Here is a 115,343-nt window from a genome sequence, read left to right as displayed (position 1 = left end):
GCTGCCGCAGGAGCAGATACTGGTGTCCGGCTACTCCTGTCGCAGCCAGGTCAAACGCTTTGGTGGCTTTAGGCCCAGGCACCCCATCGAAGCCTTGCTGGAGCTGACTCAAACGCAAGCCTGAGAGCGCCAAGAATAGGGCTCCAAAAGTGTGGAGCCCATGAATAGGGAACCCAAGAATAGGAAGTCAGGATGAAACAGTCGGCAGACAAGGTGAGTGACGCTCTGAAAGGGCTTGGGGCAAGGCCGGACTTGTGTCAGCAGCAAGCCCTGTTTGAGATAGACGTTAAAGGCGACTGGTATTATCTCAACTCACCGTTGCCGGCCAAGTTCGCCAGGCTCTTCAGTAGTATTTTGCACTGCATCGAGGGTGAACATCTGTTGATTACCCCGGCAGAGCGTTTGAAGGTAGCGGTGGCCGACACACCGCTCATCATAGTTGATTACAAGCAGCTGGATATCGAGGCCGAGAGCAGCCGTTTTGCCCTGGTTTGCTCCCAGGGTAATGAGTTCGAGGTGCTGGGGCTCAATGCCTTTGAGAGCGCCGAATCCGGGCTATTGGTAAGCTTGCCTCGAGGTCTAAAGGCCAGGCTTGGGCGTGCCTGTTTCTATCGCTTTGCCGAAACCTATTTACTGAGTTAAAAGTCAAAGGAATCGCTTTGCCATTCAGGCAGATATAAAACCTTTATTTACAGTAGCCTGACTGTAAATGCCCCATTATTCTCCTTTCTTGTGTTAGTGAAATATTCAGCAGGTGGTAGTATTAATACCATTCGTATAGAAGTTTGATTGACTCAGAATCAAGGCCGCCACTCAAGTTTAAAGCGGATACTGGACTGGTAGATATGCCCCAAAAGGCGAGTTAAAAAGCTGCGTATAGGGCGGTCAATGCAGATTTATTCCGCTGGAGATGCCCTACCTTGCGCTGCTTTCATGCCCCTGAGTAGGTCAATCATTTGGCACAGTGGTATAGTTAAACTCGGCAGCGGCATGGCCCGGCGTCAATGAAGCAGAATAAGCGATTTTGCTGAATGGGGCGAAGCCCTGCCGATAGCGAACAGACAAGCCCTGAAGTACAGGAGGTGTTGCTTGAACCGCAAAGAGAGTCTCGGTTATCTGGTATCCCATCTGAACGTGGAACTGCAACATGAACTGGATAGCCGCCTGAAGCGTTATCAGCTGGATATTAAACTCTGGCCTGTGTTGTTTGCGCTCTGGCAAGAGGAAGGGATCAGCCAAACCGAGTTGTCACGTCGCTGTGATGTGGCCAACTACACCATGACACGCCTGCTGGATCAACTGCAGGTACAAGGCTTAATCTATCGCCATCAGGAAGAAGACAACCGGCGTGCGTTTCAAATTTTTCTGACCGATCAGGCCAAGGCGATGGAGCAGGACTTAATTCGCGAGGCCGAGCGGGTCAACGAGAAGTTTATGGCAGCCTTGGATGAGCCGGAAAGAGGGCAGCTGCTCATGCTGCTCAACAAGATAAATCATACTGACAAGCGTTAACCCTATGGTTGAATGTGTGCTCGGTAAATCAAAGATAAACCAATAGCACGCACACCAATCCCCCCAGTAGCAACCAGTGTTGCAGATGTGAGCTGCTTGACTGCTGTTTCCCCTGTTTGAGGCTCGCCAGCAGGCGGTTACACTTGTAGATGCGACAGATAGTCAGCTCTGTGGTGGGGTCAACCAGGAGTTGCATTCGGCAACGTACACCGTTACGCAACTTGAAGCTGTGCTCGCTGTGCAGCCCCAGGTTGAATTTGCTGGATACCACTTTACCGTCGACAAACAAACGCTCAAATCCATTCCAGTTGCTGGCCTGTAATTCAACCTTTTGCTGTTCCACTTCATAGCCGAATCTGAGCATCATTGACTCCCTGACCTTCGAGATGACGAATGCTAAGTCAAGCAGAGGCAGATGACGCTTGCCAGTCCGTAAAAATGAATTTTCTGTTTCCGGTGCTTATCTATTTGCCGACAGGAGGAAAATTTTTTCAGTAATAAAAAAGGGCCCGAAGGCCCCTTTATGGAATATGAGCGAGCTTAGGCTTGGGTACCATTGATGATGGCGCGGGCCATCTCATCTGCTACTTCAGCCGTGGTGCGGTTTTGCTCATCGGCCTGCTTGAAGATGGACAACAGGGTGTTGTAGATCTCTTCAACCTTGGCGGTAGACTTGGTGGCATCATAGTCTTTTTCGAAAGACACGTTGATGATACCACCGGCGTTGATCACATAGTCTGGGGCATAGAGGATGCCCATCTGCTTGAGCTGCTCACCATGGCGGGGCTCGGCCAACTGGTTGTTGGCGCAGCCTGCGACTATGCTCGCTTTCAGCTGTGGCAGTGTGGTGTCGTTAAGTGTGGCGCCCAGGGCACAAGGGGCATAGACATCGACGTCCAGAGCATAGATGTCCTGAGGGGCAACCACCACGGCGCCAAAGTCGGTGGCGACCTTGTCCAGTGATGCTTGATGAATATCGGTTACAAACAGCTCGGCGCCTTCTTCATGCAGGTGCTTGCACAGATAATAGCCCACATGGCCTACACCCTGAACGGCTATCTTGAGGCCTTTGAGGCTATCTTTGTCCAGCTTGTGTTTAACGGCAGCCTTGATACCCAGGTAAGTTCCCATGGCGGTAAAAGGAGAGGGATCGCCGCTCATTCCTTCCAGGCCAAGCACATAAGGGGTTTCATCATGGGCAATCATGATGTCGGCAGGGGTGGTACCCACATCTTCGGCCGAGTAGTAGCGGCCGCCCAGGCTGTGAACAAAACGGCCAAAGGCGCGGAACAGCTGCTCACGATTCTCTGTCTTGGGATCGGCTATGATCACCGACTTACCGCCACCCATGGCCAGACCGGCCAGCGCGTTCTTGTAAGTCATACCGCGGGAGAGGCGCAACACGTCAGTGAGAGCTTCATCATCTGATTGATAGTTCCACATACGGCAACCGCCTACGGCAGGGCCCAAGTTGGTGTTGTGGATGGCGATGATGGCGCGCAGGCCACTTTCCTTGTCATGACAGAATACTACCTGTTCATGTTCGTCGAATGATACATGATTAAATACAGCCACGTCTGTTCTCCGCTGTGCTTATTGGGGCGGCGCTTAGCGGCCGCCGACCGCTTGTTATATTTATTGCAGAACCATAGCATTTAGCGATACTCTCAACAAAGCTGATGAGCAGAATATTTGTGATCTATCTGGCAATTTTGCTTTCCACCTTACGTTAACGTAAAGCTGGTTGAAAACTGAAGTCAGCCACCCATAGTCGTCTCATTATGGGGTGGTACTGAAAAAGCCGGCCAGAGGCTTAGTTGAACAGATACAGAATATAAAAACACAATAAAAACAAACAAGAAGAAAGGAAAGTTTATGACTGAACAGACAAGTACACCGCCCAACGCCGAACAGCAGGAAGCCTTGCGCCAGGCTTGGGTGCGTGAACAGTTCCAGAAAGCCAATAAATTTCTTGCAGAGAAAGGGGTGATCCCCAGCAAAGTGGTACCGGCGGAAAGCCGTTATCTGGCGCCTTATGTAGCCATGTGGAAAATCGAATCCAAACAGCCCAGCCACAAGACCTATTGGGTGATGTCCGGTGACTTGCCTTCTGACTATGTTGATGTCAGCGTAGCAGCCACTGCTCGCGAAGCCTTGCGTCACTTTTCGCTGACCTGGCAGCTCAAGGCCGAGAACCTGGTGCAATCTGGGGCGACCAAAGACCCTACCCAGGCCAAGTTCGCCCAGTTGCTGGTTTCCAGAGCCGAGAGCCTATACAAGATCCAGGAAGACGATAAACTCTGGGGCTGATAACCCTAGAGCAAACAAAAAAAGCAGCCGTAGGCTGCTTTTTTAGTGTCTGTGCAGTGTCTGGCCAAGCCAAGTGAGAGTCTGAATAAGGGTTCTCAAACCTCGGCTTTAGCAGTAGGGTAGTCGGCTCATTCCTCGTCACTGAGATAGCAATAACCCTTTTCCAAAAGTTCGCACAGCAGCAATGCCACGGCATCATCCTGAAGCAGTGACTCAAGATCTTCGCCGCTGATGCTGGTGTGATTGGCAATAAGCTGCGCCTGCTTTTCACTGCCTTGCGGCAATTCAAAAGCTTCACCATTGATGAACAGTCGGCAGTTGGGATCGTCTTCCAGCATGAGAATTTTAAGCCCACCTATGCGCTTGAATACAGCGCCTTCGGCCGCGGCTTCAATGAGTTCCTCGGTACTCATAGGCTCACCCTGGCAAATATCCAGTTCAAAGCGGTTCTGACTCAGCAACTTGCCAAGCACGCCCTGATAATAGTCAGGGTTTTCAGTCAGCTCTTTCAGCAGCGCCATCATCCCCTGTTGCTGGCTCTTGGCGATCAGCGCAGGTTGCCCGGCTTCTTCACTCGAAGTGAAGCGTTTGTGGCCGAGATCCTGATCAAGCATAAAGTCGGCCATTTCGCTGATAAGTTCTTGCTGACTCGGTGCCCGGAAGCCTATTGAGTAGGACAGTGCCAGGGTCAGGGTTTCGCCCCTGTGGGGGAAACCGGGCGGAATATACAGCATGTCGCCGGGCTCCAGCACTGTATCTATGATGGGCTCAAAGTCTTCAATCAAAGGGGTATTGGGATTGTTGCCACGCTTGGCGTATTGACCCTTGGCACCCACTGTCCAGCGCCTGCGCCCCTCGCCTTGAATGATAAAGACATCATAGTTGTCGATATGGGGGCCGACACCGCCACCCGGCGTGGCAAAGGACACCATTAGGTCATCAAAGCGCCAGTCCGGCAGGAAACGGAAGGCTTCCACCAGACCCTGTGAGTCCGGATACCAGTGGTTGACGGCCTGTACCAGCAGTTGCCAGTTTTCTTCACCGAACTTGTCATAGTCTTCAAATGGGCCTGAGATCACTTCCCAGTCCTGCCCCCTGGTGATTACCACCCGTGAGGAAATCTCCTCTTCACAGGCGAGGCCCGCCAGCTCATCGGCGGCGATAGGATCGACAAAGTCCTTGAAGGCTTGTCTGATCACCTTGGGTTGTTGCTGCCACACCTCTTTAACAAAGGCATTGCTGTCCAGAGTCAGCTGGTAAGTGTTCGTCATCTGTTATCCAATCCATAAACTGTTTCAATGGCCAGTCAGTTATCCCGCTTGCAACGGCATAAACCCCGGGGAGAAAAAAGGCGGTACTGGAAACCAGTACCGCCCGTGACAGCCAAGAGGCTATCAGTTCAAATCATCGACAAAGGCTTCGGCGCGGCCTATGTAGTTGGCCGGCGTCAGTTGCTTGAGTTCGTGTTTCACGTTCTCAGGCAGCTCCAGACCGTCGATAAAGGCTGCCAGCTGCTGACCATCGATACGCTTGCCACGGGTCAGCTCCTTGAGCTTCTCGTAAGGCTTTTCGATGCCATAGCGGCGCATGACTGTCTGTACCGGCTCGGCCAGCACTTCCCAGTTGTGATCCAGTTCATCGCGTAGGTGCGCCTCGTTGACTTCCAGCTTACTGACACCCTTGAGTGTGGCCTGGTAGGCGATCAGCGAGTGGGCGATACCCACACCCAGGTTACGCAGTACTGTGGAGTCGGTCAGATCGCGCTGCCAGCGGGAAACCGGCAGTTTACTGGCCAGATGCTGCATCAGGGCGTTGGCTATGCCCAGGTTACCTTCCGAGTTTTCAAAGTCGATAGGGTTAACCTTGTGCGGCATGGTGGATGAGCCGATTTCACCGGCCACAGTCTTCTGCTTGAAGTGACCCAGGGCGATATAACCCCAGATATCACGGTCAAAATCAATCAGCACGGTATTGAAACGGGCCACGGCATCGAACAGCTCGGCAATATAGTCGTGCGGTTCAATCTGAGTGGTGTAGGGGTTCCAGTTCAGCCCCAGGCTGGTGACAAAGCGCTGTGACAGCTCATGCCAGTTAACTTCTGGGTAGGCCGACAGGTGAGCGTTGTAGTTACCCACGGCGCCGTTGATCTTACCCATGATCTCAACCGCTTCAATTTGTTTGAGTTGGCGTTCGAGACGTACGGCAACGTTGGCCATCTCTTTACCCAGAGTCGAAGGCGAGGCGGGTTGGCCATGAGTACGGGACATCAGAGGCACAGTCTTGTAACGTCTGGCCAGCTCTTTAACGGCATCGACCAGCTTCTGGCAGTATGGCAGCAGTACCTGTTCACGGGCTTCGGTCAGCATCAGGCCGTGGGACAGGTTGTTGATGTCCTCACTGGTGCAGGCAAAGTGCACGAACTCGCCTATGGCGGCCAGCTCGGCATTGTCGGCGATTTTTTCCTTGATGAAGTATTCCACCGCCTTAACGTCATGGTTGGTGGTGGCTTCGATGGTTTTGACTCTCAGGGCATCGGCTTCGCTGAAGTTATCGCGAATATTGTCCAGCAATGCCAGAGCTTCTTCACTGAAGGGGGGGACTTCTTCGATTTCAGGGCAGCTGGAAAGCAGTTTCAGCCAGTTGATTTCGACCTGAACACGATACTTGGTAAGACCGTACTCGCTGAATATCCCCCGAAGTTCGGCGGTTTTACTACCATAACGCCCGTCTACCGGTGAGATAGCAGTCAGTGCGGAAAGATCCATTATAAGCTCCTTGATGAACTTGGCTTTATTATAGGGTGAGGCTTTTTTTAGCTGTATCGACGATCGCCTTGCGGGCAAACACCAGATGTCTGCGTTTGCCGCCGAGTTGACGCCAGAGTACGGCACTGCGCATTGCTGCCAGCAACAAGGCGCGTATTTTATGTTGGACCAGTGGCCGCTGCAGTATGTTGGGGTTGCCCGAAATCTGGATCTTGGGCCCCAAATTACTGATGATATCGCTGTAGATGCTGGCCAGGTTGGCGATAACCTGCTCGTCGGTTATGGCAAAGTGGCTCAATTGGCGATGCACCTGATTGATGCGCTCAGACAGCATCCCCAGAGCCGCCTGGTTGCGGCTCAGTTTACGCTCCAGCGCCAGAATGCCGACCAGATAGCGGGTGATTTCCACATCTTTCTGGGCGCTGTCACCCAGTTGGTTGATAATCCACTTGTAGCCGTTGGCCAGCACAACTTTGTCGGGATAGATCTCATCGATATTCTCGGGATCTGTCACCATGATGCCATCGAGTGCCGCAGCCAACTGCTGCGGATCGCTTTCCCCGTGGCGGGCTATGTATTGCACCTGGGCGATAGCCTGCAATATGCCGGCAAATGCCATGGTGCGGTCATGCAATTGCTCGCTCAATGATTACTCCCTAATCAGGGTTTCTATGATGCCGCCACCCAGGCAGACTTCACCGTCGTAGAATACTGCCGACTGCCCTGGCGTGACTGCCGCCACAGGTTCGTCGAAGATCACTCTCAGCTCATCGTCACCCTGGACATAAACAGTGCAGGGGATATCCTGCTGGCGATAACGGGTCTTGACCGTGATTTTTGCGCCATCGGCCGGGCCTTGTCTGTCTACCCAGTGCAACTGTCTGGCTGTGAGGCCAACCGACATGAGTCTTGGGTGTTGGCCGCCTTGGGCGACAACCAATACATTACGTTTCAGATCTTTGTCGACCACATACCAAGGATTGTCGTTGCTGTTTTTCATGCCGCCAATCCCAAGGCCTTTGCGCTGGCCCAGAGTGTGGTACATCAGCCCTTGATGCTCGCCTATCACTTCACCGTCGACACTCTCGATTTTGCCCGGTTGCGCGGGCAGATAAGTGCCAAGGAATTCAGTAAACTTGCGCTCACCGATAAAACAGATACCTGTGCTGTCTTTCTTGTTGAAGGTGACCAGCCCTTGCTCTTCGGCGATGCGGCGAACTTCGGGTTTTTCCAGTTCACCTACAGGGAACAGGCTGCGAGCCACCTGTTGGTGACTCAAGGTGTAGAGGAAGTAGCTCTGATCCTTGTTGCCATCTATGCCGCGAAGCAGCTGGGTTTTACCGTCGGTATCACGGCGGCGCACATAGTGGCCCATGGCGATATAGTCGGCATCGAGAATGTCATCGGCAAACTCAAGGAAGGCTTTGAACTTGATCTCCTTGTTGCACATGATGTCCGGGTTAGGCGTGCGTCCCGCCTTGTACTCGGCCAGAAAATACTCGAACACATTGTCCCAGTATTCGGCGGCAAAGTTGACCGTGTGCAACTTGATGCCCAGCTTGTCACAGACAGCCTGGGCATCTTTTAAATCTTCGGCGGCAGAGCAATATTCGTCGGTGTCATCTTCTTCCCAGTTCTTCATGAACAGGCCTTCTACCTGATAGCCCTGCTGGAGCAGCAGATAGGCTGAAACAGATGAGTCGACACCGCCGGACATGCCGACAATGACTTTTTTTCCTGATGCATTGGGAGTGTTAGCTGTCATAGATCCTAAAACCGTTGAATTCATTCATGAACGCCCGAAAAGAGAACTGCTGCTTGTGCCCGGTTGTGGCAGGCCGTTATTGGCGCGACGCGGGGGTGGACAAACAGCCATAAGGCGCTCAGTTTCTGCGGGGGCGTATTCTATCACGCCTTGGTGCCCAGAGCTAATCACAACAGCTCGCTATTGAGCAAAGATAACGGCAGCCGTTGTCCCTGCAAATAGCTCTCCAGTGTGGCGCTGACCAAGGGGCTGCGAAGCTTGGACCCCAAGGCCGTGATTTCATCCATGCGCAACCAATGGGCGGCCTTGATGGCGACGTCCAACGGCTTGGCATTCTGACACTTGACCAGGCGAGCACAGAAGGTAAAACGTAAAAAGGCCAGCTCCTTGGAAGCGCTGAACTGATCTATCCGCACCAGGGCTTCAGGGGTGACTGTCAGGCCGGTTTCTTCGAGCACCTCGCGGCGACAGGCGTCGATAAGGCTTTCATTTGCTTCCAGGTGACCGGCCGGTTGGTTAAATTTCTGTTGGTCATCAATCAACTCCTCGACCAGCAGAAAACGCTTCTCGGCCTCAATAATGCAGGCCACTGTTACATTGGGGCGATAACGTTCAGTCATGGAGAAGCTCCTTAATCGCCGCCTCAGAAAGAGTACGATATTCACCGGGTTGCAGGCATTGCCCTTGCTCGGTATCCAGGCTGAGATCGCCTATGGCATAACGTATCAATCTTAAAGTGGGAAACCCGACATGGGCTGTCATCCTTCGTACCTGACGATTGCGCCCTTCGTGGATACAGATCTCCAGCCAGGTGGTGGGGATATTGCGCCGTTCACGAATGGGCGGATTACGTGGCCACAAAGATTCGGGTTGTTGCAGTCGCCGGACTTTTGCAGGCAGGGTGGGGCCATCTTTCAGCTCAATTCCCTCTCGTAAGGCTTGAATCGCGGTGTCATCGACATCGCCTTCCACCTGTACCCAGTAGGTCTTGAAGGTGTGCTTGTTGGGTTGGGTCAGCTTGGCCTGCAGTTGACCGTTATTGGTGAGCAGTAACAGACCCTCGCTGTCTCTGTCCAGGCGGCCGGCGGCATAAACACCGGCGATGGGCAGTAGATCTTTGAGTGTGCGTCGTCCGCCTTCGTCGGTAAACTGGCATAACACATCGAAGGGTTTGTTGAGCAGCACCACTTGGGTTTCTGCAACCGAGAGTGGTGGTACCTTTGGCCGGGGTTTTTGAGGACCAGGGCGCTTTTTCAGGCCCTGTCTCTTGTTATTGGGGCTCTTGTTATTAGGACTCTTGCTACTGGAACTCTTGCTGTTGGGGCTTGGTTTGGTGGAGCGCTGACTCTTCTCTCGGCCAAACTCTTTACCGTCAGGGCCCTTGGGGTGACTGGGCTGGCGTTTGGGTTTACGTCTTGGTTGGGAGGTTGGCGAATTCATTGAGATATCCTGGCTGCTTGAGCCGCGTGCTCTGACCATTTGGGAGTGATATGCCTGAGTGTAACACCTATGTCCGGTTTGGCGGCGACACGGGTTTGTGACTTTTGGCAGAGTGTACCTGCCACTCGCCTATAGTGGAATTTGAATCTTGGCCGGAATGCTCTATGATGTTCGCCAAATTGTGATCTACAACCAATTTTTACGCCCATAACAAGATAGACATAGATTACCGACGGTAGCTGTATCCAGGGCGAAAGAGGCAAGGAAATTAAAGAATAACAACACTTATAACAACTCATTTTTATAAAAAGCGTAGGACTGAAAATGACTGATAAAACCCCCACTATCATCTATACGCAGACAGATGAAGCGCCGGCTCTGGCGACCTTATCTCTACTGCCTATCATCAAAACCTTTACTCAGGCAGCCGGCATCAATGTCGAAACCCGTGATATTTCTCTCTCCGGCCGTGTGATTGCCGCCTTCCCCGAGCGTCTGACCGAAGCGCAGCGTATCGGCGATCACCTGGCTGAGCTTGGTGAGCTGGCAACCCAGCCCGAAGCCAATATTATCAAACTGCCCAATATCAGTGCGTCCATTCCTCAGCTGCAGGCTTGTATCAAAGAGCTGCAGGCCAAGGGCTATGATCTGCCTGATTATCCGGCCGAAGCCAAAACCGATGAAGAACGGGAAGTCAAGGCCCGTTATGACAAGATCAAAGGCAGTGCGGTAAACCCTGTGCTGCGTGAAGGGAACTCAGATCGCCGCGCCCCGACTTCGGTCAAGAACTATGCCCGTAAGCACCCGCATTCAATGGGGGCCTGGAGCAAGGACTCCAAATCTCATGTGGCTCACATGCAACAAGGGGATTTCTACGGCAGCGAGCAGTCCGTTACCCTCAAAGAGGCCGATACTGTCAGCATAGTGCTGGAACAAAATGATGGCGGCCAACTGGTGCTCAAGCAAGGGCTTAAGTTGCTGGCCGGTGAAATCATAGATGCGGCCGTTATGAGCAAGCGTGAACTGACCGCCTTCTTCGAGCGCGAAATTGAAGCCGCCCGCAAGGAAGATGTACTGCTGTCACTGCACCTGAAAGCCACCATGATGAAAGTGTCCGATCCGATTATGTTCGGCCATGCGGTGAAGGTGTTCTACAAAGATGTATTCGCCAAACACGGTGAAACTTTGCGTGAGCTGGGTGTGGACGTCAACAATGGTCTGGGTGACGTCTATGCCAAGATAGCCAAGTTGCCGGCCGAGCAGAAAGCGGCCATTGAAGCCGATATCGCCGCCGTCTACCAGAGCCGCCCTGAGCTGGCGATGGTGAACTCAGACAAGGGCATCACCAACCTTCATGTGCCAAGCGATGTGATTATCGATGCTTCCATGCCGGCGGCTATCCGCTCCAGCGGCCAGATGTGGGGCCCGGATGGCCAGTTGAAAGATACCAAGGCGCTGATCCCGGATCGTTGCTATGCCGGTGTTTACCAGGAAACCATCAGTTTCTGTAAGGAACATGGCGCCTTCGACCCTGCAACCATGGGCAGCGTGCCAAACGTGGGTCTGATGGCACAGAAGGCCGAAGAGTACGGCAGCCATGACAAGACCTTTGAAATCCCTGCGGCCGGTACGGTTAAAGTACTGGACAAGGACGGCAATCTGCTTATGTCTCATGCCGTTGAAGCCGGTGATATCTGGCGCATGTGCCAGGTAAAAGACGCACCTATCCGTGACTGGGTCAAGCTGGCCGTACGCCGTGCAAGACTGACCAACACCCCGGCGGTATTCTGGCTGGATGAAAACCGTGCCCACGATGCCCAAGTGATTGCCAAAGTGAAGGCCTACCTGCCTGAGCACGATACCGATGGGCTTGAGTTGCATATCATGTCACCTGAAAAGGCGGCCCGTTTCTCCCTTGAGCGTATTAAAGCCGGTAAGGACACGATTTCGGTAACAGGCAACGTGCTGCGTGACTACCTTACCGACTTGTTCCCTATCCTTGAGTTGGGTACCAGTGCCAAGATGCTGTCAATCGTCCCGCTGATGAACGGTGGCGGTCTGTTCGAAACGGGTGCCGGTGGCAGCGCGCCCAAGCATGTACAGCAGTTTGAAGAGGAAAACCACCTGCGTTGGGATTCTCTGGGTGAGTTCCTGGCGTTGGGAGCCTCACTCGAGCACCTAAGCCAGACGACAGCCAATGCCAAGGCACAGGTGATGGCTGATTGCCTGGATCAGGCGATAGGGCAGTTCCTGGATAACAACAAATCACCATCCCGTAAGGTGGGGCAGCTGGATAACCGCGGCAGTCATTACTTCCTGGCACAGTACTGGGCCAGCGCGCTGGCCAAGCAGGACAAGGATGCCGAGCTGAAAGCTTATTTTGCACCTCTGGCCGAAGGCCTGGTGGCTGCAGAAGAGCAGATAGTGGCGGAACTCAATGGTGCCCAGGGTGGTGCCGTTGAACTGGGTGGCTACTACAAGCTGGATCCTGTTAAAGCCGAGCAGGCTATGCGCCCGAGTGCCAGCCTGAATCGTCTTCTGAGCGCTTGATACTGAAAGCTGAATGAGGGAGTTCTCCCTCATTCAATTGCTAAACAGGCATTAAAAAGGCGGGGATGACCCCGCCTTTTTTCATCTCTGTTCACCCGGTTATTTAACTGGAGAGATAGCCGAGGCATGCATACCTTTTGGGCCCTTCTCAACTTGAAATTCAACAGGTTGGCCTGCTTTTAGAGTTCTGTAGCCTTCCATTTCAATGGTTGAATAGTGCGCAAAAACATCCTCACCACCTTCATCAGGGCAGATAAACCCGAATCCTTTGGCGTTGTTGAACCATTTAACAGTTCCGCTTGCCATACTTCCACTTCCTTCTATTGTCTGCTTCCCAGTAAGATAGTAAAACTTTTGAGCGCTTTAGCAGGCGCTCAGATAACAGAATGTAAGCAGTGTTGCTGGATGTCAAGCTTAAGTTAACAAAAAAACAACATTGTATTTGTTACTGTGCGTATACGGTTTTGCCATGGTGGCACTTTATCGGTAATGCCTACCTGGAACATCTTAGGCTTATTCTCGGCGTATACGTTTTAACCGATTGAAAAATAAGCATGAGTTAGAAACGCCTTAGACAAGCGCCGCCGCGCCAGAGTATAGTGTGATAAAGGGCAATACCGCCCAGGGCCCGCCAAGCGGTACTTTGAGACATGGCCGGGCATAGTGTTGGTAGAAGCCAAGTTGAGAGGCTAATATTGAATCATGGGTAAGACTGGACAGATAGAACGTGTGGAGGAAGGGGTTGAGCAGGAATTGCAACCACCTCCAATGTATAAAGTGATTCTGAACAACGATGACTATACCCCAATGGACTTTGTTGTGGAGGTACTGCAGCTGTTCTTTCGCAAGAATGAACAGGAAGCCACAGACATTATGTTGACCATACATCATCAGGGAAAAGCGGTTTGCGGCGTTTACCCGTTCGGGATAGCCGAAACCAAAGTGGTTCAGGTGAATCAGTTTGCAAGACAAAACCAACATCCGTTACTGTGTTCGTTAGAGGAAGCTTAACCAGCCTGTCTCTGTAGTTTTTAGGGGGTGCGTATGCTGAACAAAGATCTTGAAGTGACCTTGAACCTGGCATTTCAACAAGCCAGAGATGCCCGTCACGAATATATGACGGTTGAGCACCTACTGCTGGCGCTGACCGATAACCCCGCCGCAAGGGATGCCTTGCTCGCCTGTGGCGCCAATATCGACCGACTCAAGGAGGAGGTCGCCAACTTTATTACCCAGACCACACCCATTATCAGCGATCCCGATGATGAACGTGAGACTCAGCCGACACTGGGTTTCCAGCGGGTGCTGCAACGGGCAGTGTTTCATGTGCAGTCGTCAGGCCGCAATGAGGTGACCGGCGCCAACGTGCTGGTAGCCATTTTCAGTGAGCAGGAGTCCCAGGCGGTTTATCTGCTGCGTCGTTACGATATTACCCGCCTGGATGTGGTGAATTATATTTCTCACGGCTTTGCCAAGAACGATGAGGCCGATGCTCCGGGGTCGCAGGAAAGCCTGGAAGATCAATCCGAAGCCACAGAAGAGCGCAGCATGCTGGCTCAGTTTGCCAGTAATCTCAATGAGATGGCCAAGCAGGGCAAGATAGATCCGCTTATCGGCCGCGATAACGAAATTGAACGCTCGATTCAAATTCTTTGCCGTCGCCGCAAGAATAACCCGCTGCTGGTGGGCGAGGCCGGCGTCGGAAAGACCGCCATCGCCGAAGGTTTGGCCTATCGGATAGTCAATGAGTCTGTGCCTGAGGTGATAAGCGAAGCGACCGTCTACTCTCTGGATCTCGGTGCGCTGTTGGCCGGCACCAAGTATCGCGGCGACTTCGAGAAACGCTTCAAGAGCCTGCTCAAGGAGTTAACAGCGGATCAGAATGCGATTCTGTTCATCGATGAAATCCACACCATTATCGGTGCCGGCGCGGCATCCGGTGGGGTGATGGATGCATCCAACCTGCTCAAGCCCTTGCTCTCCAGCGGTAATCTGCGCTGTATGGGCTCCACTACTTTTCAGGAATATCAAAGTATTTTTGAGAAGGATAGGGCACTGGCGCGGCGCTTCCAGAAGGTGGACATTCACGAGCCTTCGGTGGCCGAAACCACCAAGATACTTCAGGGGCTCAAGAGCCGTTACGAAGAACATCATGGGGTGCGTTATACCCTGGCGGCCTTGGCCAGCGCTGCCAGCCTGTCGGATAAGCATATCAACGACAGACATCTGCCGGACAAGGCCATCGATGTGATCGACGAAGCGGGGGCGCGGATGGCGATGATGCCTCAGAGCAAACGCAAGAAAACCGTGGGTCAGAGCGAGATTGAAACCATCATCGCCAAGATGGCCAGGATCCCGGAAAAAACAGTGACTTCTTCCGAGAAGGACTTGCTGAAAAACCTGGAACGCAACCTGAAGATGGTGGTGTTCGGTCAGGACAAGGCGATAGAGAGTCTCAGCGCGGCGATTCGGCTGGCACGCAGTGGTCTTGGCAATGAAAATAAACCTGTGGGGAGCTTCCTGTTTGCCGGCCCAACCGGGGTGGGTAAGACAGAGGTGACCAACCAGTTGGCGGCTTGCCTCGGGCTCAAGCTTATCCGCTTCGATATGTCCGAATATATGGAAAGCCATACTGTGTCGCGTTTGATTGGCGCACCTCCGGGTTATGTCGGCTACGATCAGGGTGGTTTGCTGACCGATGCCGTGATCAAGACGCCTCACTGTGTGGTGTTGCTCGATGAAATAGAAAAGGCGCATCCGGATATCTATAACCTGCTGCTGCAGGTAATGGATCACGGTACTTTGACCGATAACAATGGGCGCAAGGCGGATTTCCGCAACGTGACCCTGGTGATGACCACCAACGCCGGGGTGCAGGAAACTGTGCGTAAGTCCATTGGCTTCAAACAGCAGGATCACAGCCAGGATGCGATGTCGGAGATCAATAAGGTGTTCTCGCCCGAGTTTCGCAACCGACTCGACTCCATTATCTGGTTCAACCATCTGGATATGACCATTATCGCCAAGGTGGTGGACAAGTTCCTGGTCGAGCTGCAGGCACAGTTGGATCAGAAAGGGGTGACGCTGGAAGTCAGTGATGAAGCCAGAACTTTGCTGGCCGAGAAGGGTTACGACAAGACCATGGGGGCCAGACCTATGGCCAGAGTGGTCAAGGATCTGCTGAAACGGCCGCTGGCCGATGAAATCCTGTTTGGTAAACTTGAGTCCGGTGGCATCGCCCATGTGGATGTCAAAGATGGCGAACTGGAAATCAACACGGAAGCGCCGGAGAAGATCTCCTGAGAAGCTAAGTCGAAACAAAAAAATGGCTGCCACTGGCAGCCATTTTTATTCTGAATCCTGACCCTTATCCGACACATTGATGCCTGGATAGACAACGGCAGGCCAGGTGCGCCTGCTGCGCAGTGGGTCGCCCCCATGGGCTCACCAGCAAAAAAACCGGCACAGCCGGCTTTTGAGAAATAACTGGGATCTTAGCGTGAGCGGAAGACGATGCGGCCTTTGCTCAAGTCGTATGGAGTCAGCTGCACAGTGACCTTGTCACCGGTCAGGATTCGGATGTAGTTTTTACGCATTTTACCGGAAATGTGAGCAGTCACAACGTGACCATTTTCCAGTTCAACCCGAAACATTGTATTTGGCAAGGTTTCAAGGATAGTCCCTTGCATCTCAATGTTGTCTTCTTTCGCCATTAATCAGTTATCCCGTTAGCCTCGAATGTAAAAAACCGCCGTATCATGCCGCAAATTACAGCGGCTGTAAAGGGGAGGCCTCAGTGATTGTCGCTTTTCTGCCAGCCCTGAACGCCGAGGATCTCATAGGGGCGGTAGAGTCGCTTGTAACCCATTTTGTCGTGGTTATCTATTTGATATCCCAAATAGAGAAACGATTTCGACATCAATTTGCCCAGGCGGCATTGCAGCAGTACCAGTAAGATCCCGAGGGAGCGGTCGCTGTAGTCCGGGTCAAAGTAGCTGTAGATGGCTGACAGGCTCTGGGGCAGGAGATCTGTCACCGCCACGGCAACCAGTCGCTGACCATGCCAAAGTTCGATAAACACCGGGCTGAGCCACTCACAGGCGAGAAAATGACGGTACTGCTCTTCGCTCGGAGGATACATGGGGCCGTCACTGTGGCGGGCACAGATATAACGCTCATAGAGGGGATAGTGAGCCGGGGTTTCCTCGGTCACAATCCTAAAGTGCAGGTCACGGTTTTTGGCCAGGGTGCGTTTTTGTCTTTTGGACAGGCGAAATTCATCCAGGGGAACTCGGATGGGCTGACAAGCGTTGCAGTGGGGACAACGGGGCTTGTAGATGGCGCTGCCACTGCGGCGAAACCCCAGTGCCAACAGGCGCTCAAACAGTGACAAGTCCAGCTCATCTTCCTGGATCACCAATAACTGCTCCTGTTGTCCGCTCAGGTAGCTGCAGGCAAAGGGTTGGCTGAGGCCTATGGCAATGGCATGGTTATCAGAGTTCAAGTTTGACCTCGTCGGTTTGCCAGCAATCCCTGGCAAGACTACCGTCCCTGAATTGTTTCAGGAGTGCGAGAAAATCTTTACGCTTTAAACTTTTGGCTCCGAGGCTCTCAAGGTGCGGATTCATCACCTGGGCATCGATAAGCCTGAAACCCTGCTTGAGTGCATATTGGTGCAGGGCGATAAAGGCCGCCTTGGAGGCGTTGGTTTTACGGTGGAACATGGACTCGCCACAGAACACCTGACCCACGGCCAGGCCATACAGGCCACCTATCAGGCGCCCATTGTCCCAGACCTCGAAGGAGTGGGCATGACCCAGGTGGTGCAGCTCCTGGTAGGCCAGACGGATCTCTCCGGTTATCCAGGTGCCGGGCTGATCTTTTCGCGGCATGGCGCAACCGGCCATCACATCGGCAAAGGCTCGGTCGATGCTGAAAGTCCAATCCTGTTTTTTCAAATACTTGCGTAGACTACGGGAGATATTTATGCTGCCAGGAACAAAGACGGCGCGGGGATCCGGAGACCACCAGAGAATGGGGTCATGGGTATTGAACCAGGGGAAAATGCCCTCGTAATAGGCGTTGAGTAACCGCCTGGGATGCAGGTCGCCGCCAATGGCCAATAGGCCGTTGGGATCCGTCAACGCCAGCTCTGGCGACGGGAAAGGATCCAACTCATGATTTAAGAAAGACAGTAGGTTCACAATTGCGTATGATTCTGCTCAGGGCCTTCTTATAAGTTAGCGGAAAAACAGCTATGTGGAAACTGATACTGAATGCAATGCTGCTGCTCTCATTGTCCCTCGCAGCGGGAACCCATACCCTCTATGCCGGTTATGACAGAAACCAGGCTCAGCCGGTTGAAAAAGTGCTCTACGGTCAGGTGGAGTCGGTACGAAAAATCACCGAGAAACAGCTGATGGAAGACAGAAATCGCGGCTGGAAAACCTTCGGTGGTGCCTTGCTCGGTGGCGTGATTGGTCATCAGTTCGGTGGCGGTAGTGGTCAGGATGTGGCGACTGTACTGGGTGCTCTGCTCGGCGCCGGCATTGGTCATCAATATGGTGACAGCAGTTACTATCGTGAACTCAAGTTGGTGGAGTTGATGATACGTCAGGAAGATGAAACCCAGGTGATGATCATACAGGATGAAGATCCCGGCATGACCTTCAAGGTAGGCGATGAAGTGCGGGTGGTTTATCTGCAGGGCAGTGTCCGGGTCGACCTGGCTATGTGATTTGACTATGTAAGCTTTGAGCCAATAATAGATAAAACAAAGGCGCCGAGAGGCGCCTTTGTTTTGGATGGAGCAATTAAAAACCGCGAGGCAGTTTGTGATTACCGGCTGCCAGTTTTTCACGCCACAGCTCTTTGGGAGTCTTGCCCCCTTGGCTACCGGCTTTGGCAGGCGCAACCTGTTTGGGTTTTGCCTTTGCGGCTGGCTTTGCTGCAGGCTTGGCCGCCTTGGGTTTTTCCTGCTTGGCTTCAGTCTTGGCTGGTTTGGCGCTATCTGCCAACATCTGTTCCAGTTCAGCGAAACGAAGTGATTTACCGCCATCGATTTTGTACCAGCTGCCATTTTGTTCAATGGTCACTGCTTTGCCCTGTTGTTCACTGAGAGCTTGCTGCAGTGTGCTGATAACTTCTTCTTTGGTCAGTTTTGCCATAATCATAACCTGTTTATTTTTAGAGTTACTTGAAGGTTTGCGATAATTTTATAAGTCAAAGGCCGGAAATGTCCAATTTACCGGCCAAAAAGCAGCAAACTTGTGCCCAAGGGCGCAGCTTTTGGCCGCTTTGGGCGCTGAAACCGGCAATTAGGCTTAAATGTTGTGACCTCAATCCTTGGGCTCGCTGTGCTAGAATGGCGCCATATATCTGCAACTGAATCGACAGGGAACCCTATGAAAAGAGAGGAACTCAGACAATATCTGGGCGAGTTTTTACAACTGGACAAGTTTCGTGATTATGCCCCCAACGGTCTGCAGGTCGAGGGCAAGGCCGAAATTCGCAAAATAGTCACAGGTGTAACCGCGTGTCAGGCATTGATTGACCGGGCTGTGGAAGCCGGAGCCGATGCCTTATTGGTGCACCATGGTTTCTTCTGGAAGAATGAGCCCGAAGTGTTGACCGGAATGAAACAGCGCAGGATCAAGAGCTTGCTGCTTAACGACATTAACCTGTTCGGCTATCACTTGCCGCTTGATGCCCATCCGATGCTTGGCAATAACGCCGAATTGGGCCGGGTGCTTGGGGTCATTGAGCCGGAGGCGGTAGAAACCGTCGCCCAGGGTTTGCTTTGGCAAGGAGTGCTTGACTCACCCATGACAGCCAAAGACTTGAGTACTTTGCTTGAGCAGCGTTTGGGGCAGGCGCCTCTGCATCTGGATGGCGGTGAAAGAAGCATACAAAAACTGGCCTGGTGTACGGGCGGCGCCCAGGATTATATCGATGCCGCAGCGGCCTTGGGGGTAGATGCCTTTATCAGTGGTGAAGCCTCAGAGCGTACCTTTCACAGCGCGGTCGAGCAGGGGATCCATTATTTCGGCGCCGGTCACCATGCCACCGAGCGGTTTGGCATCAAGGCGCTGGGGGAGCATCTGGCACGGGAGTTTGAGCTGGAGCACGAGTTCATTGATATTCCCAATCCGGTATAACTATCAAGGGAATAGGAAAAGGCCGCGATTGCGGCCTTTTTGATATGGGATAGATGCTACAAGAGTCTTATTTGACTCTCATGCCGGGTTGAGCGCCTTCATGGGGCTCGAGAACCCAGAGATCCTTGCCACCCGGGCCCGCGGCCAGCACCATACCTTCAGACAAGCCAAAGCGCATCTTGCGAGGAGCCAGGTTGGCCACCATTACTGTCAGTTTGCCTTCGAGATCTTCCGGGGCATAAGCCGACTTGATACCGGCAAATACCTGACGGGTTTCGCCGCCGAGATCCAGCTGTAACTTCAGCAGCTTGTTGGCTTCAGGGACATGCTCGGCCTTCTTGATAAGTGCAATCCGCAGATCCAGCTTGGCAAAGTCGTCAAACTCTATGGTTGGGCTGATAGGGTCATCCGCCAATGGGCCGCTTGCCTTGGGCGTATCCTCGGTTGCCTTGAGGCTTTCCTTGGAGGCTTCCACCATGGCATTCAGCTTATCGAGCTCAATGCGTTGCATCATAGGCTTGAACGGGTTGATTTGGTGACCGGCCATATCCAGTGCCAAGCCGCTCCAGCTGAGCTCCAGCTTGAGGAAGGCCTCAACATCGGCGGCCAAGCGTGGCAGTACCGGCTTGAGATAAGTCACCAGAATACGGAACAAATTCAGCGCCACTGAGCATACCTGGTGGGCGCGGGCCAGGGTTTCTTCGTTTTTCACCAACTGCCAAGGAGCTTCATCGGCAACGTAAGCGTTGGCGACATCGGCCAGCGCCATGATTTCACGCATCGCCTTGCCGTATTCGCGGCCTTCATACAGCTCGGCGATCAGCTCCTGCTTGGCCAGGAAGGACTCGGCCAGGCTGTTGTCTTCTACTTTAGCCAGTTTGGCGTCAAAACGCTTGACGATAAAGCCGGCGGTGCGGCTCGCCAGGTTAACCAGCTTACCGACCAGGTCCGAGTTGACTCTGGCGGCAAAGTCTTCCAGGTTCAAGTCCAGATCGTCAATGCGGCTGGAGAGCTTGGCTGCGTAGTAGTAGCGAAGATATTCAGGATCCAGATGATCCAGGTAAGTGCGGGCCTTGATAAAGGTGCCCTTGGACTTGGACATTTTGGCGCCGTTGACCGTGACATAGCCGTGGGCATAGACACTGCTTGGTTGACGGTAGCCGGCACCTTTGAGCATGGCCGGCCAAAATAGGCTGTGGAAATAGACAATGTCTTTGCCGATGAAGTGATACACCTCGGCCTTTGAGTCGACATTCCAGAACTCGTCAAAGTTCAGCTCCGGGCGCTTGTCGCAGAGGTTCTTGAATGAACCCATGTAGCCCACAGGTGCATCGAGCCAAACATAGAAGTATTTGCCCGGCGCATCGGGGATCTCAAAGCCAAAGTAGGGGGCATCACGGGTGATATCCCACTGCTGCAGGCCTTGCTCGAACCATTCATCCAGTTTGTTGGCCATTTCACTCTGCAGTGAACCTGAATGGGTCCACTCTTTGAGCATGGTTTCAAAGGCGGGCAGATCGAAGAAGAAGTGCTCTGTCTCTTTCATGACAGGTGTGGCACCGGAGACCGCCGAGCGCGGATTGATCAGCTCGGTTGGGCTGTAGGTGGCGCCACAGGCGTCACAGTTGTCGCCGTATTGGTCTTCAGACTTACACTTGGGGCAGGTGCCCTTGACGAATCTGTCCGGTAGGAACATGGACTTTTCCGGATCGAACAGCTGGGAAATAGTCTTGCTCTTGATATAACCGTTGTCGCGCAGTTTGAGGTAGATCTCACTGGCCAGCTGGCGGTTCTCTTCGCTGTGGGTGCTGTGATAATTGTCAAAGGCAATATTGAACTCGGCAAAATCCTGCTGATGCTCTTGATTGACCTTGGCGATCATCTCTTCGGGTTGGATCCCCATCTGCTGAGCCTTGAGCATGATAGGTGTACCGTGGGCATCATCGGCACAGATATAATGACACTCATGGCCACGAAGTTTTTGGAAGCGGGACCAGATATCTGTCTGTATGTACTCGAGCATGTGGCCCAGGTGAATGGGACCGTTGGCATATGGAAGCGCGCTGGTAACAAGGATTTTACGTTGTGTAGTTGCCATCTTTTCTCTGTTAAATCTAGGCCCTGAAAGAATGGCATAGATACTAACCGATTAATCTGGCTTTTTCATCAAAACCTGACATGAGTGTGTTAATTCTACTCTAATATTTACGGCATTATCTGATACACTTGGCCAAATTTATCAAAAGGGGATTGCGTTTTGTCTTCTGCTTCTCAGGACTATCGTCTCAGTGACGATCTGCTCGGTCCGGTTCTTGCCATTCTCAATGCGTTTCAGGATCCATACCTGGCCCAGGGTTTAGTCGATGCCGGTTGTATTCGTAAGTTGGATTTGGATGGTAAAAGGCTGCTGCTGACCATCTTGTATCCATATCCTTGTCAGACCCAATATCGCGACACAGTGATCGCGCTGACCAATGAATTGTCCAAGCTCGATGCCATCGACGAGGTGGAGTGTGAGATTGGCTTTGAGCCTTTCAGTTACTCGGCCCTAGGCAATATTGCGCCTATTCCCAATGTGAAGCAGGTGATTGCCGTTGCTTCCGGCAAGGGCGGTGTGGGTAAGTCAACCACAGCGGTTAACCTGGCCTTGGCCCTGGCGGCCGAAGGCGCCAGGGTGGGTATTCTGGATGCCGATATCTATGGCCCTTCCATTCCTCTGATGCTGGGGATCCCGACATTCAGACCCGTTTCCCCTGATGGTGTGCATATGACAGCCGCCACGGCCCATGGTATCAGCGCCCAGAGCATAGGTTTCATGCTGACCGATGATCAGGCCGCTGTATGGCGTGGCCCCATGGCCGCCGGCGCTTTGGCGCAACTGCTCAACGAAACCCAGTGGCCTGAGCTGGATTACCTGATGATTGACATGCCTCCTGGCACGGGGGATATCCAACTGACCCTGTCACAGAAAGTGCCTGTTAGCGGCGCCGTGATAGTCACAACGCCTCAGGATATCGCCCTGGCCGATGCCAAGAAAGGCATCACCATGTTCCAGAAGGTGAACATCCCAGTCGTGGGTATTGTGGAGAACATGAGCTTCCATCTCTGTCCTGCCTGTGGCCATAAAGAGCATCCTTTCGGTACTCACGGCGGCAGCAAGATAGCCGAACGCTATCAAGTGCCTTTGCTGGGCGCCTTACCTCTGCATATCAATATCCGTGAGGATATGGATAACGGTGAGCCGACTGTGGTGGCCGCACCTGAGGGTGAAGTCGCCGCCATTTACCGGGATATCGCCCGCCGTGTGGGTGCCCAACTGGCAAAACAAAAGAATCACAGCAGTATTTCAATCGCAATAGCAGATGATGAGTAAGGTTTTAGCAGCATGAATTCGCCACAGTGTGTCGTTATCGGGATAGCAGGGGCTTCGGCGTCAGGTAAAAGTTTGATCGCCAAGACCATATTTGAAGAGCTATGCCGAGACTTAGGGACAGATCAGATAGGGGTTATCAACGAAGATGCCTACTATCGGGATCAGAGCCATATGTCCATGGACGAGAGGGTCAAGACCAACTATGACCATCCCAAGGCGTTGGACCATGAACTGCTCGGTACTCACCTGGTAGCGCTCAAGCAGGGGCAGGCAGTGGATATTCCCTGCTATAGCTACGCCGAGCATACCCGCACCAGTGATACCTTGAAGATGACCCCTAAAAAGGTCATTATTCTCGAAGGTATTTTGCTGCTGACCGACCCTAAGCTGCGTGAACTGATGGATGCCAGCGTGTTTATGGACACGCCGCTGGATATCTGTCTGCTGCGGCGTCTGACCCGTGATGTGGCCGAGCGTGGCCGCACCATGGAGTCAGTGATCAGCCAGTATCAGAAAACGGTAAGACCCATGTTTCTGCAGTTTATCGAACCCTCAAAGCAGTATGCCGACATCATAGTGCCAAGGGGCGGCAAGAACCGGATTGCCACCGATATTCTCAAGGCCAGAATCCAGCATTTGCTGGCGAAATAACTACAAATATCCAGGGAGCTATAAGGCGAGATGCGATTAACTGATATCGAGATTGAACAATGTCTGGACGAGGGCAACATAGTCATAGATCCCCGTCCCGGCATAGAGGCCATCAGTGGCGTGAGTGTTGATGTGCGTCTGGGTAACCAGTTTCGGGTGTTCAAGGATCACACGGCGCCTTATATAGATCTCAGTGGCCCCAAGGCCGAAGTGCAGGCTGCACTGGATAGAGTGATGAGCGAGCAGATAGATATTGCCGATGGCGAAGCCTTCTTTTTGCATCCGGGCGAGCTGGCGCTGGCGGTGACCTATGAGAGTGTTCATCTGCCTTCCGACATAGTCGGCTGGCTCGATGGCCGCTCATCACTGGCGCGTCTGGGCTTGATGGTGCACGTGACGGCGCACCGTATCGACCCGGGCTGGCAGGGGCGAATCGTGCTCGAGTTTTACAACAGCGGTAAATTACCGCTGGCACTTCGTCCCATGATGACCATAGGGGCGCTGAACTTTGAGCGTCTGGCCCGCCCTGTGGCCAGACCCTACAACACCCGCAAGAATGCCAAGTATCGCGATCAGCAGGACGCGGTCGCCAGTCGGATCAGCCAGGACTGAGCCCTGGGCTGCGCATGACTGGCGTATGGGTTCAGGGCAAAGAGCAGGATAGCGTTTGCGTTCGCGATCGGGGCTTTACCTATGGTGATGGCCTGTTTGCGACCATGGCGGTGGATGCCAGGGGGCAAATAGCCTTTCTGAGTGAACATCTTGCCCGCTTGACTCAGGGGGCGCTGCGCTTGGGTTTTGTCTGGCAGGCATCGGATGCCTTGTACTCAAGCCTCAAACGCATCGCCGCCGCCAATCCCCATAGCTGCCTTAAGTTGCAGCTCACCCGGGGGGAGGGCGGCCGTGGTTATACGCCGCCGGTAGGCGCTTTAGTCACCGAAGTCATCAGCCTGGCGCCATTGCCTGCGCATTACCCAGATTGGCAGCAAAAAGGGATTGTCCTCAAGACCTCGTCCATCAGGCTTGGCAAACAGCCTAGGCTTGCCGGTATTAAACATCTCAACCGTCTGGAACAGGTGCTTATCAAGGCGCAGCCATTGCCTGAAGGCTTTGATGATTGGTTGGTACTGGATTGCGACGATTTACTGCTCGAGTCCTCGATGGCCAATCTGTTTCTGCTATTACCTAATGAACAAGGTAAACTGACGGCGTATTCACCGGCCATGAATTACTGCGGTGTCTCCGGAGTGATGCGACAGCAGTTGATCGTGGCCTTGCTCGACCAGGGCATTGACGTGCAGCTGTGCCCTATCAAAACAGAGATGCTGCAACGGGCGCGGCACCTCTTTATCAGTAACAGCCTGTTGGGTTTGGTCGATGTTATTGCTGTGGATCAGCGCAGCTTTGAACTCTGGCCCGGCAGCACACCTCTTCGCAAGGCACTTGCTATCCAATTATGAAAAAATGCTTAGTTGCGGCCCTGGCCTTTGTGTTTACCCTGATGACTCTGGCGCTGGGCGTTGGTTTTTGGGGTTATAACGAACTCAACCGCTTTGCGGCCACCGAGCTGAAACTGGACGAACCCAGAGAGCTGTTGCTGAAACGAGGCACCTCCTTTTACCAGTTGGGGCAAGAGCTGCAAAATCAGCAGCTGTTGGAGTTTGACTGGCACTGGAAGCTCTGGGGTAAGCTTTACCCGCAGATGACTGCCATTCGCAGCGGTCTCTACCAGATTGAACCCGGCGATACACCTGTGTCTTTGCTGGAGCGGCTGGTGGCCGGTGACGAGAAGACTTTCACCCTGACGCTGGTAGAGGGCAAGACTATTCGTGAGTGGCAAGCGTATCTGCAGACTTTGGCGCATCTCAAGGTCAGCGACAAGCCGTTTATCGATGTGCTCGAAGCCCAAGGGGATAGCAGCGGCTTGCCTGAAGGCAAGTTTTTCCCGGATACCTATCAGTATCGTGCCGGCACTGAGCTCAATACGTTGTTGACCCAAAGCTTTATCAAGATGCAGCAACAACTGGAGAGTATCTGGCAGCAGCGGGATCAGAGCATTCCGCTCAAGAGTCCCTATGAACTCTTGATCCTGGCCTCCATCATAGAAAAGGAAACCGGCCTGGCAGAGGAGCGCGGCAAGATAGCGGCGGTATTTGTCAATCGCTTGAAAAAACGCATGCGCTTGCAGACAGATCCCACCGTCATTTACGGCATGGGTGAGCGCTTTGATGGCAATATCACTCGTAAAGATCTGCGCGAAGAAACGCCATTCAATACCTACCGTATTTTTGGACTGCCGCCGACACCTATTGCCGCGCCCGGGCGGGAAGCCCTGCTGGCGGCCGCACACCCGGAAGCCGTAGAGTATCTCTACTTCGTTTCCCGCAATGACGGCAGTCATGTATTTTCCCGTACACTGGCCGAACATAACCGCGCCGTGAACCAGTATCAGAGAAAGAGATAATGCCACAAAAAGCCACTGCAAAATTTATCGTTATCGAGGGCCTGGAAGGCGCCGGTAAGTCCAGTGCCATCGCATTGGTACGAGACTTTATCGAAAAACATACCGGCAAGGCACCTGTCTGTACCCGTGAGCCGGGTGGCACCCCGTTGGCGGAGAAGATCCGCGACTTGGTAAAGGTGGCCGATGCAAGCGACCCTCTATGTGACGAATCTGAATGCCTGCTGCTGTATGCCGCCAGGGCGCAACTGGTGGCCCGAGTGATCAAGCCGGCGCTGGCCGAGGGCAGTTGGGTGCTCGGCGACAGACACAACCTGTCGTCCCTGGCTTATCAGGGCGGTGGTCGGGGGTTGATGCCATTGGTCAGCGCGGTCAGCGCCGCCACCCTTGGGGACTTTAAACCAGACTTGACACTGTATCTCGACATAGAGCCAAGCCTTGGGCTAACCCGTGCCGCCAACCGTGGTGAGCTGGATCGAATCGAGCAGCAGGAACTGGCCTTCTTTGAACGCACCCGTGCCACCTATCTGAGCCTGGCACAACAGGACGACAGCATAGCGGTTATCGACGCCAGTCAGAGCATGGCCGAAGTGCATAAAGATATTCTGGCTGTGTTGCAAACCAAAGATTGGTAAGCACGCGGCATAAGGAGTGATGAAGATGGACATGCCTTGGTTGAGTGACGCCAAAGCCCGTTTTATGCAGCAACTGCACTCGGCTCAGATGCCTCATGCGTTGCTGCTGGGGCTTTCCCAGGGCTATGGCGGCATGAAGCTAGCCGAAGAGATAGCCGCGGCGGCCCTGTGCAGCGAACCCACAGCTCGGGGAGAGTGCGGTCATTGCAAGAGCTGCCAGCTGGTGCTCGCCGGTAACCATCCCGATTTTCATCTTCTCGAAGCCGATGGTAAACAGATAAAAGTGGATCAGGTGCGGGCGCTTTGTCAGGACCTCACCTCCACGGCCCAGCAAGGTGGGCGGCGCGTGGCGCTTATCGCCCAAAGCGAGCGCCTCAATCAAGCTGCGGCCAATGCCCTGCTGAAAACCCTGGAAGAGCCGGGGCAGGGGACGCTGATTATTCTACAGACCGACAGCACAGCCGGGCTGCTGCCGACCATATCCAGTCGTTGTCAGAGAGTGCAGGTAAAACTGCCGGACAATAGTGCCATTCAGTTCTGGTTGGCGCAGCAATTGCCGCTGCCGGCCGATGTTACCTGGTGTTTGCCCGTCGTCGGCGGGCCGCTAAAGTTGGCAAAGGTTTTGCAGTCTGACAGATACCAGACCTTATTGGATTATCGCCGCGATTGGCGCGCCAGTTTGTTAACGGGCCATCTGTGTGCTAGTTTGTTAACAGTAGGTGAAGAACAAATCTCTGATGTACTTAGAGTTTTATACTTGGTGTTACATAGAGAGCTGTTAACCACCGAAGGGGAGGACCCCTTGCTGCGGGCGCGAATAGCGACCCTGGCTGCCAAGGTGATGGATACCTGTAATCGTCTGAGCCAGATGCCGAGTGTCAACTACTTGGCGCTTTGCCAGAATTATGTCTTAGAATATAAGAGACTGAAAACTTAAAAAGTATCCTATGGTCGATCTGACAGTGAATTTTGACACCCTGCACCAGTTGTATCGTGCTTACATGCCTTTTATTCAGCCAGCAGGCCTGTTTGTGGCAACTACCGAGGGACATTTCCTCGGTCAGGAGATCCAGATAGGTTATCGTTTGCCGGGCTCGACTCATGTCAATGAGTTTCAGGGGGTCGTGGTGTGGATCAACCCGCTCGGTGCTTCCGGAGGACGCCCGGCCGGTATAGGGGTTAAAATTCTCTCGGATCCCGAATCCCACAAGCATCATATCGAAAAACTCCTTTCCAGAGAGCTTGCCTCGGGTGATTTGACCTGCACTATGTAGGGCGCTATCCTTGCCGTCCTTTTCAATTGTGGGTGGATTTCCAAGTGTTAGTTGATTCCCATTGCCATCTCGATCGCCTCAAAGCCGCGCCGGATCCCGAAAGCCTCAGTCAGTTGCTCGATGCCGCCAAGGCTCGGGGGGTAGACTATTTTCTTTGTGTCAATGTCCGGCAAAAAGGTTTTGCAGAGATGAAGGCCAAAGTCGCCGGGTTTGAGCAGGTGTTCCTGTCATCCGGGGTGCATCCTTTGGATGTGAAAGAGGGATTGGATCTCAATGAACTCAAGCGTTATGCCGCCGACCCGAAAGTCGTGGCCATTGGCGAGACAGGGCTGGATTATTTCTACGCCGATGATACCAAGGCATTGCAGCAACAATGCTTTGAGCAGCAAGTGGCACTGGCCAGAGAAGTGGCCAAGCCTTTGATTGTTCACACCCGGGATGCCAGAGAAGACACCATAGCCATACTGAAGAACGGTGGCGCCGAACAGTGCGGCGGGGTACTGCACTGCTTTACCGAGAACTGGGAAATGGCCAAGGCGGCTATGGATCTGGGCTTTTATATTTCGGTTTCTGGTATCGTCAGCTTTAAAAATGCCGGTGAGCTAAGAAGTGTTATCCGTAAAATCCCCAAAGACAGGTTGCTGGTCGAAACCGATTCGCCTTATCTGGCACCCGTGCCTCATCGGGGAAAAGAGAATCAGCCGGCCTTTGTTCGTGATGTCGCCGAGTTTGTTGCCGAGCTCAGAGGTGAGTCCTTTGAAGAGTTGGCCCAGTACACCACAGACAACTTTTTTACCCTGTTCAAGGATGCGGCCAAACTTGCGGCAAGATAGGCTAGAGGCTTAGGGATATCCAACCACTGGTCATCTGCAAAAAAGCTGCAGATAAAAAAAGGCCCAAAACTATTCCAATTGTTTTGGGCCTAGGGGAATGGCTCATGGTTGAGCCGTGCGCTAATGTTGAGATCCGACAGGATTGGCTATCTCTGACTAAATATTAGCCGAACGCCGCTAAAAGAGGTATTTGGCCGGCAGATTTGTTAGCACCAATTGATATAAGATATAACAAAAATAGAGGTCGATTTAAGTAAGGGCACTTAAAAGAATGACTTAACAAGCCACTCTTTTAAGCATTCAGGCAAGTTTAATCGAAGGCGTGTCTGCAGCGGCGTTTACCTAATGCTTTCAGGACGGCCAAGGCTTTCAGGATAGGCAGATCTTGTCTTTGACCAGCTCCCGCGGCAGGTTGTTCTTCAGCCTGTTTCCCAGATGTTTACCCAACCCCAGCACTTGCCCGCCCCAGGTCAATACCAGCTCACCACGGGCCTTTTCACTGCCATCCAGCGCGATATCCCGGCCCATCAGATAAGCCTGAGCCTCAGGCTCTGTAACTTCATAACCCTTGTCGGCGGTTACTCCCAAGGCCATTAAGGCTTCATGGCGCAGTTTCAACCCATGCTTACTGGCATCGGCGAGCTTAAGACCGATACGCTGATAACGCATCTTGCCGATAAAGGGCTCAAAGCCGCTGGGAAACAGCCAGTACTCCTGATCCCTTATCCAGAGGCTGCCTTCGGGAAGCGTTTTGCCGAGCAACCGCTGCAGCTCGGCGGCGATGGCCTGTTGCTGTTTGGCACTGGCGAGACTGAAAGGAAACTGCTTTTGCTGTTTGGGTTCATCATTTTCGCGCGCCACTGAACTCAGTTTACGCACCTTGGCAACAAAGAAACCTTCGCTGTCATAGATTTGCGGCCAAATATGCAGGAAGCCCTCGGCAGTGCAGGCTTTTTCCGCCCCGGCAAACAGTGATTCAAGTGACTCAAAGGCCACCGCAGTGCCATATTTTTGCTTGAGGTGTTGCAGTACGGCCTGGTTTTCCTGGCTGTTGAGGGTACAGGTGGAGTACACCATTACCCCGCCTGGCTTAAGTGCCAGAAAGGCGGAATCTATCAAATCCCTTTGAGTGGCGGCAATGTCGGCTATCTCCTGTGGATCCCAGTGTTTTAGGGCATCCGGATCCTTACGTACCGTGCCTTCACCGCTACAGGGGGCATCTAGCAACACGGCATCCATGGATTCATACTGGTATTGGCCGAACACCCTGGCATCGAAGTGGGTCAGGGCCGTATTGCTGACCCCCATTCTCTGTAGATTGGCATGCAGCACTTTGACGCGGCTGGAGGAGTATTCGTTGGCGATCAGCACACCACCATTGGCCATCATGGCCGCCATTTGTGTGGTCTTGGAGCCCGGCGCCGAGGCCATATCCAGCACCCGCTCCATTCCAGGCTCCAGCAGCGCCATGGGCGGCAGCATGGAGCTGGCCTCCTGAATGTAAAACAGCCCTTGCTGATGTTCGATACAGTTTCCGGGTTGGCTATCGCCCGCTTGGTACCAAAAACCCTCAGGGCACCAGGGAATGGTTTCGAACTGCCAGCCTTTGGCCCGCATTCGCGAGAGGAATTCATCGACGCTGATTTTGAGGGTGTTGACCCGCAAGGCGGCTCTCAGTGGTAAGCTGCAAAAGTGAATAAAATCCTCGAGCTTGAGATGTTCTGGCAGATCCTTGGCGATACTGTTGATAAAATTCTGATTTAATTGAACCATAAACAAAAAGGGTGACCCCGGGATGGCGGCAGTATAGCACACTCGGGCGCGGCGACTGTGGGGTGTTTTAGGTGTTGAACCGGGTTTGGAGTCTGTTCTTTATTATCGCGCTGGGAGCGATTTTGCTGCGTTTGATGAGCGGCGATGCGACCGTTCTCAATGAGTCTGTCACGGCGATGTTTGACAGCGCCAAATTGGCCGCGGAAATAGCCCTGGGATTGATTGGGGTGTTGACCCTGTGGATGGGGCTGATGCGCCTTGGGGAAAAAGCCGGAGTGGTTGCAGCCATCGCCTGGGTATTTGAGCCGCTGCTCAGCAAGTTGATGCCGGAAGTGCCAAGAGGCCACCCCGCCTATGGCAGCGTCACCATGAACCTGACCGCCAATATGCTGGGGTTGGACAATGCCGCCACACCATTGGGACTTAAGGCGATGGCGGATCTGCAAAGCCTGAACCCCGACAAGAAGACCGCCACCAATGCCCAGATCCTGTTTTTGGTGCTCAACACCTCTTCCGTGACTTTGGTACCCGTGACGGTTTTTCTGTACCGGGCGCAGCAAGGGGCGGCTGATCCTGCCGACATTTTCCTGCCGATTTTACTCTCTACCCTGGGCTCGACCCTGGCGGGTTTGAGTGTGGTGGCGCTGGTACAAAGGATACGATTGCTGGATTGGGTGGTGCTGGGTTATGGCGCAATACTGCTCGGCGGTCTCAGTGCCGGAGTGATGTACCTGTTGACCCTGGGAGCCGAGCGGATCGGCGAAGTCTCCGCCGTGTTGGGGAACGGTTTGCTGCTGGGGATCATCTTTGCCTTTGTGCTGGTGGCGCTGCTTAGGCGGGTGCCGGTTTACGATGAGTTTATTGAAGGCGCCAAGTCGGGGTTTGAGCAGTCGGTGCGGCTTATTCCTTATCTGCTGGCCATGCTGTTGGCGATAGCCTTACTGCGCGCCTCCGGCGCGCTGGATTATCTGCTCGGTGTCATTGCTGTTTTGGTGAGTCATATGGGGATGGATGGCCGCTTTATCGATGCCTTGCCAACCGCACTGATGAAGCCTTTGAGCGGCTCAGGCGCCAGAGCCATGATGCTGGAAACCATGGCCCATTACGGCGTCGATTCTTTTGCCGGCAGGCTGGCGGCCATTTTCCAGGGTAGTACTGAAACCACTTTTTACGTGCTGGCCGTGTATTTTGGTGCCGTCGGTATCCGTAATGGCCGCCACGCATTGGCGTGTGGCTTGTTTGCCGATCTTGCGGGTATCTGCACTGCTATAGTCGTATGCTATTGGTTTTATGGCTGAGGCGATACATAGGTAGGATTACAGAGTTAAAAAACGGGGCTCATCTGAGCCCCGTTTGGGTTTTATGGCTGGCTGAGTCTTGGGCGCCAGTTGAGCCAGTCGCGCTCGGGTTTGTCATGAAGTGGCATCAGACTCTGGTTTTCAAGCGGTTTGCTGCTTTGATTGTCGAGCTCAGTGACCACTCCTATGCCGCCGGCGAGTATGGTTTCCAATGAGCCGGTTTCGATTTGGGCTCCGGAAAACAGCCCCAAATCGACCCGAATACCGGACAAGTCGTAGAACCTGCTGCTCTGGTTGATAAGATGCCGATAAGGCGCAGCAATCTGGGTCTGGATCCAGACTTCATCGCCCTTGGGCGCCAGTCGATAGCTGGTTACATCGCCAATTTGAATGCCGCGAAAGAAGATCCCTGTGCCTATGTTGACCGAGCCCAGGCTGGCCTTGCTCAGCACCAGTTGCAGCGCATCGGCCTCTGGGGCTACCGCCGTATGTACTTTGCCATTGAACTGCCGGCTCACTTTGCTGGCCTGGCCGGGAAGAGCACTGATATAGGCGCCGGTCAGCAGGGTTTCCGGCGCCTTTATGCCCTTAAGGGATATTTCGGCATTGACCAGGCTGAAGCGACTATCGCTTTTGAGAAACGGCTCGGCATAGCGGCCATAGAGAAAGGCACTGAGTTGCTGGCTGTTGAGATCGTCACTCAAGGTTACCCGGGTGACTTCACCTATCTGATGACCCTGATAGCGGATAGCGGCACCTGGTTTGATAGTGGCACTGGCCGGGAAACTCAGCTCAATGGCAACGGCCTGATTGCGCGCCAGTGACTCGGAGGTATAAAGCTGCTTATTGTTGGGCTCGCCTTGTTCCAAAAAGCCCAAACTGATACTGCCCTTGATGGCACCGGCCAGCGGCGCGACATCCAGCTTGACTCCCGAAAGTCCGGCATCGATTGACACCGCCTGATTGCGCCAAAACACGGCATTGGGTTTGAGTAGGGGCGCAAAGGTATGGTCTATGGCGAGCGCAATGGCAAATCTGTCATCCTGGCTCTGCCAGCTGACCTGTTTCACCTGTCCTATCTGCATCTTCTTGTAGTAGACAGGTGCGCCCGGGCTCAAGTCGGCGCCATCATCGCTGTAGAGCTGCCATTTGAGCTGCTCCATGCCTTGGTAATAGTGGCCGGCCTCGGCACTTGAGGCAAACAGCGGCAGCGGCTTGGAAAGATCGGCGCCCTTGCGGCTTTGGCCGCGTCTTAAGCTGACACTGCCCTTGGTGAGGGTCGTAAAATCGCCGCTCTTGAGGCTGACGCCGTCCAGTGAGGCGTTGAAGTCCAGCGCGGCTTCGGCGATGAAGTCACTGCCTTGGGTAAGCAGCGGGGCAAACTCGGGCAACACCTCGGCCTGGTACTCGACCGAGTTAAAGTCCCGGCTCAGGGCAACCGAAGTGACCTTGCCTATGGCGATCTTCTTGTACCTCAGCTCGGCATCTGGGCTGATGCCGGGGTTTTCATCGGCTCTAAGCGTTATCTTTAACGCCTTGGCCTTGCTGAGATCCGGCGCCTGCTCGGCCAAGGCGTAACGGGTTTGGGCCTCGCCCGTACCCGGGAGAAAGGCGATGGCATCGCCGCTCAGCAATCGGCCCGGGTGTTTTATGCCTGACAGTGACAGCTCGGCGCCTTCACGCCAAAACTGCGCCGTGCCGGTCAAAAGACTCGAGTAGGGGGCGTCCAGGCGGGCATGCAGCGCCACGCCGTCATCGGCCAGCACTATCTCTTCTATTTCCCCTATAGGCAAACCGCGGTAGAGAATGGGGCTGCCCTTGTTGAGGCCATCGGCATTTTTTGCCGACAGAATAAAGCTGGCGCCGCCACTGGCTTCTGTTTCATTGTCATATAGGGTGAAACTATCGCCGTTTACTGCGTTCTTTGAGCTTTCGGGGGAATCAAAGTTGATGCCGCCGGCGAGTATCGCCGCCAGGCTCTCTGCGCTGACCTTAACGCCGGAAAGTGAGGCGTTGATCTCTATGCCGGAGACATTCCAAAAGCGGGAATCTTTCTTGACCAGATAGGCATATTGCTCCTGAATAAAAGCACTTAGCAGCAGCTTGTCACTGTTGTCGAGTCGATAGCTGACCACACTGCCGACCGGTACCTGGCGATAGAATACCGGAGAGCCCACATCCAGTGAGCCGAGGCGATCGGCGCTCAGTTCAACCACTAAGCCATCATTACTGGGCAGCACGGCCGGGGCAGAGCGCTCGGCCTCGTAGCTGTAACGTGAATCGCCGTCTCCGGGTTGAATACCTATATAGTTTCCCGAGAACAAGGCATCCAAACCTTCGACACCTGTGATGGATGCTTTGGGGGTCACCAGCCAGAACTTGGTTTCATCCCTGAGGAAAGGCTCGGCGCGGTAGTCCATCAATACATCGACATTCACACCCTGCAGCTCTTCATCGATGGAGATATCCACCACCTTGCCGACGGTCAGGCCTTGATAGCGCACCAGCGTCTTGCCTACGTCCATACCACTGGCACTGGGGAAGTGGATCCGCACCTCAATGCCGGATTCCTTGATGCTCTTCAGCCCCAGCCAAGCGCCCAAGGCCAACGCCACTATAGGTAACAGCCAGATGGGGGAAAAAAGCTTCTTTTTGACTATTTTAGGCTTTTCGATTTGCGTCATCTTCTGTGTCCAGTTGATCCCAAAGTAAACGTGTGTCCAACACCTTGGCCGCAAGTTGGGTAAAGAGGATGACCAAGGCAAACGCAGTTGCTGCCGGCGCCGGCTTGGCGTCCAGCAATTGCCCCATATTAACCAGGGCAACGGTAATGGATATGACAAACAGATCCAGCATAGACCAGCGTCCAATCCATTCTATGATATGAAACCCAGCCATCAGTGGCCGTTTGGGGATAGGCAGGTTGAAACTGATCGCCGTCAGATAGAAAGCCAGGCCGATAATTTTCAGCCAGGGCACCAGAATACTGGCGGTAAAGACTATGATGGCGATGGGTAACATATCCGACTGTACCAGATGGGTGATGCCGGAAAAAATGGTGTCGTAGGTAACCTTGCCCTGTTTGGTGAGCATGGTAATGGGGTAGATGTTAGCCGGGATCAACAAGATGGCTGCGGTGATCAGCAAGGCCCAGCTTTTTTGCAGACTGGTTTCGTCCCTTAGCCTGAGCGGGTTTTGGCAGCGACTGCAGTACTCATCCTCTATCAGGTTGAGTTTCTTGCAGGCAGGGCAGGTGCACAGGCCCATGTCTTTGCCCTGGATCTGCTTTCTAGCTTTCATCGAGAAAACTCCACATATGCTCCAGGTTATATTCGCGCTGCAGGAAGAGAGTCACTAAAAACAGCATGGTAAAACAAAAGGTTCCCATGCCAAAGTAAACATCGGAGAAGTCGGACAACTGAAAGGCGGAAACCAGGAAACTGATCACATAAATTTCCAGCATGGTCATTTGCGACAGCAGGCCTTGCTTCTTGAGCAGCCAGGTGAGAACCCCTCGCCAGAAGTGATGCTGCACCAGACCTGTCTTGATGATCAGTACCTGAACAAAAATCGACAGATTGAGTACTCCTGGGGCTATTACTGCCGCCACCAATACGGCAATCCCCACTATCCAATAACCTTGGTCAATTACCGCCAGGGCACCTTGGTATGCGGTCGTGGTTCTGACACTGCCGAGAAAGTGCATTTCCAATACAGGCAGCAGCATGGCGGGCAGATAAAACAGCAGGGCACTGATACATAACGCCAGCATGCCATTGATAGAACAATAGGGCGCATCATAAAGCGCTGTATGGCATCTGGGACAAAGCGCTCTGACGCCGGAGGGCAAGGCGCGTTTACTCACAGCCAAATCACAGGCGCGACAGAGCACTAAGCTGCAGTCCGGTTTGTTGTCGCTTGGAGTATAAGCTTTCAAATGCTGGATATGTCCTGTTCTGGCCATGGTGACCCAAGCTTAGTCGTCAACACACTAACTGCGTTGCGCGTGGGTCCATTGGAGTTAATCGACAAAACAAACTCGCAAATACTATCAGAAAGAGCGCGTCTCTTGCATCTATAGCGCATTTTATGTCACTCTATGTACTGTATATTTAAACAGTGTGAGGAAGGTCATGGCCGTTATAACTCAGTACGTTGTGGTCAGAGAAGGGGTTGAGAAGATGACATTTACATCTAAGAAGGAGGCAGACGCCTACGATAAGATGCTCGACATCGCGGATAACTTAATCCCCTTCATTCAAGCCAGTGAATTGGAACTGGATGATAATACAGCGGAAAAACTTGCTTTTTATTTAGCTTCTCATAAAGATACACTGGCGAATCTGCTCAAGGGCGCCCCGGTAAAAGCACCGTCCCCCGCCAAGAGCAGTAAGAAGAAGACAGAATCAGAAAAGGCATAACCCGGGAATACAGATGAAAGCTCAGTTTTACGATACGCTCAACCGTCAGGTACAGGCACTGTTTGCCGGTGAAGACGATGTCATTTGTGCCATGGCCAATTTCTCAGCTTTGCTGAATGAACACCTTGAAGACATCAATTGGGTGGGCTTCTATCTGCTTAAGGGCGAGCAACTGGTGCTTGGGCCCTTTCAAGGGAAACTGGCCTGTACCCGAATTCCAATGGGTAAGGGGGTCTGTGGCACCGCGGCCGCCAAAGGCGAGACTCAGTTGGTTGAGGATGTACATCAGTTTGCCGGACATATCGCTTGTGATGCCGCCAGCAACTCGGAAATTGTGATCCCTGTTTACCAAAAGGGCGAACTGATTGCCGTGCTGGATATCGACAGTCCCAGCCTGTCGCGCTTCGATAAAGAGGATCAAACCGGGCTGGAGACCCTGGTGCAGAGTCTGGAAAAGTGCTTATTTGGTTAATTCCCGTACAATCTGCCACAATTGGTGGTCGCATTAAGGCGCGTGCAGCTTATAATAGGCGGCCGCTTTGAGGGCCAAATGACCGTTTGTGGTGCTTGGCCGTATCAGGCTGAAATGTTAAGTTTTGTGTAATGCCTTTGGCAATGGCCGAATGCATGCTAATTTGTACGTTATCCCCCAAGGGGTTAACGAAGATGAACGACGCCGTGAGTACAGCAGACCTAACTGACCACTGACGTCCCCTGTTAACTGTGGAAGTAATGATGGAATCAACAGAAAAGTTGACCGACACCAACGCTATTCTGGCGTATTTGTATGAAACATTCCCTTTGTGCTTTATTGCCGAAGGAGAAACCAAACCACTGAAGATAGGACTGTTTCAGGATTTGGCTGAAAGGTTGGCTGATGATTCCAAAGTCAGTAAGACCCAACTTAGGGTCGCCCTGAGACGCTACACCAACAGTTGGCGCTATCTGAAGTGCATCAAGGAAGGTGCTCAGAGGGTGGATCTCGATGGTAACCCTTGCGGCGAACTGGACCCAGAGCATATTGAACATGCCAAGGCGACGCTGAAAGAGAGTCAGGAAAAAGCCAAGGCCCGCCGTGCTGCCGAGCCAGCCAAAGAAGGTGAAGCCAAAAAAGCCAAGCCTGCGCGTAAGCCTCGTCCTCAAGGGGACAAGCCCCGCAACGATCGCCCCCGCAGCGATAAAAAGGCGGCCCGTAAGCCTGGCAAGCCTGCCGCTCCAGCCGTGGAATTGGTACCAGCCGTATTGGAAGAGCTGAAACCTTCACAGCGAGTGAATGTCAAATTGGGTATGACACCGGTAGCAGGTGTGATCCTCGACATCAATAAAGAAGATGTTCACGTCCAACTGGATTCCGGCCTGTCAGTCAAGGTCCGCGTGGAACATATTCTGCTGTAAAATCATCAAATAGAAAGGAGTAACTTGCTGATGCGAAAATTTATTCTTGCTGCATCGATCGCCAGTGTCTTTATGGGATCCCAGGCGCTGGCTATCTCACCGGCAGTTCCGGTCAGCGAGTTACCCCATTTGCAACAGGAGCCGCAACACAAGGTTGCCAGTAAACGGATAACCGGCCTGTTCAGTCGCTCCCATTATCACAGATTCGATCTGGATGATGCCTTCTCGCAGCAGATCTTCAAACGCTTTCTTGAACAACTCGACTACCGCCGCAATGTATTGTTGCAGAGCGATATCGACAGTTTTAAGGTTTATGCCAATCAGTTTGACGATATGGTACGCAGCGGCGATCTGGAACCGGCGTACAAGATGTACGATCTGGTGCAGCAGCGCCGTTACGAGCGTTTTGCCTATGCCTTGAGTCTGCTCGACAAAGAGATGGACTTTAATCAGGCCGGCGATGCTTATGTCTTTGATCGTAAAGATGCCGCCTGGCCCAAAGACGAGGCCGAGCTCAACGAGCTGTGGCGTCAGCGGGTCAAGTACGATGCCCTCAACCTCAAGCTGACCGGTAAAGAGTGGCCGGAGATTGTTGATGTGCTGGGTAAGCGCTACAACAACGCCATCAAACGCTTGAAGCAAACCAACAGTGAAGACGTGTTCCAGGGGCTGATGAATGCATTTGCCCGCAGTGTCGAGCCGCACACCAGTTACCTGTCTCCCCGTAATGCCGAACGTTTCCAGATGGAGATGAACCTTAGCCTGGAAGGGATAGGCGCCGTATTGCAGATGGAAGATGACTACACAGTTATCAAGAGTCTGGTGGCCGGTGGTCCTGCTGCGCTGAGTGAGAAGCTGGCGCCTGAAGACAGAATTGTCGGTGTAGGTCAGGAAGGCAAGGAGATGGTCGATGTTATCGGCTGGCGTCTGGATGATGTAGTCGACCTGATCAAAGGCCCTAAAGGTAGCAAGGTGACTCTGCAGGTGCTGCCCAAGAAAGGCGGCTCCAATGCCAAACCCATCAATGTGACTGTGGTGCGGGACAAAATTCGTCTCGAAGACAGGGCGGCGACTTCCAAGATAGTCGAGCCGGAAACCGGTCCTTACGCTCAGCGTAAAATTGGTGTTATCCAGATCCCCGGCTTCTATATGGACTTATCCCGCGATGTGGCCAAGGAGTTGCAAACACTCAATGAAGCCAAGGTTGAAGGTGTGATTATTGACCTGCGTGGTAACGGTGGTGGCGCCTTGACCGAAGCGACTTTGCTTACCGGGCTGTTTATCGATCAGGGGCCTGTGGTGCAAATTCGTGACGCCAATGGTCGCATCAGCGAAAACCGCGACAACGACGGCAAGAGCTATTATGACGGTCCACTCACAGTGATGGTTGACCGTTACTCGGCCTCGGCATCGGAAATTTTTGCCGCTGCGCTGCAGGATTATGGCCGCGCCTTGATTATCGGTGAGTCTACCTTCGGTAAAGGCACAGTGCAGCAGCACAAGAGCCTTGGCCGTATCTACGACCTGTATGAAAAGCCGGTTGGCCATGTGCAGTACACCATAGCCAAGTTCTACCGTATTAATGGTGGCAGTACTCAGTTGAAAGGTGTGACTCCGGATATTCCGTTCCCCAGTGCGTTAGAGCCGGGGGAATATGGTGAGGCGGAAGAAGACAATGCACTGCCATGGGATAAGGTGCCTGTAGCCAAGTACCAGCCTTTGGGTGAAATCGGCGCAGAGATGGTCAGCAATCTTGCGAAACGCCACGAGAGTCGGATTAAGCAGGACGTCGAGTTCGGTTATATACTGCAGGACATAGGCGAGTTCAAGAAACACCATAAAGAGAAGAGTGTTTCTCTGGTGGAAAGTGAGCGCTTGGCCGAGCGGGATAAGGACGATCAGAAACAGTTGGCCCGCCTCAACGAACGTCGGGTTGACCATGGTCTCGAACCCTTGAAGTCTCTGGATGATGATGAAAATGTCTCCGAAGACGAGAAGAAAATCGAGACTCCGGATGCCTTCCTCGATGAAGCCGTCTATATCACTCTGGATATGGTGGACTATCAGAGATTGGCAAAAAACAGCGCAAATTGATGCTGGCTCCAGGAAACAAAAAACGCGCTGATTGCGCGTTTTTTGTTTGCTCCCAGCGCGAACAGAGGCAAGATCAGTCAACGAACTCAGCGACTGCCAGTGCCCAACGAATTAAGGATGACCTATGTCTGAAGCACAAACCATTTCCCCGCAACAACTGCAGGCCAAGCACCTGGCCGATTATCGTCCACCGGCGTTTTTGATCCCCGAACTGTCACTCTCATTTCAGCTTGAACCCAAGCAAACCCGAGTGACGGCCGTCAGCCGGGTAAAGCGCAACGGCAGTCACAATGAGCCTCTGCAGCTTGACGGTGACGAGCTGGAACTGGAGCAGCTGTTGGTCAATGGTGACCCGGCCGACTATCGCCTCGAGCCGGGTAAACTACTGCTTGAAACCGAACTCAACGAATTTGAATTGACTCTGGTGACTCGCATCAGCCCGGCCGATAACTCGGCACTGGAAGGCCTGTACATGTCCGATGGCGCCTATTGCACTCAGTGTGAGGCGGAAGGTTTCAGGCGCATCACTTATTTTCTCGACCGTCCCGATGTGCTGGCCAAATACCAGGTACGTATCGAAGCCGACAAGGCGTTTCCTTTCCTGCTTTCCAACGGCAACTTGCTGGAAAAAGGGGAGATGGCCGATGGTCGTCATTTCGCCGTCTGGAAAGACCCTTTCCCTAAACCCGCTTACCTGTTTGCCTTGGTTGCCGGTGACTTTGACCTGCTGGAAGACAGCTTTACCACCCGCTCCGGCAGAGAGGTCAAACTGCAGGTGTTTGTCGACAAGGGCAACCTGCACAAGGCCGGACACGCCATGGCTTCACTTAAAAAGGCGATGGCCTGGGACGAGTCACGCTTTGATATCGAGTACGATCTCGATATCTACATGGTGGTGGCTGTGGACTTCTTCAACATGGGCGCCATGGAAAACAAGGGCCTGAATATCTTCAACACCAAGTATGTGTTGGCGGATAAAGACACGGCGACCGATGATGACTTTCACGGTATAGAATCTGTGATTGGCCACGAATATTTCCACAACTGGACCGGTAACCGGGTAACTTGCCGCGATTGGTTCCAATTGAGCCTGAAAGAGGGCCTGACCGTATTTCGCGATCAGGAATTCAGCTCAGATCTCGGCTCCCGGGCCGTCAACCGTATTCATGCCATCAAGGTCATCAAGAACCAGCAGTTCGCCGAGGATTCTGGCCCGATGTCGCATCCTATTCGCCCCGAAAGCGTGATAGAGATGAATAATTTCTACACAGTCACTGTTTACAACAAGGGCGCCGAAGTGATCCGTATGATGCACACTCTGTTGGGTGAGCAGGCCTTCCAGGCGGGGATGAAGCTCTATTTCGAGCGCCACGACGGCCAGGCGGTTACCTGTGACGACTTTGTCGCCGCTATGGAAGATGCCTCAGGTAAAGATCTGACTCAATTCCGCCTTTGGTATAGCCAGGCGGGCACCGCTCAGGTGACAGTGACCGATGAGTATGAGGCAAGCACACAGACTTACCGCCTGCACCTCAAGCAGTTCACCCCAGTGCGCGCCGGTGAAGCGGCTAAGGCAGCGTTGCATATTCCGTTCAGCCTGGAACTGCTGGGCAATGACGGCAACGCCTTGGTCAACCAAGTGTTTGATTTTACCCAGGCCGAGCAGACTCTGGAGTTTAAGGATATCAGTGCCCGTCCGATCCCTTCGCTGTTGCAGGACTTTTCGGCGCCGGTGAAGCTCAAGTATGACTACAGCACAGTGCAGCTGCTCTGCTTACTGCGCCATGCCGGCAGTGAAGTGGCCCGCTGGGAAGCGGCGATGAGTCTCTTCAGCCGCGCTGTTTGGGCCAATGTGACTTTACTTGAACAAGGGCAGGGGATGCATCTGGATCCTCGTGTTGTCGACGGCTTCAGAGGCGTGATACTGGACGAATCCTTGGATAAGGGGCTTGCGGCCGAAATCCTCAAGCTGCTTTCAGTGTCTTCCTTGATTGAGCAGGTTGATAAGGTTGAATTGGATGCCCTGTTGCTGGCCCGCGACTTTGTGATTGAATCCATCGCCAGTGGCTGTGAAGATGAGCTGTTGGCCCGTTATCGTCAACTGCTGTCGCTGGATGATGCTGCCGCCCGCAGTTTGAAAAACACTCTGCTTTGGCTGCTGGCCAAAGTCTCTGATGAGCATGAGTCTTTGATTGAACAGCAGTTTGTCTCGGCCTCTGGTATGACAGATGCGCTGGGCGCGCTGCTTGCAGCCAACGATGCCAATTGTGATTGCCGCGATGCCCTGATGCAAGCATTCGAGCAGCGCTGGAACCAGACCCCTCTGGTGATGGATAAGTGGTTCAGCCTGCAGGCGATGGCGACAGATGATGAGGTGATCGCCAGACTCGAGACCCTGTTGCAACATCCGGCCTTCAGTCTGAATAATCCCAACCGGGTTCGTTCCCTGGTGGGCAGTTTTGCCGCGGCCAATGTGCGTCAATTCCACCGCCAGGACGGCAAGGGATATGTTTTCCTTACCGCCATGCTCAAACAGCTCAATAGCCTCAACCCGCAAGTGGCAGCACGGATCATCACTCCGCTGATCCAGTTTGCCAAGTTTGATGCCGGACGCCAGGCCAAAATGAAGGCTTGTCTGCAGGAGTTGTTGGCTATGCCTGAGCTGTCACGGGATCTTTATGAGAAGGTCAGCCGAGCACTGGAAGACTGAGCCTAAAGATGGAATTTTACTTTCGCCTCAACCTGAGTTATCAGGACTTTTTACCTTACTATCAAGGTATTGCCGAAAATGTTGAGGTCAGGGAGAAGGGTGGCAAGCTCCTCTGGATCAACGGCCGCCGTCTACGTCCTTTTCTGACCGCCGATGGCATTTACGGTGAATTCCATCTCAGATTGGACCGGGATGGAAAGTTCATTTCTCTGAAACAAGTTTAGAGTAATTACTTAAAACGGCCGACTTAATCAGTCGGCTGTTTTGTATCCAGGTAACAAAGGTTAATCCCTTGAAATCAATTGGGTTATATTTGTTAACTCCATCTATCCTCTCCACACTCGATAAAAATTTAAATTTCCACGCCTTTCCTGAACGACGGATCCGTCTTAAGTCCCCAAATCTGCACAATAAATTTCTCGGTCTCTGCCTTGCTCATCAGCATTAATTGCTGTAACAATGGTGTTGCCTGTGAGCTAACAAGATGTTGGTTGAGACTCCTATAACAAATAATCCAGCAGGTTACGGAGAAGCGATAAATGAAAACAGTGATAAACCGTTTTAACAAGTCGGCGCTCGCTTTGGGGGTGGCGTCGGCACTGAGTTTAGGGATGATCCCCAGTGTCGAAGCGGTGTCTTTCAAGTGGGGCGAAGTGGATGGCTCCTTTGATTCGACCTGGACCTTGGGCGCCAGTTGGCGCGTGGAAGGACGCGACTGGGATGGTCAGATAGGTAAAGTCAACCATCCAAGATTCGATTGGAGTGGCTATTCGGCTTTCACCGATACCAAGTACACGGCAGCCGAGATCTGGGCGCAGCCTGGTTCCTATTCCAGTAACAATGACTTGAGTAATCTCCTCTATTCCAAGGGTGATACCACCTCGGAAATCTTCAAGGGACTGCACGAGCTGTCGCTCAAGTATGAAAATTTCGGTATTTTCGCCCGTGGCATGTATTTTTACGATCGTAAATTGAACGACAGAATTTACGATTTTAATGACCCTCTTACCGGCAACCGCTACGACCCTTGCGCCGACAAGCGCGCTAAAGAAGTGCAGTGTAAGGATATCCGTCTGCTGGATGCCTTTGCCTATGCCAACTTTGATTTCAACGATGGCGCCAATCCGCTGACTATCCGTGTGGGTAATCAGGTGGTGTCATGGGGGGAAAGTACGCTGATTTCCCATGGTATTGCGGTGATTAACCCGGTGGATTTGAACATACTCAACGCGCCGGGCGCAGAACTGAAGGAAGCCTTTAGGCCGCAGGGTATGGTGTGGGCTTCTTTTGGTGTGACCGAAAACCTGTCGTTGGAAGCTTTCTATCAGTACGACTGGGAGCCTATCTGGGTTCCGACTCCCGGGTCGATTTTCGGCACCAACGACTTTGTCGGTTACGGTGGCTACAATCAAAACGCTCAGCTTGGTTTTAACGCCAATCCGGATATTAACCTCGATTTCTTGACCCTGGAATACAACCGCTTGTCCAACATGATAGCTTCAGGGCAGAGTATTCCGACCGAGCAGTTAGTGCAGATGGCGCTGGCTTACCCCACCAAGGTGACATTGGTGGAAGATGAAGCTGCTCCCAGCGATTCCGGTCAGTACGGTATTAAAATCGGGTACTACGCCCCGGAGCTGGGTGAAACCGAGTTTGGTTTTTATTACATGAATTACCATAGCCGCCGTCCGCTCATCAGTGGTACCACGGCGGATTTCAGTACTGGCGCACTGCTGTCTGATATGGCGGTTCTTGGGCAAAACGCCGGCAATATCAATCGCGACGTACTGTTGAGTCTGGATAGCTTCTCCAAGGCTCAGGTGGTTTATCCGGAAGATATTAAGCTTTACGGTTTTAGTTTCAATACCTTGATAGGTGATACCTCAGTGGCCGGTGAAATAGCGCACCGCCAGGATGAGCCACTGCAGATTGATGATGTGGAACTCTTGTTTGCCGCTATGCCACAACAGCTGGCCAACGCAGGGCTAAGGCCGGATCTTGATGGTTTGTCTCAGTACACTTCCCATGTCAAGGATGTTGGTCCGGGCGAGTACGCCGAGGGTTATATTCGTCTCGATACCACTCAGGCGCAGATGACTTTTACTCACTTGTTTGGCCCGACACTGGGTACCGATAATCTGGTGATGCTTGCCGAAGTCGGCGGGGTATGGATCCATGATATGCCGGGTTTCGATGAACTCAGACTCAATGGTCCAGGCACAGGGCGCAGCGGCGGCAATCCGAATATGCCAGGTATCATAGAGGCGTTGCACAATGGCCCTGAAACCAATCCGTTCCCGACAGATTTCGCTTGGGGTTACCGGATTGTCGCCAAGGCCGACTTCAACAATGTGTTCTCCGGCATCAATATGTCACCTCGAGTGATTTTCTCCCATGACGTTGACGGTATCACCCCAGATCCTATGTTCCTGTTTACCGAAGGTCGCAAGTCTGTGGCACTGGGACTCAGCTTTGACTACCAGAGCCGCTGGGGCGCGGATCTTTCCTATAACAGTTTCTTTGGTGGGGTAGGCACAACTAATGCGATGGCCGATCGCGATTATGTGTCTTTCAACGTTAAGTTTTCGATCTGATAAGGACAATAAAATGAGAACGATAGCTATATTGTCTGCCGCTGTGATCCTGGCTTTGGGGGCCACCACAGCTGTAGAAGCCAAGGTTTCCGAGGCCGATGTGGCCAAACTGGGGACCAGCCTGACACCACTCGGTGCTGAAAAGGGCCCTAATGCCGATGGCAGTATTCCTGCTTGGGACGGCGGTATTACCACGCCTCCTGCCAGTTATAAAAAAGGCATGCATCACCCAGATCCTTTCCCGGATGACAAGCCGCTGGTGACTGTCACCGCGGCCAACAAGGAGCAATACAAGGAGTTTTTGACACCTGGCCAGCTGAAGATGTTCGAAACCTATCCAGATAGTTTTAAAATGAACATCTATCAGACCCGGCGTACCGCTTCTGTGCCGCAGTTTATTTATGATGCCACCAAGGCCAATGCACCGAGAGCAACTCTTGTCTCTGAGGGCAATGGTGTCGATGGCGCGTCTATAGGTATTCCTTTCCCCATCCCTGCCAATGGATTGGAAGCCATCTGGAACCATATTCTCAGATTCCGCGGTGTCGATATTGAAATCGAACGTAATCAGGCGGCGCCTACTGCCAGTGGTGACTACACATTGGTGGAAATGGCCGAAGAGATACGTTTCGAATACTCTCGCCCTGAAGCGAACTTGGAAGAACTGAAAAAGAATAACATTCTGTTTGAGTTCAAACAGGTAGTTACCCAGCCAGCGCGTTTGGCCGGTACTGCGCTGTTGGTGAAAGAAACCATGGATCAGGAGAAGGAACCCCGTCAGGCCTGGACCTACAACACAGGGCAGCGCCGGGTGAGAAAGGCACCCAACGTGGCCTTCGATACGCCAGGTACGGTTTCTGATGGTCTGCGTACCACAGATGATTTCGATATGTTCAACGGCTCGCCTTCCCGTTACAACTGGGAGTTGCTGGGCAAGAAAGAGATATTCATTCCTTACAACGACTACCGTTTGCACTCGGATAAGGTCAAGTACAGTGATCTGCTCAAGGCGGGTCACTTGAACCCTGATTATATCCGCTATGAAAAGCATAGAGTCTGGGTGGTCAAGGCCAGCTTGAAAGAGGGCATGCGCCATATCTACAAGACCCGGGTCTTCTATTTGGATGAGGACTCCTGGCAGGTCTCAATCGCCGATCTGTACGACAATCGTGACGAACTGTATCGGGTTGCCATGGCGCATGGTTTGAACTATTACGAGGTGCCGACTCATTGGAGTACTCTTGAGGTGTATTACGATCTGCAGTCCCGTCGTTATATCGCCATAGGTTTGGATAATGAAGGCCGCATGTATGACTTTGATGCCAAGTTGTCCGAGGCCAACTTTACCCCGGCCGCGCTGCGCCGCGAAGGAATACGTTAAGCGCTCGTCATCAGTAATGGGTGGCTGAGGTCACCCAGTAGGCAATTCCAGGGGCGCGTGCGCCCCTTTCAACCCTAAGGAAGTCTGTAATGTCGTATCGCATGCTTCAAGCAGCGGCTCTGGGCCTTGGCATACTCACATTCCAGGGCGCAATTTCGCCCCTTCACGCCGAAACGCAATCTGCAACCTGGGCTCTGACCGGCCAACTGCAGCCTTTGGCGGTTCACTCTTTGATGTTGGATATTGCTCAGGCCGGCAGCACTATGGTCGCGGTCGGTGAGCGGGGTCATATCTTAAGGCTCAGCGCCGATGGCAATCAATGGCAACAGGTGGCGACACCGAGTCAGGCGCAGTTGACCAAGGTATTTTTTCTCGATGCCAACCATGGCTGGGCCGTGGGCCATGATGCCATCATTCTTGCTACCCAAGATGGCGGACTCTCCTGGCAGCAACAGTTCAGTTCGCTAGAGCTTGCCCGGCCCTTACTGGATGTCTGGTTTGCCGACTCGCAAAACGGCATAGCCGTTGGCGCCTATGGTCTATTTCTGCGCACCACAGATGGTGGCCAAAGCTGGCAGAAAGAATTTCATCCCGAGCTCTTGAGCCAAGATGATGCCGACTATCTGGCGGATCTCAAACAGCAGGATGAAGAGGCCTATCAGGCCGAATCCGACTCAATTTTGCCCCATTTCAATCGGGTCATTGCCCTTGAAGACAAGCGCTTGCTTATGGTCGGGGAGCTGGGGATGGTAGCCATTTCCGAAGATGGCGGCCGTTTATGGCAGCGTCTGGAGTTTATTTATGACGGCTCTTTGTTCAATGCCATAGAAAGGGATAAACAGCTCTATGTGTTTGGTCTGCGAGGGCATGCCTTCAGCGCACCGGAAGATATGAGTCAGTGGCAGGAGATAAAGATGCCGCTTGAGTCGACCCTCAATGCGGCAGCGCCGGTCAAAGGGGGCCTGCTGCTGGTCGGCAATGGCGGCGCCGTAATTCGTTTGGATAACAATTTACACGCTGAGCTGGTGACCCAGCGCAGAGGGGAAAATTTATCGGCAGTTGCCGTTGACCCCAAGGGCCGGTTATGGATAGCCGGGACCAAAGGGCTTTTCGAACTAAAACAACAATAAAGGGCCATTATTATGTTAGACAGACTGGTCAATGGGATTGAGAGTTTTCTCTTTCGCAATCGTATCGGAGTGATACTGCTGTTTGCGCTGACCACGGTATTTCTGGGCTTTCAGGCCAGTCAGCTGAAAATGGATGCGGCATTTGTTAAAAACATTCCACTGCATCACCCCTATATGCAGACCTACCTCAAACACCAGAAGCAGTTTGGCGGCGCCAACTCCATCATGGTGGCGGTAGAAGACAGCAGCGGTAATATTTTCAATCCGGCGTTTTTCGACACCCTGAAGAATGTGCATGATCAACTGTTCTTTATTCCCGGGGTAGAGCGCTCTCAGGTGAAATCCCTGTTTTCTCCGTCGACACGTTTTACCGAAGTGGTGGAAGACGGGTTTGCCGGTGGGCCGGTGATCCCGGCGGATTTCAGCACGACAGAAGCCGGGCTTGAGCGGGTCAGAGGCAATATCGAAAAGGCCGGCATAGTCGGCCGTCTGGTGGCAGAGGACTACAGCGCCGCCATGGTGACGGCGCAGCTGATGGACTTTGATCCGCAAACCGGCGAGCCTCTGGACACTTTGGCGTTTGCCGCCCAACTGGAAGAACAGCTCAGAGGCCAGTTTGAAAAAGATGGCATCAAGATTCATATCATAGGCTTTGCCAAGATGGCCGGCGATGTGGCAGACGGAGCCAAAGGGGTACTGCTGTTTTTCCTGATAGCCATTTTGGTCACCGCCCTGATGGTGTATCTCTTCTCCCGCTCCATGGTGTTAACCTTGCTGCCCTTGATGTGCAGCTTGATTGCCGTGGTCTGGCAGCTTGGCCTCTTGACCGTGGTGGGCTTTGGCTTGGATCCCATGTCGATTCTGGTGCCATTCTTGGTGTTTGCTATAGGTGTCAGCCACGGGGTACAGATGATCAACGCCATCCGCAAACGGGTTGCCGATGGCCTGAGTACCAAGGTGGCGGCGGCTTCGGCGTTTCGTAGTCTCTTGGTGCCGGGCGGGGTCGCCTTGCTGTCGGATACCATAGGGTTTATGACCTTGCTGGCAATCGATATCGGCATCATTCGCGAGCTGGCTATTTCCGCATCGCTTGGTGTGGCGGTGATCATCCTGACCAACCTGGTGCTCTTGCCTCTGGTGATCTCCTTCTTCCAGATAAAGGCCGCGAAAGCGGATGCTGGCACCGAGGCCAAGACAGCGGCCTTTTGGCACAAGCTCACCTGTTTTGCCACCCCAAAATATGCTGTGGTGGTGGTAGCTGCCACTGCACTGCTTTATCTGGGCGGGTTGCAGCAAGCCGGCAAGATGCAAATCGGCGATCTTCAGGGCGGAGCACCGGCGCTGCATCAGGACTCCCGCTATAACCAGGACACCTTCTTTATTACCGATCATTTCTCTATCACCACAGACGTGATGAGTGTGATAGTGGAAGCCTATCCCGAGGCCTGTACCTATCACTCGGCGCTGGAGAAGATTGACAGGTTCGAATGGTTGGCGCGCAACACCCCTGGGGTTGAGTTTACCGCCAGTATCGCCTCGGTGGCACGCCAGGTGAATGCCGGTTTCAACGAGGGTAGCCCCAAGTGGCAGGTATTGCCCAGGAGCCCGGCCAGCCTGGCACAGTTGGTGTCACAAATTCCTACCAGCACAGGTCTGCTGAACGGCGATTGCTCTGTGATGCCTGTTTATCTGTTCCTGAAAGATCACAAGGCGGAAACCATAGAGCAGGTGGTGAGCAAGGTGCAGCTGCTGGCCGCTGAAATGGACGACGACAAGCTGAGTTTTAAACTCGCCTCCGGTCCGGTGGGGGTGATGGCGGCAACCAACGAGGCGGTGGCCGAAGCGCAATTGCCTATGATGCTGTATGTCTATGGCGCGGTGTTTATCCTCTGCCTGATAAGCTTCCGCTCACTGAAAGCCACGGTTGCAGTGATTCTGCCTCTGTATGTGGTATCGACACTGGCACAGGCACTGATGACCTGGTTGGATATAGGCCTGACGGTGAGCACCTTGCCGGTTATTGCCCTCGGGGTGGGTATCGGGGTGGACTATGGCATCTATATCCTGTCGACCATGGCCGTGAAACTGCGTGATGGTATGGCAGTACAGCAGGCCTATTTCGAAGCCTTGGTGGAGCGGGGCAGTGCGGTCATCTTCACCGGCCTGACCCTGGCTATCGGGGTGAGCACTTGGTTCTTCTCCGCACTTAAGTTCCAGATGGATATGGGAATTTTGCTTACCTTCATGTTTGTGGTCAACATGCTGGGGGCCATAATTATCCTGCCTGCGCTGGCGGCACTTTTCTGGCGCAAACACAGTTAGTGATGGGGGCAGGGGAAGAAGTTTCTCCTGCCCTTGCTGCATAGTTAGTCTGTTATTCCGATTACTTCTTCACCACTCCCTTCAATATCCCGTCATTGCTGGATTTGTACAGGATGTACCACTAAAATTTTGCTCGAATTATGGTGTGTTTAGTAATACACTGCGCGGCATGACCTCGGTCACAAAAAATTCAGGCCCGGGTCATTCGACGAAGCATCCATATAATGAAAAAAGCGCTGCCATAGACGCTTAAGGAAACAGCAAAATGGCCTTGAAAGATGCAATGCCTTCAGTACTACTTGAAAAGGTAGTCAGTTTAATCCACTCCAAAGTCCCTAAAACACAAGCAAATCAGGTGGAACAGTTCGCCACCTGCCTCTACGCTCACATGTCTAAGGACGATCTCCTGGCCCGTAACGATAGCGATCTCTACGGTGCCGTCCTGAGTCTTTGGAATGCTCTGAACAGCACGCCTTGTGGGGAAACTCACTTAAGGGTATTCAACCCAAGCCAAGCCAAGCACGGCTGGCAATCAACCCACTCCATCATAGAAGTTGTGCAGCCCGATATGCCCTTCCTGGTGGATTCTGTGGGTATGGCTCTCAACCGTTTGGGGATCACAGCTCATATGATGTTGCATACGCCGCTGGCCATTGAGCGCCAGGGCACAGACATCAAGCGGGTCAGCTTTGTTAACGACAGCAAGGAAGACAGCGACAAGGTTGCGGTATTCCTGATTGAAATCGACCGCCAAAGCAGCGACAAGGACATAAAACAACTCGAAAAAGAGATAGAGTCCGTGCTCGGTGATGTGGCCGCCGCCGTCAATGATTGGCGCGCCATGTCCGATAAGCTGGCTGAAGTGGTTGATGAGTTGCCAAAGCGCCCGTTCCCCGGCGATAAGGCTGAACTTGAAGAAGCGATTCGCTTCCTTGGTTATTTGAACAACCATCATTTTACTCTGATGGGTTATCGTCGCTACGACCTGCGTAAAGTAGAGGGTGATGTTGAGCTGGTGCCGGATATGGCAAGCAGTCTGGGCTTGATGAACAAACCCGGTAAGGCGCAGCCAGAGCACGGTTTGATGCTGTCTTCTTTCTCTGAATCGGCTCGCCGTGAAGCGCTGGACAACAGCCTGCTTATCCTGACCAAGAGCAGTGCCAAGAGCCGGGTTCACAGACCCGCCTATGTCGACTATATCGGCGTCAAACGTTTCGATGAGGCCGGTAATGTCGTCGGCGAAGACAGATTCATCGGCCTGTATGCCTCCAACCTGTACAACCGTAGCCCGAAAGAGATCCCCCTGCTGGCCGAGAAAGTCCAGCGGGTGATGGACAAGTCAGGACTGGCACCGCGCTCCCACGACTATAAAGCGTTGATGAATATTCTGGAAAATCTGCCAAGGGACGAGATTATTCAGGCAAGCGTCGAAGAGTTGTCGCACATGGCGCATGGCGTGTTGGAGATGCAGGATAGAGATAAACTTAAGCTGTTTGTCCGTAAAGACGGTTTCGGCCGCTTCCTGTCCTGTTTGGTGTATGTCTCCAAAGACAGATATAACACCCGTCTGCGTGAAGATACCCAAAGGATCTTCGCCCAAACCTTTAACAGTAATGAAGAGGTGGAGTTTACCACTTACTTCTCCGAGTCGAGCTTGGCCCGTACCCACTACATAGTTAAAGTCGACAACAACAATAATTTGGAACTCGATGTGGCTGCCATAGAAAACAATCTGATTGAAGCCGCTCGCTCATGGGAAGATAAACTTCAGAGCGCGCTCAACAATTCACTGGGTGAAGAGCAGGGCACTCGCCTGTTCAAGCGCTATCTGACCGCATTCCCGCAGAGTTACAAAGACGATGTGTTGCCTACGTCGGCCGTGGTGGATCTGCAACAACTGGAAGCGCTGGACGACGACCATAAGCTGGGCATGTTGTTCTATCAGCCACAGGAAGCGGCGCCCGGCAGCAACAAGGTACGTTTGAAGCTGTTCCACAAGGATGAGCCTATCCATCTGTCGGATGTGCTGCCTATGCTGGAAAACTTCGGTCTCAGGGTGATCAATGAGCGTCCCTATGAAGTGAAGAGCACAGATGGCGCAACCTTCTGGATCCTCGACTTCCTGATGACAGTACAGGGCGGCGCCACTGAGAACCTGGCAGACAGCCAGGACAGATTCCAGACCGCGCTGGCTCAGGTTTGGCAGAAAAAACTGGAAGACGACGGCTTCAACCGTATGGTGCTGGCTACCGGACTTTCCGGCCGCGAAGTGTCAGTGCTGCGCGCCTATGCCAAGTATATGCGTCAAATAGATGCGACTTTCAGCCAGGCTTACATCGAAGAAACCTTCAGCCGTTATCCGCAGATTGCCGATTCGCTGGTGAAGATGTTTATTCGTAAGTTCAATCCCAAGCTGAAGACCCGCACACTGGACAAGTTTATCGAGCAGATCAATCTGCGTCTTGATGATGTATCCAGTCTGGATGATGACCGTATCATTCGTCGCTATCTGGATCTTATCAACGCCACGTTGAGAACCAACTTCTATCAGCAAGATGCCGCCGGCCAGCCGAAGGATTATATCTCCTTCAAGTTTGCCCCCAACCAGATCCCTGAAATGCCCAAGCCGCTGCCGAAGTTTGAAATCTTCGTTTACAGCCCAAGGGTTGAAGGTGTGCATCTGCGTGGTGGTAAAGTTGCCCGTGGTGGTCTGCGCTGGTCTGATCGCCGTGAGGACTTCCGTACCGAAGTGCTGGGTCTGGTGAAGGCGCAACAGGTTAAGAACACTGTGATTGTGCCCGTAGGTGCCAAGGGTGGCTTTGTTTGTAAACAACTGCCGACCGAGGGCGGCCGTGAAGCCTTCTTCACCGAAGGTCAGGAATGCTACCGGATCTTTATCCGTGGTCTGCTGGATATCACAGACAATATTGTCAACGGTGACCTGGTTCCTCCTGTGGATGTGGTTCGTCACGATGAAGACGACCCTTACCTGGTGGTCGCTGCCGATAAGGGCACGGCGACCTTCTCTGACACAGCCAACGCCATTGCCATCGAATATGGCTTCTGGCTGGGTGATGCCTTCGCGTCCGGTGGTTCCAACGGTTATGACCACAAGAAGATGGGCATCACCGCCCGCGGCGCCTGGGAGTCGGTGAAACGTCACTTCCGCGAAGTGGGTATCGATTGCCAGACTACAGATTTCACCTGTGTGGGTATAGGTGACATGGCCGGTGATGTATTCGGCAACGGCATGCTCTTGTCTGAGCACACCCAGCTGGTGGCTGCTTTCAACCACATGCATATCTTCATCGACCCAACGCCGGATTCAGCGACCAGCTTTGTTGAGCGTAAGCGTCTGTTTAATCTGCCTCGATCCAGCTGGGAAGACTATAACAAGGAGCTTATCTCAAAAGGCGGTGGCGTGTTTGCCCGTAGCGCCAAGTCCATCAGTTTGACGCCGGAAATCAAGAAGATGCTGGCGACCGACAAGGATGCTATGACGCCGACTGAGCTGATCAAATGCCTGCTGAAAATGCCGGTTGACCTGATCTGGAACGGCGGTATCGGTACTTATGTCAAAGCGAGCAGTGAAACCCATGCCGAAGTCGGCGATCGCGCCAACGACGGTTTGCGGGTCAACGGTGGCGAGCTTAAGGCTAAGATCATAGGTGAAGGCGGTAACCTGGGCTGTACTCAGCTTGGTCGTATCGAATACGCCGCCAATGGCGGTCGTATCAACACCGACTTTGTCGATAACGTGGGTGGCGTGGACTGTTCGGACAACGAAGTTAACATCAAAATTTTGCTCAACGCCCTGGTGGCCGAAGGTGAGATGACCCTCAAGCAGCGTAACCGCCTGCTGGAAGAGATGACAGATGAAGTTGCTCAGATAGTACTGCAGGACTGTAAAGATCAGACTCGCACCATCTCTGTGACTCAGGTGCGCGGCGCCGAGCAGCTCAAAGAGCAGATCCGCTTTATCAACTACCTGGAAAAAGAAGGTAAGTTGGACCGGGCGCTGGAATTCCTGCCTACAGAAGAGGAGCTGTCCGAGCGTCTGGCCAGCGGTCGTGGTTTGACCCGTCCTGAGCTGTCGGTATTAGTGGCTTACGCCAAGATGGTGCTCAAGGAGCAACTGCTGACACCTGTTATCACAGATGACGCCTGGTTGAGCCAACTGCTGGTGGATTACTTCCCTGGCAAGCTGCAGCAGAAGTATGCCGACAAGATGACTCAGCATCCGCTGCGTGGTGAGATCATTGCTACCTCGCTGGCCAATGAACTTGTTAACGATATGGGGCTCAATTTCGTCCAGCGTATGCAGGATGAGACAGGCGCCTCAGTTGCCGATGCCGCCATTTGTTACACTATGGCTCGCGAAGTGTTTGGTTTGGCAGATTTAACCAAAGCCATTACTGACTTGAACGGCATAGTACCCGCGGTTGTTCAGGGCGAGATGCTGCACCAGCTGCGCCGTAACATGCGCCGTGCCTGTCGCTGGTTCCTGCGTAACCGTAGCCGCGCCATGAGCATAGAGCAGGTTGTTGCCTTCTATAAGCCGGTGTTCGACGAGCTGAAAGCCAATATCCGCTCTTATCTGGTAGCCGATGAGCTGGCGGGTATTGAAGAGGATATCGCCGCACTGGAAAAAGAAGCCGTGCCTCATGAGGTGGCCAGTCTCGTTGCCAACATGAGTACGCTGTTCTCGGCACTGGATATCGCTCAGATAGCTCAGCTGGAGTCCAAGCCGGTTTCACTGGTGGCAGAAACTTACTTCAAGTTGGGCGCCAGAATCGATCTGCACTGGTTCCTGGAGCAGATCGGTGGTCAGCCGGTGGCCAACCACTGGCAAGCACTGGCCAGAGCAGCCTTCCGTGAGGAGCTGGATTGGCAGCAAAGAGCACTGACATCGGCGGTACTGCGCAGCTGTACCGACAGCTGTGAGTCCGATGCCATTATCGAACAATGGGTCGAACTCAATCAGGGCTTGCTGGAGCGCTGGTTCCACATGCTGGCTGACTTCAAGACATCGCAAACCCATGAATTTGCGAAGTTCTCAGTAGCGCTACGTGAACTGAATCTGCTGATCCTGCACTGCGAAGGGCAGAAGTAAGCTATTATAACAATAAGAGCCCTGGCAAACGCCGGGGCTTTTTTTAGGTCTAGGAGAAACCATGTTTTACAAACTCGCACAAAAAGTCATGTTTCAGATGGATCCTGAGCGCGCCCACAACTTTGCCATCAGTAGTCTCAGAACCACAGGTAACTCACCGCTGAACTGCTTTTATGCGCAGCATCTTGCCCCGGCCCCGGTCGAATTCATGGGGCTGACATTCCCTAATCCCGTCGGTTTGGCCGCCGGTATGGATAAAGATGGTGAATGTATCGATGCCTTTCATGCCATGGGATTTGGTCATATTGAAGTGGGAACTGTGACCCCAAGACCGCAACCCGGTAACGATAAACCTCGGCTTTTCCGGATTAAGCCGGCCAAGGCTATTATCAATCGCATGGGCTTTAATAATCTCGGCGTGGATAATCTGGTGGCTAATCTCAAGGCTAAAAAATCCAATGCCATGGTCGGTGTCAATATAGGTAAAAATAAAGATACACCGGTAGAGCAGGGGAAAGATGATTATCTGATCTGTATGGACAAGGTTTATGCCTATGCCGATTACATCGCGGTTAATATTTCTTCTCCCAATACACCCGGTTTGCGTACCATGCAATATGGCGAATTATTGGACGACTTGCTGGCGAGCTTAAAAAACAAACAAACTGAACTGGCAGAAAAGCATGGCAAGTATGTACCCATAGCATTAAAAATAGCGCCGGATCTAACCGAAGAAGAGATCGAAAAGATCGCCGAGTCATTATTGAAACATAAGTTTGATGGTGCCATAGCGACCAATACCACTTTGACCCGTGATGGGGTCAGTGGCCTGGCCAACTCCAACGAGACAGGTGGCCTCAGTGGTAAGCCGCTGAACAAGTTGTCGACCAAGGTGATCAAATATCTGGCGCAGTGTTTGAAAGGTGAGATCCCGATCCTGGGGGTAGGCGGTATTAATAGCGCCGAGGATGCTCTGGATAAATTGGATGCAGGAGCAAGCATGGTGCAGATCTATTCCGGCTTTATCTATCAAGGGCCAAAATTAATTAAAGATATTGTTGACGCCTATAGATCCAAATGAGCTAAAAAACACTCAAAGGGATCGCAATTGCGATCCTTTTTTATTTGAATTGATCGTTTTTCGATCTAAAGGATCTGTCTAAGATATTGTTATCTCAATCTAATATCTAAAACTTTTTTTGATATTGGGTAAAATATCATCTATTATTCCGTTTGTAATAAATCACAGGTCTTATTGGATTGCGTTATGTTATTAATGCCAAACAGAGATTGGCAATGGAGATATAACGATTCGTATGGTGTCCTTAGCGTATCGTTAGGTTCGGAAATGGAATTTCTGACTCCTTATAAAGCCAAGACTTTGATACCGGATGCAATGAAAGAAGCAGAATTTAGCGTCGAGCACGCCAAGTTCTATATTGACCTGCTTGATCGTCTAACCAAATCACTGTCATTGACGGATGCACAAGTGGTTCAACTGGCATTGAATGCTACCGCTGCTCACTTTATGCAAAAACCGCAGATGCCTAAGTCATGGTTCTTCGACACCAGTGCTGTCTGTGTTTACAGTGAGCCGGGAAAGATGTTTGATCTCAAATGTCGTGGAGAGCGTGTGCTGGTGATGGTGGTTGAGACCGGGCTGCAGGCTTCTTTGGTAATGATGTTGGCCAACGAATGTCGACTCAGCGATGTCAAAACCCTGACCCGCTTTGAAACCATCAAGGTGATGCACGATCGTCTGCATCCGCTCAGGGCACAGCAGCAGATAGTTGCTGCCTGACAAAGGTTGTCAGCGAGTATGAACGGGGCCTATGGCCCCGTTTTTGGTTTGTCTTCAGCCTGAGAATGTCTGGCTCAAGTGGTCAATCAAGGCCCTGAGTGCCACCGGCATATGCTCTCTTGAGCTATAGAGAGCGTAGGCCGTCATGACTCTCGGTGTCCAATCCGGCAGCAAGCATTGCAAGCTGCCATCTTTGAGTGCCTCAGCCAGCAGATAATCGGGCAGTTGGGCGATACCGCTGCCGGCCTGAGCCGCCCTGAGTAACACTGTCGCTTCATTGGCCACCAGTTGGCAGTTGACCGCCACAGATTCGTTCTGCCCTCCCTTGGAAAGATGCCAAAGATTGCGATTGAAATGGCGGTAGCCAAGGCACAGGTGTTGGCGAAGATCCCTGGGGTGCTGCGGCGCCGAATACTGTTTGAGGTATTCAGGAGAAGCCACCAGCTGCGAATTCACCTTGATAAGCGGCTTGCCAATCAACAAGGGATCCGGGCTTGAAGCAATACGGATCACAAGATCGACCCTTTCCGCCACCAGATCCACAGCGCGATCGCTCACATCCAACTCGATTTCCACCCCGGGATTAAGCCTGATGAATTGCGCGAGGCTCGCTGCCAGTCGTGCATGTGCGAACGACATACTACTGCTTATTCTCAGTTTGCCGGTCAATTGTCTGCGTCTCTCGCTTAGGCTGATTTCCAGTGCCTCACGGGTCGAGAGTAGCTGGCGACAATATGTCAGGCACTGATTCCCGGCATCTGTAAGGGTTACACTGCGGGTGGTGCGATTGAGTAATCTGGCGCCCAACCAATCCTCAAGCGCCTTGATATGGCGGGTTACCATGGCGCGCGACATCTCAAGCCGCTCGGCGGTAGCGGTAAAGCTGCCACTGGCGGCCAGATCCACAAAAACTTCGGCGGCGGTCAATCTGTCCATCTGCGATTACTTGTCCGGATTGTGCAACAATATTGCGCAATTTTAGCCGTATATCTGCATTAATTGAAATCATAAACTGGCCAACGTTGAAATTCACCGGAGTAAAACCATGCTTAAATCACTCGTATTGGCTGCCAGTTTAGTGTTGCCATTTTCTTTACACGCCGAATCGGACGCCCTCGACTTCAAAGTCTATAACGCCGACGGTAACAGCTTTCATGTCAACGCTACCCTGATAACCGGTGACAAGGAAGCCATTTTGGTTGACACAGGCTTCACCCGCGCCGATGCCTTGCGACTGGCCGCCGAGGTTCTGGACAGTGGCAAGCAGTTGACCACGGTATTCGTCAGCCAGGCGGATCCTGACTATTACTTCGGGGTTGCCACACTCAAACAGTTTTTCCCTAAAGCAAAATACCTGACGACCCCGGCGGTGCACGCACAAATTTCGGCCAAGCTGGAAGACAAGCTGAGCTTTTGGATCCCCAGAATGGGTAGCAATGCCCCCCTCAAGGCGCAGCTGCCAGAGATATTTAAAGGCAGTCAATTAATGCTTGAAGGCAAGGTGATTGAGATTAAAGGTGACCAGGGACTGCTGGCTGACAGGCCATACCTCTGGGTACCTTCCAGCAAAACCATTCTCGGCAATGTGGCCGTCTCCGGAGGCTTGCACCTGTGGATGGCTGATAGTCAGAGCCAGAGTGAGCGAGCGGCCTGGAAGGCGCAGCTTGCGGAAATGGCGGCGCTTAAACCTGCCAAGGTGATCCCCGGGCACATGTTGTCTGAATCTTTTCTCGAGCAGGACAATATTGCCGCGACACTCAAGTACCTGCAGGATTTCGAACAAGCCGAAGTCGACACGCAAACCAGCGCTGAGCTTATTGACACCATGCAGCGTCTGTACCCGAATGCCGGGCTTGCTATGGCATTGGAGATAGGTGCCAAGGTCAGCAAGGGCGAGATGAAATGGTGAGGCTGCACTACTTTTTTGACCCCTTGTGCGGCTGGTGCCATGGTGCGGCGCCCCTCATTCATGCCCTGAGTGCCAGACTCCCGATAGTATTGCACGCCGGCGGCCTGATGGAGGCAACAAGAATAACGCCCGGTCTCAGGCAACATATCCTCAGCCACGACAGCAAAATTGCCAAGCTGACCGGGCAGCCCTTTGGCGACGATTACACTCAGGGTTTGCTTCAATGTCCTGACGCCGTGTTGGACTCGGGACCGGCCATTGCCGCCATCCTGCTGGCCGAAAAGGCGGCGGGGCAGGGATTGGCGCTGCTGGAGATATTGCAGGGTGGCCATTATGTTCAGGGGTTAAGGCTTGCCGAGCCTGAAGTGTTACTGCAACTGCTGATGGAGCTGCCGAGTCTCCAGGCGCTGGGGCGCGAGAAATTGGCTAGCGATCTGACGGCGGTTATGGACGCAAGCTCAACCGGGCAGATTTCGCCGCTGGCGAGCCACATCGCCCAGAGCCGGGCCATGATGGCAAAGCTCGGATTGGCAGGCTTTCCGTCGCTGGTTCTGGAAAGCGAAATCGGTGAGTGGCACCCTGTACCTTTGAACCGCTTCTACGGCCAGACAGAGGCAATGCTGGGTTGGTTTGACTCAAGTTTTGCCAAACAGCTCTCTGGGATTGACGCCAAGAGAGATAATCCGAAAGCCGCGCCAAGCGCTCCGGCGGCTTGTATCCTGGGAGGCGGCTGCGATTAAGCTTTCCGCATGGATTTGAGCGGGCTTAAGGGCGTTGAAAGGGGCTGCAATCTTAGTCTTGGCTTGAGTAAAATGAGCATCGTAAGCTTGCGATAAAAGCTGACAGCAGAAGGGGATGAATACCTATTGGTTGTATTCATCCCTTTCTCTTTTTGCCTTTGTTCGTTGGTACTGTGCCACTGCCTTATGTTGGCTTTGCTTTAACCCTGTGCCGCTTTGGCCTGGGTGTGGCGTTTGGCCAGGTTGGCATGGATATCATCGAGGGACAGTTGCTGATCTTCCAGCAGTACCAAGAGGTGATAGAGGAGATCCGAGGCTTCATTCACCAACTCTTCGCGATCATGAGTGGCCGCCGCCAGCGCGGTTTCCAATCCCTCTTCGCCCACCTTCTGGGCAATGCGCTTGGTACCACGCTGAAACAGCGAAGCGGTGTAGCTCTCGTTGGGGTCTTCCTCCTTTCTGGAGGCTATAAGGCTTTGCAGGCGATTGATAAAGGGGTGCACTTCGCCGCAGGCCGGATTATCCCAGCAGCTGCCAGTCCCCTTGTGGCAGGTGGGGCCTATGGGGTTGGCCTGCAGCAGCAGGCTGTCGTTGTCACAGTCCACTCCTATGCTGACCAATTGCAGCAGATTGCCTGAGCTTTCACCCTTGGTCCAGAGCCGCTGTTTGCTGCGGCTGTAAAAGGTCACCAGGCCTTTGCTCAGGGTGACATCCAGGGCTTCGCGGTTCATATAACCCAGCATCAACACCTTGCCGCTGTGAAAGTCCTGCACTACGGCCGGCAGTAATCCCTGTTGTTTATCCCAGTCCAACTGTTTGAGCCAGTCGGCATTGTTTGTCTCGGTTGTCATATCAAATACCTGTATTGGGTTGTGGGGCTTATGGCATTAGCAGCGAATGGCGACGCCGCTTTGCTTGAGAAAGGCTTTCAGCGCCTGGATCTCTATGATCCCCTTGTGAAATACGCTGGCGGCCAAAGCGGCATCGACCTTGGCCTTGTCGAAGACCTCGAGAAAGTGCGCCATGGTGCCGGCACCGCCGGAGGCGATAAGCGGCACATCACAGACGGCTCTCACTTTGGCGAGCTGCTCGATATCATAACCCTGTCGCACCCCATCCTGGTTCATCACATTGAGGACGATTTCGCCGCAGCCCTGGCGCTGCACCTCTTCGACCCAATCCAAGGTGTGCCATTGAGTGTCGCGGGTCGCCGCTTCATCGCCGGTAAACTGTTTCACCTTATAGCTGTTGTCATTGGCATCGAAGAAAGAGTCTATACCCACCACTATGCACTGGCGGCCGAATTCATCCTGCAGCCTGCGAATAAGGCTGGGATCCGACAGTGCCGGTGAATTGATGGAGATCTTGTCGGCACCGAATGCCAGCAGCTCGCGTGCCTGGGCCAGGGTCTTGATGCCACCGGCCACACAGAAGGGGATGTCTATCTGCTGCGCCACCCGGCTAACCCAGGACTTATCCACCACCCGCGAGTGGGCGCTGGCGGTGATATCATAGAACACCAGTTCATCGGCGCCTTCGGTAGCATATCTGGCCGCCAGTGGCACGATATCGCCTATGGTTTCGTGGTTACGAAACTGCACGCCTTTGACCACCTTACCGTCCCGTACATCGAGACAAGGGACTATACGTTTTGCCAGCATGCGATCGCCTCCTCTACGCTGAATTCACCGGTGAGCAAGGCCTTGCCGATAATCAGGCCGCTGGCGCCGGAATCCCTGACCGCGGCCACATCATCCAGACTGGCGATACCGCCGGAGGCCTGCCAGGCGATATCGGGAAAGGTCTGCGCCAACTCGCGGTACAGGGCCGTGTTGGCCCCCTTCATGGTGCCATCACGACTGATGTCGGTGACCAAGGCATGTTTAAGGCCCAAAGGGGCAAACTGGGCCACCAGAGATTCCAGGGTTTTGCCACCGCCACTCTGCCAGCCGTGAACCGCCACTATTTTCTCGCCCGCGGCATTGATATTGACATCCAGCGCCAGACAGATGGCATCAGGGCCGTATTGCTCGAGCCAGGCGCCAACCAGTTTGGGCTCACGCACCGCCAATGAACCTATCACTACCCGGGAAACCCCGGCCTTGAATAGTTCATCAAGCTGACGCTGACTGCGCACGCCGCCGCCCACTTGAAGTGGTGTATCCAGGGCGGCCGCGAGTGACGCTATCAGGCTGCTTTGGCAGCGGTCAGGGTTCTTGGCGCCGGTCAAGTCCACCAGATGCAAGAGTGAAGCGCCCTGGGCTTGATAAGCGAGCAGTTGGGCTTCAGGTTGCAGATTGAAGCGGGTCTCCTGTTGGTAATCGCCCTGAAACAGGCGCACTACCTGACCTTCTATAAGATCGATTGCCGGTATAATCATGCTGCAGCTCCGTTAAAATCATCCTGGGTCAGAGTGAGAAAGTTAGCCAGGATAAGGCTGCCGATAGCGGCGCTCTTTTCCGGGTGAAACTGCACTCCCATAAAGTTGTCTTTGGCAATCGCGGCGCTGAAACGCTCGCCGTAACAGCATTCGGCTATGGTGGCCGCGGAAGGCGCGGCGCAAAAGGAATGGACAAAATAGCAGTAGCTGCCTTCATCGATACCGGCAAAAAGCGGGTGCGCCTGGCCGTTGGCATCAAGTATGGGGCTCAGTTGATCCCAGCCCATATGCGGACTGGGCAACCCCTTGCAGTCGAGCTGGCGTATAGTGCCCGGGATCAGTCCAAGACACTGGCATTCATCGGCATCCTCGCCACTTTCCTGCGAGCTGTCACACATGAGCTGCATACCGAGACACACTCCCAGTACCGGCTGTTTCAGCGCCTTGATAACAGGAATTAACTGCTTTTCAGTGAGCGCCGCCATGGCGGCTCTGGCTGTGCCCACACCAGGAAGCACCACTCTTTCGGCGCTGCGGATAACCTCGGCATCATCACTGATACAGACGTCGGCACCGAGGCGCTCAAAGGCGTATTTCACCGAGCTCAAGTTGGCGCAGTCGGTATCAATTATCACTGTCTTGGCGACGGCTTGGGTCATTACAACACTCCCTTACTGGAAGGCAAGGCATCGCCTTCAACCTTGATGGCCTGGCGCAGAGTGCGCCCCAGCACCTTGAACAGCGCCTCTACCTTGTGGTGGTCGTTGTCGCCCTCGCAGCCAAGGTGCAGGGTGCAGCGCAGGCCGTCGGCAAAGGAGCGAAAGAAGTGCGCTACCATCTCTGTGGCCAGCTCCCCGACCTTTTCCCGCTCAAATTCGGCGTTGAACTTGAGGAAGGGGCGGCCGGAGAGATCCAGCAGGCAGTCGCCGCGGGCTTCATCCATTGGCAGGGAAAAGCCGAAACGGGCAATGCCGCGTTTATCGCCCAGCGCCTGACGCAAAGCATCGCCCAGCGCCAGCGCGGTATCTTCCACACTGTGGTGATCGTCTATCTCCAGATCGCCGTCAACCTTGATTGCCAGTTTGAAATTGCCGTGAGTGGCAATCTGATCCAGCATGTGATCGAAAAAGCCTATGCCGGTATTGATGTCGCTGTTGCCGGCGCGGTCGAGATCCACCTCGACCCGAATGTCGGTCTCTTTGGTGGTGCGCACCACAGTTGCCTGGCGACCCCGGCTCAAGAGGGCATCACAGATATCGCCCCAGTTGAGCTTTTCCCTGTCATAGCGATAGCCGGTCAAGCCCATGGCCTCGGCCAGGGCAATATCGGTTTCCCGATCACCAATAACTGCCGAGCGGGTGAAATCCACCAGGCCCTGGGTCAGAAACTCTTTTACCAACCCGAGTTTGGGTTTGCGGCAACTGCAGTTTTCATCGTTGAAGTGAGGGCAAATCAACACCTCGCTGAAGTTGACCCCCTGGCTTGAAAAAATCTGCATCATCAGATTGTGGGGCGCATCGAAGTCTTCTTTCGGGAAGGAGGGGGTGCCCAGGCCATCCTGATTGGAGACCATCACCAAGCGGTAACCGGCGCTTTGCAGTTTGAGCAGCGCCGGAATAACGCCGGGTTCAAACACCAGCTTATCCAGTCTGTCCACCTGTTTGTCGGTTTGCGGCTCTTCAATAAGGGTGCCGTCGCGGTCGATAAAGAGTATTTTCTGGCTCATTGATGTTTCCTTGTGCCGGCCGCTGCCGGGCTGATTATTATCGTTATTGCATCTGGCTCAGGGCGGCGAGCAGCCGCTCGGTATCTGAGTCATCGCTGAAACTGAAACGTATGGCGTCGACAAGACGCGGATCCCGGTAGCTGCGGGCGACTATGCCAAAGCGCTGCAACTGCTCACGCACCTTGGGGGCATCGGCGAAATACGCCAGCAGATAGTTGCCGCCACTTGGCAGTACCCGGGCACCGAGTCTTTCCAGCGCCGCAGCCACTCTTTGCCCCTGAGTCTTGAGCAGCGCCACGTCGGCCAGCATTCTGGCTATGCCCTCAGGACTTAACGCCAAAGCCGCCAAGCGTGCCACAGGGACAGGTACCGGGTAGGGGGCCAGCACCTGTTTTACCATCTCGATAATGCCTTCATTGGCCAACATAAAGCCGCAGCGGGCTCCGGCCAGGGCAAACGCCTTGGAGAGGGTGCGCAGCACGACCAGGTTGGGATAACGCTTGAGCAAAGAGGCGGCGCTCAGCTCGGGGCTGAATTCAATATAGGCTTCATCCACTACCACTAGCGTGTCTGGCATGGCCTCGAGCACCCGCAGGATTTCATCCCGGCTTACCCAGGTGCCAGTGGGGTTATTGGGGTTGCAGATAAACAGCAGTTTGGCGCCTTGGGCCTGGGTTAACGATTTGGGCAACTGAAAGTTGTCATCCAACGACAGTGTCTTGACCTCGACATTGAAGGTCGCGGCGCTGATGGCGTACATGCCGTAGGTGGGGCCAAAGAGGGCGATGCTGTCAGCCCCCGGAGTGCAAAAGGTGCGGATCAGCAACTCTATCGCTTCATCGGCGCCGCGGCTGCAGATGAGCTGCAAATCTGTGACTCCGGCATAGGCGGCATAGGCGGCTGTCACCTCTGGCGGCTGGCACTCTGGATAGCGGTTGACCCGGTCGATATCCGTGTGGTTGAAGGGGGACTCGTTGGCGTTGATCCAAACTTCCCCTTGGCCGCCAAGGCGCCTGGCGCTTTGATAGGGTTCTAGTGCCAAAAGCTCGGGGCGGGCCAGAGTAGCGGCCAGCTCGCGGCTTTGGCGGGTAACGGCTGCAGTGCCGTTCTTTGGATCCTCTGTGGCGGTATTGATGGCTGCAGGCATGGTTGTTATTCCTCTACACTCGCCGACGGCGCGCTCAGTGATGAAACTCTCTCGGTTGAAGCTTCTGCTCCGGATACCCCAAGAGAGGCCAGACGCAGGGCAACGGCATTGCTGTGAGCGTCAAGTTGCTCCGCCTGGGCCAGGGTCATTACCGAGGGCCCCAAGGCGCACAGACCTTCAGCGCTCAGCTCCTGCACGGTAAAGCGGCGGCAGAAATCCGCCAGTGACAGGCTGGATACCGAGCGGCTGTAGCCGTAGGTGGGCAGCACATGGTTGGTTCCGCTGGCGTAATCACCCACAGATTCCGGGGTGTAGGGGCCGAGAAACACCGAGCCGGCGGCGCGAATTTGTGCCAGCAGCGCTCTTGGGCTGCGGGTCTGGATGATAAGGTGCTCGGGGCCATAGCGGTTGGAAACGGCTGCGGCCTTATCCAGTGAATCGAGCAGTAAAATACGGCTTTCGGCCAATGCCTGGCGGGCAATGTCGGCGCGGGGCAGGGCCGCAAGCTGCTTGTCCAGCTCTTGGATGACGGCTTTTGTGAGCGATTCACAACTAGAGAGCAATATCACCTGAGAGTCGGGACCGTGCTCGGCCTGTGACAAGAGATCGGCCGCAACAAAGGCTGGACTCGCAGTCTCATCGGCGATGACCAGCACTTCGGATGGCCCAGCCGGCATGTCGATACTGACTCGCGCCCTGGGATCCTGGGACAACTGGCGCTTGGCTTCGGTGACATAACGGTTGCCGGGGCCAAATATCTTATCCACCGGCGCTATGGTTTCCGTGCCCAATGCCAGCGCGGCAATGGCCTGGGCGCCACCGGATTGGTAAATCTCTTCGATGCCGCATTCGCTGGCGGCGTAGATGATGGCGCTGTCTATTGGTGCCGGGCTTATCAAGACCCGGCGGCGACAACCGGCGATTCGTGCCGGCAGCGCCAGCATCAACACAGTGGAGATCAGCGGCGCGCTGCCGCCCGGTATGTAGAGGCCGACGCTGTCTATGGGCTCACTTCGGAGCTCACAGCGCACTCCGGCCTGGGTATTGATATCCAAAGCCAGGGGTTGCTGCGCGCTGTGGAACACATCTATGTTGGCCATGGCGGTCTTGATGGCGTCTTTGAGCTCAGGGCTAACGTCCTGGGCAGCGGCCTTTATCTGCGCCTGACTGAGGGCGATATTCTCAAGGGGGATATTATCAAAGCGCTCGCTGTACTCCCTGAGGGCTTGGTCTCCCTTGGCGGCGACGGCCTCAATGATCTCGCCGACGCTTTGCTCGAGCGCTTTGCTGCTTACCAGAGAGGAGCGCTGGAGCGCGGCGGCCTGTTCGCTTTCGCTCAGTTTGTCCCATACCAGATACTGCATGCTTCACCCCATCATCTTTTCAATTGGCATCACCAGAATCGAGCTGGCGCCGAGCTTGGTCAGCTCTTCCATTGTGTCCCAGAATAGATCTTCTGTGCTGACCGCGTGGATGGCGACCCGGTTGCTGTCATCGTTGAGCGGCAACACTGTGGGGTTCTCGGCGCCGGGCAGCAGGGCAACAATCTGCTCCAGGGTTTCAGTGGGAGCGTGCAGCAGGATATATTTGCTTTCACGGGCACGGATGACGCCGTTGACCCGGCTCATTAGCTTGTCGATCAAGGCCTGTTTGGCCGGGGTTTGGGTTTGCTGTGATTGGATGACACAGGCCATAGAGCGGAAGATAACTTCGGTCTCGTACAAGCCATTGGCTTCCAAAGTGGCGCCGGTGGAAACCAGATCGCAGATCCCGTCGGCGAGTCCGGCACGGGGGGCCACTTCTACCGAGCCCTTGAGCATACAATCGCGATAACTTATGCCCTTATTTTGCATAAAACGGCGCAACAGGTTGGGGTAGGAGGTGGCAATTCGCAAGCCTTCCAGTGAGGCGGCGTCCTGATAAGGGAACTCACTGGGTACCGCCAGCGATAAACGGCAGGCGCCGAAGTCCAGTTGTCTGAGTTTGTTGCAGGCCGAAGGTTTGCCCAGTGTCTGCCGTTCTATCTGCTCCTCTTCCAGCACATTCTCGCCAATGATCCCCAAATCGACCACGCCATCCATGACCAGGCCGGGAATGTCGTCATCACGCACCCGCAGCAGATCCAGCGGCATATTGTCGGCGTGGGCTATCAGACGTTGTTCGTTGACGGTGAATTTTACGCCGCAGTTTTTCAGCAGTTGTTGTGATTCTTTCGAAAGCCGGCCCGATTTCTGGATGGCGATGCGCAGTCGATTTGAAGTCATAGTGGTCATTCCTGTTGGTCAATTCAATCTTGGTTAAAAACTCAAATCCGGAAACGAAAAACCCCCGGAATTCCTTCCAGGGGTTTTCAGATCTTATGAATCAACCGCCAGAAGGAATAAACCTTCGGCAGTCAGCTCCGAAGGCTACCGCTCGTGGTGGTGATGATGGATAGCGTTGCGAAGCTGTGTCATGTAATAAATCCTGTGATTTCACGCTGTAATTTGGCAGCGCATAAACATTCAATTCTGAGCCAATTCGGCTGGCGTGTTTTTAAGCTAATCCCTTTGGCTGGAATTTGCAACACCCAAAATCAAAAAATGTCTGCTGCTTGAAAAGGATTCATCAAGCGGCCCGCTTGGGCATAAGTTTGCGAATCGTTAGCTAAAGAGTTGGTGTAAGTGGCTATGTTAACTATGTCAGCTATATCAATGCCAACTATGCCAATGCCAACTCTGTCGGGTAGAGCGGCTTGGCGATAAGGTTTGTCCCTTGTATCCGTCACTCAAATAGCGATAATGCACGCCATACCCCAGGGCAAAATGGAGCACAATGCGTAATCGACTCGTCAGCGAAACGGCACTGGCCTTTGCCCCGGGCGGCCCTTTGGCCTCCAATATCAGGGGCTTCAAGCCTAGAGAGCAACAACTGGAGATGGCCAGCGAAGTGGCCCAGTTACTCCATGGCTCAAGCGGCGCTGCAGTGCCTTTGGTGCTCGAAGCCGGCACCGGGGTTGGCAAGACCTTCGGTTATCTGATCCCGGCGCTGCTCTCCGGCAAGCAGGTGATTGTCTCCACCGGCTCAAAGAACCTGCAAGAACAGCTATTCTATAAAGATCTGCCGGCCTTGCTGCAGATGCTGGATCTGCAAGTTCGGGTGGCGCTGCTCAAAGGGCGCAACAATTATCTGTGTCAGTTGTTGCTGGAGCAGCAGTTGGATGGGGCCCAGAGCCGCAGCCCGGAAGTGCTCGATGATCTGCTCAGGATAAATCAATGGGCCGCGGCCAGCACAGATGGCGATCTCGGCACTCTGGCTACGGTTTCCGAACAGTCGCCGGCACTGGCGCTGGTGGCTTCTTCGAAAGAGCGCTGCAGCGGCAAGCGCTGCGCCTTCTATGACAGCTGTTTTACCCGCAAGGCCAGACAGAAGAGCCTGGAAGCCAGGATTATCGTGGTTAACCATCATCTGTTTTTTGCCGACAGGATCCTCAAGGATACCGGCTTTGCCGAGTTGTTGCCCGATGCCGATGCGGTGATTTTCGATGAGGCTCACCTGCTTGCCGATATCGCCGTAACCTACTTTGGTCGCCAGCTGTCGCTCGCGACCATGCAGCGAGTGCTTGAGCGGGTGGAAGCGGTATATCAACAGGAACTCAGAGATACTTCACAACTGAGCGATCTCGCCAGGCGCTGCGGCTCCCGCCTGGCGGATTGGGCGCAGATGACCCAGGCTTCCGGGCAAAGCGACTGGCGTCCCTTGTTGGCCGATAAAGAACTTGCGAGGCAATGCTGGCAGCTGCTCGAAGAGTTTCGGGCGCTGGAGCGGGTAATGCTGGCCAATATCGGTCGCAGTGATGAACTGGATGATTGCCTGGAAAAATGGCTAGATTACTGTGGGCAGCTGGAGCAGTTTTTCAACTGTGAAGACCAAAGTGCGGCTTACAGCATAGAGCAGGGCAGTCGCCTGCCGACGCTGAGAATGGCGCCTATTGATGTTGCCAAGGCGTGTCAGGCGCTGTTTGAGGTGCAAACCCGATGGCTATTTACCTCGGCAACGCTACAGGTGAATCGCAGCCTGAACCATTTTTGCCGGACATTAGGGCTTAAGGGGGCCAGGGAGCTTATTCTGGACAGCCCCTTTGACTATCGGCGCCAGGCGATTTTGTGTGTCCCCAGGGAGCTTGGGGATGTGCGATCTGAAGGGGATTATCAGTTTCGGCGCCTGCTTGAGGTGTGCGAGCAGGCGATTAATGCGGCCAAGGGCCGAACCTTTATTTTGTTTACCAGTCACAGGATGCTCCAACGGGTGGCGCAGGCGCTTCATGGTCGCAGCCGCTATCCACTCCTGGTGCAAGGCAGCGCCGGCAAGCAGACTCTGCTGAAAAAGTTTCGTCAGCTGGGTAATGCCGTGCTGCTGGGCACCGGCAGTTTTTGGGAAGGCGTGGATGTGCGCGGCAAGTTACTCTCTTGCGTGATAATCGACAAACTGCCCTTTGTGTCTCCGGACGATAATCTCTATCGCGCCAGAGCCGCAGAGATCAGTAAGCGACAGGGTGACCCCTTTATGGAGTTGGCCTTGCCCCAGGCTGTGATAGCACTCAAGCAGGGTGTTGGGCGGCTCATTCGTGACGAGAGCGACCGCGGTGTGCTAATTCTCTGTGATAATCGCATCGTCAATCGCAGTTATGGTCAGGCATTTCTCAACTCCTTGCCGCCCATGTACCGAACCCGCAACTTGCAGTCTGCCTTGTCTTTTCTTGAAGGGATAGATTGATTAAAAACAGTTAGATACTGTATTTGATAGTATTAATTCAATTTTTGGAACAAATAAATTGATAGTAAAAAGGCGCCTAAAACTAGGCGCCTTTTGCTCTCTGTCTCTCTGTACTAGCTATTAGCCGCGATCTGCGGCCAGCCAGGAAGCAAATTGCTTGGTGTAGTAACTGACAATCAAGCTGGCACCGGCGCGTTTGAAGCCGACAAAGCTTTCGGTAACCACAGCTCTTTCGTCCAGAGCACCGGCCAGAGCCGCAAACTTGATCCCGGCATATTCACCGCCCACTTGATAAGCTGCCAAAGGCAACTCGGTACGCTCTCTCAATTGTGACAACACATCCAGATAAGGCGTACCTGGTTTAACCATCAGAATATCGGCGCCTTCCTCTTCATCGAGCAGAGCTTCCAACAGCGCTTGCCGGCCATTGGCGCTATCCAGTTGATAACCTTTACGATTGCCGCTGAGTTCACAATCTACCGCCGCCCGGAATGGGCCGTAGAAAGAGGAGGCAAACTTGGCCGAGTGGGCCAAAATGGCGACATTTTCAAAACCGGCCGCATCCAGGCCCTCGCGTATGGCCCGGATCTGGCCGTCCATCATGGCCGAAGGGGCCAGCATGTCGGCACCGGCGCGGGCAGCGCAGACAGACTGCTTGACCAGGTTTTCCACAGTCGCGTCATTACAAACTTCATTGTGCTCAACCACACCGCAGTGGCCGTGATCTGTGTACTCGCAGAAACAGATATCCGGGATCACCAGCATCTCGGGCGCTTCCTGCTTGATGGCGCGGATCATCCGTGCCAACAGGCCGTCATCGTTCCAGGTATCGCTGCCGATGGCATCTTTATGGTGTGAAATACCAAATGGCATCACATAGCGGATCCCGAGGGTCTTCAGCTCACGGATCTCAGCTGCAAGCATGCTCTCGGGCAATCGGCTGATCCCGGGAAGGGTGCTGATGGCCACAGGCTCAGTAATGCCTTCTTCGATGAACAGTGGGTGCACCAGATCTGCCAGGGAAACTTGCTGCTCGCGAACCAGATCCCGCATGGCTTCTGAGCTGCGAAGACGGCGAAGGCGACGAAGAGGTTTGGTGAAGCTGCCGTGACGGCAATGACTGTCTGACATGAGATTTCCTTTACTGCTATGGCGGGTGCCTGTTTGCCGAATATTGTCTCAAGACCCGGTAACCAGCACTAAGCTATTGAGGTTAAAGGGGCGCGAGCGCCCAAGTGCGCCTAGGATACCCTTTGCAGGAAACGCGATACTATGACAGGGATCACAGTTCATCCAGGCAGATGTTGGCAGGTGCAATACTAGTCTCACAGGGATGTGTTCCCTGTTGCCAATGCTGTTTGTCGAGCTTGGCGGTGCAGCCACTGTCTTCCATCAGGGCCCGCTCACCGTCTGCGCTGCAAAGCAACAAGAGGGCATGATCCTCGATACGAAACAGGTGCAGTTGGTATTGACTGAATGGCTCGAGCAGGGAGGCGTCATGGGCTGTGGCCAACGCCAATAAAGTTTGGCCGTCGAGGTTGGCCGGATGATTTTCATAACGTATGGTGGCTTCGGCCGCGCTGGTCACCTTGGTCAGTGCCGGTGCCAGTTGTTGGTATTCCTGATCATGCCTGTCACCGAGACCGCAGCCACCAAGAGTCGGTAGCAGCGCCAGCAGCAGGCAGACGATTGGGCCTTGATGGAAAATTGATTTCATCCTTGAATCCTTATCTACAAATAGTAGGTCGGCGCTAGTTCCTGTTAGGCCTGTTCCTGCCAAAAGGCCAGTTTACCTGCGGCATCCCGGCCCGTGTCCAAATTCCAATCTTTGATACTTTCCAGATAGGCGCTGTCTTGCTCCAGCACACCGCTGGCGATAAGTTGCCAAAAGTGTTTGACGTTTTCTCTGGCGCGCAGAAAAATTGCGTCATAATGCATCTCGCCCTCAGGGGTGGTCAGGGTTAAATACGTTTTTTCAATCTGCTCCTGCTCCGGGTAGAGGACGGCGAACTTAACGCCCAGGTGGCGGGCAAACGGCAGCAGTCTGTTGCCTTCCTCGGCAATCTTGTCCACCACAGTGATAAAGCCTTTATGCCAGTCATTGATGGCGGGCGCATTATTGGCCCATTCCTCTATATATACATCTTTGAAGCAGTTGTCCCACAATTTCTCTATGACAGGATCCAGTTTCTGGCCTGTGGCATCGCAGCAGGCGGCAATGCCGGAATCCAAGTGTTCGGACAGACCGATTGCCCCGAGATTGAGTTTGGGATAGATATAGGCATCCTGATGCATTTCACAATGCCTGTGGGCATCGGCGTTTTCTTTGTAGGGGCCTACTTTCATCTCAATAACCGGATGGACAGTGACATCTGTGATCACATGGGCACAATAGCCCAGCAACCAAGCCAGGCCCTTGTCGCGTTCTTCCCCTTCACTGCAGGCCAGGTGACGAACGCCGGCTTTGAGCATTTCGCCGCTATGCTGGTAATGCATCTTGTCGGCCCAACTTTTGGCCTGTTGGCGGTCATTGAGAGCGAGATAGGGATAATCCGGGCTGACAGCCCCGAGCTCGCAGTACTTGAAGTGCTTCAGTAAGGCGCGAATAGCGTCCTTGGGCATATGGGTAACCGCCTCCAGCTCAAGTGGCTGTCTGAGGCTATTGACCAGTGTGAGGTGTGCATAGGCGCCTGGCATTCCCTGGCCTCCAATCCTTTGCTGTTGCGTGCTGTTCCTTGAGGTTAACCTTAGCCGCTGAAGGTGAAAACGGCCATAGCCCGAAGCTACTATCAAGCGCAATTCACTCAAGAGTAAATCAGACTGGCCGCTTTCCTTGGTTGAGGCCTAGAAACCACCATGTCACCGCCCGAAAACAGCTAGGAAACGGCCGGTGAAGCCTGGGCTTTACTGTGGCGGATATGGCGCTCCACCAGAGCGCCTATCAGGTACATCATCAAGTAACCGCAGCCGAGGGCGAGGATCACCGCCACCACATTGGCCGTCAGTTGCCTGAGCAGGAAGAAGGCGCCTACCAGAGTAATGATGCCGGCCAGGCGGATCAGCAAACTGGCATTGAAGTAGCCTTCGGCTTTGATATAGGCCAGTTGATAACCGTTGAGCATCAGAAAAATGAAGAAAATGGCATAATGCAGCAGTACCGGCACGGCGCCGTGATACTGGGGCGGAAACAGCATTCTGAATAGACTCTCGCCGCCCAGCAGCATGACAACAAAGAAACTGATGCTGACAATCAGCGCCAGCTTGTAGAGCCAGTGTTTGATGGCGCGGATCTGTTCATTGTCCCGGGCGCGAACACAGACCGCCAATTCCGGCAATACGAAGCGGTAGATAGGGAATACAAACAGCAAGGTCATGTAGGTAAATACCGGCCTGACCACCACTTGGAAATCTCCCAGCTCTTCGACACTGAAATAACGTATGGTCAGCAGTACGGTAATATAGATCATCAGAATGCTGGAGCCTGCCTCGAGCGAGGCCGTGACACTGCGTTTCATAAAGCTCTTCAGCGCCGGCTCCAGATTGACCTTGGCGAGCGGCGCGGTAGCGATTTGACGCCGCCTTCTCAGATACATAAAGGCCGCGATAATCAAAGATGACAGCGTCGTGGCGTAAAAGAGTGCCCCCAGCGGCGCCATACTCAGCCCGTAGTAACACAGGGCAAAGGCCAGCACCAAAGACAGCGGCTCCATCCAGGTTACCTTGTTACTGATTTCATAGAGACGATACATGGCAACCAGGTTGGTAAAGTACACCTTGAGCCCCATGCTGACTATGATGCCCACCAGTTGCAGGTACTCCACATCTATGGCGAGTTTGTGCTTGATATAGGGCAGTATGATGCCCCAGGTCAGCAGCACTACAAGGATCAGCACATAGCGGAAAATATTGATGATATCCCTGTCGTTGCGGGTCTGGCTGTAGGACACCACCATAGACGAGCGAAAGCCTGTCATCAGGATCAGTGACAGCGAGATGATGTCGATAACCGTGTGGTAGATAGCCAGATCCGCCTTGGGAACCCAGCTTGCGAGCCAGACTTTAAAGGAAAACCCGATGGCTATGCTGATGAGCGTGGCCCAAATGCCGGCGACAAAGGCACGTTTCAACCGCGAAACTGCGGTTTCATTGGAAGACTGAGAGAGGCTGGACATAACAGACGCTAACCGAAAAGGGGACTCCATATTAGTTGAGAACTGTTCTCATTGTCCATGATAAGGATCACAAGGGCAGATCCGGGCTTGGTTTCGGCGTATTTGATGGTATGATCCCGCCGCTATTAACTCGCCGAAGGCCATACCTTCGCCCATCAAGGTTGAACCTATGACATCGACTACACTTGCCAATTCTCCTGTTATTCTGGCTCTGGATACCTGTACCGAACTCTGCTCAGCGGCGCTGGCATGGCAAGATGGCAGTATTGCGGAATCTGTCGATGCGCCCCGTGAACACAGCCAAAGATTGCTGCCCATGATAGAGAACTTGCTGAGCCAATCCGGGCTCAAGATGCAGGATATCGGCCTTATCGCCTATGGCCGTGGGCCGGGGAGTTTCACCGGTATCCGTATCTGCACTTCTATGACTCAAGGGTTGGCGCTGGGGCTGGATGTCCCTGTAATCGGCATCTCTACCTTGGCCGCTATGGCGCAGCAAGCGATAACTGAACATGGTGCGCAGCAGGTGATTTGTGCCATAGATGCCCGCATGGGCGAAATCTATTGGGCGGCGTTTGCGCAGGAATCCGGTATGGCCAAACTGGTTGGCATAGAGCAAGTGAGCGCCCCTGAGACAATGACCTCGCCCTTTGCCAATACGGACAAGGTGTATTGCTGCGGCACCGGGTTTGATGCCTACCCGGCACTTTTACAACATGCCGAAAACTTGACCTTGCTGGATGCGGTGAAATATCCTCAAGCCAGTGCTATGCTTGCTTTGGCAAGCCTAGGTTGGCAACAAGGGCAGGCCACCTCGGTCGACGAGCTGGCGCCTGTGTATTTGCGAGATACAGTTGCCTGGAAGAAACTGCCGGGAAGGGAATAGGGCTTCAGGTGGGTTAACTGCCTCAAGGGCTTGGGGCAAACGGGGATCAAAGCAGTATCATGATTATCAAGCAGACGGGACATCCGGGTGCAGTTCAAAGTCTGTCGCAGGCGGTAGCTGGCAACAGGCCTCCTGAGCGTGCCCAGCAAACCGTTGAGACTCAAGATGAAATCCTTGTCAGTCCATCCAGGCAGTTGGTCGAGTTTGACAGCCAAGCCCTTAACGACAAATACCAACAAAGAGAGCAGCTGAAGCGGGAAACCGCAGGTCATTCTGATGCTATCGCCCTCTATCTGAATACCCAACACGCCGCGCAGCGGGACGCTATCTCAGCCATGGTGGGCATAGATGTCTACGCCTGACAGTCCCGCAGCCGATAACGCTTTTGTAAAACCTTCCCATTCTCTGCCGTTGCCGGGAAGAGGCCAGTTTCTGCTGGAACTTTTGCTGGCCTTGATGTTGACTCATCTGCCCTATGTCTCTGTACCCTTCAAATGGTTGGAAAGCTATTTCCATGAATTGTCCCATGCGCTGGCAACGCTGTTAAGCGGCGGGATTGTCAGCCATATCCAACTCTTTCCCAATGGCGCCGGTTTCTGCTTCAGTCAGGGCGGCTGGCCGCTCCTTATCGGATTCAGCGGTTATTTGGGGGCGGCTTTTTGGGGCTGCCTGCTTTACCACCTGGCCACTTGGCCGCGGGGGATCCGTATAAGTTTTGCCTTTATCGGCGCCTTGGTGCTGTTCACCATACTGCTGTGGGGGCGGGACGTACTGACCCTGAGTATCCTCATTAGCCTGAGCGTTCTGTTTCTGCTGCCGCTGAAATTTGGCGGCAATCGATTGCTCAGCGGCAGCCTGCGCCTGGTGGCCTTGATGGTGATGCTCAATGCGCTTGCCAGTCCTGCTGTGTTGCTGGGGCTGGACGACAGGGGGGATGCGGTATTGCTGGCTGAGTACAGCTGGGTGCCTGCGTTCGTCTGGGTATTGCTGTGGTTCGCTTCCGGCTTATTGGCGCTACTGCTTTGCTGGCGCCGCATAGATGGAAAATCAAACTGATCCTTGGCAAGTCTGCCGCTCACTGTTAGCTTGAACTGCAATCTTATTTGGCACCAGTGCGTGCCAAAAAGTCGTTTCGGCGGGTCTGTTGCCGCAGCATAAATCCACATTCAAAGGAGAAGGGAAATGGAATACAAGCAATTTAATCGCAAGCTGGCAACGCTGCTTGGCAAGGCTTTGTTGGTGGCTGGCATGCTGCTTGGCAGCGGTGCGGTGCAGGCCGGCGAACCGGCTTTGCTGGAGGCGGTTAACAGTGACTTTCGCCGGGAAGCCAATGTCGAGCGCGACCAATATCGTCATCCAGAGCAGACACTGGCTTTTTTCGGGATCACTGCGGAGCAAACCGTGATTGAGCTCTGGCCAGGCGGCGGCTGGTACACAGAAATCCTGGCGCCTATGTTGGCGGACAAGGGGCAGTATATTGCCGCCGGTTTCAACACAGCGCCGCAAGAAGACACCCCGGGCAGCCGTTATCGGGCCAAAGCGGGCAAGCGTTATCTAGAATGGTTGCAAGCCCACCCCAAAGAGCTTGGCAAAATCGAACTGGTGGTTTTGGATCCTCCCGCACAGGTTAAACTGGGAGAAGATGCCAGCGCCGATGCTGTACTCACTTTCAGAAACCTGCATAACTGGGCCAGTCAGGGGCAACTGCAAACCGTGTTTCAGGCTGCCTTTAATGTGCTTAAAGATGGCGGCGTCTTTGGTGTGGTTGAGCACAGGGGCAAAGCCGGTAACGGCCCTGATAGTGGCTACATGATGCAGGATGAGATGATCGCACTGGCAGAAAAGGTGGGCTTCACCTTGGAAGCCAGCAGTGAGATCAACGCCAATGCCAAGGACAGTAAGGATTACCCCAAAGGCGTCTGGACCTTGCCGCCGACATTGCGACTGGGTGAGCAGGACAGGGACACTTATCTCAAGATAGGAGAAAGTGACCGTATGACACTCAAATTTATCAAAAAAGCGAACTGATACACTGACAACAGAGGCATTATGTGGCAACCTTCCGCCCCCGTAAAAGCACTGAAGATCCCGCTGCCGCACCTCACGCTGGCGGCCCAATGCTGGGGAGCGGAAGATAAGCCGCTGTTACTGGCATTGCATGGATGGCTGGATAACAGTAACAGCTTTGCCCCTTTGGCCGAAAAGCTGATGACCGATTATCGTATTCTTGCCATCGACTGGCCTGGACATGGTTTATCGGGTCACAGGCCAGGGCGTTATCCGCTGCACTGGATTGATTATCTGTACGATCTTGAGCTGCTGCTGGACAGCTTGGCCGGCGATGCACCAGTCACTCTGTTGGGGCACTCCCTTGGGGGGATCGTTGCCAGTGCTTATGCTGCAGCGTTTCCTGAACGAGTCGATAAGTTGCTGTTGATTGAAGCCTTCGCTCCTCTCTATGAGGCGGTGGAGCAGGCCAAACCCAGGCTGAGAAAGAGCTTTGCTGCCCACAAGCGTATGCTCGGCAGCAAACGTAGCCAAGTGGTTTATGACAGTATTGAGCCGGCCATCAAAGCCAGAGTGCAGTTGACCGGATTGGCCGAGCCCTGGTCCAGATTATTGGTGACGCGCAATATGCAAATTGATGCACAGGGTGCCAGTTGGCGCAGTGACCCAAGGCTGCGGCTCGACTCGCCGATGCGACTTTGTTTTGAGCAGGTAGCATCCCTGATGCAGGGGATCGCCATCCCCAGCTTACTTATCACGGGTGAACAGGGATTTCCCGGACTGGTGCATAGTTTGCCCCAGGCCCGCGCCTGGTACAGCGAGTTGCAAATAGTACAACTACCAGGGGATCACCATCTACATATGGGGAACGCCGATGAGGTAGCGCAAACTCTGGCCGGATTTCTCCAAGGTAGAAAATCCAATCCGGGGGACTAGGCAAATAAAAGCTTTTATGTGATGATGATCAAAATTTTAAACGCCCGTATGATTTTTGCGGCGCGAAAGTTAACTACCAAGAGTCGAGGCCAAAGGCCTTAATAAGAACTTTATAAAAATACTCAGTGCTTTGCTCGCAGACGCTGCGGGCTTTAACGACAGAGAGAGTCGTTTCCGCTGAAGACGGAATTTTAGGAGAGATTTGTGGACCAGCCCTGGATTAACAGTTTGCCTGCCGACGTGCCTGCCGAAATTGATGCCAGCCGCTATGCTTCCTTGCTGGAGATGTTGGAATTAGCGGTCAATACCTATGCCGACCAACCCGCATTCGTCAATATGGGCGCAACCCTGACGTACCGAAAACTGGAAGAGCGCAGCCGTGCCTTCGCCGCTTATTTGCAAAATGATCTCAAATTGCAAAAGGGCGATCGGGTGGCGATCATGATGCCGAACCTGCTGCAATATCCCATCGCCCTGTTTGGTGTGTTGCGGGCCGGCATGGTAGTGGTCAATGTCAATCCGCTTTATACCCCAAGAGAGCTCAAACATCAGTTGGTCGACTCCGGCGCCAAGGCGATAGTGGTGGTGTCCAACTTTGCCAGCACACTGGAGCAAGTGGTCGATCAAACTCCGGTCAAAAACGTCATTATCACAGGGCTTGGCGATCTCTTGAGTGCGCCTAAGCGTACCCTGGTTAATTTTGTGGTGAAGTATATCAAACGCCTGGTGCCCAAATACTCTCTGCCACACGCCATCTCTATGCGCCGGGCGCTTCGGGCCGGTAAAAAGGCACAGTATGTTAAGCCTGTGGTCAAGAGTGACGATATCGCCTTTTTACAGTATACCGGCGGTACCACTGGGGTTTCCAAGGGCGCCATGCTCAGCCATGGCAACATAGTTGCCAACGTATTGCAGGCCAACGGTGCTTATGCCCCTTTGCTCAACGACGGCAAGGAGTTTGTGGTAACCGCCTTGCCGCTTTACCATATTTTCGCCTTAACGGTGAACTGTTTGTTGTTCCTGCATAAAGGCGCCAATAACTTACTGATCACCAATCCTAGGGATATCCCGGGATTTGTGGCCGAACTCAAGAAAACACCTTTCACTGCTCTCACTGGGGTGAACACCCTGTTCAACGCCCTGGTCAACAGCGAAGAGTTTGCCGCTCTGGACTTCTCCCGCCTCAAACTCTCTATTGGTGGCGGTATGGCAGTCCAGCGCGCCGTGGCTGACAAATGGCAGAACATCACCAAGACTCGCTTGCTCGAAGGCTATGGCCTGACCGAAGCTTCACCTCTGGTAGCTTGCTGCCCTTACGATCTGGCCGGTTACAACGGCTCTATCGGCTTACCTGCACCTTCGACGCAAATTCAAGTGCGGGGTGATGACGGTCAGGTATTGCCTCAGGGTGAGACGGGCGAACTTTTTGCCAAGGGGCCTCAGGTGATGTTGGGATACTGGCAACGTCCGGAAGAAACCGCCAAAGTGATCGACAAAGACGGTTGGCTGGCCACAGGCGATATCGGCTATATGGATGAAAAAGGCTTTTTCTATATTGTCGATCGCAAGAAGGATATGATCCTGGTTTCCGGCTTCAACGTCTTCCCCAATGAAGTGGAAGAGGTGGTGGCCTTGCATCCCAAGGTGGTTGAAGTGGCCGCTGTGGGCGTGCCGCATGAGGTCAGTGGTGAACTGGTGAAGATTTTTGTGGTGGCAAAAGACAAATCTTTGACCGAGAAGGAGCTTATCAAGCACTGTCGCCATCATTTAACAGGATATAAGGTGCCGAAGCTGGTAGAATTCAGGGACGAATTGCCGAAAACCAACGTAGGAAAGATCCTGCGCAGAGAACTCAGAGATGAGGCCAAATCTGCATAATATAAAGAGCCGGCGCCAGCCGGCTCTTGTGTTTCCGGGACCTGGAAACTCGCGCAGGATGGGAGTTGAATTTGCAAGATTACCTGTATGTAAAAGATGACGCCACTCTGGCGCAGCTGGTGGAGCAGTATCGCGAGGCTAAATTGCTGGTACTGGATACCGAATTTGTACGCACCCGCACTTACTATGCTTGTTTAGGGCTCATTCAGGCCTATGACGGCAAGACCCTGGCTCTGATAGATCCCTTGGCCATCTCGGATCTGTCGGGCTTTTGGGCCTTGCTGACCGATGAGAAGATCACCAAGTTGTTGCATTCCTGCAGTGAAGACTTGGAAGTGTTTGCTCGCCAAGGCCAGTGTCAGCCCAAGCCTTTGTTTGACAGTCAACTGGCGGCAGCCATTGCCGGCATGGGCCATGGCTTGGGTTATGCCAAGCTGGTGCATGAGTGCCTGGGAGTGGAGCTCGACAAGGGCGAGTCCCGCACCGACTGGTTGAAACGACCGTTATCAGAGGCGCAGCTCAGTTATGCCGCCAATGACGTTTACTATTTATACCAACTCTATCCTCAGCTGCAGCAGAAACTGGAGCAGCAGGGCAGGCTCGAGTGGGCATTGGAAGAAAGCCAGCGCATGACAGAAGGGCGTCTGGACGCGCCGGATGAAGACACAGCCTATCTTAGGGTCAAGAACGCCTTTCAGTTGAGTACACCACAATTGGCTGTGCTCAAGGTGCTGGCGGCCTGGCGTTTGCGTAAAGCGTTGGCAAAGGACATGGCGCTGGGTTTTGTCATGAAAGATCATGCCCTTATCGGCTTGGCTAAGCGTCAGCCAAGAGGGATCAATGATGTGCTTTCCATGAAAGAGCTGACGGATCATGAAAAGCGTCTTTACGCCAAAGATGTGCTCAAGGTTATGGCAAAGGCGGATATGAGCAATCTGCCGGAGCCCTTGGATGTGTTGGCTCTCAAGCCGGGATATAAGAGCGCCTTCAAGAGTATTAAGCAGTGCTTGACCGAGATTGCTGAATCCGAAAGTGTGCCTATGGAGTTGCTTGGATCCAAGCGTCATATTCACGAATATCTTGAGTGGGTATGGGACGGCAAACAGGGACCCACGCCCTTGGTGTTGCTGGGCTGGCGTGGCCAACTGGTGGCTGACAAATTGGCCAAGCTGGCACTCTGAACCTGGTTGATAAAAGTAAAAAGGCGCCCAAGGGCGCCTTTTTGTGACTGCAGCAGTACTTTACATAGATGCTTTATTTTACATAGATGCTTTATTCATACTTTGGCTTCAATTCAAATGTATGCTCTTGATACCCTTTGCTTCTTACCGAAAAAGCTTGCCTCAAGGGCGGTCCGGCAGAGTTACATTGAGCTCGAGTACCGACAGGTTGTCATCGTTTTGATCCAGCTGCACAGATACCTGCTCTTCGGAGATGTGCACATACTTGCGGATCACTTCAATTATCTCCTGCTTCATCTGCGGAAAGTAATCCGGTGCCCCGCGCTCGCCGCGTTGATGGGCAACGATGATCTGCAAACGTTCCTTGGCGGTTGCCGCGGTGCTGCTTTTCTTGCTGCTTCTGAAATAATCGAGTAATGACATAATTTAGCTACCAAATATTCGTTTAAGGAATCCCTTCTTCTCTTCCGCGACGAAACGCAACGGAAGCTCTTCACCCAGCAGACGAGCCACAGTGTCCTCGTAGGCCTGTCCGGCATCGCTGTCGTGATCTATGATCACCGGCACCCCTGAGTTGGAAGCCTTGAGCACTGCCTGAGACTCAGGAATAACTCCGAGCAGTTGTATTGCGAGAATTTCCTGCACATCCTCCACACTGAGCATTTCGCCGGTTTTCACTCTGGCAGGCGAGTAGCGAGTCAACAGCAGATATTCCTTGATGGGCTCAAGCCCTTGCTCGGCACGACGGCTACGGCTTTGCAGCATGCCAAGGATCCTGTCTGAGTCTCTGACCGAGCTGACCTCAGGGTTGGTTGTCACTATGGCGATATCGGCAAAATAAAGTGCCATCATGGCGCCGGTTTCAATACCTGCCGGAGAGTCACAGATGATGTAGTCAAAGTCTTTGCTCAAATCATCAAGTACCTTGCCGACACCTTCTTTGGTCAGGGCATCTTTGTCCCTGGTTTGGGAAGCCGGTAAAACGAACAGTTTATCGCAGCGTTTATCTTTGATCAGCGTTTGGTTCAGATTGGACTCGCCGTTGATGACATTGACAAAATCGTAAACAACCCGACGCTCACAGCCCATGACCAAATCCAGATTACGCAGGCCGATATCAAAATCGATAACAACAGTCTTGTGTCCTTTAAGCGCCAAGCCGGTAGCGATAGCCGCGCTCGATGTGGTTTTGCCCACACCGCCTTTACCTGAGGTGACAACAATAATTTGTGCCATGTTCTATTTTATCCTTTCCATCTGCCTTATCCGGGCAGCGATTCAACGATTAATGACTCACCGCTGAGCCTGATACAACCACTCTTGGCGGTACAGTGTTGCTGCAGGTTTTCAGTCAACCAGTACTGTCCCGCAATCGAAACCAGTTCAGCTTCCATGGACTGGGCCAGGATCACGGCATGTTTATCGCCGCTGGCTCCCGCCATTGCCTTACCACGCAGTGCCCCGTATACATGAATGCTACCATCTGCAATGACTTCTGCGCCATTCCCTACTGCACCAAAAACGATTAAATCACCGTCTTTGGCATAGATTTGTTGCCCGGAGCGCACGTTTTGTTTGACTATCTTGGTGACTCTCGGGGGCGGCGGTGGTAATTCCGACTGTTTCCCGGCTTTGATGCTGGCCAATCCCTGCGCCTTGGCGGCTTCATTGAGTGCCTTATCGGCGGCAGTCACACCGACTATCACCAGTTGTCTTTCGGTCAGTCCGTGGCGCAGCCCTTTGAGATCTATGTCTGTGCCGTTGACCTGACTTAAGTTGAGCACCAGTGGAGCATTGAGGAAAAACTGGGGAGCCTGGGCGAGCTTGCCATCGAGCTCTTTGAAAAGGGCGTCCAGATCTGGGGTATTGATATGAAGTACAGAGAGCGTAAAAGAAGAGCCCTTTAGCTCTAGACTAGGTTTTGGCATCCCGGCGTCATTCTCCAGAAAATGAGCAGTCAGATTGCGTGACAGCGTTATATTCCAAGGCGTCCATGTTATAGTGTGCCCCGATGAGTGGCAAGTTTGAACCCATGGAAATTGATACAATTATGATCTGTGCTGTCTATAAGAGCCTGAAAAAAGCCGACACCTATTTATTCGTCAACAAGAAAGGCCAGTTTGATGATGTACCTGCTCCCTTGATGCAGGTATTTGGGCCGCCACAACTGGTAATGCTGTTGCCGCTGCAAAAAAGGCAGCAACTGGGTATCGCCGATATCAACAAGGTCAAAGCAGAACTGGCGGAAAAGGGCTATTATTTGCAATTGCCGCCACCGCAAGTGGATATGCTGAAGGAGCTGAGACGCAGCAAGGGCATGGATGATCATTCTGCTTAAGGAATAACGCGTTTTATGGATAGACTTTCCCTGGTGTTTATTTCGCTGCTGGGCGCGTCGCTGACCAATGTCTGTGCAGCGACCGAAGGCAGTTTTGAGCGGTATCTTGATAAATTAAAACAGGACGCAGCAACGCAAGGGATAGATCAACTCATATTGGATAAGGCCTTCAGCCAGATAAAACTGTTTAAAAAAGCCTCCAATGATGACAAGACAGCCCCCGAACCGCCAAAGGATCTGGAGCACTATATCCCCAAGGCGATCAGTGAGGAGATGGTGGTAAAGGGTCGGGTACTGGCCGAAGAATATCGACCGCTGCTGGTCAAACTTGGTAAACAATATCGGGTGCAGCCCAGGTTTATTCTGGCACTTTGGGGGCTCGAGTCGGATTTTGGCAATCAGCAGGGCGGTTATCCTGTGCTTTCCGTGACGGCGTCACTGGCCTATGAGGGACAAGAGGTTTACCGCGATGAGTTTTTTGCGGCGCTGAAAATTCTCGCGTCACAATCGCTCGACTTTAACGAGCTCAAGGGCTCGAGTACCGGTGCCATGGGGCCTTTAGGATTGATGCCAAGCGCCTATCTGCAATACGGCAGCGACGGCGACGGTGATGGCAAGATCGATATCTGGAACAGCTTTGCCGATGGCTTGGCATCTGTGGCCAACTACCTGCAGCAAACGGGCTGGGATGACACCCAAACCTGGGGACGCCAGGTCAAAGCGCCCGAGTTCATAGAGAACAGCCAACTCGGAGTGGATTATCAGGCGAGTTTCAGCCATTGGCAGCAGTTGGGCGTTCGTCGTTACGATGGCGGCGATCTGCCTGGCCGGACCGATATGCAAGTTTCATTGATCATGCCAGATGGTGTCACCGGAAGGCACTATCTGGTATACCAGAACTACCGCGCCTTGCGAAGCTGGCAAAATTCAGACTATTTCGCTTTGGCGGCGGCTTATCTTTCCGAGCGAATCAAGTATCCACCCCGGAAATAGTGTAAAATAGCCATCACGCAAGCTTTCAAGAACGAACCAACAAATTTATGTCCTTCTGGTTAACCAAGACCCTGGCCGAAATGACTCCGGATGAGTGGGAGTCTCTCTGTGATGGCTGTGGGAAATGCTGTCTCAATAAGCTCATCGATGATGAAACCGATGAGCTTTACTATACCAATGCGGCCTGCAAATTGTTGTCTGATAAAGACTGCAGCTGCATTCACTATGAAAAACGCTTTGAATTTGTGCCTTTGTGCACCGCAGTGACGGCGACGAATATCGGTGAGCTGGACTGGCTTCCGGATAGTTGTGCTTATCGGCGTCTGTATCTGGGGCGGCCATTGCCTTCCTGGCATCCACTTTTGACCGGCTCCAAGGATGCGATGCACGAAGTAGGGATGTCGGTGAAGGGCAAGACGCTTTGCGAGAGTAAAGTGCGCGATCTTGAAGATCATATTGTACTCTGGCCACTGAAGGACTTGGATTGATGTTATCCAGGCATCAAGAGTAAAAAGCCAAACACGATTGTTTGGCTTTTTTATGCTCATAGGAAACCCGCTAGCTTGAATTGAATACCTAGTTACGGCCCTTGCTCAGAATAGGTACAACATAGAGCAGCAGTGCTACCAGATATGTGGCAAAAGCAACAATCATCCACTGCGACATAGTGATGCCGATAAAGCTCCAGGGAATATCGGTGCACATGCCTGTTGGCATAAATATCGAAGGCAGCCATTCATGCAGTGGCATCCAGGAGGGGAAGTCCGGTAGGAATGAACAGGTGGAAAAAGGCGAAGGGTTTTGCTGCATATCGTTGAGTTCAATGGCCAATCTCAGCCCCCAACTGGCGCTTCCCCCCCACAGCAAGGCCGCCACAAGTCGCACTGGACGTACACTCGGCGCAAGAAAGCCTATGATGCCGGCCAGCAGCAATCCCAATACGGCCAAACGCTGGTAGATACACATGACGCAAGGCTCGAGCTGCATCACATGTTGAAAGTACAACGCAGCCAGCTCCAGAGACAGGGCGCTGAGCGCCAGAATTCCCCAGGCCATGCGGGAGTGGGCGAAACGTATCATTGCTGTCAAAACTATTCTCCATTGATTACCCATCAGTCCAAGGCGAGGTGGGGTAACTCCTCAGATGGATATGACACCCATAAAAAACGCCCTAGAGGGGCGTTTTTTGGACTCTACTGAAACCAAAAGGTTCAGTCAATACATAGACTAATGGCCTACGGCCGCACCTTTACCCAGCACTTCCTGGGCACTGTGGTGCAGGATCATGCCTGAGTCGTAGAAGTATTGGGTCATCTGCTCCAGGAAACCTGTCTCAATTGCCAGTACACCAACAATGGACAACACGATAGTGTAAGGCAGTGCCATCCATACCATGCGGCCATAAGAGAGACGAATGAGGGGAGCCAGAGCGGAAGTCAGCAGGAACAGGAAGGCCGCCTGACCGTTAGGGGTAGCCACTGATGGCAGGTTGGTTCCTGTGTTGATGGCAACGGCAAGCAGGTCAAACTGATCGCGGGTGATCTGGCCATCAATCAGCGCGGCTTTCACCTCGTTGATATAAACGGTACCCACAAACACGTTATCACTGACCATGGACAACAAGCCGTTGGCAACATAGAAGATAACCAGCTGCATATTGCCTTCAAAGCCGAGAGCCCATTGAATAACAGGAGCAAACAGGCCTTGGTCAATAATCACACCCACCACGGCGAAGAATACTGCCAGCAGAGCGGTAAAGGGCAGGGCTTCTTCGAAGGCTTTACCCAGAGCGTGCTCATCGGTAATACCGTTGAAGGCTGTGGTCAGGATGATAACTGAAAGACCGATAAGACCAACCGATGCCAGGTGGAAGGCCAGACCGACAATCAGCCATACACCGACCAGAGCCTGGATAACCAGCTTCATCTTATCTTTGCTGGTTCTGTGGGCATCTTCATGGGCGGCAAATTCCACCAGAATTTTGTGTACAGCGTCTGGCAGTTGGGCGCCATAACCACAGATACGGAATTTTTCCACCAAGACACAGGTGAGGATACCGGCAAAGAATACGGGTACAGTCACAGGTGACATCCGCAAGGCGAATTCAGAGAACTGCCAGTTAGCCTGGGCGGCGATGATCAGGTTTTGCGGCTCACCTACCATGGTGCACACACCACCGAGGGCGGTACCGACACCGGCGTGCATCAACAGGTTACGCAGGAAGCCCCGGAAGTCTTCCAACTCTTGGGCGTTAAGCTGGTCATTCCCGTCAGAGGTATGGTCATGATCGGCGCTGAAATCTTTACCGGATGCGACCTTATGATAGATGGAGTAGAAACCGACTGCTACAGCGATGATAACCGCAATAACTGTCAAGGCATCGAGGAACGCAGACAGGAAGGCTGAGGCAACACAGAACATCAGGGATACGACCATTTTGGAACGCACCTTGGTGATCATCTTGGTAAATACATAAAGCAGCAACTGCTTCATAAAGTAGATACCGGCCACCATGAATACCAATAGCAGTAGTACTTCGAGGTTGGCTTCAATCTCGTGCAGTACCTGGCTGGGACTGGTCATACCGATAAACACGGCCTCAATCGCCAATAAACCACCGGGTTGCAGAGGATAGCATTTAAGCGCCATGGCCAGAGTGAAGATAAACTGCACGACCAAAAACCAGCCCGCAACAAAGGGGTTGATACTGAAGAGTATCGGGTTGATGATAAGAAAAATCAGTATCGCAAGCTTGTACCACTTGGGCGAGTTGCCCAAGAAGTTACTCATAAAAGCCTGAATCGGTGTAGCAGGCATGTCTTCCTCTCTAATCTGTTATAAGTGAATCTGTTATTAAGTGTGGTAGTTACGTCTTTGGTTGACGAACGGTAAAATTTGCGTAGTTCAGTCTAGCCTAAAGATAAACTCAATGTAATGATTAGGGTATACAGGGATTTCAAAAAGCGGATCTCTAACGCAAAATTCAGTGACAACTGATTTGAACCTGGTCACTTTTATAGCAGTTATTGAGAGCTTGGCAGGATTGAATTTTTCATCAGTGATCTGGTGGTTTTCATTTTTCGTCGCTCTGGTATGATCTGTGGCCAGAATAATGTTAACAATCGGAAAACCGGGCTGATGATAATCAATGCCAAAGGACCTGCAAGTTTTGCAGAGAAATATATAGTGCGTTCAATCTGGGAAAATAAATTTCCCCCCGGCTCCATACTTCCTGCGGAGCGGGAACTATCAGAGCTGATAGGTGTGACCCGTACAACACTCAGGGAAGTGCTGCAGCGTTTGGCCCGTGACGGTTGGTTGACGATTCAACATGGCAAACCCACCCGGGTGAATAATTTCTGGGAAACCTCTGGCCTGAATATTTTGGAGACCATTGCCGATCTGAATCCCGAAGGTTTCCCGGTATTGGTTGACCAACTGCTGTCGGCCAGAACCAATGTCAGTGCCATCTACTTCCGTGGCGCACTGCGGCATAATCCAGAGACGGCGGTGGAAGTGTTGTCAAAAATTCACGAGCTGGAAGATGATGCCGAGGCCTATGCCGAATTTGATTACCAGTTGCATCACACCTTGGCGTTTTCATCAGGTAACCCGCTGTACGTGCTGATCCTCAATGGTTTCAAGGGACTGTATGCCAGAGTCGGGCGTTACTACTTTAGCAGTCAGGAAGCAAGAGCCTTGGCACTGGCCTTCTATCAAAAGCTTGAAATCCTGGCTAAAGATAAAAACTATACCCAGGTGCCTGCTTTGATGCGCGCTTACGGTATCGACAGTGGCATTATGTGGCAGAAGCTGCGCGATGCCATGCCGCTGGAGATGGCCCAGGACAATCAATAGTTGTCGATGAGCCATTGGCACATAATAAAAAAGACCGCTATTAGCGGTCTTTTTTATTATCCAGGGCTTTCTATGACCAAAGCTGCCTAGATCAATTCGCTTCTGTCCGGGCATGAGGCCAGTACTCTTATCTCGCCATCATCTTCTTTCTGCTCCAGAGTGACATCAAAGCCCCAAAGGCGGTGCAGGTGTTTGAGTACTTCCCGGCAACTGTCTGCCAGAGGGATGCCTTTGCTGGGGATGTACCTCAGTGTCAGCGAGCGATCGCCATTGACCATGACATTATGAACCTGAATATTGGGTTCATTATTGGACAGGTTATATTGTGAAGACAAAATTTGCCTGATCTCCTTGTATCCCTGTTCATCATGAATGGCAGATACCGACAGATAGTTTTTGCTTTCATCATCAAGCACACCAAACAGCTTGAACTTGCGGATGATGGTGGGGGAAAGATACTGGCTGATGAAGCTTTCATCCTTGAAGTTTTCCATGGCGAAATGCAGCGTTTTCAACCAATCGCTGCCGGCTATATCCGGGAACCAATATCTATCCTCCTCTGTTGGCTGTTCGCAGATACGGCGAATGTCGCAGAACATATTGAACCCCAGGGCATAGGGGTTAATGCCGTTGTAATAAGGGCTGTTGTAGGGGGGCTGAGCCACCACATTGGTGTGACTCTGTAAAAACTCCAACATGAATCTGTCGGTAACCAGACCTTCGTCATAGAGGTGGTTGAGCAGGGTATAATGCCAGAAGGTGGCCCAGCCCTCGTTCATCACCTGGGTCTGGCGTTGCGGGTAAAAATACTGCCCCATCTTGCGTACGATACGCACCAACTCCCGTTGCCAGGGCTCCAGCAGCGGAGCGTGCTTCTCGATAAAGTAGAGAATATTTTCCTGTGGCTCTGACGGAAAACGTTTTTGCTGTTTGGCTTCCTCCTTGGTCTGCTGTGAGGGGACGGTGCGCCAGAGATCGTTGACCTGGGTTTGCAGATAGGCTTCGCGCTCTTTCTGGCGTGCCTGCTCTTCACGAAACGAAATTTCTGTTGGGCGCTTGTAGCGGTCGACGCCATAATTCATCAAGGCGTGGCAGGAGTCCAACAGGTTTTCCACCTCATCTATGCCATATTTACGCTCGCATTCACTGATGTATTGCTTGGCAAAGACCAGGTAATCAATGATGGAGCCGGCATCTGTCCAGGTGCGGAACAGGTAGTTGTTTTTGAAGAAACTGTTGTGGCCAAAGCAGGCGTGAGCTATCACCAAGGCTTGCATGGTGAGGGTGTTTTCCTCCATCAGATAGGCGATACAGGGGTTGGAGTTGATGACTATCTCATAGGCCAGCCCCATCTGGCCGCGCTTGTAACCCTGCTCGGTTTCGATAAAACGCTTACCGAAGGACCAGTGAGTATACCCTATGGGCATGCCTATGCTGGCGTAGGCGTCCATCATCTGCTCGGCGGTGATCACCTCTATCTGATTGGGATAGGTCCCCAGACGATAATGCTCCGCGACCCGGGCGATTTCCTTTTCATAGGTTTCCAGCAGCTCAAAAGTCCATTCAGGCCCGTCACTCAATGGCTGGCGTGTTTTCTTTTTGCTCATAATTGCATCCCCCTAAACCGCCTGCTTCTTGAACAACTCTCTGAATACGGGATAGATATCCTCTGCCTGACGAATATGTTGTACCGCCATATTGTCGAATTGTTTTTGCAGGGTTTCATATTCACGCCAGAGCGTCTGATGCGCCCTGTTGGTGATTTCTATGTAGCTGAAATAGCGCACTACGGGCAGCAGTTGTGTTTCGAGGATCTGATAACAGGTGGGCGAATCATCGGCCCAGTTGTCACCATCGGATGCCTGGGCGGCATAGATATTCCATTCATTGGCCGGATAACGCTCCTGTTGAATTTCGTGCATCAGTTTCAGTGCACTGGAGACTATGGTGCCGCCCGTTTCCTGGGAGTAGAAGAACTCGTGTTCATCCACTTCTTTTGCCTGGGTATGATGACGGATATAAACGACCTCAAGATTCTTGTAAGTGCGGGTCAGAAACAGGTACAGCAATATATAAAAGCGTTTGGCCATATCCTTGGTGGCCTGATCCATGGAGCCGGAGACATCCATAAGACAGAACATCACCGCCTGACTGGTGGGCACTTCCCGCTTGGCAAAGTTGTTGTAGCGCAGATCGAAAGTGTCGATAAAGGGCACCTTGGCGATGCGCTGTTTAAGCTCTTCAATCTCCTCTTTGAGCTGCAATATCCGCTCGGCACTGGCACCCGGAGTGTTTTCCAACTCTGCCAGTTCGTTTTCCAGTTCATGCAGTCGCCGTTTCTTGTCTGCGGACATGGCGGTGCGCCGCGCCAGAGAGGATCTCAAAGAGCGGACGATATTGATATTTGAGGGCACACCATCATTGGTATAACCGGCTCGGTAAGTTTGATATTCCACCAGTTTGTTCAGGCGGTTTTTCTGCAGGTTGGGCAACTCAAGATCTTCAAACAAGAGCTCGAGGTACTCATCTTTGGAGATTTGAAATACAAAGTCATCCTGACCCTCGCCTGAGTCCGAGGCATCGCCCTTGCCGCTGCCACCACCACCGCCCTGAGGCCTGTCTATCTTGTCGCCGCGGGTAAACTGGTCGTTGCCCGGATGCACTCGCTCACGCACGCCGCCGCGACCTTGATGGAATACGGGTTCGCTGATGTCCTTGGTGGGGATACTGATTTTTTCTCCCTTGTCGACATCTGTGACGCTACGGTGAGTGACGGCATCACTGACCGCTTTTTTAATTTGTTGTTTATAGCGGTTAATAAACCGCTGACGGTTAACCGTGCTCTTTCCTTTGGCATTCAACCGCCTGTCGATAAAGTTCGCCATACGCACCTCCCAAAGCAAATACCGGGGCCCGAAAGCCCCGAAAGGGCACAGCTAAGAGGACTTACGTACCCGTAAGTACCACTCGGACAACAGGCGCACCTGTTTCTTGGTGTAGCCTTTCTCCATCATACGATTGACAAAATCATCATGTTTGCGCTGATCGTCTGTGGAGGTCTTGGCGTTGAAAGAAATGACCGGCAGGAGATCTTCCGTATTTGAGAACATCTTCTTCTCTATCACGGTTCTGAGTTTCTCATAGCTGGTCCATTGCGGGTTGTTGCCATCATTATTGGCCCTGGCCCTGAGCACAAAGTTGACTATCTCATTGCGGAAGTCTTTGGGATTACTTATCCCGGCCGGCTTTTCAATTTTCTCCAATTCGGCGTTGAGTGCGGCCCGGTCAAACAGTTGGCCGGTTTCCGGGTCTCTGTATTCCTGATCCTGGATCCAGAAGTCGGCATAGGTGACATAGCGGTCGAAGATGTTCTGACCATATTCCGAATAAGATTCCAGGTAAGCGGTCTGGATCTCCTTACCGATAAACTCAACATATTTAGGGATCAGATAGCCCTTCAAAAACTCCATATATCTTTCTGCGGTATCGGAAGGGAACTGCTCTTGCTCTATCTGCCGCTCCAGTACATAGAAGAGGTGCACGGGGTTGGCGGCAATTTCAGAGTGGTCGAAGTTAAAGACCTTGGAGAGGATTTTGAACGCGAAGCGGGTCGACAGTCCGTGCATCCCCTCATCGACCCCGGCATAGTCTCGATATTCCTGGTAAGACTTGGCCTTGGGATCGGTATCCTTGAGGCTTTCACCGTCATAGACCCGCATCTTGGAGTAGACAGAGGAGTTCTCCGGGGTTTTGATCCTTGAGAGCACGCTGAATTGAGCCAAGGTCTCCAGTGTGCCTGGGGCACAGGGCGCCTTGGTCAGCTCTGAATTGGCGATAAGCTTGCGGTAAATCTGGATCTCTTCCGACACGCGCAGGCAGTAGGGCACCTTAACGATATAAACACGGTCGAGGAAGGCTTCATTGTTTTTATTATTTTTAAAGCTGCTCCATTCAGACTCGTTGGAGTGAGCCAGAATAATGCCGTTAAAGGGCAGGGCCGATAAGCCTTCGGTACCGTTGTAGTTACCTTCCTGAGTGGCGGTCAGCAGTGGGTGCAGCACCTTGATCGGCGCCTTGAACATCTCCACAAACTCCATCAAGCCTTGGTTGGCACGGCACAGTGCTCCTGAATAGGAGTAGGCATCGGCATCATTCTGGGCAAAGTGCTCCAGTTGGCGAATGTCGACTTTGCCCACAAGAGAAGAGATATCCTGGTTGTTGTCATCACCGGGTTCAGTCTTGGCGATGGCAATTTGATCCAGCACCGAAGGGAATACCTTAACGACCCGGAAGCGGGAGATATCGCCGCCAAAGTCATGCAAGCGCTTGACCGCCCAGGGCGACATTATGCTGCGCAGGTAACGGGTCGGGATCTGGTATTCTTCCTGCAGCAACTTGCCATCTTCCTCGGCATCAAACAGGCAGAAAGGGTGGTCGTTGACCGGACTTCTGACTCCATCGGCGCTAAGAATATAGATGGGGACTTGCTGCATCAAAGCCTTGAGCTTCTCTGCCAGCGAAGATTTACCGCCACCGACAGGTCCCAACAGATAGAGGATCTGCTTGGATTCTTCCAGCCCTTGGGCCGAGTGTTTAAGGTAGGAGACTATCTGCTCTATGGCATCTTCCATGCCGTAGAAGTCTTTAAACGCGGGATAGCGAGAGATTAAGCGGTTGGAAAATATCCGGCTCAGAACCTGATTCTTGGAAGTGTCGACCACTTCCGGCTCGCCGATGGCGATAAGCAGTCTTTCTGCAGCCGAAGCGTAGGCGCTGCGATCTTGCTTACAGATATCAAGAAACTCCTGTAATGTGTATTCTTCATCGAGTTTCTTCTCATAGCGCTGTTGGTAGTGCTCAAATATGCCCATTTTAAACCCCCTGAAACGCCAAATATGTCTGGGAAGGGAACTGTCTTTAGCAGTTGCCTACCATTAATCTTAGACACTAATTCATGCTTCATGTCAAAAAACATAAATAAAAACAAAGGCAAATAGTTGCAAAAGCAATAGTTGCACTTGTGAATTGCTGCCGGAGGGTGAGCTTGTTGATGTGCGGTCGGCTTGCGGGAGAGTGCTTATGGGCAATAAAAAAGGAGCCATAAGGCTCCTTTTCAGGCACTCAGTTTGAGTATTATTAACCGGCGAAGTTTTGGTTAACAAAGTCCCAGTTCAGCAACTGCCAGAAGTGCGCCATGTAGTCAGGGCGAACGTTACGGTAGTCGATGTAGTAAGCGTGCTCCCAAACGTCAACGGTCAGCAGTGGGGTCACTGAAGCATCAGTCAGCGGAGTGGCCGCGTTGCTGGTGTTAACGATAGCGACAGTGCCATCAGCCTTTTTAACCAGCCAGGTCCAGCCGCTACCAAAGTTGTTGACAGCAGACTCAGTGAACTGAGTCTTGAAGGCTTCAAAAGAACCAAAAGCAGCATTGATAGCTTCGGCTACAGCACCGGTGGCTTCGCCGCCGCCGTTAGGCGCCAGACAATTCCAGTAAAAAGTGTGGTTCCAAACCTGAGCGGCGTTGTTGAAAATACCGCCGCTGGAGGTTTTTACGATCTCTTCCAGGGTCTTGCCGGCAAATTCAGTGCCTTCGATCAGACCGTTCAGCTTAACCACGTAAGTGTTGTGGTGCTTACCGTAGTGGTATTCGATGGTTTCCTGAGAAATGTGGGGTTCCAGTGCGTTCTTGGCATATGGTAATGCAGGTAATTCGAAAGCCATTAGTATCTCTCCATGGACTTGGTTTATCATTTTCAGACTTGCTCACTGCCACCTATTGTACCGATAAAATTTGTGAAGTGAATCATTGTTTGAGTGATTGAGCAGATTGACATCATTGAAAAATCAAATGACTAAATAACCTTACAAATAGTGTGATTTTGTTCTGCGTTTCTCTCGCGTACAATAGTGAATCAAATATAGTGTCGTACTCAGGAACGTAAATGGAAACTGTTGAAAAAATTAAGCAGCAAATCGCTGAAAACCCCATCATCCTTTACATGAAAGGTTCGCCCAAATTACCCAGCTGTGGTTTTTCCTCTCAGGTGGCTCAAATCATGATCAATATCGGCGAGCAGTTCGCGTTTGTTGATATTTTGCAGCATCCTGATATCCGTGCTGAACTGCCCAAGTATGCCAATTGGCCAACTTTTCCTCAGTTGTGGGTTGAAGGTGAGCTGGTCGGTGGTTGCGATATCCTGACCGAGATGTACCAAAAAGGTGAGTTACAGACCTTGATCAAGGACACTGCTGCCAAGTACAAGCAGGATGAAGCCTAAGGTCAATTTCAGTACCTTTAAGCATTTAAAAGATGAGGCCGGATATATTCCGGCCTTTTTTTCGGTTCATCGCAGATTAGCGTGGACTGGAAATGAAAACGGTTGGAGAGTTATTGTTTAGTCGCCAAACAAAAACAATGACCAACCCCAACCGTTCTCAATGTCGAATATTACCTTCCCCATTGCGCTCTGGGAAGGCTTTGAAGCCGTCCATACCGAGCAAAATCAACAAACCCTCATCATCCACCTAAAGCCGATTGATAACGGCCACTGTGCTTGCGGCAAACCGGCTAAGGCTGTTCACGACGCTTCACTTCGCAGCGTATCGGAACGGACTATACTGGCGTTTCAGGTTCAGTTACGGCTACCCGTCCGCCGTATTCTTTGCCCTGATTGCGGTATCGTTCGGGAGCATATCAGCTGGTTAAAGCCCTATGCTCGCCAGACCACACTGCTCATTGAGCATGTCGAGGCGCTACTCAAGCTCTTGCCGATTAAACATATTTCGCAACTCCTTGGCCTGCACTGGCATACCATCAAGACTATCGACAAACGTCGGCTGGCAAGAGAGGTCACAGAGCCTGATTGGAGTCGTGTCAAACGCCTGGTCATGGACGAGTTTGCCCTGTTCAAAGGCCATCGTTACGCCACCGTGGTGGCCGATGCGGATACCCATCAAGTCCTTTGGATAGGTGAAGGCCGCAGTAGAGAAGCTATCCGGCCGTTTTTCGTTAAGTTGGGTCAGTACTGCCAACAGATTGAAGCCGTTGCTATGGATATGAATACTGCCTTTGACCTGGAGGTACAGATGCACTGTCCCCAAGCCAAAGTGGTCTACGACTTGTTTCATGTTGTTGCCAAGTATGGCCGTGAAGTCATCGACCGAGTCAGGGTTGACCAGGCTAATCAACTCAAGCATGACAAACCGGCCCGCAAACGGGTGAAACGGGGGCGTTGGGTCTTACTCAAAAACAGAGATAATTTGACAGACAAACAGGCGGGGTATCTCAACGAGCTGTTGGAGTCGAACAAAAGCTTAATGACGGTTTACCTGCTCAGGGAGCAACTCAAGGAGATGTGGTACTGCACAGATGAAGCCGAAGCCACGGCTCAATGGAACCTCTGGTGGCAACAAGTCAGAGAGAGCGGTATCAGGCCACTACTCCAATTTGGCCAGCGTCTTAAAAACTATCTTCATGGCATAGTTGCTTCAGCGGTTCATCCGTTGCACACCTGCCGACTGGAAGGGATGAACAACAAAATCAAACTGCTGAAGCGAATGGGCTATGGCTACCGGGATACCGAATACTTCTTTCTGAAAGTCAGAGAGGCATTCCCCGGAGATCCGCGATGAACCTTTTTTTCTGCCCGTTTTTGCGCGCCTATCTTCGATAGGTGTCATCATCTTAAATTACATTTCATTTTAACAATCTACTCTGATTTTTGTTTTATTGACCACTTATCTTCCGATTGAATCCTGTTGTTTGCAGCATAAAAGACTACCAAAGCAGTTTGGGGTAACCTCAAAATAAAACAATGTTGCAACAAATGTATTATCTGTATCGTTTTATTACTTACCAAATGTGACTGGTCAGGCTTGCTGCATATGCAATTAAGGCGTTTACGATGATTCAAGGCAGGGAATTGTATTGAGAAAAATTTCGACTTTTTACTGTGATGTATCAGTGTGGAAACAATTAAAGGTGTGATGGATGTCACACTTTTTGAGATGGGCAATGTTAATTAATATGTTGAGAATTAACAAAAAATCAAAGTTTATTTTTTAACAACTCCCGGTAATTGGCTGCATATCTATTCGCTATAGGATAGGCGGGTTCTATTTGTCATTAAATAAAACAAAAAACAAACATAAATTAAACATTAACGGATTTGTCAGATTAAAATCCTGTTATTGACGATGTTGAAACGAGGCGACAGTATCTTGGCAACGCCGTGTTAATAAGCGCGGTGAAAATAAAAACAAACCAGGAAGTAAGGGAGTTTAAAATGACAAGAACCAATAAGCTGACTGGCGCAGTCAGACTGGCTCTGTTTGCTGCGGTTTCAACGGGAGCTGCATCTGTGTCTCAGGTGGCTTACGCCGCAGAAGACGGTGCCAAGGTAGAACGTATCGAAGTAACAGGTTCACGTATCCAGCGTCAGGATATGGAAACCGCTTCTCCAGTGACAGTGATCAGTGCCGATGCCATTCGTGCAGAAGGCTTCACTTCTGTTGACCAACTGCTGCAGGCTCAGACCTCTATGGCCGGTGCGGCTGTAGGTTCAACCACCAACAATGGTGCCGATGGCGTGGCTCAGGTCGATCTGCGCGGTATGGGTGCCGAACGTACTCTGGTACTGCTCAATGGCCGCCGTATGGTGAACTCAGGCTCAGGCGCAGATAGTGCAGTGGACTTGAACTCAATCCCAGTGGCGATGATTGCCCGGGTAGAGATTCTTAAGGATGGTGCCTCGGCGGTATACGGCTCAGATGCTATTGCCGGTGTGGTCAACATCATCACCAAGAAAGATTTTGAAGGCTTCCAGCTGGATTTCAACGGCAGCGGAACCGATAAGGGCGACGGTGAAAACGGCGAACTGAGCCTGCTGTACGGTTTCAACACAGACAACGGCGGTAACTACACCTTTGGTGCGGCTTACTCTGACCGTCGCGGTGTTATTCAGGGCGACCGTGACTGGACCGAACCAGGTGCCAGTTCCTTCATTCCAACCGGCTCTCTGGAAGGTATGGTCAAAGATGCCAACGGCAACTGGGTTGAGCGCAGCACAGGTTACGACTACACCCAAGACAGCTGGTTCCAGACGCCTAGCAAACGCTATAGTCTGTTTGCCAACATGATCCAGGAGCTGGGCAATGAATTGGTACTGACAGGTGATATCCTGTACACCAAACGTAAGTCAGATCAGCAAATGGCCGCTCAGCCAGCTGATATTATGCTGGGTGTTTGTGGCCAAACAGGGATAGATCCTACCCGTTGTATCACCCTGGATCAGTCCATGCTGGACGCCGGCATTAAGCCCGATGACACCGGCCGTGTTAACTATCGTCGCCGTACCAATGATGTGGGCGCTCGTATCTACAACCAGGACGTCGATACTCTGCGCGCCTCGATTGGTCTACAGGGCACACTCGATGTCAACACGGGTATGACTTGGGATCTTTCATACACTTATGGCAAAAACAAGGCCGATACCTGGGTTGAGAACTCCATCAATGCCGTCAAGATGGAAAACTCTGTCTACAACAATCTGGATGCTTGGCTCAGTGGTGCCCCGCTGACTCAAGAGATCATCAATGACATCGGCTTCACCGAGCGCAATGATGGTGGTAACGAGCAACACGTGGTTGCCGGCGTATTGAGTGGTGAGCTGTTTGATCTGAGTGCCGGCCCAGTCAGCTTCGCTATCGGTGCCGAATACCGTTACGACAGCGGTTATTACAACCCTGATCCTGTGATTGTTGCCGGTGAAGGTACTGCCGCCCAGCAAGACCCAACTGACGGTAATTACGACGTTATCTCTATCTATCAGGAAGTCAGTGTACCTTTCACTGAAAAGCTGACCGGTGAATTTGCCCTGCGTTTCGACGATTACTCAACTTTTGGTAAAGCATCTACCTGGAAGATAGGTCTGACCTATGAAGCCACAGATGATCTGATGCTGCGCGCCGTTGCGGCTACCGGTTTCCGGGCGCCAAACGTCAGCGAGCTCTACGGTGGTAACACAGGGTCTTATGACTACCTGGATGATCCATGGGGTAATGAACAAGATCCACAGATCCTGGTTAACTACACCTCAGATCCGGATCTGAAACCGGAAGAGTCTGAGTCTTACACTGCCGGTCTGGTATATTCGCCACGCTTTATCGATGGCATGTCTCTGACACTGGACTACTGGCGCTTCCGGGTGACCAATGCCATTACCCGTCTGGATGCCCAGAAAGGTCTGAATGACTGTCACGCCGGTAACCAGGTTGCCTGTGATACCTTCAAGATCACTATGAATGGCGATCTGTCCGACTTCACCAACCCTCTGACCAACGTGGGTAGCCAGAATACCAGTGGTATCGATTTCAACCTGGCTTACAGCTTCGAAGGTCTGGGGCTGGATTGGAAAATCAACAACGACCTGACCTATCTGCTGGAGTTTGAGCAGGATGGTGTTTCCTATGAAGGCACCAGTGATGGTAACTTCGGTGGTTATGCCAAGATACGTAACAACTTCAGTATCCAAGCCGGTCAAGGCGATTGGAGCCTGATGTACTACAACCGCTTTATTGGTGAAACCGATTGGTTGAACGACGCCAGCGTTGAAGTTGATTCGGTGATGTACCACAACATTGTGGGCAGCTATTTTGTCAATGATGCACTGACAGTGTCTTTGGGTGTGAAAAACTTCACCGACGAAGAGCCATCATACGTACCAAACGGCAGCGATGCCGGTACTATTCCGCAAGTGTTTGACACAGTTGGTCGTCAAATCTACGGTGGTGTGACTTACAAGTTCTAAGCCATATCATGGAATGAAAAAAAGCGCCTTCGGGCGCTTTTTTAATGTCTGATTGTTTAACCCAGGCCGTGCTCAGCCGAGCTCATTTGAATAAGCTCGATTTTGTAACCGTCAGGATCTTCAACAAAAGCGATTTCAGTGGTTCCGCCGGCAACAGGGCCTGGGGCGCGGATAACCTTGCCACCGGCGGCGCTGATGGCTTCACAGCGGGCGTAGATATCTTCTTCGCCTATGGCAATATGTCCAAAGGCATTACCCATATCATATTGCTCTGTTCCCCAGTTGTAGGTGAGCTCTATGACTGCCTGGCCGGTTGATTCTTCGCCGTAGCCGACGAAGGCGAGGGTATATTTATATTCAGGGTTTTCCGATTGACGCAGTAGCTTCATTCCCATGATTTCTGTGTAGAAGTGGATGCTGCGTTCAAGGTTACCGACCCTGAGCATGGTATGGAGAACTTGTGACATTGCTACCTCTTTTGGTTCTAAAACGGAAACCCAGTTGAGCTTCCGTAGCGTGGATGATCAAGCGAGATCCGGGGAGGTGAGAATCACTCCCAAATAGAGTGGTTCCGGCCGCCGTTAACTTGATAGCCAGTTCACAAATCCATGAAATAAACATGGTATTTGTGTCTGCTTCATTAATAATGGTGTCAACCCTATCTTAGCTGGATGCAGGAGACAAGCATGACTACAGAATTGAAAATGGCTATTGGATCTACCTTGGTAATTGCAATCGTTTTCGCCGCTATGATTGTACAGATTTTTTGATTGGCGCTGAGCAAGAATATGTAAGCCAATGCCGCCTTAGGGCGGCATTGTCGTTTCTGGATTAATCTTCCGGATAGATTTTTTCTTTGAATTCACACAGATCTTCAATCAGACAACTGCCGCAGCGGGGCTTTCTGGCGATGCAGGTATAGCGCCCGTGAAGAATAAGCCAGTGGTGGACGTCAACTTTGAACTCGGCCGGCACCACTTTGAGCAGTTTATCTTCCACTTCCTGAACATTTTTCCCCGGTGCAAAGCGGGTGCGGTTGCTGACCCGAAAAATGTGAGTGTCCACGGCTATGGTTGGCCAACCAAAGGCGGTGTTGAGCACCACATTGGCGGTCTTGCGACCAACCCCGGGCAGTGACTCCAGCGCCTCGCGGTTTTCGGGGACTTCGCCGTTGTACTTCTCTACAAGGATCTTGGACAGTGCCACCACATTGATGGCCTTATTGTTATAAAGCCCTATGGTCTTGATATATTCCTTCAGCCCTTCAACCCCGAGATCGGCAATCGCCTGTGGGGTATTAGCCACCGGAAACAGCTTGTCAGTGGCCTTGTTGACGCTGACATCGGTTGCCTGCGCCGATAGCGTTACTGCAACCAATAGTTCAAAAGGGCTGGAATAATTCAGCTCTGTCTGGGGATGAGGATTGTTGTCCCGCAGGCGTTCGAGTATCGCCCGTCTCTTGTCTTTGTTCACTCAATGACCTCAGTTGACTTTGGTGATCCTGGCGCGCTCCACTGGGGCAGTTTGCACTCTGGGTTGGCGCTCAGCGAATTTCTTGTCGATCACGTTTTTCAGCGCAATCAGCAAACCCATTCCCAAAAAGGCGCCGGGCGGTAACATCGCCAGCAGGAAGGGAGTGTCTACTTGCCAGACTTCAATGAGCAGGCTCGCAGCCCAAGGTCCCAGCAGCTGCTCTGCACCGTCAAATAGGGTACCTTGCCCCAGTATTTCCCTGCCTCCGCCGAGCACCATCAATACCAAGGTAAAGCCAATACCCATCATTAAGCCATCAAAGGCGGCGCTCATTGGTGAGTTGCGTGAGGCAAAGGCTTCGGCGCGGCCTATGATGACACAGTTGGTCACTATGAGTGGCAGGAAAATACCGAGAGAAACGTATAGGCCATAGGCGTATGCGTTAACCAGCAACTGCACTGCGGTTACCAGTGCGGCAATAATCATTACGAATACGGGAATGCGGATCTCTTTGGGCACAAAATTGCGCACCAGGGATACAGTGGTGTTGGAACCTATCAACACCAACGCAGTTGCGAGCCCAAGCCCCAAGGCGTTGGTAAAGGTGGAGGTCACTGCCAGCAGGGGACAGAGTCCCAACATCTGCACCAGTCCGGGGTTATTTTTCCACAAGCCTTGCCAGGCGATATCGCGATATAAACTCATTGGCTTGCCTCACATGTCTGTGATTGGGAAAAAATGGTCTTCTTATTGGCTTCAAAGAAGGCCAGGGTGTTTCTCATCGACTTGACGTAGGCCCTGGGGGTAATGGTCGCCCCGGTAAACTGGTCAATTTCGCCGCCGTCTTTCTTCACATACCAGGCCTTGTCATCACTGCCTTGAAGCTTTCTGCCGATAAAGCCGTCCACCCAATCAGATTTCTTGCGCTCAATCTTGTCACCCAGCCCAGGGGTTTCCTGATGCGACAAAGTGCGAACACCAAGCACAGTGCCATCTGTCTTGATACCTATGATCAAGCGTATTTCGCCATTGTAGCCATCCGGCGCTATGGTTTCGATGGCAATGGCGACCGGCTCGGCATCTTGGGTGGCGATATACGCCGGCATAGGCTGAGTTGTGCCCAGGGCGTCTTTATCCTGCAATAGAATGCAGCTTTCCTCGAGCGGATTGTCGTGGAGTTCACTGGGAATGATCTGCTCCAGGGTGCGCCTGAGCTCCAACTTTTGCTGCGCAAGGATCGCATCTCGGGTACTGTCATTGACAACCGCCACCACCGCGGTGCATATCAGGGCAAACAGGCCCAAAAGCAGACCATTTTTCAACATGGATTTTTGCACTGTCTATCTCTCTTGCTATCAATGTCCGGCGCGATGGCCATAGGCTCGGGGTTTGACATAGTAGTCGATCAAAGGGGCGCACAGGTTGGCCAGCAACACCGCAAAAGCAAAGGCGTCAGGGTAACCCCCAAAGCTTCTAATAAGGTACACCACCAGGCCGATAAGGGCGCCGAAGATAAATCGGCCCTGATTGCTGGCCGGCGCGGTTACAGGATCCGTGGCGATAAAGAAAGCCGCCAGCATGGTGGCGCCACTGAACAGGTGAATAAGCGGGCTAACATGGGTATCTGGCCCAAGCGCATAGGCAAAGCCGCTGCAGATAAACAGCGAGGCCAGTACACCGACACTGATATGCCAGCGGATAAGCTTCATCTTCAACAGCGCCAGACCACCGCACAGGTAGGCCAGGTTGACCCAAAACCAGCCACTGTTGATAGTGCCGGCAAAAATTGGTTTTTGCAGGCTCTCGGTAGTGGTCATTCCCATAGATAGATCCGTTTTCAGCGTATCGAGTGGTGTCGCCATGGTGACGCCATCGATACCGAGCTGGAAGTACTCGGCAACGCTGCCTTGGCTGGCGCCGAAAATCACCTGCAAACTGGTGAGAAAATCCGGAGAGTGCTGGGCAACAGTCGCCGGTGCGACCCAACTGGTCATCTGTACCGGGAAGGCCACCAACAGCAGTACATAGGCGGCCATGGCCGGATTGAACAGGTTGTTTCCCAAACCGCCATACAGCTGTTTGACCATGATGATGGCAAAACTTGTACCTATCACCACCATCCACCAAGGGGCGAGTGGCGGTACGGCAATACCGATAAGAACTGCTGTCAGAGCCGCGCTGTTATCCGACAAAGTCGAAAGTACCTTGCGCTTACGCAACTTGAGGATGGCGGCCTCTGAAATCAAAGCGACCGTCACAGCCAGCAGTACCTGAATAAGGCTGCCCCAACCAAAAAATACACACTGCACTACCAGGCCGGGCAGGGCGCAGAGCAGCACCCTTTGCATCACAGTGCTGGTTTGCAGCGGCCGGCTGACATGGGGGGAGGAGGCTATTTTAAACGCCATATCAATCTTTCTCCTGTGCGCTGAGCGCCTTCTCTTTGGCCTTTTGTTTGGCTTTGGCTACTGCCCTGGCAATACGCGCCTGTTTACTGTCATCAGACGGGGTATTATCCGCGGACGTGGGCTCGGTAGCGGTTGTCGACTCGCTTGGAGGCCGACTTTCAGCCGAAACAGGCGTATTTGCTGCGCAGTTGTCCTGTGGTTGTTCACTTGCCGCCGCGGCTTTCTTGGCCTTGGCTTTGGCAACCGCCGCCGCGATACGAGCCTGCTTGCTATCATCGCTTGTGGCTTGTTTTGCTGCTTGGCTTGCGACTTGGTTTACTTCGGCGGCTTGCGCTGATCCTCCGTCGAAATCCGTTGCTGGAGTTGACTCAGATGCAGTCGCGGCTTTCTTGGCCTTGGCTTTGGCAACCGCCGCCGCGATACGAGCCTGCTTGCTATCGTCGCTTGTGGCTTGTTTTGCTGCTTGGCTTGCGACTTGGTTTACTTCGGCACCTTGCGCTGATCCTTCGTCGACATCCGTTGCTGGAGTTGACTCAGACGCAGCCGCGGCTTTCTTGGCCTTGGCTTTGGCAACCGCTGCCGCGATACGAGCCTGCTTGCTATCATCGCTTACGGTTTGGCTTGCTTCGGAGGCTGTCGCTTGAGTGCTGCTGGCCTGTGCATCTTGAGTTTCGCAAGTGCCAGTTTCAGTCTGCCCTGAGGCTGCAGCGGCCTTTTTCGCCTTGGCGCGGGCGATAGCGGCTGCGACCTGAGCTTTCTTGTCCGAGCCAGGTGTTGTGCCTTCAGCTGCATTATCTGTAGTCGCATCAGCAACTTCTTCAGCAGGAACAGTGCCTTGTGCAGCGGCCTTTTTGGCCTTGGCCCTGGCAATCGCTGCCGCGACATCGCTCTTTCTCTTGTCCGCCTTTGGCTGGACAACTGCCGAGTCAGTTTCCACGGCTTTTTCTAGCGGGCTTTCGGTGGCCACCACAGAGGCTTCTGCGGCTTTTTTCGCCTTGATCCTGGCCATGGCTTCGGCGACGGCGTCTTTCTCACCACTGCCCATGGCGGCGCGGCGCTTATCGGCTGCGGCCTTGGCTTTGGCTTCCCGGGCCTGTTTCTCGGCCTCCAGCCGTTTGAGCCTGGCATCGAATCTTTGCTTGGCCTGCTCGGCCAGCTGTTTCTCTTCGTGATTACGCTTAATGGCCGCCTTGGCAATGCGGTAATACTCCACCAGAGGAATATCCGACGGACAAACATAACTACAGCAGCCACATTCGATGCAGTCTCTGAGGTTGTAGGCGCTGGCCTTGTCATATTCTTCGGCTTTACTGTGCCAGTAGAGTTGCTGGGGCAATAGAGATGCCGGGCACACCTGAGCGCATTCACCGCAGCGAATGCAGGCCTTCTCCTCGGCTGGAGGGCTGATCTCGCTGGCAGATGGCACCAGAATACAGTTACTGCCTTTGAGCAGCGGCACCTTGATAAGGGGTAAGGTGTGGCCCATCATGGGGCCGCCTATGATGACGGTATCCTGACCGCTGGGGGTGAAGCCACTTTGCTCAAGTATATGGGCTATGGGCGTGCCCAGTGGCACCCAGTAATTACCCGGCTTTGGAATATTGCCGCCGGTTACTGTGACGACCCGCTCTATGAGAGGCTTACCCAGGCAAACGGCTTCACGAATGGCGAAGGCGGTGCCTACGTTGTGCACTACTATCCCAAGTTGCGCCGGAATGGCGCCGGAAGGCACTTCCTGCCCGGTAATGATCTGGATCAGCTGCTTTTCACCGCCGGAAGGGTATTTGGTCGGGATCACAGTGATCCTGATACTTCCCTTGGGCAGGTGGCAGCTATCAAGCGCCTGCTGCATTGCCTGTACGGCTTCGGGCTTGTTATCCTCAATGGCGATAATTACCCGTTTGGGATTTAGCAGCCCGTGAACAATTTCAATACCATCCAGAATTTCCCTGGCGTGTTCGCGCATCAATCTGTCATCGGCGCTGATATAAGGCTCGCATTCCACGCCGTTGATCAACAGCAGTTCAATCTCACTGGCGGGGTTGAGTTTGATGTGAGCCGGAAACATGGCGCCGCCCAATCCGGCTATCCCGGCCTGGCGAATGCGGCTGAGGATCTGCTCGCGGCTCAATGCTGCGATGTCTTGCTGATCAAAATCTATGGCTTGATCCTGGCCATCGGCTTCCAGCACACAGGTCAATACCGGCAGGGCTGAAGGGTGGTTGCTGGGTCTTTGCTCTATGGCGCGAATGATGCCTGAGGTGGGGGCATGCACCGCCAGATACATGGCGCTCAGTCCACGGGTCAGCGCTTGGCCCTTGAGCACTCTGTCGCCTACTTTGACTTCGAGCACGGCGCTGTCACCAACCTGAGGTACGGGCAATAAGAATTCACTGGCAAGCGGTAGACGCCCGATAGAACTGCCATTGGAGAGGTCTTTCATCTGCGGCGGATGAATTCCGCCGGTCAGGCGCCACTGAGTTCCTTTATCCAACTGTTCGAGTAATGTCAGCACGGCTTGTCCTCTTCCACCAACTTCACTGGAATTGCGTTAAGCTGCCAGTCCCAGGTTTTCAGATCCTGTTTCACCGGGATCATATCGATACAATCCACAGGGCAGGGTTCAACACAGAGATCGCAGCCGGTGCAGTTGCTGGTCAGGACTGTGTGCATCAGCTTGCCCGTTCCTATAATGGCGTCTACCGGACAGGCCTGAATACACTTGGTACAGCCGATACATTCCTCTTCACGAATGTAGGCGACCTTTTTGACCTGGGTTTCAACACTGGCATCGAGAGGCTCGGGATCGACCCCCATAAGATCGGCCAGTTTCTCCATGGTGGCGGTACCGCCCGGAGGGCAGCGATTGATCTTCTCGCCGTTGGCTATGGCCTCGGCATAGGGGCGGCAACCAGGGTAGCCGCATTGACCACACTGGGTTTGTGGCAACAGGGCTTCGACCTGATCCACTATCGGATTGCCCTGAACTTTAAACTTCTCGGCGGCGAAGCCGAGTAAAACGCCGAATACCAGCGCCAGCAGAGACAATAAAATGACTGCAATTAGCATGGAAGACATAACTCTATTTGACTAAACCGGTAAAGCCCATGAAGGCCAGCGACATCAGGCCGGCGGTGATCATGGCGATAGCACTGCCTTTGAAAGGCGCTGGGACATCGGCCGCCGCCAGACGTTCGCGCATCGCCGAAAACAGGATAAGCACCAGTGAAAACCCGGCGGCAGCGCCAAAACCATAGATGGCACTCTGCATAAAATCGTGGTTTTCATTGATGTTCAGCAGGGCTACACCCAACACGGCACAGTTGGTGGTGATAAGCGGCAGGTAAATCCCCAGCGCCCTATGCAGAGTCGCACTGGTTTTCTGTACCACCATTTCGGTGAACTGTACCACCACGGCGATAACCAGAATAAAGCTCATGGTGCGCAGGTAGCCCAGATCGAATGGCAGCAGCAGATACTGGTTGACCAGATAGCTGAGAATGGCAGCCAAGGTCATGACAAAGGTGGTTGCCATGGACATACCTATGGCAGATTCCAGCTTGCTGGACACCCCCATAAACGGGCATAAGCCAAGGAATTTCACTAATACAAAATTGTTGACCAGCACAGTGCCAATCAACAACAGGAGATACTCACTCATCTCATTACAGGCGTTGTGATTTCTTAGCGGTTATTATCAGTGTTTCAGTGGTCATAAACAACATATAGAAAGCAGGGTTTACCTTCTTTGCGCCCGTATTTGGCCATAAATGGCATTAATTTCTGTTCATTTCGGCGGGATCCAGCTGTTGTGGCTTGGCGATGTAGAAGCCCTGCATGCCATCGACCAGCAATTTCTCCACCACCATCTTCTCTTCCTGCCGCTCGATGCCGCAGGCTATCACCCTGACACTACTGCGGCGAGCCACATCGACCAACATACGGACAAAGAACTGGTTATTGGTGTCTTCATCTATTGCCTGGGTATAGCTGGGATCCAGTTTGATATAGTCGGGGCGCACCTCTCGGAAGAATTTGAATGAGGTAAAGCCCATGCCGAAGCGTTCTACCGATACCCTGCAGCCGACGCTGTGCATGGCGCGAACGAACTTGTGACTGGCAGCCAGATTGCCCTGCATACCTGCTTCATTGATCTCAAACACCAGCCTTGAGGCCAATCTCGGGTGTTTGGAAAGCAGATCTCGGGCCCAGGCTATAAAGCTTTCTTTGGAGGCTGAACCCGGGCTCAGATTGACGCCGATATTACCGCTGAGGTTTGGCAGGCTCTGCAGTAGTTTCAAGGCGCTGAGCAGTACCAGTTTATCCAGTTCCTGACTCATGCCGTGACGTTCGGCCATGGCGATCACCGTGGCTGTAGGTAGAAACTTGCCTTCACTGTTGTAAAAGCGTGCCAACAACTCCCGGTAGCCATCTACCTCGCTGCGACAGGGCTGAATGGGTTGCTGGTAAAACTTGAGCGCCCGGCGCTTCAGCAAGTCTTCAATGGCCAGTTTCCAGCGGTTATCCCCGAGTTTTTCATCCAGCATATTCTTATCCTGGAACTGCACCGCATTAGGGCCCAAGGTTTGCGCGACGTTGGCGGCGGTATCGGCCATGGCGAGAATACCCATGGGATCTTTGTCGCTGGCGTAGGCCACTATACCTGTATGGGCAATGGAGTCTGTTTGCAGTTCTGCTTGATACTCTTCCAGCTCACGCTTGAGCTGGGTGGCAAAGGTTTGCGCGTCTTTCAGCACAATTGAGGGGATAAAGATGGCAAAGTCAGTACTGGCAATACGAAAGCTTTCGCTGTTTTTGTAGCCCTGGAGTGCCCGGCGAATACAAACCGCGACACGGGCAAGATAGTCATCGCCGCCCTGACGGCCGTGCAGTTGATTGATATGACCAAGCTCGGTGGCTTTTACCAGGATTAACACTCCAATTTGTGATTTGCCGGAAAGAGACAGTTGCTGCAGTTTTTCGGTGAAGTGCTGGCGGGTGCCAAAGCCGGTTACCGGATCTTCATAGGCGAGCTTCTTCAGTGCCAGATTTTCCGACTCAAGTTTGTCAAACTGCAGCTTGAACAGCTGCCGACTTTGCTCCAATGCTTGCCCCAAGGGCTTGAGTTCACCCCGAAAGCGGCTCTGTGCCAGAGAATCAAACTGGCCTTGGGACATCTTGGTTAAATACTCTGCCGCATATTTGAGGACGCGTTTATGACGGCCCATCATCAAGGCAAAGATTAACGCCAGGGCCAGATAAAGAGGCAGTAAGCGTAATCCTGCTAGCCAGAGTGTATGGATCCCTTGATCTCTAAGAGGGCTGAGGTCGGGCTTAAGTAAAACCCGCCCGGAAGCGAAGCGGTATTGGGATTCGAGTTGCAACGGCAACAAATAATATTGCCAGTTCATCTCAGGCAGGAAACTGCCTCTGGTAAGATTATTTTGGCCGTCGGCGTCATCTGTATATTGGAAAAACTGCAGTGGAGCAGTGTCCTGCAGCTGCCGGTAAAGGATTGCGGCATCATCTGCGTCCTGGGCTTGCTCCTGCGCTTGTTGTAATCGCTGCAACAGGGCATTACCTTCCTGCTCCAGAATCTGCCGCTCCTGCTGTAGCAGCACCATGCCGGTAGCCAGAAACCCCAATAATAGTAACAGTTGAAAAAAGCGCGAAATGCCCATCTTTATCTGAGTTCAGACCAATGTCGAGACGATTGTCGAAATTGTATACGTATTTGTTATAAATACAAAACGCAGAAAGAGGTGAGGTGGCTCCCCTGACTGGACTCGAACCAGTGACATACGGATTAACAGTCCGCCGTTCTACCAACTGAACTACAGGGGAATAGAATATGATGCTGAGCGGAAATCGAAGTGGCTCCCCTGACTGGACTTGAACCAGTGACATACGGATTAACAGTCCGCCGTTCTACCGACTGAACTACAGGGGAACAGATTTCGCTTAGGTCAAACTTGAAGTGGCTCCCCTGACTGGACTTGAACCAGTGACATACGGATTAACAGTCCGCCGTTCTACCGACTGAACTACAGGGGAACAGATTTCAAGCTAACTAAATTGGCTCCCCTGACTGGATTCGAACCAGTGACATACGGATTAACAGTCCGCCGTTCTACCGACTGAACTACAGGGGAATAATTTAGCTAGGATTAACCTATTGTTTTCATAAGACTTGCTTGAAGTGGCTCCCCTGACTGGACTTGAACCAGTGACATACGGATTAACAGTCCGCCGTTCTACCGACTGAACTACAGGGGAATCGCAATTTCTCGCTTGTCTCGCTGAGAACGGAGCGCATAGTAAATCGCTCTGTGGGTGGAGTCAACTCGCATCCCCAAAAAAAGTGTCATTAAGCTGTTAATTGCTTATCTAATGCTCACAGTGATGGATAAAACTGCTTTATGGATATTTTTTGCTTAAAAAATAACGGCTAAACACTTATGTGCCAGGCGTTTGACTCAGACCTCTTGCCATTTGCAACAAGGATATCGACCTTAATGAGCCCTTTTCTAGCGATTGAGCTGCCATGCCATAGATAAATACCATGGGGGATTATGAAAGGGGCATCAAACTGAGCGCTTCAAGCAAGATAGAACACCGCTCAAAAAAGGGCAGCACAATCATTTTGTGTTCATTTTTGGTGCAGCTTAATCCGCTTTGTGAGTACCACACTTTCATATGTTCTTTTATTACAAAATACCCACCAGGGTAGGATAAATGGAACTGGATGCCTCAAGCCCCCATGGCTAAAGGGTTACACTGACTTATCCACTAAATCTGTGGATAAACCTGTGAGCTTCCCCGCTTTATGGGCTGCAAACCCTTGTGGCATCAGCATTGAACTTAAAATGGTCAATTTGGGAGGCTAAAATATAAACATAACAAAAACAGCAAGATATAAAAGTCAAGCCGCTTTGGTTTGCTTGGTGATTTTTGTAACAAAGCTGTAAGGAAGTATCTGCCAATCCTTGTGCATTAAATCCATCTCAGTGATTCATTCGGATGGATTTTTTATATTTGGCCGCCACATCTGCCGTCTCGTTGCTGAGTTTCAGCACAAGCTGCTGCTGACATCATGTTGGCAGGAGTAATGCGGCTTTTGGCTTGGCGTAATTCGGCCCAATGAGTAAAATGAAAGGCTTAACCGAAGGAGCATTAAAGTGTCAGCTACGCCGTTTCGTTTGGAGTCTCAGTATTCTCCTGCCGGAGATCAGCCCTCCGCCATTGCCAAACTGGTTGATGGCCTGGAATCCGGGCTCGCCAACCAAACTTTGCTGGGGGTTACCGGCTCAGGAAAAACTTTCACCATTGCCAATGTGATTGCCAATCAAGGGCGGCCAACCATCATTATGGCGCCCAATAAAACGTTGGCGGCGCAACTCTACGGTGAGATGAAAGAGTTTTTCCCCCATAACGCGGTGGAATACTTCGTTTCCTACTATGACTACTACCAACCGGAAGCCTATGTGCCTTCGACCAACACCTTTATTGAGAAGGATGCTTCGGTCAACGCTCATATCGAGCAGATGCGACTCTCGGCCACCAAGGCCTTGCTGGAGCGGCGTGATGTGGTGTTGGTGGCCTCGGTTTCAGCCATTTATGGTCTTGGCGATCCCGACTCTTACATGAAGATGCTGCTGCACTTGCGCCAGGGCGACATCATGGGCCAGCGGGATATATTGCAGCGGCTCAGCGAGTTGCAATACAGCCGCAACGATATTGAACTACAGCGCGGTACCTTCAGGGTGCGCGGTGAGGTAATAGATATCTTCCCGGCCGAATCGGACCGGGATGCTATTAGGGTCGAGTTGTTCGATGATGAAATAGAGCAGCTGTCGCTGTTCGACCCTTTGACCGGCCAGGTACGTAAACGCATTGCCCGGGCCACGGTTTACCCCAAGACTCACTACGTGACCCCGAGAGAAAAAATATTGACGGCCACAGAGCAGATAAAGGCCGAGCTCAGAGAGCGCCGTCAGCAGTTGCTGGATGCCAATAAGCTGATTGAGGCACAAAGGATCAGCGAGCGGGTGCAGTACGATGTGGAGATGATGACAGAGCTGGGTTATTGCTCCGGTATCGAAAACTACTCCCGTTATCTCTCCGGGCGTGCACCGGGAGAAGGGCCGCCGACTTTGCTGGATTATCTGCCGCCGGATGGTCTGCTGATCATCGACGAGTCCCATGTAACCGTGCCGCAGATAGGTGCCATGTACAAGGGCGACCGTTCGAGGAAAACCACTCTGGTGGAGTACGGTTTCCGCCTGCCATCGGCACTGGATAACAGACCGCTCAAGTTTGAAGAGTTCGAGTCCTTGATGCCGCAGACGATTTATGTGTCGGCCACACCGGGCAGTTATGAACTTGAACGCAGCGGCGGCGATGTGGCCGAGCAAGTGGTCAGGCCTACTGGTTTGTTGGATCCCGAGCTGGAAGTGCGGCCGGTGGCGATTCAAGTGGATGATCTGCTGTCTGAGGCCAACAAGCGCATTGCCGTCAACGAACGTGTGCTGGTGACCACGCTGACCAAGCGGATGGCGGAAGATCTCACCGAATATCTCGATGAACACGGCGTTAAGGTGCGTTATTTGCACTCGGACGTGGATACCGTGGAGCGGGTAGAGATCATTCGCGATTTACGTAAGGGGGTATTCGACGTGCTGGTCGGCATCAACTTGCTCAGGGAAGGGCTGGACATGCCGGAAGTGTCTCTGGTGTGCATACTCGACGCCGATAAAGAGGGCTTCCTGCGCTCCGAGCGCTCGCTTATCCAGACCATAGGCCGCGCAGCCCGTAACATTAACGGCAAGGTGATCCTTTACGCCGATAAGGTGACCCCTTCAATGGCAAAGGCCATGGATGAAACCAATCGTCGCCGCGAGAAACAGCACGCCTTCAACCTGGCCAATGGCATAGTGCCCAAGGGCTTGGTGAAGAAGATCACAGATGTTATGGATGTGGGAGATTCCCCCTCATCGGCAGCACCCCAGCCGGGTGCCCGCAAGGTGGCGGAGCGCAAGTCGGCTTATCAGGTGGACGCTGCCAATCTGGCGCATGAAATCGACAGGCTGGAAAAACAGATGCACCAGCATGCCAGGGATCTGGAGTTTGAGCAGGCCGCTGCGCTGCGTGATGAAGTGGCAAGGCTCAGAGAGGAGCTTATCAAGGCCTAAAGCACACATGGGGCTTGTTCGCACCTTCCCTAAAATCGCCCCATTGACAAAGAACCCGGCAAAAGCCGGGTTCTTTGTGCTGTTCATCTGTCAACGACTTTAAAGAGCTTGATTTAAAAGTCTAATTTAAAAACCCCTATTTAAATGCTTAGGCTTGGTATCAAAGTTTCGGCGCTTTATAAGCACTCAGTCGCCACAAACCAAACAGTGCGATACCGCCAATCAGGCCAACAAGATGTGCTTCAACCGCGACTCTGGCGCCAATCAGTGCGCTGACTTCAGCGGCCGCCCCTTGCCATTGCTCCCAGCCGACTTTGGCGATAACGCCAGCAAGCAGCAGGTAACCTGAACTGCGACCTCGGCGAATATCGGCCAGGGTGCCGAAGGCAAACAGGCCGTGCAGTATGCCACTTAGCCCAACATAACCCATAAGCTTCGGGTAGCAAAGATATAGCCCTACACCTTCAAACAGACAGAGTGCCAGGGTCAATATCAATACACCCAGGGTGTTATAGTGTTCCTTATGCAGATAAAGGATCACCCAAAACCCGGCGAGGTTCATCAGCAGATGCCAGAAGTTGGTGTGCAGCAGATTGCCGCTGACAAGCCGCCACAGCTCACCTTGTTCTATGGCGCTGCGGCGAAATGCCAACAGCTCAGTGAGCGGCAGAGAATACAGCAGCAGCGCCAGGGCTGTTAACACAACACCTGAAAAATAAGCGGAGCTCGGCTTCACGCTGTCTTGGCCGCCAGTATTGCCTGGATGCTGTCCGGTGTTGCCAGATACTCATCCAGCCCTTTTTGGCGCAGTAAACAGGCGGGGCAGGTGCCACAGCCTTTGCCAAGAATGCCGTTATAGCAGGTAAGGGTTTCATCCCTTACCAGTGGCAGTTGCTGGTATTTATCTGCCAGTGCCCAGGTTTCGGCCTTGTTGAGCCACATGAGTGGCGTAACCAAACGCAGCTGTCTGTCCATGCCTTGTACCAGCGCAGACTCCATCGCCTTGATAAAGTCATTACGGCAGTCCGGGTAGCCGGAGAAGTCGGTCTCGCAGACACCTGTGATAACGGCATCGGCGCCTATTTGATAGGCGTAGATCCCCGCCAGGGTCAGAAACAGAATATTGCGTCCGGGAACAAAAGTATTGGGCAGACCATTGTCCATCAAGTCGTTTGATACCGGGATATTGTCGCGGGTGAGGGCCGAGATGGCCAACTCATTGAGCAGAGTAACATCCAGCACCTTGTGACTGGCGGCGCCGAGTTTTTGCGCCAGTTGTTTGGCAACTTCAATCTCCTGGCTGTGGCGCTGGCCATAGTCGAAGGTGATGGCATGTACTTCATCATACTGGGCCAAGGCCTGAATAAGGCAGGTGGTGGAGTCCTGACCGCCGCTGAAAACGACTATCGCCTTGGAAATAGCTGGCTTAGTGCTCCGGGGCGACTCTGCGGTTTGGGTTTGCGGTGCGTTTGATTCTGATGACATAAGTGATTGATTGGATGAAGACATAAGTGTCTATTCAAAGGGATGACTCAATCGTCACAGTTTACCCTAATTTGGCCGGCTGTCAGCGCCGGCTTGGTAAAAAACGGAAAATTCGCTCATCCTTGCGCTTGGGGCTAAATTCCTCTATAAATGCCGCCCCGGCAAATATGAGGAACCCCGATGTACTACCCCGTCAACGAAGTCTTTGAAACCCTGCAGGGAGAAGGTGTGTTTACCGGCGTTCCGGCTATTTTTGTGCGTTTGCAGGGTTGCCCTGTGGGGTGTCCTTGGTGTGATACCCGCCAGACCTGGGACAAGCTTGAGCATAATCAGGTGAAACCTGCCGATGTGATCCGCACCGATGGCAGTATCGGCCGCTGGGCAGAGCATGATGCCAAGTCTTTACTGGAGGCGTTCAAACAGCAGGGATTCAATGCTAAGCATATAGTGATCACAGGTGGTGAGCCTTGTCTCTATCCGCTCACTGAAATGACAGAAGCATTTAATGCCGCAGGCTTTCGCACTCAAATTGAAACCAGTGGCACCTTTGAGGTGAATTGCAGCGCAGATACCTGGGTCACGGTCTCGCCTAAGGTCGGTATGAAGGGGGGGATGCCGGTACTGCGTCAGGCGCTGGAGCGGGCAAATGAGATTAAGCATCCGGTGGCGACCGAGGCTCATATTGAGGAACTGGATCAACTGCTGCGGGGATTGGATCTCAAAGACAAGGCTATCTGCCTGCAGCCCATCAGTCAGAAGAGCCGGGCGACGGCGCTGGCGATGAAGGTCTGTATCGAACGCAACTGGCGTTTGTCTATTCAGACTCACAAGTATCTGGATATCGATTAATCTGTAGTGGTAATTGACAAAAAGCCGCATTGATGCGGCTTTTTGTTATCTGAAGCGCGTTGTTAGCAGCAGAGTTCACCCGTGGTTTCAAACAGTTTCAGTTTGTTTTGATACTGGCTGATATCCCCTATGTTGGCGGCTATCCACTCGGGGTTGTAATAAGTGTCCAGATAGCGCTCACCGGGGTCGCAGATCAGGGTCACTATTGAGCCCTGGCGGTTGTCGCGTTTCATTTCGGCCGCCAGCATCAGGGCACCATAGAGGTTGGTGCCGGTCGAGGCCCCGGTCTTGCGGCCGATGATCTGTTCCAGCCAATGGATTGTCGCCACAGAGGCGGCATCAGGGATCTTCAACATGAAGTCGACAACCCCCGGGATAAAGGAGGGCTCGACTCTGGGCCGGCCTATACCTTCAATCTTGCTGCCTTGCTAACAGGTGATGGCCGCATCTCTTTGTTGAAAATAGTCATAGAACACTGAGTTATCCGGGTCGACCACACACAGCTTGGTGCAAAGCTGTTGATAGCGGATATAACGGCCAATGGTGGCCGAAGTGCCGCCGGTACCCGGGCTCATCACAATCCACTCGGGAATAGGGAAGGGCTCGCGCTGCATCTGATCGAAAATGGCATTGGCAATATTATTGTTGCCGCGCCAGTCGGTGGCCCGCTCGGCATAGGTGAACTGATCCATATAATGGCCATTCAGCTCCCGCGCCAGCCGCTCAGACTCAGCGTAGATTTCGCTGGAGTGATTGACAAAGTGACAACGGCCGCCATAAAACTCTATCTGCTGTATCTTCTTGCGGGCGGTGGAGGCCGGCATAACCGCAATAAAGGGTAGCCCCAGCAGGCGGGCAAAGTAGGCCTCGGAGACAGCTGTGCTGCCGGATGAGGATTCAATGACAGGAGTATCCTGTTTGATCCAGCCGTTACACAAGGCGTACAGAAACAGTGATCTTGCCAAACGGTGCTTGAGGCTTCCGGTTGGATGGGTGCTTTCGTCTTTAAGATAGATATCCACTCCGGCGACCGCCGGCAGTTCCAGTTTAATCAAATGCGTGTCGGCACTGCGCTGAAAATCGGCTTCGATTTTGGCAATTGCTTCGTTTACCCAGAGATCGGCCATTGTTGTTCTTCTTTCTTATAACAGGATGGTCTTAATCATAACCAAAGGTAATGACAATGGATAGCGAAAACTCAGGCGTATTCAGGCACGGCGACAGGCTAGATGATTGATTGTTAAGGAATTAAACGCAGTGGGCGTAGATAAAAAACTTGGAAGATTGACTAAAGGAATATAAAAGAAATGGTGGAGGGAGAAGGATTCGAACCTTCGAAGGCGGAGCCGTCAGATTTACAGTCTGATCCCTTTGGCCACTCGGGAACCCCTCCACATATTTGGAGCCAGACATTAGAGTGAAAGATGGTGGAGGGAGAAGGATTCGAACCTTCGAAGGCGGAGCC

General features: G+C 52.8%; 102 protein-coding genes, 7 tRNA genes and 1 pseudogene (2 of these 110 cut by a window edge). 51 read left to right on the top strand and 59 right to left on the bottom strand.

Annotated elements, in window-relative coordinates; translation table 11 throughout:
* The 3 genes from ydiJ to ACWAU4_RS12635 form a co-directional block, all read left to right on the top strand.
* Nucleotides 1-124 carry the end of a D-2-hydroxyglutarate dehydrogenase YdiJ gene (gene ydiJ / locus ACWAU4_RS12645; RefSeq protein WP_208124806.1) on the top strand. 2,921 nt of this gene lie to the left of the window's left edge, so the window shows 124 of its 3,045 coding nt (coding positions 2,922-3,045); the start codon falls outside the window, past its left edge; it ends in the stop codon at nt 122-124.
* A 68-nt stretch (nt 125-192) separates the two neighbouring features.
* On the top strand, nt 193-642 hold the full coding sequence (locus ACWAU4_RS12640; protein ID WP_025011185.1) for a DUF1285 domain-containing protein: 450 nt from the start codon (nt 193-195) through the stop codon (nt 640-642).
* A 447-nt stretch (nt 643-1,089) separates the two neighbouring features.
* Nucleotides 1,090-1,512, top strand: a complete 423-nt coding sequence (locus tag ACWAU4_RS12635; RefSeq protein ID WP_025011184.1) for a MarR family winged helix-turn-helix transcriptional regulator — start codon at nt 1,090-1,092, stop codon at nt 1,510-1,512.
* A 28-nt stretch (nt 1,513-1,540) separates the two neighbouring features.
* On the opposite strand, the gene ACWAU4_RS12630 is transcribed toward ACWAU4_RS12635, so the two are convergent.
* A complete protein-coding gene (locus ACWAU4_RS12630; protein ID WP_223828833.1) occupies nt 1,541-1,879 on the bottom strand; it encodes a hypothetical protein in 339 nt (112 codons plus the stop codon).
* A 173-nt stretch (nt 1,880-2,052) separates the two neighbouring features.
* Nucleotides 2,053-3,087, bottom strand: coding sequence for a Glu/Leu/Phe/Val dehydrogenase dimerization domain-containing protein (locus ACWAU4_RS12625; protein ID WP_044734628.1), 1,035 nt, complete (start codon nt 3,085-3,087; stop codon nt 2,053-2,055).
* 300 nt (nt 3,088-3,387) lie between these two features.
* Here ACWAU4_RS12625 and ACWAU4_RS12620 point away from each other — a divergent pair, with 300 nt between their 5' ends.
* Entirely contained in the window at nt 3,388-3,822 is a 435-nt protein-coding gene (locus tag ACWAU4_RS12620; protein ID WP_044734627.1) for a DUF4826 family protein, read from the top strand.
* A gap of 128 nt (nt 3,823-3,950) precedes the next feature.
* Here ACWAU4_RS12620 and ACWAU4_RS12615 read toward each other — a convergent pair whose 3' ends face one another.
* The 6 genes from ACWAU4_RS12615 to ACWAU4_RS12590 form a co-directional block, all read right to left on the bottom strand.
* Nucleotides 3,951-5,093, bottom strand: coding sequence for a ribosomal protein uL16 3-hydroxylase (locus ACWAU4_RS12615; protein WP_071237476.1), 1,143 nt, complete (start codon nt 5,091-5,093; stop codon nt 3,951-3,953).
* A gap of 123 nt (nt 5,094-5,216) precedes the next feature.
* Nucleotides 5,217-6,587, bottom strand: coding sequence for an adenylosuccinate lyase (gene purB, locus ACWAU4_RS12610; protein ID WP_025887690.1), 1,371 nt, complete (start codon nt 6,585-6,587; stop codon nt 5,217-5,219).
* A 28-nt stretch (nt 6,588-6,615) separates the two neighbouring features.
* Nucleotides 6,616-7,233, bottom strand: coding sequence for a high frequency lysogenization protein HflD (gene hflD / locus ACWAU4_RS12605; protein WP_028781430.1), 618 nt, complete (start codon nt 7,231-7,233; stop codon nt 6,616-6,618).
* A gap of 3 nt (nt 7,234-7,236) precedes the next feature.
* Nucleotides 7,237-8,352, bottom strand: coding sequence for a tRNA 2-thiouridine(34) synthase MnmA (gene mnmA, locus ACWAU4_RS12600; protein ID WP_028781431.1), 1,116 nt, complete (start codon nt 8,350-8,352; stop codon nt 7,237-7,239).
* A gap of 167 nt (nt 8,353-8,519) precedes the next feature.
* A complete protein-coding gene (locus tag ACWAU4_RS12595; RefSeq protein WP_208124805.1) occupies nt 8,520-8,972 on the bottom strand; it encodes an NUDIX hydrolase in 453 nt (150 codons plus the stop codon).
* Nucleotides 8,965-9,792, bottom strand: coding sequence for a pseudouridine synthase (locus ACWAU4_RS12590; RefSeq protein WP_208124804.1), 828 nt, complete (start codon nt 9,790-9,792; stop codon nt 8,965-8,967). Before ACWAU4_RS12590 ends, ACWAU4_RS12595 begins: the two co-directional genes overlap by 8 nt.
* Before the next feature lie 324 nt (nt 9,793-10,116).
* Here ACWAU4_RS12590 and ACWAU4_RS12585 point away from each other — a divergent pair, with 324 nt between their 5' ends.
* On the top strand, nt 10,117-12,342 hold the full coding sequence (locus tag ACWAU4_RS12585) for an NADP-dependent isocitrate dehydrogenase (protein ID WP_144226456.1): 2,226 nt from the start codon (nt 10,117-10,119) through the stop codon (nt 12,340-12,342).
* Between the two features lie 99 nt (nt 12,343-12,441).
* On the opposite strand, the gene cspD is transcribed toward ACWAU4_RS12585, so the two are convergent.
* On the bottom strand, nt 12,442-12,648 hold the full coding sequence (cspD, locus tag ACWAU4_RS12580) for a cold shock domain-containing protein CspD (RefSeq protein WP_025011178.1): 207 nt from the start codon (nt 12,646-12,648) through the stop codon (nt 12,442-12,444).
* A gap of 396 nt (nt 12,649-13,044) precedes the next feature.
* Here cspD and clpS point away from each other — a divergent pair, with 396 nt between their 5' ends.
* Nucleotides 13,045-13,353 carry an ATP-dependent Clp protease adapter ClpS gene (gene clpS / locus ACWAU4_RS12575; RefSeq protein WP_025011177.1) on the top strand — a complete coding sequence of 103 codons (309 nt, stop codon included), beginning with the start codon at nt 13,045-13,047 and terminating at the stop codon, nt 13,351-13,353.
* Nucleotides 13,354-13,386: 33 nt separating this feature from the next.
* Nucleotides 13,387-15,645: an ATP-dependent Clp protease ATP-binding subunit ClpA gene (clpA, locus tag ACWAU4_RS12570; RefSeq protein WP_028781435.1), complete on the top strand. Its 2,259-nt coding sequence runs from the start codon at nt 13,387-13,389 to the stop codon at nt 15,643-15,645.
* 191 nt (nt 15,646-15,836) lie between these two features.
* Here clpA and infA read toward each other — a convergent pair whose 3' ends face one another.
* The 3 genes from infA to aat all read right to left on the bottom strand — a co-directional run bounded on the left by infA (nt 15,837) and on the right by aat (nt 17,546).
* Complete coding sequence (gene infA, locus ACWAU4_RS12565; protein WP_005500725.1) at nt 15,837-16,055, bottom strand: translation initiation factor IF-1; 219 nt, start codon at nt 16,053-16,055, stop codon at nt 15,837-15,839.
* Between the two features lie 80 nt (nt 16,056-16,135).
* A complete protein-coding gene (locus tag ACWAU4_RS12560; RefSeq protein ID WP_025011175.1) occupies nt 16,136-16,846 on the bottom strand; it encodes an arginyltransferase in 711 nt (236 codons plus the stop codon).
* Complete coding sequence (aat, locus tag ACWAU4_RS12555; protein WP_025011174.1) at nt 16,836-17,546, bottom strand: leucyl/phenylalanyl-tRNA--protein transferase; 711 nt, start codon at nt 17,544-17,546, stop codon at nt 16,836-16,838. The genes ACWAU4_RS12560 and aat overlap by 11 nt, the downstream gene beginning before the upstream one ends.
* Before the next feature lie 53 nt (nt 17,547-17,599).
* On the opposite strand from aat, the gene ACWAU4_RS12550 reads away from it, so the two are divergent.
* Complete coding sequence (locus ACWAU4_RS12550) at nt 17,600-18,079, top strand: outer membrane lipoprotein (protein WP_025887702.1); 480 nt, start codon at nt 17,600-17,602, stop codon at nt 18,077-18,079.
* Nucleotides 18,080-18,155: 76 nt separating this feature from the next.
* Here ACWAU4_RS12550 and ACWAU4_RS12545 read toward each other — a convergent pair whose 3' ends face one another.
* A complete protein-coding gene (locus ACWAU4_RS12545) occupies nt 18,156-18,509 on the bottom strand; it encodes a hypothetical protein (protein ID WP_045283860.1) in 354 nt (117 codons plus the stop codon).
* Between the two features lie 237 nt (nt 18,510-18,746).
* Between ACWAU4_RS12545 and ACWAU4_RS12540 the strand changes: the two genes are divergently transcribed.
* Nucleotides 18,747-19,499, top strand: a complete 753-nt coding sequence (locus ACWAU4_RS12540; RefSeq protein ID WP_096141860.1) for a Nif3-like dinuclear metal center hexameric protein — start codon at nt 18,747-18,749, stop codon at nt 19,497-19,499.
* A gap of 67 nt (nt 19,500-19,566) precedes the next feature.
* Here ACWAU4_RS12540 and metG read toward each other — a convergent pair whose 3' ends face one another.
* Nucleotides 19,567-21,597 carry a methionine--tRNA ligase gene (gene metG / locus ACWAU4_RS12535; protein ID WP_454290288.1) on the bottom strand — a complete coding sequence of 677 codons (2,031 nt, stop codon included), beginning with the start codon at nt 21,595-21,597 and terminating at the stop codon, nt 19,567-19,569.
* Nucleotides 21,598-21,756: 159 nt separating this feature from the next.
* Between metG and apbC the strand changes: the two genes are divergently transcribed.
* The 9 genes from apbC to ACWAU4_RS12490 are packed head-to-tail and all read left to right on the top strand — an operon-like array spanning nt 21,757 to nt 28,726.
* Nucleotides 21,757-22,872 carry an iron-sulfur cluster carrier protein ApbC gene (gene apbC, locus ACWAU4_RS12530; protein WP_025011170.1) on the top strand — a complete coding sequence of 372 codons (1,116 nt, stop codon included), beginning with the start codon at nt 21,757-21,759 and terminating at the stop codon, nt 22,870-22,872.
* Nucleotides 22,873-22,884: 12 nt separating this feature from the next.
* Nucleotides 22,885-23,523: a uridine kinase gene (gene udk, locus ACWAU4_RS12525; protein WP_025887708.1), complete on the top strand. Its 639-nt coding sequence runs from the start codon at nt 22,885-22,887 to the stop codon at nt 23,521-23,523.
* 30 nt (nt 23,524-23,553) lie between these two features.
* Complete coding sequence (dcd, locus tag ACWAU4_RS12520) at nt 23,554-24,135, top strand: dCTP deaminase (protein WP_025011168.1); 582 nt, start codon at nt 23,554-23,556, stop codon at nt 24,133-24,135.
* A gap of 14 nt (nt 24,136-24,149) precedes the next feature.
* On the top strand, nt 24,150-24,983 hold the full coding sequence (gene pabC, locus ACWAU4_RS12515; protein ID WP_144131186.1) for an aminodeoxychorismate lyase: 834 nt from the start codon (nt 24,150-24,152) through the stop codon (nt 24,981-24,983).
* Nucleotides 24,980-25,987 carry an endolytic transglycosylase MltG gene (mltG, locus tag ACWAU4_RS12510; RefSeq protein WP_044734615.1) on the top strand — a complete coding sequence of 336 codons (1,008 nt, stop codon included), beginning with the start codon at nt 24,980-24,982 and terminating at the stop codon, nt 25,985-25,987. Before pabC ends, mltG begins: the two co-directional genes overlap by 4 nt.
* A complete protein-coding gene (gene tmk / locus ACWAU4_RS12505; protein WP_025887713.1) occupies nt 25,987-26,619 on the top strand; it encodes a dTMP kinase in 633 nt (210 codons plus the stop codon). The genes mltG and tmk overlap by 1 nt, the downstream gene beginning before the upstream one ends.
* A 25-nt stretch (nt 26,620-26,644) precedes the next feature.
* The gene (holB, locus tag ACWAU4_RS12500) at nt 26,645-27,556 is read left to right on the top strand and encodes a DNA polymerase III subunit delta' (protein ID WP_144131184.1); all 912 of its coding nucleotides are present in this window, start codon (nt 26,645-26,647) and stop codon (nt 27,554-27,556) included.
* Nucleotides 27,557-27,566: 10 nt separating this feature from the next.
* A complete protein-coding gene (locus ACWAU4_RS12495; RefSeq protein WP_025011164.1) occupies nt 27,567-27,893 on the top strand; it encodes a PilZ domain-containing protein in 327 nt (108 codons plus the stop codon).
* Nucleotides 27,894-27,937: 44 nt separating this feature from the next.
* The gene (locus ACWAU4_RS12490; protein ID WP_025011163.1) at nt 27,938-28,726 is read left to right on the top strand and encodes a TatD family hydrolase; all 789 of its coding nucleotides are present in this window, start codon (nt 27,938-27,940) and stop codon (nt 28,724-28,726) included.
* A gap of 369 nt (nt 28,727-29,095) precedes the next feature.
* Here ACWAU4_RS12490 and rsmF read toward each other — a convergent pair whose 3' ends face one another.
* Complete coding sequence (gene rsmF / locus ACWAU4_RS12485; protein ID WP_144131182.1) at nt 29,096-30,499, bottom strand: 16S rRNA (cytosine(1407)-C(5))-methyltransferase RsmF; 1,404 nt, start codon at nt 30,497-30,499, stop codon at nt 29,096-29,098.
* A gap of 71 nt (nt 30,500-30,570) precedes the next feature.
* On the opposite strand from rsmF, the gene ACWAU4_RS12480 reads away from it, so the two are divergent.
* Nucleotides 30,571-31,797 (top strand): nucleoside recognition domain-containing protein, encoded by a 1,227-nt coding sequence (locus tag ACWAU4_RS12480; protein ID WP_144190651.1) that lies wholly within the window; start codon nt 30,571-30,573, stop codon nt 31,795-31,797.
* A gap of 62 nt (nt 31,798-31,859) precedes the next feature.
* On the opposite strand, the gene ACWAU4_RS12475 is transcribed toward ACWAU4_RS12480, so the two are convergent.
* From ACWAU4_RS12475 to ACWAU4_RS12465, 3 genes are read right to left on the bottom strand one after another with little or no spacing between them, the layout of a single operon-like run.
* Entirely contained in the window at nt 31,860-34,481 is a 2,622-nt protein-coding gene (locus ACWAU4_RS12475) for a PqiB family protein (RefSeq protein ID WP_208135834.1), read from the bottom strand.
* The gene (locus tag ACWAU4_RS12470; protein WP_025887715.1) at nt 34,459-35,097 is read right to left on the bottom strand and encodes a paraquat-inducible protein A; all 639 of its coding nucleotides are present in this window, start codon (nt 35,095-35,097) and stop codon (nt 34,459-34,461) included. The genes ACWAU4_RS12475 and ACWAU4_RS12470 overlap by 23 nt, the downstream gene beginning before the upstream one ends.
* Complete coding sequence (locus tag ACWAU4_RS12465; protein ID WP_037475773.1) at nt 35,087-35,734, bottom strand: paraquat-inducible protein A; 648 nt, start codon at nt 35,732-35,734, stop codon at nt 35,087-35,089. The genes ACWAU4_RS12470 and ACWAU4_RS12465 overlap by 11 nt, the downstream gene beginning before the upstream one ends.
* 196 nt (nt 35,735-35,930) lie before the next feature.
* On the opposite strand from ACWAU4_RS12465, the gene ACWAU4_RS12460 reads away from it, so the two are divergent.
* The 13 genes from ACWAU4_RS12460 (at nt 35,931) to ACWAU4_RS12400 (ending at nt 56,758) form a co-directional block, all read left to right on the top strand.
* Nucleotides 35,931-36,218, top strand: a complete 288-nt coding sequence (locus ACWAU4_RS12460) for a YebG family protein (RefSeq protein ID WP_045283846.1) — start codon at nt 35,931-35,933, stop codon at nt 36,216-36,218.
* Between the two features lie 13 nt (nt 36,219-36,231).
* Nucleotides 36,232-36,690, top strand: coding sequence for a GAF domain-containing protein (locus ACWAU4_RS12455; protein WP_025887716.1), 459 nt, complete (start codon nt 36,232-36,234; stop codon nt 36,688-36,690).
* Nucleotides 36,691-36,953: 263 nt separating this feature from the next.
* Nucleotides 36,954-37,613, top strand: a complete 660-nt coding sequence (gene proQ, locus ACWAU4_RS12450; protein ID WP_028781451.1) for an RNA chaperone ProQ — start codon at nt 36,954-36,956, stop codon at nt 37,611-37,613.
* A 30-nt stretch (nt 37,614-37,643) separates the two neighbouring features.
* Nucleotides 37,644-39,707, top strand: a complete 2,064-nt coding sequence (prc, locus tag ACWAU4_RS12445; RefSeq protein WP_044734607.1) for a carboxy terminal-processing peptidase — start codon at nt 37,644-37,646, stop codon at nt 39,705-39,707.
* Between the two features lie 124 nt (nt 39,708-39,831).
* Complete coding sequence (gene pepN, locus ACWAU4_RS12440; RefSeq protein ID WP_454290287.1) at nt 39,832-42,417, top strand: aminopeptidase N; 2,586 nt, start codon at nt 39,832-39,834, stop codon at nt 42,415-42,417.
* Between the two features lie 8 nt (nt 42,418-42,425).
* Nucleotides 42,426-42,641 (top strand): DUF2835 domain-containing protein, encoded by a 216-nt coding sequence (locus ACWAU4_RS12435; protein ID WP_224866315.1) that lies wholly within the window; start codon nt 42,426-42,428, stop codon nt 42,639-42,641.
* A gap of 315 nt (nt 42,642-42,956) precedes the next feature.
* On the top strand, nt 42,957-45,011 hold the full coding sequence (locus ACWAU4_RS12430) for a DUF1302 domain-containing protein (RefSeq protein WP_101055763.1): 2,055 nt from the start codon (nt 42,957-42,959) through the stop codon (nt 45,009-45,011).
* Between the two features lie 13 nt (nt 45,012-45,024).
* Nucleotides 45,025-46,392 carry a DUF1329 domain-containing protein gene (locus ACWAU4_RS12425; RefSeq protein ID WP_454290286.1) on the top strand — a complete coding sequence of 456 codons (1,368 nt, stop codon included), beginning with the start codon at nt 45,025-45,027 and terminating at the stop codon, nt 46,390-46,392.
* A gap of 89 nt (nt 46,393-46,481) precedes the next feature.
* Entirely contained in the window at nt 46,482-47,522 is a 1,041-nt protein-coding gene (locus tag ACWAU4_RS12420; protein ID WP_454290285.1) for a WD40/YVTN/BNR-like repeat-containing protein, read from the top strand.
* A gap of 12 nt (nt 47,523-47,534) precedes the next feature.
* On the top strand, nt 47,535-49,844 hold the full coding sequence (locus tag ACWAU4_RS12415; protein ID WP_454290284.1) for an efflux RND transporter permease subunit: 2,310 nt from the start codon (nt 47,535-47,537) through the stop codon (nt 49,842-49,844).
* A gap of 265 nt (nt 49,845-50,109) precedes the next feature.
* Complete coding sequence (locus ACWAU4_RS12410) at nt 50,110-54,957, top strand: NAD-glutamate dehydrogenase (RefSeq protein ID WP_454290283.1); 4,848 nt, start codon at nt 50,110-50,112, stop codon at nt 54,955-54,957.
* Between the two features lie 61 nt (nt 54,958-55,018).
* Entirely contained in the window at nt 55,019-56,038 is a 1,020-nt protein-coding gene (gene pyrD, locus ACWAU4_RS12405) for a quinone-dependent dihydroorotate dehydrogenase (protein WP_028781458.1), read from the top strand.
* 186 nt (nt 56,039-56,224) lie between these two features.
* Entirely contained in the window at nt 56,225-56,758 is a 534-nt protein-coding gene (locus ACWAU4_RS12400) for a cell division protein ZapC (RefSeq protein ID WP_025011151.1), read from the top strand.
* 54 nt (nt 56,759-56,812) lie between these two features.
* Here ACWAU4_RS12400 and ACWAU4_RS12395 read toward each other — a convergent pair whose 3' ends face one another.
* A complete protein-coding gene (locus tag ACWAU4_RS12395; protein WP_144216973.1) occupies nt 56,813-57,694 on the bottom strand; it encodes a LysR family transcriptional regulator in 882 nt (293 codons plus the stop codon).
* Between the two features lie 109 nt (nt 57,695-57,803).
* Between ACWAU4_RS12395 and ACWAU4_RS12390 the strand changes: the two genes are divergently transcribed.
* Together ACWAU4_RS12390 and ACWAU4_RS12385 are read left to right on the top strand one after the other, a co-directional pair.
* Nucleotides 57,804-58,667, top strand: coding sequence for an MBL fold metallo-hydrolase (locus ACWAU4_RS12390; RefSeq protein ID WP_208135827.1), 864 nt, complete (start codon nt 57,804-57,806; stop codon nt 58,665-58,667).
* Nucleotides 58,661-59,407 carry a DsbA family protein gene (locus ACWAU4_RS12385; protein WP_144220616.1) on the top strand — a complete coding sequence of 249 codons (747 nt, stop codon included), beginning with the start codon at nt 58,661-58,663 and terminating at the stop codon, nt 59,405-59,407. Before ACWAU4_RS12390 ends, ACWAU4_RS12385 begins: the two co-directional genes overlap by 7 nt.
* A gap of 200 nt (nt 59,408-59,607) precedes the next feature.
* Here ACWAU4_RS12385 and hisIE read toward each other — a convergent pair whose 3' ends face one another.
* Genes hisIE through hisG form a run of 8 tightly spaced genes read right to left on the bottom strand, consistent with a single transcriptional unit; the run spans nt 59,608 to nt 66,924 of the window.
* On the bottom strand, nt 59,608-60,258 hold the full coding sequence (hisIE, locus tag ACWAU4_RS12380; protein WP_028781461.1) for a bifunctional phosphoribosyl-AMP cyclohydrolase/phosphoribosyl-ATP diphosphatase HisIE: 651 nt from the start codon (nt 60,256-60,258) through the stop codon (nt 59,608-59,610).
* 36 nt (nt 60,259-60,294) lie between these two features.
* Nucleotides 60,295-61,068, bottom strand: a complete 774-nt coding sequence (gene hisF, locus ACWAU4_RS12375) for an imidazole glycerol phosphate synthase subunit HisF (protein ID WP_221055151.1) — start codon at nt 61,066-61,068, stop codon at nt 60,295-60,297.
* Nucleotides 61,050-61,787, bottom strand: a complete 738-nt coding sequence (gene hisA / locus ACWAU4_RS12370; protein WP_045283839.1) for a 1-(5-phosphoribosyl)-5-[(5-phosphoribosylamino)methylideneamino]imidazole-4-carboxamide isomerase — start codon at nt 61,785-61,787, stop codon at nt 61,050-61,052. Before hisA ends, hisF begins: the two co-directional genes overlap by 19 nt.
* Nucleotides 61,784-62,446 carry an imidazole glycerol phosphate synthase subunit HisH gene (hisH, locus tag ACWAU4_RS12365; protein WP_317058273.1) on the bottom strand — a complete coding sequence of 221 codons (663 nt, stop codon included), beginning with the start codon at nt 62,444-62,446 and terminating at the stop codon, nt 61,784-61,786. Before hisH ends, hisA begins: the two co-directional genes overlap by 4 nt.
* Nucleotides 62,446-63,513, bottom strand: coding sequence for a bifunctional histidinol-phosphatase/imidazoleglycerol-phosphate dehydratase HisB (hisB, locus tag ACWAU4_RS12360; RefSeq protein ID WP_044734595.1), 1,068 nt, complete (start codon nt 63,511-63,513; stop codon nt 62,446-62,448). The genes hisH and hisB overlap by 1 nt, the downstream gene beginning before the upstream one ends.
* A gap of 43 nt (nt 63,514-63,556) precedes the next feature.
* Nucleotides 63,557-64,660, bottom strand: coding sequence for a histidinol-phosphate transaminase (hisC, locus tag ACWAU4_RS12355; RefSeq protein WP_345868573.1), 1,104 nt, complete (start codon nt 64,658-64,660; stop codon nt 63,557-63,559).
* 5 nt (nt 64,661-64,665) lie between these two features.
* Complete coding sequence (gene hisD, locus ACWAU4_RS12350; RefSeq protein ID WP_345868571.1) at nt 64,666-66,024, bottom strand: histidinol dehydrogenase; 1,359 nt, start codon at nt 66,022-66,024, stop codon at nt 64,666-64,668.
* A gap of 3 nt (nt 66,025-66,027) precedes the next feature.
* A complete protein-coding gene (gene hisG / locus ACWAU4_RS12345) occupies nt 66,028-66,924 on the bottom strand; it encodes an ATP phosphoribosyltransferase (RefSeq protein WP_025011635.1) in 897 nt (298 codons plus the stop codon).
* A gap of 550 nt (nt 66,925-67,474) precedes the next feature.
* Here hisG and ACWAU4_RS12340 point away from each other — a divergent pair.
* Nucleotides 67,475-69,415 (top strand): ATP-dependent DNA helicase, encoded by a 1,941-nt coding sequence (locus ACWAU4_RS12340; RefSeq protein WP_317058276.1) that lies wholly within the window; start codon nt 67,475-67,477, stop codon nt 69,413-69,415.
* A gap of 120 nt (nt 69,416-69,535) precedes the next feature.
* On the opposite strand, the gene hemB is transcribed toward ACWAU4_RS12340, so the two are convergent.
* From hemB to ACWAU4_RS12320, 4 genes are all read right to left on the bottom strand, one after another.
* The gene (gene hemB, locus ACWAU4_RS12335) at nt 69,536-70,546 is read right to left on the bottom strand and encodes a porphobilinogen synthase (protein WP_317058277.1); all 1,011 of its coding nucleotides are present in this window, start codon (nt 70,544-70,546) and stop codon (nt 69,536-69,538) included.
* Between the two features lie 151 nt (nt 70,547-70,697).
* Nucleotides 70,698-71,132, bottom strand: a complete 435-nt coding sequence (locus tag ACWAU4_RS12330) for a hypothetical protein (protein ID WP_052678927.1) — start codon at nt 71,130-71,132, stop codon at nt 70,698-70,700.
* Between the two features lie 44 nt (nt 71,133-71,176).
* Nucleotides 71,177-72,112 carry a zinc dependent phospholipase C family protein gene (locus ACWAU4_RS12325; RefSeq protein ID WP_054745576.1) on the bottom strand — a complete coding sequence of 312 codons (936 nt, stop codon included), beginning with the start codon at nt 72,110-72,112 and terminating at the stop codon, nt 71,177-71,179.
* A 179-nt stretch (nt 72,113-72,291) separates the two neighbouring features.
* Entirely contained in the window at nt 72,292-73,587 is a 1,296-nt protein-coding gene (locus tag ACWAU4_RS12320; RefSeq protein ID WP_025011632.1) for an MATE family efflux transporter, read from the bottom strand.
* A 169-nt stretch (nt 73,588-73,756) separates the two neighbouring features.
* Between ACWAU4_RS12320 and tsaB the strand changes: the two genes are divergently transcribed.
* From tsaB to rnd, 7 genes are all read left to right on the top strand, one after another.
* The gene (tsaB, locus tag ACWAU4_RS12315; protein ID WP_044734588.1) at nt 73,757-74,473 is read left to right on the top strand and encodes a tRNA (adenosine(37)-N6)-threonylcarbamoyltransferase complex dimerization subunit type 1 TsaB; all 717 of its coding nucleotides are present in this window, start codon (nt 73,757-73,759) and stop codon (nt 74,471-74,473) included.
* Nucleotides 74,474-74,532: 59 nt separating this feature from the next.
* Nucleotides 74,533-74,835 carry a hypothetical protein gene (locus ACWAU4_RS12310; RefSeq protein ID WP_454290282.1) on the top strand — a complete coding sequence of 101 codons (303 nt, stop codon included), beginning with the start codon at nt 74,533-74,535 and terminating at the stop codon, nt 74,833-74,835.
* Nucleotides 74,822-75,529 (top strand): M50 family metallopeptidase, encoded by a 708-nt coding sequence (locus ACWAU4_RS12305; protein WP_144134980.1) that lies wholly within the window; start codon nt 74,822-74,824, stop codon nt 75,527-75,529. Before ACWAU4_RS12310 ends, ACWAU4_RS12305 begins: the two co-directional genes overlap by 14 nt.
* 126 nt (nt 75,530-75,655) lie before the next feature.
* A complete protein-coding gene (locus ACWAU4_RS12300; RefSeq protein WP_190532227.1) occupies nt 75,656-76,501 on the top strand; it encodes a class I SAM-dependent methyltransferase in 846 nt (281 codons plus the stop codon).
* Nucleotides 76,502-76,522: 21 nt separating this feature from the next.
* Nucleotides 76,523-77,416 (top strand): alpha/beta fold hydrolase, encoded by an 894-nt coding sequence (locus tag ACWAU4_RS12295; RefSeq protein WP_317058279.1) that lies wholly within the window; start codon nt 76,523-76,525, stop codon nt 77,414-77,416.
* Between the two features lie 204 nt (nt 77,417-77,620).
* Nucleotides 77,621-79,294 (top strand): long-chain-fatty-acid--CoA ligase FadD, encoded by a 1,674-nt coding sequence (gene fadD / locus ACWAU4_RS12290; RefSeq protein WP_109247944.1) that lies wholly within the window; start codon nt 77,621-77,623, stop codon nt 79,292-79,294.
* A 71-nt stretch (nt 79,295-79,365) separates the two neighbouring features.
* The gene (gene rnd / locus ACWAU4_RS12285; protein ID WP_144131233.1) at nt 79,366-80,475 is read left to right on the top strand and encodes a ribonuclease D; all 1,110 of its coding nucleotides are present in this window, start codon (nt 79,366-79,368) and stop codon (nt 80,473-80,475) included.
* A 162-nt stretch (nt 80,476-80,637) separates the two neighbouring features.
* Here rnd and minE read toward each other — a convergent pair whose 3' ends face one another.
* From minE to minC, 3 genes are read right to left on the bottom strand one after another with little or no spacing between them, the layout of a single operon-like run.
* Nucleotides 80,638-80,898, bottom strand: coding sequence for a cell division topological specificity factor MinE (gene minE / locus ACWAU4_RS12280; RefSeq protein WP_028781478.1), 261 nt, complete (start codon nt 80,896-80,898; stop codon nt 80,638-80,640).
* A gap of 3 nt (nt 80,899-80,901) precedes the next feature.
* Nucleotides 80,902-81,711: a septum site-determining protein MinD gene (gene minD / locus ACWAU4_RS12275; protein WP_025011627.1), complete on the bottom strand. Its 810-nt coding sequence runs from the start codon at nt 81,709-81,711 to the stop codon at nt 80,902-80,904.
* A 26-nt stretch (nt 81,712-81,737) separates the two neighbouring features.
* Entirely contained in the window at nt 81,738-82,403 is a 666-nt protein-coding gene (gene minC, locus ACWAU4_RS12270) for a septum site-determining protein MinC (RefSeq protein ID WP_071237446.1), read from the bottom strand.
* 122 nt (nt 82,404-82,525) lie between these two features.
* On the opposite strand from minC, the gene ACWAU4_RS12265 reads away from it, so the two are divergent.
* Genes ACWAU4_RS12265 through ACWAU4_RS12255 form a run of 3 tightly spaced genes read left to right on the top strand, consistent with a single transcriptional unit; the run spans nt 82,526 to nt 84,294 of the window.
* Nucleotides 82,526-82,813 (top strand): YcgL domain-containing protein, encoded by a 288-nt coding sequence (locus ACWAU4_RS12265; protein ID WP_054745582.1) that lies wholly within the window; start codon nt 82,526-82,528, stop codon nt 82,811-82,813.
* Between the two features lie 15 nt (nt 82,814-82,828).
* A complete protein-coding gene (locus tag ACWAU4_RS12260; protein ID WP_071237445.1) occupies nt 82,829-83,806 on the top strand; it encodes a lytic murein transglycosylase in 978 nt (325 codons plus the stop codon).
* Nucleotides 83,807-83,853: 47 nt separating this feature from the next.
* On the top strand, nt 83,854-84,294 hold the full coding sequence (locus tag ACWAU4_RS12255) for a YcgN family cysteine cluster protein (protein ID WP_025887752.1): 441 nt from the start codon (nt 83,854-83,856) through the stop codon (nt 84,292-84,294).
* An 88-nt stretch (nt 84,295-84,382) separates the two neighbouring features.
* Here the strand turns inward: ACWAU4_RS12255 and dsbB are convergent, their stop codons facing one another.
* Both dsbB and nhaB read right to left on the bottom strand, forming a co-directional pair.
* Entirely contained in the window at nt 84,383-84,895 is a 513-nt protein-coding gene (gene dsbB, locus ACWAU4_RS12250; protein WP_025887754.1) for a disulfide bond formation protein DsbB, read from the bottom strand.
* A gap of 138 nt (nt 84,896-85,033) precedes the next feature.
* Nucleotides 85,034-86,623: a sodium/proton antiporter NhaB gene (nhaB, locus tag ACWAU4_RS12245; RefSeq protein ID WP_025887756.1), complete on the bottom strand. Its 1,590-nt coding sequence runs from the start codon at nt 86,621-86,623 to the stop codon at nt 85,034-85,036.
* A 321-nt stretch (nt 86,624-86,944) separates the two neighbouring features.
* Between nhaB and fadR the strand changes: the two genes are divergently transcribed.
* Complete coding sequence (gene fadR, locus ACWAU4_RS12240; protein WP_044735831.1) at nt 86,945-87,664, top strand: fatty acid metabolism transcriptional regulator FadR; 720 nt, start codon at nt 86,945-86,947, stop codon at nt 87,662-87,664.
* Nucleotides 87,665-87,750: 86 nt separating this feature from the next.
* Here the strand turns inward: fadR and ACWAU4_RS12235 are convergent, their stop codons facing one another.
* The 4 genes from ACWAU4_RS12235 to sodB all read right to left on the bottom strand — a co-directional run bounded on the left by ACWAU4_RS12235 (nt 87,751) and on the right by sodB (nt 93,385).
* Nucleotides 87,751-89,271 (bottom strand): SpoVR family protein, encoded by a 1,521-nt coding sequence (locus ACWAU4_RS12235; RefSeq protein ID WP_096141889.1) that lies wholly within the window; start codon nt 89,269-89,271, stop codon nt 87,751-87,753.
* Nucleotides 89,272-89,283: 12 nt separating this feature from the next.
* A complete protein-coding gene (locus ACWAU4_RS12230; protein WP_028781485.1) occupies nt 89,284-90,549 on the bottom strand; it encodes a YeaH/YhbH family protein in 1,266 nt (421 codons plus the stop codon).
* Nucleotides 90,550-90,600: 51 nt separating this feature from the next.
* Complete coding sequence (locus ACWAU4_RS12225) at nt 90,601-92,535, bottom strand: PrkA family serine protein kinase (protein WP_025011620.1); 1,935 nt, start codon at nt 92,533-92,535, stop codon at nt 90,601-90,603.
* Nucleotides 92,536-92,800: 265 nt separating this feature from the next.
* Complete coding sequence (sodB, locus tag ACWAU4_RS12220) at nt 92,801-93,385, bottom strand: superoxide dismutase [Fe] (protein WP_025011619.1); 585 nt, start codon at nt 93,383-93,385, stop codon at nt 92,801-92,803.
* A gap of 221 nt (nt 93,386-93,606) precedes the next feature.
* Here sodB and ACWAU4_RS12215 point away from each other — a divergent pair, with 221 nt between their 5' ends.
* The 3 genes from ACWAU4_RS12215 (at nt 93,607) to ACWAU4_RS12205 (ending at nt 98,472) form a co-directional block, all read left to right on the top strand.
* A complete protein-coding gene (locus ACWAU4_RS12215) occupies nt 93,607-93,942 on the top strand; it encodes a Grx4 family monothiol glutaredoxin (RefSeq protein ID WP_025011618.1) in 336 nt (111 codons plus the stop codon).
* Between the two features lie 160 nt (nt 93,943-94,102).
* On the top strand, nt 94,103-95,296 hold the full coding sequence (locus tag ACWAU4_RS12210; RefSeq protein ID WP_208125318.1) for an ISL3 family transposase: 1,194 nt from the start codon (nt 94,103-94,105) through the stop codon (nt 95,294-95,296).
* Nucleotides 95,297-95,949: 653 nt separating this feature from the next.
* Entirely contained in the window at nt 95,950-98,472 is a 2,523-nt protein-coding gene (locus ACWAU4_RS12205) for a TonB-dependent receptor plug domain-containing protein (protein ID WP_096141891.1), read from the top strand.
* A 56-nt stretch (nt 98,473-98,528) separates the two neighbouring features.
* Here ACWAU4_RS12205 and gloA read toward each other — a convergent pair whose 3' ends face one another.
* The 14 genes from gloA to ACWAU4_RS12135 form a co-directional block, all read right to left on the bottom strand.
* Nucleotides 98,529-98,939 (bottom strand): lactoylglutathione lyase, encoded by a 411-nt coding sequence (gene gloA / locus ACWAU4_RS12200; protein ID WP_025011617.1) that lies wholly within the window; start codon nt 98,937-98,939, stop codon nt 98,529-98,531.
* 364 nt (nt 98,940-99,303) lie between these two features.
* Nucleotides 99,304-99,945 (bottom strand): endonuclease III, encoded by a 642-nt coding sequence (gene nth, locus ACWAU4_RS12195; protein ID WP_025011616.1) that lies wholly within the window; start codon nt 99,943-99,945, stop codon nt 99,304-99,306.
* A 9-nt stretch (nt 99,946-99,954) separates the two neighbouring features.
* Nucleotides 99,955-100,650, bottom strand: coding sequence for an electron transport complex subunit E (locus ACWAU4_RS12190; RefSeq protein WP_101060155.1), 696 nt, complete (start codon nt 100,648-100,650; stop codon nt 99,955-99,957).
* Nucleotides 100,647-101,282, bottom strand: a complete 636-nt coding sequence (rsxG, locus tag ACWAU4_RS12185) for an electron transport complex subunit RsxG (protein ID WP_208124786.1) — start codon at nt 101,280-101,282, stop codon at nt 100,647-100,649. The genes ACWAU4_RS12190 and rsxG overlap by 4 nt, the downstream gene beginning before the upstream one ends.
* A gap of 18 nt (nt 101,283-101,300) precedes the next feature.
* A complete protein-coding gene (rsxD, locus tag ACWAU4_RS12180) occupies nt 101,301-102,353 on the bottom strand; it encodes an electron transport complex subunit RsxD (protein WP_044734576.1) in 1,053 nt (350 codons plus the stop codon).
* Between the two features lies 1 nt (nt 102,354).
* Nucleotides 102,355-104,868 (bottom strand): electron transport complex subunit RsxC, encoded by a 2,514-nt coding sequence (gene rsxC / locus ACWAU4_RS12175; protein ID WP_208124785.1) that lies wholly within the window; start codon nt 104,866-104,868, stop codon nt 102,355-102,357.
* Nucleotides 104,862-105,431, bottom strand: a complete 570-nt coding sequence (gene rsxB / locus ACWAU4_RS12170) for an electron transport complex subunit RsxB (protein ID WP_025010231.1) — start codon at nt 105,429-105,431, stop codon at nt 104,862-104,864. The genes rsxC and rsxB overlap by 7 nt, the downstream gene beginning before the upstream one ends.
* A 4-nt stretch (nt 105,432-105,435) precedes the next feature.
* On the bottom strand, nt 105,436-106,014 hold the full coding sequence (rsxA, locus tag ACWAU4_RS12165) for an electron transport complex subunit RsxA (RefSeq protein WP_025010232.1): 579 nt from the start codon (nt 106,012-106,014) through the stop codon (nt 105,436-105,438).
* Nucleotides 106,015-106,129: 115 nt separating this feature from the next.
* Nucleotides 106,130-108,034 carry an EAL domain-containing protein gene (locus tag ACWAU4_RS12160; RefSeq protein ID WP_454290281.1) on the bottom strand — a complete coding sequence of 635 codons (1,905 nt, stop codon included), beginning with the start codon at nt 108,032-108,034 and terminating at the stop codon, nt 106,130-106,132.
* An 87-nt stretch (nt 108,035-108,121) separates the two neighbouring features.
* Nucleotides 108,122-108,197 (bottom strand) — tRNA-Asn (locus ACWAU4_RS12155).
* 30 nt (nt 108,198-108,227) lie between these two features.
* Nucleotides 108,228-108,303 (bottom strand) — tRNA-Asn (locus ACWAU4_RS12150).
* Between the two features lie 28 nt (nt 108,304-108,331).
* Nucleotides 108,332-108,407 (bottom strand) — tRNA-Asn (locus ACWAU4_RS12145).
* Between the two features lie 22 nt (nt 108,408-108,429).
* Nucleotides 108,430-108,505 (bottom strand) — tRNA-Asn (locus ACWAU4_RS12140).
* 48 nt (nt 108,506-108,553) lie between these two features.
* Nucleotides 108,554-108,629, bottom strand: a tRNA-Asn gene (locus ACWAU4_RS12135).
* Between the two features lie 902 nt (nt 108,630-109,531).
* On the opposite strand from ACWAU4_RS12135, the gene uvrB reads away from it, so the two are divergent.
* Nucleotides 109,532-111,544, top strand: coding sequence for an excinuclease ABC subunit UvrB (uvrB, locus tag ACWAU4_RS12130; protein ID WP_208124783.1), 2,013 nt, complete (start codon nt 109,532-109,534; stop codon nt 111,542-111,544).
* 160 nt (nt 111,545-111,704) lie between these two features.
* Here the strand turns inward: uvrB and rrtA are convergent, their stop codons facing one another.
* Complete coding sequence (gene rrtA / locus ACWAU4_RS12125) at nt 111,705-112,247, bottom strand: rhombosortase (RefSeq protein WP_243756781.1); 543 nt, start codon at nt 112,245-112,247, stop codon at nt 111,705-111,707.
* 29 nt (nt 112,248-112,276) lie between these two features.
* Nucleotides 112,277-113,029, bottom strand: coding sequence for a 7-cyano-7-deazaguanine synthase QueC (queC, locus tag ACWAU4_RS12120; protein WP_045282884.1), 753 nt, complete (start codon nt 113,027-113,029; stop codon nt 112,277-112,279).
* A gap of 180 nt (nt 113,030-113,209) precedes the next feature.
* On the opposite strand from queC, the gene queE reads away from it, so the two are divergent.
* Nucleotides 113,210-113,878, top strand: coding sequence for a 7-carboxy-7-deazaguanine synthase QueE (gene queE / locus ACWAU4_RS12115; protein ID WP_025010237.1), 669 nt, complete (start codon nt 113,210-113,212; stop codon nt 113,876-113,878).
* A gap of 62 nt (nt 113,879-113,940) precedes the next feature.
* Here the strand turns inward: queE and ACWAU4_RS12110 are convergent.
* The 3 genes and pseudogenes from ACWAU4_RS12110 to ACWAU4_RS12100 form a co-directional block, all read right to left on the bottom strand.
* Nucleotides 113,941-115,005: pseudogene (locus ACWAU4_RS12110) on the bottom strand (PLP-dependent cysteine synthase family protein).
* Between the two features lie 181 nt (nt 115,006-115,186).
* A tRNA-Tyr gene (locus ACWAU4_RS12105) sits at nt 115,187-115,271 on the bottom strand.
* A gap of 32 nt (nt 115,272-115,303) precedes the next feature.
* Nucleotides 115,304-115,343, bottom strand: a tRNA-Tyr gene (locus tag ACWAU4_RS12100); it runs 45 nt beyond the window's last position.

Source organism: Shewanella sp. FeAMO (assembly GCF_053653955.1).
This window is presented reverse-complemented; position numbering and strand designations above follow the sequence as displayed.

Coding starts and splice junctions, on each gene's coding strand:
- udk (WP_025887708.1), top strand. CDS start 22,885: ATGAATTCGCCACAGTGTGTCGTTATCGGGATAGCAGGGGCTTCGGCG.
- prc (WP_044734607.1), top strand. CDS start 37,644: ATGCGAAAATTTATTCTTGCTGCATCGATCGCCAGTGTCTTTATGGGA.
- ACWAU4_RS12420 (WP_454290285.1), top strand. CDS start 46,482: ATGTCGTATCGCATGCTTCAAGCAGCGGCTCTGGGCCTTGGCATACTC.
- sodB (WP_025011619.1), bottom strand. CDS start 93,385: ATGGCTTTCGAATTACCTGCATTACCATATGCCAAGAACGCACTGGAA.
- ACWAU4_RS12235 (WP_096141889.1), bottom strand. CDS start 89,271: ATGAGCAAAAAGAAAACACGCCAGCCATTGAGTGACGGGCCTGAATGG.
- hisC (WP_345868573.1), bottom strand. CDS start 64,660: ATGCCTGCAGCCATCAATACCGCCACAGAGGATCCAAAGAACGGCACT.
- ACWAU4_RS12215 (WP_025011618.1), top strand. CDS start 93,607: ATGGAAACTGTTGAAAAAATTAAGCAGCAAATCGCTGAAAACCCCATC.
- hisD (WP_345868571.1), bottom strand. CDS start 66,024: ATGCAGTATCTGGTATGGGACAAACTGAGCGAAAGCGAACAGGCCGCC.
- ACWAU4_RS12305 (WP_144134980.1), top strand. CDS start 74,822: ATGTCTACGCCTGACAGTCCCGCAGCCGATAACGCTTTTGTAAAACCT.
- fadR (WP_044735831.1), top strand. CDS start 86,945: ATGATAATCAATGCCAAAGGACCTGCAAGTTTTGCAGAGAAATATATA.
- ACWAU4_RS12210 (WP_208125318.1), top strand. CDS start 94,103: ATGTCGAATATTACCTTCCCCATTGCGCTCTGGGAAGGCTTTGAAGCC.
- rsxB (WP_025010231.1), bottom strand. CDS start 105,431: ATGTCTTCCATGCTAATTGCAGTCATTTTATTGTCTCTGCTGGCGCTG.
- ACWAU4_RS12330 (WP_052678927.1), bottom strand. CDS start 71,132: ATGAAATCAATTTTCCATCAAGGCCCAATCGTCTGCCTGCTGCTGGCG.
- queE (WP_025010237.1), top strand. CDS start 113,210: ATGTACTACCCCGTCAACGAAGTCTTTGAAACCCTGCAGGGAGAAGGT.
- infA (WP_005500725.1), bottom strand. CDS start 16,055: ATGGCGAAAGAAGACAACATTGAGATGCAAGGGACTATCCTTGAAACC.
- ACWAU4_RS12415 (WP_454290284.1), top strand. CDS start 47,535: ATGTTAGACAGACTGGTCAATGGGATTGAGAGTTTTCTCTTTCGCAAT.
- clpA (WP_028781435.1), top strand. CDS start 13,387: ATGCTGAACAAAGATCTTGAAGTGACCTTGAACCTGGCATTTCAACAA.
- gloA (WP_025011617.1), bottom strand. CDS start 98,939: ATGTCACAAGTTCTCCATACCATGCTCAGGGTCGGTAACCTTGAACGC.
- ACWAU4_RS12475 (WP_208135834.1), bottom strand. CDS start 34,481: ATGACGCAAATCGAAAAGCCTAAAATAGTCAAAAAGAAGCTTTTTTCC.
- ACWAU4_RS12300 (WP_190532227.1), top strand. CDS start 75,656: ATGGAATACAAGCAATTTAATCGCAAGCTGGCAACGCTGCTTGGCAAG.
- ACWAU4_RS12160 (WP_454290281.1), bottom strand. CDS start 108,034: ATGGGCATTTCGCGCTTTTTTCAACTGTTACTATTATTGGGGTTTCTG.
- ACWAU4_RS12455 (WP_025887716.1), top strand. CDS start 36,232: ATGAAAGCTCAGTTTTACGATACGCTCAACCGTCAGGTACAGGCACTG.
- rsxD (WP_044734576.1), bottom strand. CDS start 102,353: ATGGCGTTTAAAATAGCCTCCTCCCCCCATGTCAGCCGGCCGCTGCAA.
- rsmF (WP_144131182.1), bottom strand. CDS start 30,499: ATGGTTCAATTAAATCAGAATTTTATCAACAGTATCGCCAAGGATCTG.
- ACWAU4_RS12545 (WP_045283860.1), bottom strand. CDS start 18,509: ATGGCAAAACTGACCAAAGAAGAAGTTATCAGCACACTGCAGCAAGCT.
- tmk (WP_025887713.1), top strand. CDS start 25,987: ATGCCACAAAAAGCCACTGCAAAATTTATCGTTATCGAGGGCCTGGAA.
- ACWAU4_RS12630 (WP_223828833.1), bottom strand. CDS start 1,879: ATGATGCTCAGATTCGGCTATGAAGTGGAACAGCAAAAGGTTGAATTA.
- hisG (WP_025011635.1), bottom strand. CDS start 66,924: ATGACTTCAAATCGACTGCGCATCGCCATCCAGAAATCGGGCCGGCTT.
- ACWAU4_RS12205 (WP_096141891.1), top strand. CDS start 95,950: ATGACAAGAACCAATAAGCTGACTGGCGCAGTCAGACTGGCTCTGTTT.
- cspD (WP_025011178.1), bottom strand. CDS start 12,648: ATGGCAAGCGGAACTGTTAAATGGTTCAACAACGCCAAAGGATTCGGG.
- dcd (WP_025011168.1), top strand. CDS start 23,554: ATGCGATTAACTGATATCGAGATTGAACAATGTCTGGACGAGGGCAAC.
- ACWAU4_RS12430 (WP_101055763.1), top strand. CDS start 42,957: ATGAAAACAGTGATAAACCGTTTTAACAAGTCGGCGCTCGCTTTGGGG.
- ACWAU4_RS12260 (WP_071237445.1), top strand. CDS start 82,829: ATGGATAGACTTTCCCTGGTGTTTATTTCGCTGCTGGGCGCGTCGCTG.
- purB (WP_025887690.1), bottom strand. CDS start 6,587: ATGGATCTTTCCGCACTGACTGCTATCTCACCGGTAGACGGGCGTTAT.
- ACWAU4_RS12585 (WP_144226456.1), top strand. CDS start 10,117: ATGACTGATAAAACCCCCACTATCATCTATACGCAGACAGATGAAGCG.
- ACWAU4_RS12590 (WP_208124804.1), bottom strand. CDS start 9,792: ATGAATTCGCCAACCTCCCAACCAAGACGTAAACCCAAACGCCAGCCC.
- ACWAU4_RS12400 (WP_025011151.1), top strand. CDS start 56,225: ATGTTATTAATGCCAAACAGAGATTGGCAATGGAGATATAACGATTCG.
- ACWAU4_RS12320 (WP_025011632.1), bottom strand. CDS start 73,587: ATGTCCAGCCTCTCTCAGTCTTCCAATGAAACCGCAGTTTCGCGGTTG.
- ACWAU4_RS12595 (WP_208124805.1), bottom strand. CDS start 8,972: ATGACTGAACGTTATCGCCCCAATGTAACAGTGGCCTGCATTATTGAG.
- ACWAU4_RS12435 (WP_224866315.1), top strand. CDS start 42,426: ATGGAATTTTACTTTCGCCTCAACCTGAGTTATCAGGACTTTTTACCT.
- ACWAU4_RS12325 (WP_054745576.1), bottom strand. CDS start 72,112: ATGCCAGGCGCCTATGCACACCTCACACTGGTCAATAGCCTCAGACAG.
- proQ (WP_028781451.1), top strand. CDS start 36,954: ATGGAATCAACAGAAAAGTTGACCGACACCAACGCTATTCTGGCGTAT.
- ACWAU4_RS12410 (WP_454290283.1), top strand. CDS start 50,110: ATGGCCTTGAAAGATGCAATGCCTTCAGTACTACTTGAAAAGGTAGTC.
- ACWAU4_RS12540 (WP_096141860.1), top strand. CDS start 18,747: ATGAAAAGAGAGGAACTCAGACAATATCTGGGCGAGTTTTTACAACTG.
- mltG (WP_044734615.1), top strand. CDS start 24,980: ATGAAAAAATGCTTAGTTGCGGCCCTGGCCTTTGTGTTTACCCTGATG.
- ACWAU4_RS12425 (WP_454290286.1), top strand. CDS start 45,025: ATGAGAACGATAGCTATATTGTCTGCCGCTGTGATCCTGGCTTTGGGG.
- hisF (WP_221055151.1), bottom strand. CDS start 61,068: ATGCTGGCAAAACGTATAGTCCCTTGTCTCGATGTACGGGACGGTAAG.
- ACWAU4_RS12255 (WP_025887752.1), top strand. CDS start 83,854: ATGTCCTTCTGGTTAACCAAGACCCTGGCCGAAATGACTCCGGATGAG.
- ACWAU4_RS12190 (WP_101060155.1), bottom strand. CDS start 100,650: ATGAGTTTATATCGCGATATCGCCTGGCAAGGCTTGTGGAAAAATAAC.
- ACWAU4_RS12265 (WP_054745582.1), top strand. CDS start 82,526: ATGATCTGTGCTGTCTATAAGAGCCTGAAAAAAGCCGACACCTATTTA.
- rsxA (WP_025010232.1), bottom strand. CDS start 106,014: ATGAGTGAGTATCTCCTGTTGTTGATTGGCACTGTGCTGGTCAACAAT.
- ACWAU4_RS12230 (WP_028781485.1), bottom strand. CDS start 90,549: ATGGCGAACTTTATCGACAGGCGGTTGAATGCCAAAGGAAAGAGCACG.
- queC (WP_045282884.1), bottom strand. CDS start 113,029: ATGTCATCAGAATCAAACGCACCGCAAACCCAAACCGCAGAGTCGCCC.
- ACWAU4_RS12620 (WP_044734627.1), top strand. CDS start 3,388: ATGACTGAACAGACAAGTACACCGCCCAACGCCGAACAGCAGGAAGCC.
- ACWAU4_RS12385 (WP_144220616.1), top strand. CDS start 58,661: ATGGTGAGGCTGCACTACTTTTTTGACCCCTTGTGCGGCTGGTGCCAT.
- mnmA (WP_028781431.1), bottom strand. CDS start 8,352: ATGACAGCTAACACTCCCAATGCATCAGGAAAAAAAGTCATTGTCGGC.
- pyrD (WP_028781458.1), top strand. CDS start 55,019: ATGTTTTACAAACTCGCACAAAAAGTCATGTTTCAGATGGATCCTGAG.
- nhaB (WP_025887756.1), bottom strand. CDS start 86,623: ATGCCTGCTACACCGATTCAGGCTTTTATGAGTAACTTCTTGGGCAAC.
- holB (WP_144131184.1), top strand. CDS start 26,645: ATGGACATGCCTTGGTTGAGTGACGCCAAAGCCCGTTTTATGCAGCAA.
- ACWAU4_RS12295 (WP_317058279.1), top strand. CDS start 76,523: ATGTGGCAACCTTCCGCCCCCGTAAAAGCACTGAAGATCCCGCTGCCG.
- hisH (WP_317058273.1), bottom strand. CDS start 62,446: ATGACCCAAGCCGTCGCCAAGACAGTGATAATTGATACCGACTGCGCC.
- ACWAU4_RS12225 (WP_025011620.1), bottom strand. CDS start 92,535: ATGGGCATATTTGAGCACTACCAACAGCGCTATGAGAAGAAACTCGAT.
- clpS (WP_025011177.1), top strand. CDS start 13,045: ATGGGTAAGACTGGACAGATAGAACGTGTGGAGGAAGGGGTTGAGCAG.
- hisA (WP_045283839.1), bottom strand. CDS start 61,787: ATGATTATACCGGCAATCGATCTTATAGAAGGTCAGGTAGTGCGCCTG.
- tsaB (WP_044734588.1), top strand. CDS start 73,757: ATGACATCGACTACACTTGCCAATTCTCCTGTTATTCTGGCTCTGGAT.
- metG (WP_454290288.1), bottom strand. CDS start 21,597: ATGGCAACTACACAACGTAAAATCCTTGTTACCAGCGCGCTTCCATAT.
- hisIE (WP_028781461.1), bottom strand. CDS start 60,258: ATGACAACCGAGACAAACAATGCCGACTGGCTCAAACAGTTGGACTGG.
- ACWAU4_RS12640 (WP_025011185.1), top strand. CDS start 193: ATGAAACAGTCGGCAGACAAGGTGAGTGACGCTCTGAAAGGGCTTGGG.
- pabC (WP_144131186.1), top strand. CDS start 24,150: ATGACTGGCGTATGGGTTCAGGGCAAAGAGCAGGATAGCGTTTGCGTT.
- pepN (WP_454290287.1), top strand. CDS start 39,832: ATGTCTGAAGCACAAACCATTTCCCCGCAACAACTGCAGGCCAAGCAC.
- ACWAU4_RS12310 (WP_454290282.1), top strand. CDS start 74,533: ATGATTATCAAGCAGACGGGACATCCGGGTGCAGTTCAAAGTCTGTCG.
- ACWAU4_RS12395 (WP_144216973.1), bottom strand. CDS start 57,694: ATGGACAGATTGACCGCCGCCGAAGTTTTTGTGGATCTGGCCGCCAGT.
- minD (WP_025011627.1), bottom strand. CDS start 81,711: ATGGCACAAATTATTGTTGTCACCTCAGGTAAAGGCGGTGTGGGCAAA.
- hisB (WP_044734595.1), bottom strand. CDS start 63,513: ATGAGCCAGAAAATACTCTTTATCGACCGCGACGGCACCCTTATTGAA.
- ACWAU4_RS12550 (WP_025887702.1), top strand. CDS start 17,600: ATGTGGAAACTGATACTGAATGCAATGCTGCTGCTCTCATTGTCCCTC.
- minE (WP_028781478.1), bottom strand. CDS start 80,898: ATGTCATTACTCGATTATTTCAGAAGCAGCAAGAAAAGCAGCACCGCG.
- ACWAU4_RS12460 (WP_045283846.1), top strand. CDS start 35,931: ATGGCCGTTATAACTCAGTACGTTGTGGTCAGAGAAGGGGTTGAGAAG.
- hemB (WP_317058277.1), bottom strand. CDS start 70,546: ATGTCAGACAGTCATTGCCGTCACGGCAGCTTCACCAAACCTCTTCGT.
- ACWAU4_RS12470 (WP_025887715.1), bottom strand. CDS start 35,097: ATGAAAGCTAGAAAGCAGATCCAGGGCAAAGACATGGGCCTGTGCACC.
- ACWAU4_RS12495 (WP_025011164.1), top strand. CDS start 27,567: ATGGTCGATCTGACAGTGAATTTTGACACCCTGCACCAGTTGTATCGT.
- ACWAU4_RS12340 (WP_317058276.1), top strand. CDS start 67,475: ATGCGTAATCGACTCGTCAGCGAAACGGCACTGGCCTTTGCCCCGGGC.
- ACWAU4_RS12390 (WP_208135827.1), top strand. CDS start 57,804: ATGCTTAAATCACTCGTATTGGCTGCCAGTTTAGTGTTGCCATTTTCT.
- ACWAU4_RS12615 (WP_071237476.1), bottom strand. CDS start 5,093: ATGACGAACACTTACCAGCTGACTCTGGACAGCAATGCCTTTGTTAAA.
- minC (WP_071237446.1), bottom strand. CDS start 82,403: ATGCCAAAACCTAGTCTAGAGCTAAAGGGCTCTTCTTTTACGCTCTCT.